Source organism: Pseudochrobactrum saccharolyticum (assembly GCF_008801715.1).
Classification (GTDB): domain Bacteria; phylum Pseudomonadota; class Alphaproteobacteria; order Rhizobiales; family Rhizobiaceae; genus Pseudochrobactrum; species Pseudochrobactrum saccharolyticum.
Genome location: NZ_VZPG01000001.1, coordinates 1092580 through 1207922 on the forward strand (window position 1 = coordinate 1092580; position 115343 = coordinate 1207922).

General features: G+C 52.1%; 100 protein-coding genes, 1 tRNA gene, 1 other RNA gene and 3 pseudogenes (1 of these 105 running past the window's edge). 55 read left to right on the forward strand and 50 right to left on the reverse strand.

The window, feature by feature from the left end:
- Window positions 1-1811 carry the 5' portion of an ABC transporter permease gene (locus tag F7P81_RS04830; RefSeq protein ID WP_151158734.1) on the reverse strand. The gene continues 763 nt to the left of window position 1, outside the view, so the window shows 1811 of its 2574 coding nt (coding positions 1-1811); its start codon is at window positions 1809-1811; its stop codon lies beyond the left edge, outside the window.
- Window positions 1812-1828: 17 nt separating this feature from the next.
- The gene (locus tag F7P81_RS04835; RefSeq protein WP_151158984.1) at window positions 1829-2566 is read right to left on the reverse strand and encodes an ABC transporter ATP-binding protein; all 738 of its coding nucleotides are present in this window, start codon (window positions 2564-2566) and stop codon (window positions 1829-1831) included.
- 188 nt (window positions 2567-2754) lie between these two features.
- On the opposite strand from F7P81_RS04835, the gene F7P81_RS04840 reads away from it, so the two are divergent.
- Both F7P81_RS04840 and thpR read left to right on the forward strand, forming a co-directional pair.
- A complete protein-coding gene (locus F7P81_RS04840; protein WP_083646744.1) occupies window positions 2755-3420 on the forward strand; it encodes an arylesterase in 666 nt (221 codons plus the stop codon).
- A gap of 302 nt (window positions 3421-3722) precedes the next feature.
- Window positions 3723-4343, forward strand: coding sequence for an RNA 2',3'-cyclic phosphodiesterase (gene thpR / locus F7P81_RS04845; protein WP_151158735.1), 621 nt, complete (start codon window positions 3723-3725; stop codon window positions 4341-4343).
- 214 nt (window positions 4344-4557) lie between these two features.
- Here the strand turns inward: thpR and F7P81_RS04850 are convergent, their stop codons facing one another.
- Window positions 4558-5046, reverse strand: a complete 489-nt coding sequence (locus tag F7P81_RS04850) for a low molecular weight protein-tyrosine-phosphatase (protein WP_151158736.1) — start codon at window positions 5044-5046, stop codon at window positions 4558-4560.
- Between the two features lie 238 nt (window positions 5047-5284).
- On the opposite strand from F7P81_RS04850, the gene F7P81_RS04855 reads away from it, so the two are divergent.
- From F7P81_RS04855 to F7P81_RS04875, 5 genes are all read left to right on the forward strand, one after another.
- On the forward strand, window positions 5285-5578 hold the full coding sequence (locus F7P81_RS04855) for a 4a-hydroxytetrahydrobiopterin dehydratase (protein ID WP_151158737.1): 294 nt from the start codon (window positions 5285-5287) through the stop codon (window positions 5576-5578).
- 82 nt (window positions 5579-5660) lie between these two features.
- A complete protein-coding gene (locus tag F7P81_RS04860; RefSeq protein ID WP_022710203.1) occupies window positions 5661-6053 on the forward strand; it encodes a YkvA family protein in 393 nt (130 codons plus the stop codon).
- A gap of 278 nt (window positions 6054-6331) precedes the next feature.
- The gene (locus F7P81_RS04865) at window positions 6332-6835 is read left to right on the forward strand and encodes an invasion associated locus B family protein (RefSeq protein WP_022710204.1); all 504 of its coding nucleotides are present in this window, start codon (window positions 6332-6334) and stop codon (window positions 6833-6835) included.
- Between the two features lie 300 nt (window positions 6836-7135).
- Window positions 7136-8374 carry a dual-specificity RNA methyltransferase RlmN gene (rlmN, locus tag F7P81_RS04870; RefSeq protein WP_022710205.1) on the forward strand — a complete coding sequence of 413 codons (1239 nt, stop codon included), beginning with the start codon at window positions 7136-7138 and terminating at the stop codon, window positions 8372-8374.
- A gap of 14 nt (window positions 8375-8388) precedes the next feature.
- The gene (locus F7P81_RS04875) at window positions 8389-8859 is read left to right on the forward strand and encodes a hypothetical protein (RefSeq protein WP_151158738.1); all 471 of its coding nucleotides are present in this window, start codon (window positions 8389-8391) and stop codon (window positions 8857-8859) included.
- A gap of 64 nt (window positions 8860-8923) precedes the next feature.
- Here F7P81_RS04875 and F7P81_RS04880 read toward each other — a convergent pair whose 3' ends face one another.
- Window positions 8924-9583 (reverse strand): LysE family translocator, encoded by a 660-nt coding sequence (locus F7P81_RS04880; protein WP_151158739.1) that lies wholly within the window; start codon window positions 9581-9583, stop codon window positions 8924-8926.
- A 219-nt stretch (window positions 9584-9802) separates the two neighbouring features.
- On the opposite strand from F7P81_RS04880, the gene F7P81_RS04885 reads away from it, so the two are divergent.
- Entirely contained in the window at window positions 9803-11023 is a 1221-nt protein-coding gene (locus F7P81_RS04885; protein ID WP_028233458.1) for an argininosuccinate synthase, read from the forward strand.
- Between the two features lie 300 nt (window positions 11024-11323).
- Here the strand turns inward: F7P81_RS04885 and trhA are convergent, their stop codons facing one another.
- The 8 genes and pseudogenes from trhA to F7P81_RS04925 form a co-directional block, all read right to left on the reverse strand.
- Window positions 11324-11983 (reverse strand): PAQR family membrane homeostasis protein TrhA, encoded by a 660-nt coding sequence (gene trhA, locus F7P81_RS04890; RefSeq protein ID WP_075654032.1) that lies wholly within the window; start codon window positions 11981-11983, stop codon window positions 11324-11326.
- Between the two features lie 323 nt (window positions 11984-12306).
- Window positions 12307-13203, reverse strand: a pseudogene (locus F7P81_RS04895) (transglycosylase SLT domain-containing protein); the annotation flags it as partial.
- Window positions 13203-13391: a hypothetical protein gene (locus tag F7P81_RS04900; protein ID WP_028233459.1), complete on the reverse strand. Its 189-nt coding sequence runs from the start codon at window positions 13389-13391 to the stop codon at window positions 13203-13205. The gene F7P81_RS04900 and the pseudogene F7P81_RS04895, both read right to left, overlap by 1 nt.
- A 234-nt stretch (window positions 13392-13625) precedes the next feature.
- Window positions 13626-14324 (reverse strand): fumarylacetoacetate hydrolase family protein, encoded by a 699-nt coding sequence (locus tag F7P81_RS04905; protein ID WP_374828044.1) that lies wholly within the window; start codon window positions 14322-14324, stop codon window positions 13626-13628.
- A gap of 60 nt (window positions 14325-14384) precedes the next feature.
- Window positions 14385-15029, reverse strand: a complete 645-nt coding sequence (locus F7P81_RS04910) for a nucleoside/nucleotide kinase family protein (RefSeq protein ID WP_151158741.1) — start codon at window positions 15027-15029, stop codon at window positions 14385-14387.
- Window positions 15026-15814: an ATP-binding cassette domain-containing protein gene (locus F7P81_RS04915; protein WP_022710214.1), complete on the reverse strand. Its 789-nt coding sequence runs from the start codon at window positions 15812-15814 to the stop codon at window positions 15026-15028. The genes F7P81_RS04910 and F7P81_RS04915 overlap by 4 nt, the downstream gene beginning before the upstream one ends.
- Complete coding sequence (locus tag F7P81_RS04920; protein WP_075654029.1) at window positions 15811-16908, reverse strand: ABC transporter permease; 1098 nt, start codon at window positions 16906-16908, stop codon at window positions 15811-15813. The genes F7P81_RS04915 and F7P81_RS04920 overlap by 4 nt, the downstream gene beginning before the upstream one ends.
- 187 nt (window positions 16909-17095) lie before the next feature.
- Complete coding sequence (locus F7P81_RS04925) at window positions 17096-18118, reverse strand: substrate-binding domain-containing protein (RefSeq protein WP_151158742.1); 1023 nt, start codon at window positions 18116-18118, stop codon at window positions 17096-17098.
- Between the two features lie 310 nt (window positions 18119-18428).
- Between F7P81_RS04925 and F7P81_RS04930 the strand changes: the two genes are divergently transcribed.
- Window positions 18429-19688, forward strand: coding sequence for an ROK family transcriptional regulator (locus tag F7P81_RS04930; protein WP_151158743.1), 1260 nt, complete (start codon window positions 18429-18431; stop codon window positions 19686-19688).
- Between the two features lie 159 nt (window positions 19689-19847).
- Window positions 19848-21479, forward strand: coding sequence for an alpha-D-glucose phosphate-specific phosphoglucomutase (locus tag F7P81_RS04935; protein WP_151158744.1), 1632 nt, complete (start codon window positions 19848-19850; stop codon window positions 21477-21479).
- Window positions 21480-21528: 49 nt separating this feature from the next.
- Here F7P81_RS04935 and F7P81_RS04940 read toward each other — a convergent pair whose 3' ends face one another.
- Window positions 21529-22686, reverse strand: a complete 1158-nt coding sequence (locus tag F7P81_RS04940; RefSeq protein WP_151158745.1) for an Mrp/NBP35 family ATP-binding protein — start codon at window positions 22684-22686, stop codon at window positions 21529-21531.
- 251 nt (window positions 22687-22937) lie between these two features.
- Here F7P81_RS04940 and F7P81_RS04945 point away from each other — a divergent pair, with 251 nt between their 5' ends.
- From F7P81_RS04945 to F7P81_RS04960, 4 genes are all read left to right on the forward strand, one after another.
- The gene (locus F7P81_RS04945; RefSeq protein ID WP_151158746.1) at window positions 22938-23369 is read left to right on the forward strand and encodes a hypothetical protein; all 432 of its coding nucleotides are present in this window, start codon (window positions 22938-22940) and stop codon (window positions 23367-23369) included.
- A gap of 119 nt (window positions 23370-23488) precedes the next feature.
- Window positions 23489-24490 carry a DUF1775 domain-containing protein gene (locus F7P81_RS04950; RefSeq protein WP_151158747.1) on the forward strand — a complete coding sequence of 334 codons (1002 nt, stop codon included), beginning with the start codon at window positions 23489-23491 and terminating at the stop codon, window positions 24488-24490.
- A 560-nt stretch (window positions 24491-25050) separates the two neighbouring features.
- Entirely contained in the window at window positions 25051-25557 is a 507-nt protein-coding gene (locus F7P81_RS04955; RefSeq protein ID WP_022710223.1) for a hypothetical protein, read from the forward strand.
- 103 nt (window positions 25558-25660) lie between these two features.
- Window positions 25661-25855, forward strand: a complete 195-nt coding sequence (locus tag F7P81_RS04960; RefSeq protein ID WP_151158748.1) for a hypothetical protein — start codon at window positions 25661-25663, stop codon at window positions 25853-25855.
- A 190-nt stretch (window positions 25856-26045) separates the two neighbouring features.
- Here F7P81_RS04960 and F7P81_RS04965 read toward each other — a convergent pair whose 3' ends face one another.
- From F7P81_RS04965 to F7P81_RS05010, 10 genes are all read right to left on the reverse strand, one after another.
- Entirely contained in the window at window positions 26046-26759 is a 714-nt protein-coding gene (locus F7P81_RS04965) for a L,D-transpeptidase (protein WP_151158749.1), read from the reverse strand.
- A 191-nt stretch (window positions 26760-26950) separates the two neighbouring features.
- Complete coding sequence (locus F7P81_RS04970; protein ID WP_374828042.1) at window positions 26951-31720, reverse strand: translocation/assembly module TamB domain-containing protein; 4770 nt, start codon at window positions 31718-31720, stop codon at window positions 26951-26953.
- A complete protein-coding gene (locus F7P81_RS04975; RefSeq protein ID WP_151158750.1) occupies window positions 31717-33612 on the reverse strand; it encodes an autotransporter assembly complex protein TamA in 1896 nt (631 codons plus the stop codon). Before F7P81_RS04975 ends, F7P81_RS04970 begins: the two co-directional genes overlap by 4 nt.
- 560 nt (window positions 33613-34172) lie before the next feature.
- Window positions 34173-34691 carry an SH3 domain-containing protein gene (locus F7P81_RS04980; protein WP_151158751.1) on the reverse strand — a complete coding sequence of 173 codons (519 nt, stop codon included), beginning with the start codon at window positions 34689-34691 and terminating at the stop codon, window positions 34173-34175.
- A gap of 213 nt (window positions 34692-34904) precedes the next feature.
- The gene (gene cyoD / locus F7P81_RS04985) at window positions 34905-35258 is read right to left on the reverse strand and encodes a cytochrome o ubiquinol oxidase subunit IV (protein ID WP_151158752.1); all 354 of its coding nucleotides are present in this window, start codon (window positions 35256-35258) and stop codon (window positions 34905-34907) included.
- Complete coding sequence (cyoC, locus tag F7P81_RS04990) at window positions 35255-35881, reverse strand: cytochrome o ubiquinol oxidase subunit III (RefSeq protein ID WP_022710230.1); 627 nt, start codon at window positions 35879-35881, stop codon at window positions 35255-35257. Before cyoC ends, cyoD begins: the two co-directional genes overlap by 4 nt.
- Window positions 35878-37863 carry a cytochrome o ubiquinol oxidase subunit I gene (gene cyoB / locus F7P81_RS04995; protein ID WP_022710231.1) on the reverse strand — a complete coding sequence of 662 codons (1986 nt, stop codon included), beginning with the start codon at window positions 37861-37863 and terminating at the stop codon, window positions 35878-35880. Before cyoB ends, cyoC begins: the two co-directional genes overlap by 4 nt.
- Window positions 37864-37939: 76 nt before the next feature.
- Window positions 37940-38884 (reverse strand): ubiquinol oxidase subunit II, encoded by a 945-nt coding sequence (cyoA, locus tag F7P81_RS05000; protein ID WP_022710232.1) that lies wholly within the window; start codon window positions 38882-38884, stop codon window positions 37940-37942.
- A 929-nt stretch (window positions 38885-39813) separates the two neighbouring features.
- A complete protein-coding gene (locus tag F7P81_RS05005) occupies window positions 39814-40032 on the reverse strand; it encodes a hypothetical protein (protein ID WP_022710234.1) in 219 nt (72 codons plus the stop codon).
- Window positions 40033-40313: 281 nt separating this feature from the next.
- A complete protein-coding gene (locus F7P81_RS05010) occupies window positions 40314-43283 on the reverse strand; it encodes a DNA translocase FtsK (protein WP_246176031.1) in 2970 nt (989 codons plus the stop codon).
- An 823-nt stretch (window positions 43284-44106) separates the two neighbouring features.
- Between F7P81_RS05010 and F7P81_RS05015 the strand changes: the two genes are divergently transcribed.
- Entirely contained in the window at window positions 44107-45768 is a 1662-nt protein-coding gene (locus F7P81_RS05015) for an FMN-binding glutamate synthase family protein (protein ID WP_022710238.1), read from the forward strand.
- A 142-nt stretch (window positions 45769-45910) separates the two neighbouring features.
- Here the strand turns inward: F7P81_RS05015 and F7P81_RS05020 are convergent, their stop codons facing one another.
- On the reverse strand, window positions 45911-47176 hold the full coding sequence (locus F7P81_RS05020) for an NAD(P)/FAD-dependent oxidoreductase (RefSeq protein ID WP_151158753.1): 1266 nt from the start codon (window positions 47174-47176) through the stop codon (window positions 45911-45913).
- Between the two features lie 151 nt (window positions 47177-47327).
- On the opposite strand from F7P81_RS05020, the gene F7P81_RS05025 reads away from it, so the two are divergent.
- Window positions 47328-47540, forward strand: coding sequence for a hypothetical protein (locus F7P81_RS05025; RefSeq protein WP_028233464.1), 213 nt, complete (start codon window positions 47328-47330; stop codon window positions 47538-47540).
- A gap of 154 nt (window positions 47541-47694) precedes the next feature.
- Here F7P81_RS05025 and F7P81_RS05030 read toward each other — a convergent pair.
- Together F7P81_RS05030 and F7P81_RS05035 are read right to left on the reverse strand one after the other, a co-directional pair.
- A tRNA-Ala gene (locus F7P81_RS05030) sits at window positions 47695-47770 on the reverse strand.
- A 265-nt stretch (window positions 47771-48035) separates the two neighbouring features.
- A complete protein-coding gene (locus F7P81_RS05035; protein ID WP_028233465.1) occupies window positions 48036-48428 on the reverse strand; it encodes a TIGR02300 family protein in 393 nt (130 codons plus the stop codon).
- 349 nt (window positions 48429-48777) lie between these two features.
- Here F7P81_RS05035 and aroA point away from each other — a divergent pair, with 349 nt between their 5' ends.
- The 4 genes from aroA to F7P81_RS05055 all read left to right on the forward strand — a co-directional run bounded on the left by aroA (window position 48778) and on the right by F7P81_RS05055 (window position 53673).
- On the forward strand, window positions 48778-50130 hold the full coding sequence (aroA, locus tag F7P81_RS05040; protein WP_151158754.1) for a 3-phosphoshikimate 1-carboxyvinyltransferase: 1353 nt from the start codon (window positions 48778-48780) through the stop codon (window positions 50128-50130).
- A 5-nt stretch (window positions 50131-50135) separates the two neighbouring features.
- Window positions 50136-50777 (forward strand): (d)CMP kinase, encoded by a 642-nt coding sequence (gene cmk, locus F7P81_RS05045; RefSeq protein WP_151158755.1) that lies wholly within the window; start codon window positions 50136-50138, stop codon window positions 50775-50777.
- Window positions 50778-50953: 176 nt separating this feature from the next.
- Window positions 50954-52654: a 30S ribosomal protein S1 gene (gene rpsA, locus F7P81_RS05050; protein WP_022710244.1), complete on the forward strand. Its 1701-nt coding sequence runs from the start codon at window positions 50954-50956 to the stop codon at window positions 52652-52654.
- Between the two features lie 275 nt (window positions 52655-52929).
- A complete protein-coding gene (locus tag F7P81_RS05055) occupies window positions 52930-53673 on the forward strand; it encodes a glycoside hydrolase family 108 protein (RefSeq protein ID WP_151158756.1) in 744 nt (247 codons plus the stop codon).
- 141 nt (window positions 53674-53814) lie between these two features.
- Here the strand turns inward: F7P81_RS05055 and F7P81_RS05060 are convergent, their stop codons facing one another.
- Window positions 53815-54831, reverse strand: coding sequence for a YeiH family protein (locus F7P81_RS05060; RefSeq protein ID WP_151158757.1), 1017 nt, complete (start codon window positions 54829-54831; stop codon window positions 53815-53817).
- 105 nt (window positions 54832-54936) lie between these two features.
- Between F7P81_RS05060 and F7P81_RS05065 the strand changes: the two genes are divergently transcribed.
- Window positions 54937-55824, forward strand: a complete 888-nt coding sequence (locus F7P81_RS05065) for a LysR family transcriptional regulator (protein WP_151158988.1) — start codon at window positions 54937-54939, stop codon at window positions 55822-55824.
- Here the strand turns inward: F7P81_RS05065 and F7P81_RS05070 are convergent.
- From F7P81_RS05070 to ffs, 5 genes are all read right to left on the reverse strand, one after another.
- Window positions 55808-57085 carry a lytic murein transglycosylase gene (locus F7P81_RS05070; protein WP_151158758.1) on the reverse strand — a complete coding sequence of 426 codons (1278 nt, stop codon included), beginning with the start codon at window positions 57083-57085 and terminating at the stop codon, window positions 55808-55810. The genes F7P81_RS05065 and F7P81_RS05070 overlap by 17 nt on opposite strands.
- 60 nt (window positions 57086-57145) lie before the next feature.
- Window positions 57146-57751: a recombination mediator RecR gene (gene recR, locus F7P81_RS05075; protein WP_151158759.1), complete on the reverse strand. Its 606-nt coding sequence runs from the start codon at window positions 57749-57751 to the stop codon at window positions 57146-57148.
- An 81-nt stretch (window positions 57752-57832) separates the two neighbouring features.
- Complete coding sequence (locus tag F7P81_RS05080; protein ID WP_022711615.1) at window positions 57833-58156, reverse strand: YbaB/EbfC family nucleoid-associated protein; 324 nt, start codon at window positions 58154-58156, stop codon at window positions 57833-57835.
- Between the two features lie 73 nt (window positions 58157-58229).
- Window positions 58230-60077: a DNA polymerase III subunit gamma/tau gene (locus F7P81_RS05085; protein WP_374828056.1), complete on the reverse strand. Its 1848-nt coding sequence runs from the start codon at window positions 60075-60077 to the stop codon at window positions 58230-58232.
- Between the two features lie 220 nt (window positions 60078-60297).
- An RNA gene (gene ffs, locus F7P81_RS05090) (signal recognition particle sRNA small type) lies at window positions 60298-60394 on the reverse strand.
- Between the two features lie 157 nt (window positions 60395-60551).
- Here ffs and F7P81_RS05095 point away from each other — a divergent pair.
- Window positions 60552-60962 carry an HIT domain-containing protein gene (locus F7P81_RS05095; protein WP_028233805.1) on the forward strand — a complete coding sequence of 137 codons (411 nt, stop codon included), beginning with the start codon at window positions 60552-60554 and terminating at the stop codon, window positions 60960-60962.
- Between the two features lie 23 nt (window positions 60963-60985).
- Window positions 60986-61933, forward strand: a complete 948-nt coding sequence (nudC, locus tag F7P81_RS05100; RefSeq protein WP_151158761.1) for an NAD(+) diphosphatase — start codon at window positions 60986-60988, stop codon at window positions 61931-61933.
- 77 nt (window positions 61934-62010) lie between these two features.
- On the opposite strand, the gene F7P81_RS05105 is transcribed toward nudC, so the two are convergent.
- Window positions 62011-62877: a prephenate dehydratase gene (locus F7P81_RS05105; RefSeq protein ID WP_075654011.1), complete on the reverse strand. Its 867-nt coding sequence runs from the start codon at window positions 62875-62877 to the stop codon at window positions 62011-62013.
- 49 nt (window positions 62878-62926) lie between these two features.
- Window positions 62927-63670 carry a 3-deoxy-manno-octulosonate cytidylyltransferase gene (locus tag F7P81_RS05110; RefSeq protein ID WP_022711619.1) on the reverse strand — a complete coding sequence of 248 codons (744 nt, stop codon included), beginning with the start codon at window positions 63668-63670 and terminating at the stop codon, window positions 62927-62929.
- Between the two features lie 181 nt (window positions 63671-63851).
- On the opposite strand from F7P81_RS05110, the gene F7P81_RS05115 reads away from it, so the two are divergent.
- From F7P81_RS05115 to F7P81_RS05150, 8 genes are all read left to right on the forward strand, one after another.
- Complete coding sequence (locus F7P81_RS05115; protein WP_116088717.1) at window positions 63852-64532, forward strand: c-type cytochrome; 681 nt, start codon at window positions 63852-63854, stop codon at window positions 64530-64532.
- Window positions 64533-64601: 69 nt separating this feature from the next.
- Window positions 64602-64826 (forward strand): alkylphosphonate utilization protein, encoded by a 225-nt coding sequence (locus F7P81_RS05120; protein WP_028233806.1) that lies wholly within the window; start codon window positions 64602-64604, stop codon window positions 64824-64826.
- Window positions 64827-64972: 146 nt separating this feature from the next.
- Window positions 64973-66784: an extracellular solute-binding protein gene (locus F7P81_RS05125; protein ID WP_374828055.1), complete on the forward strand. Its 1812-nt coding sequence runs from the start codon at window positions 64973-64975 to the stop codon at window positions 66782-66784.
- A 91-nt stretch (window positions 66785-66875) separates the two neighbouring features.
- Entirely contained in the window at window positions 66876-68777 is a 1902-nt protein-coding gene (locus F7P81_RS05130; protein ID WP_151158763.1) for an extracellular solute-binding protein, read from the forward strand.
- 60 nt (window positions 68778-68837) lie between these two features.
- Complete coding sequence (locus F7P81_RS05135; RefSeq protein WP_022711624.1) at window positions 68838-69932, forward strand: microcin C ABC transporter permease YejB; 1095 nt, start codon at window positions 68838-68840, stop codon at window positions 69930-69932.
- Window positions 69932-71068 carry an ABC transporter permease gene (locus F7P81_RS05140; protein ID WP_151158764.1) on the forward strand — a complete coding sequence of 379 codons (1137 nt, stop codon included), beginning with the start codon at window positions 69932-69934 and terminating at the stop codon, window positions 71066-71068. The genes F7P81_RS05135 and F7P81_RS05140 overlap by 1 nt, the downstream gene beginning before the upstream one ends.
- On the forward strand, window positions 71065-72708 hold the full coding sequence (locus F7P81_RS05145; protein WP_151158765.1) for an ABC transporter ATP-binding protein: 1644 nt from the start codon (window positions 71065-71067) through the stop codon (window positions 72706-72708). Before F7P81_RS05140 ends, F7P81_RS05145 begins: the two co-directional genes overlap by 4 nt.
- Window positions 72705-73673: a 2-hydroxyacid dehydrogenase gene (locus F7P81_RS05150; protein WP_151158766.1), complete on the forward strand. Its 969-nt coding sequence runs from the start codon at window positions 72705-72707 to the stop codon at window positions 73671-73673. Before F7P81_RS05145 ends, F7P81_RS05150 begins: the two co-directional genes overlap by 4 nt.
- A 34-nt stretch (window positions 73674-73707) precedes the next feature.
- Here the strand turns inward: F7P81_RS05150 and F7P81_RS05155 are convergent, their stop codons facing one another.
- From F7P81_RS05155 to F7P81_RS05220, 14 genes and pseudogenes are all read right to left on the reverse strand, one after another.
- The gene (locus F7P81_RS05155) at window positions 73708-74139 is read right to left on the reverse strand and encodes an aconitase X swivel domain-containing protein (protein WP_151158767.1); all 432 of its coding nucleotides are present in this window, start codon (window positions 74137-74139) and stop codon (window positions 73708-73710) included.
- Window positions 74139-75398: an aconitase X gene (locus F7P81_RS05160; RefSeq protein WP_151158768.1), complete on the reverse strand. Its 1260-nt coding sequence runs from the start codon at window positions 75396-75398 to the stop codon at window positions 74139-74141. Before F7P81_RS05160 ends, F7P81_RS05155 begins: the two co-directional genes overlap by 1 nt.
- Window positions 75399-75417: 19 nt before the next feature.
- The gene (locus F7P81_RS05165; protein WP_151158769.1) at window positions 75418-75909 is read right to left on the reverse strand and encodes a GNAT family N-acetyltransferase; all 492 of its coding nucleotides are present in this window, start codon (window positions 75907-75909) and stop codon (window positions 75418-75420) included.
- Window positions 75906-76682 (reverse strand): molybdopterin-synthase adenylyltransferase MoeB, encoded by a 777-nt coding sequence (locus tag F7P81_RS05170; protein ID WP_022711630.1) that lies wholly within the window; start codon window positions 76680-76682, stop codon window positions 75906-75908. Before F7P81_RS05170 ends, F7P81_RS05165 begins: the two co-directional genes overlap by 4 nt.
- A 92-nt stretch (window positions 76683-76774) precedes the next feature.
- Window positions 76775-77938: a DNA replication/repair protein RecF gene (gene recF / locus F7P81_RS05175; RefSeq protein WP_246176052.1), complete on the reverse strand. Its 1164-nt coding sequence runs from the start codon at window positions 77936-77938 to the stop codon at window positions 76775-76777.
- 20 nt (window positions 77939-77958) lie between these two features.
- Window positions 77959-79077 (reverse strand): DNA polymerase III subunit beta, encoded by a 1119-nt coding sequence (gene dnaN / locus F7P81_RS05180; RefSeq protein WP_022711632.1) that lies wholly within the window; start codon window positions 79075-79077, stop codon window positions 77959-77961.
- A gap of 246 nt (window positions 79078-79323) precedes the next feature.
- A pseudogene (dnaA, locus tag F7P81_RS05185) lies at window positions 79324-80784 on the reverse strand (chromosomal replication initiator protein DnaA); the annotation flags it as partial.
- A gap of 1152 nt (window positions 80785-81936) precedes the next feature.
- Complete coding sequence (rpsT, locus tag F7P81_RS05190) at window positions 81937-82203, reverse strand: 30S ribosomal protein S20 (RefSeq protein WP_075654002.1); 267 nt, start codon at window positions 82201-82203, stop codon at window positions 81937-81939.
- Between the two features lie 261 nt (window positions 82204-82464).
- The gene (locus tag F7P81_RS05195) at window positions 82465-83238 is read right to left on the reverse strand and encodes an enoyl-CoA hydratase (protein WP_151158771.1); all 774 of its coding nucleotides are present in this window, start codon (window positions 83236-83238) and stop codon (window positions 82465-82467) included.
- A 46-nt stretch (window positions 83239-83284) separates the two neighbouring features.
- Window positions 83285-84172: a bifunctional DNA-formamidopyrimidine glycosylase/DNA-(apurinic or apyrimidinic site) lyase gene (gene mutM, locus F7P81_RS05200; RefSeq protein ID WP_151158772.1), complete on the reverse strand. Its 888-nt coding sequence runs from the start codon at window positions 84170-84172 to the stop codon at window positions 83285-83287.
- Window positions 84165-85406 carry a phosphopentomutase gene (locus F7P81_RS05205; RefSeq protein WP_151158989.1) on the reverse strand — a complete coding sequence of 414 codons (1242 nt, stop codon included), beginning with the start codon at window positions 85404-85406 and terminating at the stop codon, window positions 84165-84167. Before F7P81_RS05205 ends, mutM begins: the two co-directional genes overlap by 8 nt.
- 86 nt (window positions 85407-85492) lie before the next feature.
- On the reverse strand, window positions 85493-86092 hold the full coding sequence (locus F7P81_RS05210; RefSeq protein WP_170265210.1) for a TadE/TadG family type IV pilus assembly protein: 600 nt from the start codon (window positions 86090-86092) through the stop codon (window positions 85493-85495).
- Between the two features lie 29 nt (window positions 86093-86121).
- On the reverse strand, window positions 86122-86691 hold the full coding sequence (locus tag F7P81_RS05215; protein ID WP_151158774.1) for a TadE/TadG family type IV pilus assembly protein: 570 nt from the start codon (window positions 86689-86691) through the stop codon (window positions 86122-86124).
- Between the two features lie 53 nt (window positions 86692-86744).
- Window positions 86745-87161, reverse strand: coding sequence for a pilus assembly protein N-terminal domain-containing protein (locus tag F7P81_RS05220; protein ID WP_151158775.1), 417 nt, complete (start codon window positions 87159-87161; stop codon window positions 86745-86747).
- Between the two features lie 205 nt (window positions 87162-87366).
- Between F7P81_RS05220 and F7P81_RS05225 the strand changes: the two genes are divergently transcribed.
- The 8 genes from F7P81_RS05225 to F7P81_RS05260 all read left to right on the forward strand — a co-directional run bounded on the left by F7P81_RS05225 (window position 87367) and on the right by F7P81_RS05260 (window position 96039).
- On the forward strand, window positions 87367-87864 hold the full coding sequence (locus tag F7P81_RS05225) for an A24 family peptidase (RefSeq protein WP_151158776.1): 498 nt from the start codon (window positions 87367-87369) through the stop codon (window positions 87862-87864).
- Between the two features lie 147 nt (window positions 87865-88011).
- On the forward strand, window positions 88012-88821 hold the full coding sequence (gene cpaB / locus F7P81_RS05230; RefSeq protein WP_075653998.1) for a Flp pilus assembly protein CpaB: 810 nt from the start codon (window positions 88012-88014) through the stop codon (window positions 88819-88821).
- The gene (locus F7P81_RS05235; RefSeq protein WP_151158777.1) at window positions 88821-90338 is read left to right on the forward strand and encodes a type II and III secretion system protein family protein; all 1518 of its coding nucleotides are present in this window, start codon (window positions 88821-88823) and stop codon (window positions 90336-90338) included. Before cpaB ends, F7P81_RS05235 begins: the two co-directional genes overlap by 1 nt.
- 13 nt (window positions 90339-90351) lie before the next feature.
- Entirely contained in the window at window positions 90352-91095 is a 744-nt protein-coding gene (locus tag F7P81_RS05240; protein ID WP_151158778.1) for a CpaD family pilus assembly protein, read from the forward strand.
- 82 nt (window positions 91096-91177) lie between these two features.
- Window positions 91178-92455, forward strand: a complete 1278-nt coding sequence (locus tag F7P81_RS05245) for a CpaE/TadZ family protein (protein WP_151158779.1) — start codon at window positions 91178-91180, stop codon at window positions 92453-92455.
- A gap of 22 nt (window positions 92456-92477) precedes the next feature.
- The gene (locus F7P81_RS05250) at window positions 92478-93941 is read left to right on the forward strand and encodes a TadA family conjugal transfer-associated ATPase (protein WP_151158780.1); all 1464 of its coding nucleotides are present in this window, start codon (window positions 92478-92480) and stop codon (window positions 93939-93941) included.
- Window positions 93942-94023: 82 nt separating this feature from the next.
- Window positions 94024-95028 (forward strand): type II secretion system F family protein, encoded by a 1005-nt coding sequence (locus F7P81_RS05255; protein WP_151158781.1) that lies wholly within the window; start codon window positions 94024-94026, stop codon window positions 95026-95028.
- Between the two features lie 12 nt (window positions 95029-95040).
- A complete protein-coding gene (locus F7P81_RS05260) occupies window positions 95041-96039 on the forward strand; it encodes a type II secretion system F family protein (protein ID WP_151158782.1) in 999 nt (332 codons plus the stop codon).
- A 70-nt stretch (window positions 96040-96109) separates the two neighbouring features.
- Here the strand turns inward: F7P81_RS05260 and F7P81_RS05265 are convergent, their stop codons facing one another.
- Window positions 96110-96949, reverse strand: coding sequence for a tetratricopeptide repeat protein (locus F7P81_RS05265; RefSeq protein ID WP_151158783.1), 840 nt, complete (start codon window positions 96947-96949; stop codon window positions 96110-96112).
- A gap of 178 nt (window positions 96950-97127) precedes the next feature.
- Between F7P81_RS05265 and F7P81_RS05270 the strand changes: the two genes are divergently transcribed.
- From F7P81_RS05270 to F7P81_RS05280, 3 genes are all read left to right on the forward strand, one after another.
- Entirely contained in the window at window positions 97128-98546 is a 1419-nt protein-coding gene (locus tag F7P81_RS05270; protein WP_151158784.1) for a leucyl aminopeptidase family protein, read from the forward strand.
- Between the two features lie 108 nt (window positions 98547-98654).
- The gene (locus tag F7P81_RS05275) at window positions 98655-99005 is read left to right on the forward strand and encodes a MarR family transcriptional regulator (protein ID WP_116088694.1); all 351 of its coding nucleotides are present in this window, start codon (window positions 98655-98657) and stop codon (window positions 99003-99005) included.
- Window positions 99002-99862, forward strand: a complete 861-nt coding sequence (locus tag F7P81_RS05280; protein WP_151158785.1) for a C40 family peptidase — start codon at window positions 99002-99004, stop codon at window positions 99860-99862. The genes F7P81_RS05275 and F7P81_RS05280 overlap by 4 nt, the downstream gene beginning before the upstream one ends.
- Before the next feature lie 195 nt (window positions 99863-100057).
- Here F7P81_RS05280 and F7P81_RS05285 read toward each other — a convergent pair whose 3' ends face one another.
- A complete protein-coding gene (locus F7P81_RS05285; protein WP_116088692.1) occupies window positions 100058-101059 on the reverse strand; it encodes a 2-hydroxyacid dehydrogenase in 1002 nt (333 codons plus the stop codon).
- 214 nt (window positions 101060-101273) lie between these two features.
- On the opposite strand from F7P81_RS05285, the gene F7P81_RS05290 reads away from it, so the two are divergent.
- The 13 genes and pseudogenes from F7P81_RS05290 to F7P81_RS17255 all read left to right on the forward strand — a co-directional run.
- Complete coding sequence (locus F7P81_RS05290) at window positions 101274-101927, forward strand: SH3 domain-containing protein (protein ID WP_246176032.1); 654 nt, start codon at window positions 101274-101276, stop codon at window positions 101925-101927.
- A gap of 202 nt (window positions 101928-102129) precedes the next feature.
- Window positions 102130-103557, forward strand: a complete 1428-nt coding sequence (miaB, locus tag F7P81_RS05295) for a tRNA (N6-isopentenyl adenosine(37)-C2)-methylthiotransferase MiaB (RefSeq protein ID WP_151158786.1) — start codon at window positions 102130-102132, stop codon at window positions 103555-103557.
- 229 nt (window positions 103558-103786) lie between these two features.
- Window positions 103787-104827, forward strand: coding sequence for a PhoH family protein (locus F7P81_RS05300; protein ID WP_151158991.1), 1041 nt, complete (start codon window positions 103787-103789; stop codon window positions 104825-104827).
- A 93-nt stretch (window positions 104828-104920) separates the two neighbouring features.
- Window positions 104921-105430, forward strand: coding sequence for an rRNA maturation RNase YbeY (gene ybeY / locus F7P81_RS05305; RefSeq protein ID WP_022710346.1), 510 nt, complete (start codon window positions 104921-104923; stop codon window positions 105428-105430).
- A 2-nt stretch (window positions 105431-105432) separates the two neighbouring features.
- Window positions 105433-106470: a hemolysin family protein gene (locus F7P81_RS05310; protein ID WP_022710347.1), complete on the forward strand. Its 1038-nt coding sequence runs from the start codon at window positions 105433-105435 to the stop codon at window positions 106468-106470.
- Between the two features lie 291 nt (window positions 106471-106761).
- Entirely contained in the window at window positions 106762-108363 is a 1602-nt protein-coding gene (gene lnt / locus F7P81_RS05315) for an apolipoprotein N-acyltransferase (protein ID WP_246176033.1), read from the forward strand.
- Window positions 108364-108502: 139 nt separating this feature from the next.
- Complete coding sequence (locus F7P81_RS05320; protein WP_151158787.1) at window positions 108503-108916, forward strand: helix-turn-helix domain-containing protein; 414 nt, start codon at window positions 108503-108505, stop codon at window positions 108914-108916.
- A 384-nt stretch (window positions 108917-109300) separates the two neighbouring features.
- Window positions 109301-110566, forward strand: coding sequence for a methionine adenosyltransferase (gene metK, locus F7P81_RS05325; protein WP_022711334.1), 1266 nt, complete (start codon window positions 109301-109303; stop codon window positions 110564-110566).
- A 194-nt stretch (window positions 110567-110760) separates the two neighbouring features.
- Window positions 110761-111477 carry a tRNA (guanine(46)-N(7))-methyltransferase TrmB gene (trmB, locus tag F7P81_RS05330; RefSeq protein WP_151158993.1) on the forward strand — a complete coding sequence of 239 codons (717 nt, stop codon included), beginning with the start codon at window positions 110761-110763 and terminating at the stop codon, window positions 111475-111477.
- Between the two features lie 178 nt (window positions 111478-111655).
- Entirely contained in the window at window positions 111656-112333 is a 678-nt protein-coding gene (gene rimP, locus F7P81_RS05335) for a ribosome maturation factor RimP (RefSeq protein WP_151158788.1), read from the forward strand.
- A 107-nt stretch (window positions 112334-112440) separates the two neighbouring features.
- Complete coding sequence (gene nusA, locus F7P81_RS05340) at window positions 112441-114054, forward strand: transcription termination factor NusA (RefSeq protein ID WP_151158789.1); 1614 nt, start codon at window positions 112441-112443, stop codon at window positions 114052-114054.
- Window positions 114055-114359: 305 nt separating this feature from the next.
- Window positions 114360-115013, forward strand: coding sequence for an RNA-binding protein (locus F7P81_RS05345; protein ID WP_084664797.1), 654 nt, complete (start codon window positions 114360-114362; stop codon window positions 115011-115013).
- Window positions 115010-115315: pseudogene (locus tag F7P81_RS17255) on the forward strand (translation initiation factor IF-2 associated domain-containing protein); the annotation flags it as partial. The gene F7P81_RS05345 and the pseudogene F7P81_RS17255, both read left to right, overlap by 4 nt.
- Window positions 115316-115343 lie beyond the last annotated feature (28 nt).

Below are 115343 nucleotides of genomic sequence, written 5' to 3' on the forward strand. Positions count from 1 at the left end.
GTGGAATTTTCCGGCAGATTTTTCGCATAAGTAATACCGCGATCTCCGCGCAGCACCCACGCGCCCTGCGGCGGCACAGTCACCTTATCAACATCGGTGCCGTTCAAAGCCACTATGCGTCCGCGCAACATCGCTGCACTGACGACTTTGCCTTCCGATGCTGTTTTCGCCAACAGATCGCGGAAGCCATCAATTTCCGTATTCTGAATATCGACAAAAAAGAAATTCGGCGCATGGGCAGGCAGGCTCTGGGTGATCTGACGGCGCAGATTACCATCAACCAGAGCCAGCGCCACCACCAAAGTCAGGCCAAGACCGAGCGAGAGCACAACGGACGGCGTCAGCGCACCCGGACGGTGAATATTGCCCACTGCCAGCCGCAAAGCCGGAGAGCGGAACCGCGGCGCTTTACGCGCCAGCATCCGCAACGCGTATGAGACCCCGCGCAGAATGATAAACGCAGCAACCGCTCCCACGATAAACACACCGGCAATGCGCTGATCTTCAACAAAAAACAGCACCAGCCCGATCAATATCAGCAGCAGAAGTCCGGCAGTCAGCATATAGAGCAGCGGCGGCCAACCGCTTTGGTCAAAACCTTTTTGGCGGAACAAAGCTGTTGCCGGAATTGTCCGTGCCCGCCCCAAAGGCAGAAGGGCAAAGATCAGCGTGGTAATCAGTCCGAAAGCAGTCGCCAGTAGCAGCGCTTGCGGATAGAGCTTCAGTCCGCCGCTGACCGGCAGATAAGATGACAGGCCATAGATCGCCGCGGCGCTGAGCCCCAGTGACAGTACCAGACCAATGACAATTCCGATCAGCGCAATAGCCACGATCTGAAACAGATAAATCAGCACCACAAAATCAGCTGATGCACCCAGCGATTTAAAGGTAGCAATAACAGGCCGTTTGCCGTCGAGAAAACTACGCACGGCATTGGCAACACCAACACCGCCGATAATCAGCGATGTGAGGCCGACAAGGGTGAGAAATTGCGAGAACCGCTCAATATTGGCGGATAAAGCCGGTGCCGCATTATTACGGTTGCGAATATTCCAACCCGCTTCAGGGAAATTTTTCTCCGCTGCAGCTTCCAGCGCTGCCAGACGTGTATCCTGTGCTCCTGCCTGCGCCGTATCCGGCAAAGCGATTTTATAAATATAGTTGACCAGACTGCCGGGCTGAATAAGACCGGACGCCCGCAGAGCTTCATCAGAAGTCAGAAAACGCGGTGCCAAAGCCATGCCGGAGCCCAGCATATCCGGCTCGCTCTCAATAATCGCCCGCAACGCAAACTTTGCCGAACCGAGCATGATCTGGTCACCGAGCTTCAGACCCAGACGATCCAGCAAAAGCTGCGGCACAGCCGCGCCATAGGCTCCGTCCTGCAATGCAAAACGATCTGAAGCCTCCAGATCCGGCGCCAGCTTCAATGTGCCATAGAGTGGATAGGCGCTATCCACCGCCTTCACCTCAACCAGCGCCTGATCGGAACCATCTGTCATGCGTACCATTGAACGCATGGTGATATTCTCAGACACCGTGCCTTGCGCGTTCAGAAACTGCCGTTCCTGCTCCGTCACCTCACGCTGATTGAGCATAAAGCTGACATCGCCGCCGAGAATAGCCTGTCCTTCAACCGCCAGACCATCGGCAATAGAACGGGCAACGGAATTGACGCCGCCAATTGCCGCGACACCAAGCGCAATACAGCCGAGAAAAATATAAAAGCCGGTTAAACCACCGCGCATTTCGCGCAAAGCAAAACGCAATGCCAGCGCGAAAGACGGCTTCGTTGCAGTTTGACTTGCCATCCCTGTCATGTACGCCGTCATTGCGCAGCTTCCGCCTGAACGGTTTCTTCATGCGTATGGCTCTTGCCAGACACGGGATCAGAATGAATACGACCGGAGCGCACCTGAATCTCCCGTCCGCAACGAGCAGCCAGCGACGGATCATGCGTCACCAGCACCATTGTTAGCCCGTATTCTTCTTGTTTGGAGAAAAGCAGATCAGCAATCTGGTTGCCGGTTTCACTGTCAAGATTTCCGGTTGGCTCGTCGGCAATCAGAATAGCCGGTCGCGGTGCCAAGGCACGGGCAATCGCCACACGCTGCTGTTCACCACCGGAAAGTGCCGCCGGATAATGCGACAGACGATGGCCAAGCCCGACGGATTTCAAAGCCTGTTCGGCAACGACAAATGCATCATCGCGCCCCGCCAGCTCCAGCGGTACCGCCACATTTTCCAGTGCTGTCATATTGGGGATCAAGTGAAAGGACTGAAAAACAATACCGATATTACGGCCACGGAAAGCTGCGGCCTGATCTTCACTCATCCGGTCGATCCGTTCGCCGCTGATAAGCACCTGACCGCTATCGACCTTTTCGAGCCCTGCCAGCACCATCAGCAATGTAGACTTACCGGAGCCGGACGGTCCGACAATACCGACCGATTCACCGCTTTGTATTTTCAGGGAAATATCATTGAGAACATGGACGCGGGCGGCATTGCTGCCCAGTGTGAGATCAATATTCTCAAGCGTAATACCGGATTGGTGAGGCTGCATGGTCACGTCATTTCCCTGATAAATGGCGGAGGCTCTGAAGACAGATTGTTTTCTATCTGGGGTCGCAGAAAGCTAATGTACAGGGCAAAGGGTGAAATACTGTTGCCCTGACCATAAATTTGGCTCTTGCAAGCTACAGAATATTCGCCATATGCAAATAAGAAAACTCGGACAGGATCAACAAACCAATGGCATTGCGGTTCATACATCTTACAGGCATGGCTTTGCTGCTGGGGCTTTTTTTGGCTGTCTCATTACCCGCAAAGGCACAGGAAAATGCTGCAGATACAGTGCAGATTGTAGGTTTCGGCGACAGTTTGATGGCCGGATATCAGCTAGCGCAGACCGACGGCTTTACCGCCCAATTGCAGACAGCACTCAGTGAAGCCGGTTATAAAACCGCAGTTGCCAATGCTGGTGTTTCCGGCGACACCTCCAGCGGCGGCCTGGCTCGTCTTGACTGGTCTGTGCCGGATGAAGCGCAACTGGTTATTCTGGAGCTTGGTGCGAATGATGCCCTGCGCGGCATTTCCCCTGAACTGACCGAGAAAAATCTCGACCAGATGCTGGCGCGTCTAAAGGAACGCGGCATTCCGGTGTTACTGGCCGGAATGATTGCACCGCCGAATATGGGTGCAGATTATGCTGCCAAATTTAATCCGCTTTATCAAAAGCTCGCAGACAAATATCAGGTCAGACTTTACCCGTTCTTTCTTGACGGTGTGGCAGCTGACAAAAAACTGCTGCTGGAAGACGGAATGCATCCGAACCCGCAAGGTGTGAAGGTCATGGTTGCCAATATTCTGCCGGATGTGAAGGCCATGCTGGATCAGGAATCAATTGATCTCAACTGATCCTGCCGGGAAGATTATCAACAAGTGCGATTCATCTTCCTGACACAATCTGTATGATAGTTATTCAATCAGCAACACATGATCTGGTAAAAAGCCGCAAAACTTAACACGAGCAGACAAAGTTTTGGGGCTTATCTCACAAAGCACTTGTGCAATGAGCAGATCGGTGGTTCGCTGTCAGTTAAGGCTTTGCAATCTGCTTCACTTGCAGGTTGAGGAGCCGCTCCAGATCAGACCGCAAGTCAATGGTGCTGGTTTGGAAAGAACCATATTTGAGACCATATCCCATTGAGGAGGATGCTATGCCGCGCCTTTTCACTGCCCTCGAAATCTCCCGGGATGCTGCCCTGTCACTCTCACTTTTGCGTGGCGGGCTTATCGGACCCAAAGGTTCTGTCCGCTGGATTGATCCGGAAAATTATCACATCACATTACGGTTCATCGGCGATGTCGAAGGTCATGTGGCCGATGAGATCGTTCACGCGCTTGACCGGATTGACCGGCCCGGCTTTACGCTGCAACTGACCGGCGTCGATGTGTTCGGCACCAAAAAACCGCATAGTATTTATGCCGGTGTTACGCCATCCCCTGAACTGCTGGCCTTGCAGGCAGAGATGGAACGGATATGCCAGAGATTGCGGCTGCCGCCTGACCCGCGCAAATTTACCCCGCATGTCACATTGGCACGGCTCAAAGGCCTGCCGGATATGCAGATTGCCCGTTATCTCTCGGAGCGGGGCAATTTCACCACGCTGCCGTTCAATGTCACCCGTTTTGTGCTGATGTCGTCGAAGGAATCCACCGGCGGCGGGCCTTATGTCACGGAAGAAGTGTGGCCGCTGCGCAAGCCTTCATTTAATGCGGGCTTTGAAGACAGGGCATCGCCTCTGCATTATCAGTTTCGTGCCGGTGCTGCAGAGTAGCTGCAGCACCATAATAGACAAAGTGCTGCAGAGTAGCTGCAGCACCCTGCTAAACAAAGCGCTGCAGAGTAAGTTGCGGCATCCTGCGAAACAAAGCGCCGCAGAGTAAGTTGCGGCACCATAATAGACAAAGTGCTGCATCAGCCTATTAAACAAAAAAGCGGCAGATTACTCTGCCGCTTCTTTAGTAAGCTGTCTTTCGGCCAGTGCCACATTATAACCTGTCGGCTAGCGCCTCCGCTGCTTCCCGAACCATCCGGTAAACCCGTTCGAAATCGGCGTTTCCGCCATAATACGGATCAGGGATTTCTTCTCCGCGATCAGCGCTATTGCCCGCAAAACCATCCCGTGCCACTGCGGTGAACAAGCCTGTCACCGCAGAACTGCCTGCTGGTGCAAGACGGTTGATTGTCATCAAATTATTCTGATCCATGCCCAAAATCAGATCAAAGCGATTGAAATCCACAGTCCCAAGCTGGCGGCAGCGTTGTGCGGAAATATCAATTCCGTTTCTTGCCGCAACGGCAACAGAGCGCTCATCCGGAGCCTCTCCGGTGTGATACCCGTTGGTACCTGCGGAATCGATCAGAAACTCCCGCTGCGGGAAGCGTTCCTGCAAAACGCTGCGCATAACACCTTCAGCCAGGGGAGAACGGCAAATATTACCAAGACAGATGAAAAGTATCGAAAATGGCTGCGACATACATTCCCCCCGACATTCACACTATAAGACTTATAAGCAACAGATGCGGGCATGTTTCAGCCTGTGCAATCATTGGATCAATGATTGGCCCCGATCAGAATTTGCTCTGATACAGCATCAATATAAAATGTGAAATGAACCGAAACTGTACAAAAAACAAGTTACGATAATTTAATCCGGTTTTATGCTAATATCCCCGTTCTCATATCCCTGTTTTTGACCGCCTCAGGAGCTTGCCATGTCCCGGACACCCCTCACCCGTGAAGAAATTTCAGCAGCCATGTCCGGCCTGTCCGGCTGGGAATTATCGGCAGATCACGGCTCAATCCGTAAAAACTTCAAATTCCGCGACTTCAATGCAGCCTTTGCCTTTATGACCCGTATTGCCATGGCCGCAGAAAAACTCGACCACCATCCGGAGTGGTCAAATACCTATAATAAGGTCGAAATTACCCTCACCACCCATTCGGCCAAAGGTCTGACAGCGCTGGATATGCACATGGCGCAACTCATCAATGATTATGCCGGGTGATCCGTTTTCGGTACCGGCAACAATCCTGATATCTTGTAAAGATGCTCAGGTCACACCATCTCTTTCCCGATGAGGATTTGCTATGGATGATGTCAAAATAGGTGAAATTTTGCAGCCGGGCTCAGAGCGCGAACAGGAAAGCCGTGCACAGCGTGTGCGCAAAAATTTCTGGAAGACCCTGAAAAAGACCGCAGGCAAAGTGCCTTTTACAGAAGATCTGGTCGCATCCTATTATTGCGCACTGGACACGAAAACACCTGCCCGTGTGCGTGCAACATTACTGGCCGCGCTTGCCTATTTCGTGCTGCCTTTTGATTTTGTACCGGATCTTCTGGTCGGCATCGGCTTCACCGACGATATGGCTGTCTTAATGGCGGCGCTGGCCTCAGTACGCCGGCATATTACACCGGCGCATTATGCCGCCGCACGACAGTCCTTAAGCCAGAACCCTGACGCGGAACCGCAGGAGCACTGACCTCAGTCCGTCTGTACAAATCGCTGATTTCCAAGAATACAGAATCAAAAAACCTGAGAACAAACTATCGCCGTTTTCCTGATGCTGAAGTCACGCATAAGGGCAAGTGAGTGAGAATTTCTGCATATTCTTCAGAAAAACCTCTCTTTTGCCTCAAAACTTCACGGTTTGGTAACCCAGATTAAGTCAAATTAAGACAAACAAACGGGACGTGCCTTAAACAGCATGTTTCCCGGATTTTGAGTTTGAAGCAAAACGAAAGAGAACCGGTAGGACCTATGCTTGGAAAATCGATCGTCGCGGCTTCTGTGTTCACAATGGCTATGGCAGGCAGTGCGCTTGCCCAGTCGCCGAGCCAGATCAGCCAGTTCAACGCCTGGGGCGCATACAGCTATCAGTCGGGCAACGGTAAAGTATGTTATGTCCTGTCCGTCCCGACCCAGAAGCAGCCTGCATCTGTAGACCACGGAGATAATTTCTTCCTCGTCAGCCAGAAGCCAGGCCAGAACGTATCTTTTGAGCCGCAATTTATGGCCGGTTATGAATTGCAGGCCAATTCTAAAGTGACCGTCACCATCGGCAATGCGCGCTTTAATATGTTCACCAATGGTAAATCCGGTTGGATGGAAAATGCCGCAGAAGAACCAAAGCTGATTGCTGCCATGCGCGGCGGTGCGGATATGGTTGTAAATGCTGCATCAAAGCGTGGTACAAAAACCACCTATACCTATTCCCTGAAGGGCATTTCCGCAGCGCTCGCTGCGATTCAAAAGTGCCGCTAAAGCGGGCTGGTCAGAAATGCCGCTAAAGCGGGTAAAATCTGAAAAGTTTAAAAGCCGGATTTATGTCCGGCTTTTTTGCATTCCGGCGATGAATACAAAAAGCCGCAAATCATAACCCTTGATAAAAGCGTGACGCAGCGCCATTTCCGTGCTATGAGGCCGCACTTCAGGGTATTCTTGCGGATCTCATCGCGAAAAACGCCCCCATTAAATCATGCAACAGTGCCGCTTTATCAGTTTCCAATCAGGGCTTTTGTCCTTCTGATGCGGCTATGCAATTGTGAGCCTTAAGTAAAACCGATGTCTATTTCTTATGACCTTACCACGCCTCAGACCCGTGATGCACTGGCCGCCAATGCCCGCGCAATGCTGGCACCAAAGCCGTCTTTGATCGGTCTTTCCCGTGAGGAACTGGGTGAGGCCTTGCTGGAAATCGGCATTCCGGCCAAACAGATCAAGATGCGCGTCGCGCAGCTCTGGCATTGGCTCTATGTGCGCGGTGTTTCAGACTTTGCCGATATGGCGAATATCTCCAAAGACCTGCGCAGCGCTTTGACCGAGCATTTCACCATTGCCCGTCCGGAGGTTGTGGAAGAACAGATTTCCACCGACGGTACACGCAAATGGCTGTTCCGCTTTCCGCCACGCGGTGCAGGGCGTCCGGTTGAAATCGAATGTGTTTACATTCCTGAAGAAGGCCGCGGCACGCTGTGTATTTCCTCTCAGGTCGGCTGCACCCTCACCTGCTCTTTCTGCCATACCGGCACACAGAAGCTGGTACGCAATCTGACTTCAGAAGAAATCCTCTCGCAGCTGCTCACCGCCCGTGACCGTCTCGGCGATTTCCCTGAAACCAACACACCGGATGGTGCGATTGTGCCTGCGGAAGGCCGCAAGATCACCAATATCGTGATGATGGGTATGGGCGAACCGCTCTACAATTTTGATAATGTCAAAAAAGCACTGCTGATTGCCTCGGATGGTGATGGTCTGTCGCTGTCCAAGCGTCGCATCACACTCTCCACCTCCGGCGTTGTGCCGGAAATCTACCGCACCGGCGAAGAAATCGGCGTGATGCTGGCGATCTCGCTCCATGCCGTGCGCGATGATCTGCGTGATATGCTGGTGCCGATCAATAAGAAATACCCGCTGGAAGAACTGATCAAAGCCTGCCGCGCTTATCCGGGTCTGTCCAATGCCAAGCGCATCACCTTTGAATATGTGATGCTCAAAGACGTCAATGACAGTCTGGAAGATGCCAAGAAACTGGTGCAGCTGCTCAAAGGTATTCCGGCTAAAATCAATCTTATTCCGTTCAATCCGTGGCCGGGCACCAACTATCAGTGCTCCGACTGGGAGCAGATTGAACGCTTTGCCGATTATGTGAATGCAGCGGGCTATGCCTCGCCGATCCGCACACCGCGCGGCCGCGATATTCTCGCCGCCTGCGGTCAGCTGAAATCGGAATCCGAGCGCATGCGTAAAACTGATCGTCTGGCCCTGGAAGCCATGATGATCGCCAATCACGGCGAAGACTGAGATAAGTCCTCAACATGGATAAAAGCCTGCAACTGATCGGCCGGTTCACAGTCATCATCTTTGGCTATGGCTGTGCTGTTCTGGCTGCAGGTCTTTTTCTGAATATTATGCTGATCTCCACCATCGGCATGCTGCCGGATATCATCAATGATGGTTTTGAATATGGCTTCGGCGCGGGACTGTTCGTTGCCACACCATTCATGGCCATGATCATCGGTTATCTCGCCTTCTGGCCTGCACTTGCAGCTATTGCCATCGGTGAATATTTCAACAAACGCGACAGCCTGTTTTACAGTCTCTGTGGTTTGGCAGCCGGCATTATTCTCTTCGTGGCAGGTTTTCAGCCCGATGTGAAAAATGCTGACGAAGCCGTGATGATGATGAGCTGCGCAGCCGCAGGAATTATCGGCGGTTTTACCTATTGGCTGATAGCCGGACGCTGGAGCAATCTGGTTTCCGGCAAAGAAACACCGGAAACCAAATAATTTTTCTTTTCACGCATGTCTTTACCCCAAAAGCGGCATCCGCTTTTGGGAGGCATGCTATAAATTACTTGCCTTCAGCCAGCAGAATTTTCAGCGCAAAAACTGAGAACACACCCGCAAAAACATAATCCACCCAGCGTGTGACTGTCGGATTTTTCTTCAAAAGACCGGCAAATTTATCTGCCGCCAAAATCATCGGCACCACTACCGGCAGGCTGAGCGGGATGAAAGACAGGCCGAGGAAAAACAGTTTCCCCGGTGCATGCGGATCATGCGCTGACACGAATTGCGGCAGGAAGGTCATGTTGAACAGAATGATCTTCGGGTTGAGCAGATTAATCCCTAAGCCCGTTGCCCAATTCTGAACCAACGTATGTTTTTTACCGCTGCTTTTTTCCGGCGAAAAAGCTGAGCCTTTGCGCAACGCCTGAATAGCCAAAAACACCAGATATCCGGCACCGACAACTTTCAGCACCCAGAAGGCACTTGGCGACGCAATAATCAGCGCAGACAAACCAATCGCCACCATTGTGGTATGGATGACGATGCCGCTGGAAGCTCCCGCAAGGCAAGCGAAACCTGCGGCTTTCCCTTCAGATAAGGCACGACCAACAAACAGTGTCATATCCGGACCCGGTGTGATCGACAGGATAAATGTCGCAATAGCGAACTGAACCAGAACCGGCCAGTCCGGAATAAAAGTCAGAGAATTTAAGAATGACATGCATGCGCCCCGAAGCGGTTAAGTTTGGCCAAACTAACGCAGAATTTGTTTCTGCGGAACCGGATTTACACGGGCATATCTAAAATTTAACAATCTCACGACTGTGCCATTAAGACGGCTTGCTTCACACTATTGAGATGATAAAAGAAATATCAGAATTTCATCGCTGCAAAGCGAAAAACACTCAGATGCCGTACCGGCTCGTACTGGATGCATAAAATGAACAACTGGAAAGACGTTAAAAAAGTCGTGCTCGCTTATTCCGGCGGTCTCGATACTTCTATCATTCTGAAATGGCTGCAGACCGAGCTCGGTGCTGAGGTTGTGACTTTCACTGCTGATCTCGGTCAGGGTGAAGAACTGGAACCGGCACGCAAAAAAGCTGAAATGCTCGGTATCAAAGAAATCTTCGTTGAAGATGTCCGTGAAGAATTCGTCCGCGATTTCGTTTTCCCGATGTTCCGCGCCAATGCAGTTTATGAAGGCGTTTACCTGCTCGGTACTTCGATTGCCCGTCCGCTGATCTCCAAGCACCTCATCGAAATCGCCAAGAAAACCGGCGCGGATGCGATTGCACATGGTGCAACCGGCAAGGGTAACGATCAGGTTCGTTTCGAACTGTCGGCCTATGCACTGAATCCGGATATCAAGATTATCGCTCCTTGGCGCGACTGGTCGTTCAAGAGCCGTACAGACCTGCTCGATTTTGCTGAAAAGCACCAGATTCCTGTGGCAAAAGACAAGATGGGCGAAGCACCGTTCTCCGTCGATGCCAACCTGCTGCACTCTTCCTCGGAAGGTAAAGTACTGGAAGATCCGGCTGTTGAAGCTCCTGAATATGTGCATATGCGCACAATCTCGCCGGAAGCTGCGCCGGACAAAGCCACCATCATTAAAGTCGGCTTTGAGCGCGGTGATGCGGTCTCGATCAACGGCGTGCGCATGTCGCCTGCAACCCTGCTGGCTGCACTCAATGATTACGGCCGTGACAATGGTATCGGTCGTCTTGACCTCGTTGAAAACCGTTTCGTTGGTATGAAGTCCCGCGGCGTTTATGAAACACCGGGCGGCACTATCCTGCTGGCAGCACACCGCGCGATTGAAAGCATTACGCTGGATCGCGGCGCAGCGCATCTGAAGGATGAACTGATGCCACGCTATGCGGAACTGATCTATTACGGCTTCTGGTTCTCGCCGGAACGCGAAATGCTGCAGGCGGCAATCGACCATAGCCAGCGTCATGTAGAAGGTGAAGTGACACTGAAGCTCTATAAGGGCAATGTGATTGTGACCGGCCGTGAAAGCGACAAGTCGCTCTATTCCGACAAGCTGGTGACATTTGAAGATGATCACGGGGCTTATGACCAGAAAGATGCTGCGGGCTTTATCAAGCTCAATGCGCTGCGTCTGCGCACACTGGCTGCCCGCAACCGCGGCTAATCAAGCCAACTAAAGACTGAAACAGCAAAACAGCCGGAGCGATCCGGCTGTTTTTTTATTTATCTTTTGGCATCACAAACGCGGCGCGGATTTTGGTTATGGCGTGGCGAAAATGGTGATTTTCGAGAACCGGAGCGGAATGTACCCTTGCATAATCCCTTCATCATTCGATGAAGGATAAGATTATGCAATCCCCAGAATCACGGCATCCTTTACGCGCCAATAGGCGCGTGGTGCCGTGTGTACATGAGCACCGGAGCGGAGAAAATTGCCATTTGCAGACCGCCAGAGCCGGAATCCCTAGTGGACGGCGAGAAAGACAGCACTGTAATGGAGCGCCGCTCCCGCCACGACAAAGCCGTGCCAGATTGCGTTTTGGAAGCGCAGGCGTTCCCAGACGTGGAAAATAACGCCGAGTGAATAAATAATCCCACCGGCGGCGATCAGTACCACCACTTGCAGAGGCAGAAACTGCAACAGCTGGTCGTAAATCAACACACCGCTCCAGCCGAGCGCCAGATAGAGCAGGATTGCCAAGCGGTCAAAACGGCCGGGCATTGTCAGCTTCAGTGCAATACCACAAAACGCAATCAACCAGACCAACCCCAAATGCCAACCTGCTCCCTCACCCATTTTCATGATGAAAGGCGTATAAGTTCCGGCAATCAGCACATAAATCATGGAGTGATCGAAGCGGCGCAGAAACTGCTTCACCGGCGAAACCGGCCAGATATTATAAATTGCAGAAATCGTCAGGGCAGCCACGAGGCTCAGCACATAGATCAGCGCGGAAATATAAATCACCGGTGAAATCTGCCCTGCAAAATACCACAGCATCACGGCTGCGCCGCCAACAGCCAGAGCCACGCCCACAACATGGACGATGCCATCCGCCCATAATTCCGCCTTGTCATAGAGACGTGCAACGGAGGCTTCGGCCTTTTGTAAAATCTGGTTCATGGTGCCGCCTGCACAATTTCGGGGTGATGATAAAAAGCGAGGTCAAAATGAGTATGCGTCAGAATGATTATAGATTCATGACGACAAAATGACCTGTCTGTAAAATTACCCGATCAGAGATGCAGACAATAAAAAACCGCCTGCTTCATAAGAGAAACAGGCGGTTTTAAAACTTGCAAATTTTCAGATCAGCGGGTGCTGAAATCCCGTCTGTTCGGCTGCACACGCGATGCTTTTGCAGATTTAGCAACAGACTGCGTAACCATAGGATCGGTTTGCGCCACATCAACAACATTGCCGGTTGCTGCGGCTGTCACAGCCTTTGCGGCTTCTGTAGCTTTACCCGGTTCAATAAAAGCGGTGCGGATGGAGTTCGGGCCTTTGCGCAGACCGGTTTCTTCCAGCAGACCTTTGCGCTTGGCATCATAATAATAACCGCGGGCATAGAATTTCACGGCCTGCGTTTCATTGCCACCGGCAACTTTATAGGCACCGGCCAGATATTTCACCGCATAACGCAGATTGGTATTGGCATTGAGCAGTCCCTGCGGGCTGCCATCATAGCCCATACCGCGTGCAGTGGCATGACTGATCTGCATCAGGCCGAAATACGGGCCATTACGGGCAACAGGATTATAACGGCTTTCGCGCTGCACCACGCGGTGCACCAGACGCTCCGGCACCTGATAGGCTGCCGCATATTGGCCGATTAGATTATGCAGTTCCGGCTTGCTGTCTGCCGCAATCTCAGCGCGCTGCTCGACCAGATGGTTCGCAGTGCCGGATTTGGTAACGCCGGTATATTTCACTTCGCCCGGTGTATTATGCGCACCGGTTGCCAGAGATGGTGTTGCTGTTGCAATCAAAGCTTCTGTTGCAGTCTGGCGGAATGCCGGTGTCGGCACCGAAGCCGGCAAAACCGGATCGCCTGCTTCTGTCACGGCCAGAGCGGCGACCTGTGCAGCATTGCCTTTTTCTGCCGCATAGGCAGAAGCTGCGATTGTAGCACCTTTTGCGCTGCCGTCAGGATTAGCGTCGATAGAAGCAGCCTCTGCAGGCGCTCCGACGGCTGTAGCCATATCAGCCACGGCAACATCAACAGCCTGAGTTGTTGCCGAATTGGCGGCAGTTTTTGAATTATTGGTGGTGGTACAGGCCGACAAGGCCACAACACCGGAGAGCAGAACAGCAGAACGGAGAGCCAGAGCTGAAAATCGCATCAGGCACCCGTTTCGTTGTTGAGACGTTTTTCGAGTTCAACCAGATCTTCCGGCAATGGCAGACCACTGGCTCTCATCGCATTGAGCTTCTCACGAATGGACTCAGCCAGTTCATGCATGTCTTCCGGCTGGTTGACCATCTGCTCAAACAGTAAAGCGATTTCCGCCTTGATCTCTTCGAATGCCATCGGGCGATCCTTTTCGTTGTCTTCGTTTGCAGGCAGCACAAGCCATCGCCCGACAAACGTAAGAAGCGACACAGCAGAATGCATTGATTAAACGCAACCGGAAACTGTATCGCTCATGCAGTAGAAATCGTCATAGAATCCCGAAGATTGAGGATTCCATCTCATGGTTGATGAAATATTTACAGAGATTCCGCCCGTGAGACCAGCCGTAAAATGCAATCCGCGCCAAAAGGGTCAGACAACTTTTGTTGTCAGATGTCCGATAGCGTCAACGCCGCCCTCCAGAATATCGCCCCGCGCAACAGCACCAACACCCGCAGGCGTACCGGTAAAGATCAGATCTCCGGCCTGTAATTCATAGAGTGTGGAAAGAATTGCAATGGTTTCCGGCACGGACCAGATCAGCTGGTTTATATCACCCTGCTGAACGATTTTACCATTAATTTTCAGCCAGATAGCCCCATCCTGCGGGTGACCGATACGGCTTGCAGGCACCAATGCAGAACAAGGAGCGGAATGTTCAAAGGCTTTGGCAGTCTCCCACGGGCGCCCCTGTTTTTTGGCCTGCCCCTGCATGTCGCGCCGTGTCATATCCAGCCCGACGGCATAACCGTAAATATGGCTGTGCGCCTCGGTTGCCGGAATATTTTTTCCGCCTTTATGAAGGGCAACAACCAACTCAATTTCATGATGCACGTCATTGGACAGCGGCGGATAAGGAAAATTGCCGCCATCTGCCACCAGATTATCCGGATTTTTCTGGAAGAAAAATGGTGGTTCACGATCCGGATCATGCCCCATTTCCCGCGCATGGTCTGCATAATTACGGCCCACACAATAAATACGGCGAACAGGAAAGCGCTGATCGCTCCCCTCAATCGGCAAGGTTACCGGCGGGCGGGCAGGAAAAATCAGCGTCTCAGACATGGGCATTCTCTTAATGGTAAATTCTGGCTGTTAAATTCTGAATTTGCCCGAGCCTACAGGAAAGTTTCAATCCTGCAAGATAAAGTCTGCCTTACGGGACTGTTCTGTCACGGTTTGCGCATTGGGAATATCATTGGCAAGCGCGCGCGTTCTGGCTGCTTCATAATCCGCACCATGATCCAGCCAGCGCTGAATAAGCCGCTGTTCCAGAACCGGAAGCGGCACTTGCAAGAAAATACTCAGATCAAAATATTGGCGCAGATCGCACCAGACAGGCTGATCCAGCAGCAGATAATTACCCTCGACCAGTAAAATCTGATGCTGCCCCGTGACCATGGCAGCCCCCGCACGTGCCAGATCCATTGACCGGTCAAAAACCGGAATCGCAATATCACCGGTTTCCGTTTTCAAACGGGACAGCAGCGCCCGAAAACCATCCGCATCAAAACTATGCGGTGCACCTTTTCGCGCCCTGTAACCACGCACATCCAGAATGGCATTATCATAATGAAACCCGTCCATCGGCACGACAACAGATGGCTGAGCGGCGGATAAAGCATTGATCTCCTGACACAATGCCTCCGCCAACGTGGATTTTCCCGCAGCAGGTGCTCCCGCAATTGCAACAATCAGTCGCTCGCGCCCCTTTGCGCGCGCCAGAATTTCCGCAGCCAGCGCTTCACGCTTTATCACAGGTGTTTCAGGCATCATGCAGCCAGCATCTCATCAGTCGGGGTCAATGCGCCGGTCATCAGCGCCACGGCATCAGACATAGAACATTGACGGGGATTGATCACCGCCAGTCTTTTGCCAAGCCTGTGCACATGCACACGATCCGCCACTTCAAATACATGAGGCATATTATGGGAGATCAGCACAATCGGCAGACCGCGTGATTTCACTTCCTGAATAAGATCGAGCACACGGCGGGATTCTTTAACCCCTAATGCGGCTGTCGGCTCATCCATAATCACAACCTTGGAGCCGAAAGCCGCCGCACGCGCCACGGCCACGCCCTGGCGCTGACCGCCGGAAAGTGTTTCCACCGCTTGCGAAATATTCTGGATGGTCATCAGTCCGAGTTCTGAAAGCTTATCGCGGGCGATCTGCTCCATTTTCTTGTGGTCGAGCTGACGAAACACACTGCCCATCAAACCGGGTTTGCGCAATTCGCGCCCCAAAAACATATTATTCGCAATCGACAATGCAGGCGACAAAGCCAGATTTTGATAAACAGTTTCAATGCCTGCTGCCCGCGCGGCGATCGGTGAACGGAAGCTCACCGGTTGGCCGTCAAGGAAAATCTCACCTTCATCCGGCTGGATCGCACCGGACAGCGCTTTAATCAGTGAAGACTTTCCTGCACCGTTATCGCCGATAACCGCCAAAACTTCACCCGGATAGAGATCAAAATCTGCATGATCCAGTGCCGTAACACGGCCATAGCGTTTGACGAGGCCTTTTGCCGATAAAACCGGCTGAACTGACTGTTTCATGCCGCAGCCTTTCTGATCCACTGGTCAATTGCGACCGCAACAATAATCAGGACACCAATCAACAGATAGGTCCATTGCGGATCGGTTCCCCACAGGCGCAGCCCCAGCGAAAACACACCGACAATCAATGCACCAAACAATGTGCCGAGAATGGAACCGCGACCACCGAACAGGGAAATCCCGCCAATCACCACAGCCGTAATGGATTCAATATTCGCAAATTGTCCCGCTGTTGGTGAAACGGAACCGAGACGCCCGATCATCGCCCAACCGGCCAGTGCACAGATCAGACCAGCCAGAATATAAACCGACATCAGAACCGGTTTGACACGTACACCGGAAAGCTGCGCCGCTTCGGGATCATCGCCGATCGCATAAACATGCCGCCCCCATGCCGTATGATTGAGCACATACCAGAGAACCAGAACCAGCAGCACCATGGCAATCACACCATAGGTAAAGACCGCACCGCCGAAGCGGATATTATTTCCGAAAAACTGCAATATCGGCGCTTTTTCGGTGATTTCCTGCGCACGGATGGTTTCATTGGCGGAATAGAGAAAATTGGTCGCCAGCACGATCTGCCACATACCAAGCGTGACGATGAAAGGCGGCAATTTCCAATAGGCCACGAACCAGCCATTGAAGAAACCGCATAAAGCGCCGACAGCAAAACCGCACAGGATGGAAAGTTCCGGCGGCAGACCATAACGGAAAGTAAACTGCCCCATCACCACCGAAGACAGCACCATGATTGCACCGACGGACAGATCAATACCGGCCGTCAGAATGACAAGTGTCTGCGCGGAAGCAATAATGCCGGTAATGGCAACCTGCTGCAAAATGAGTGTCAGCGCAAAGGCAGAGAAAAACTTGGATCCGACCAGAACAGCAAAAATCGCCAGTGACATCACCAGCACGATCAGCGGTACGGCCGCCGGATTGTGATGCAGGATCACACGCATTCTGTAGAGCAGACTACGATCCTCATTCTCAAAACTCGCAACACCGGATGCGCTGTTCACCAGAACCTTTTCAAAATCCTGCTGGGTGCGCTTGACTTCCGTTTCATGATTTTGCGTGGTTTCTGTCATAGGAGCTTCCGGTTGCTGCAGCCTGAAAAGGAACCGGCATGAAGATCACGCCGGTTGATTTTTTAGAGCGCCGTGCGCCCGACCGGGCGCTACACAAGGTCGCTCTGACACTTTAAAATTAGAGCATAATTTTACCTTCAACTGATTCAAGTTTAAGAAATTATGCTCTATTAGAAAGGCACGGGGATCAGCCCCAGCACTTCGCCAGACCTTCTTTGGTATCGATGGATTCAACACCTTCAACCGGCTGGTCGGTTACCAGCATCACACCGGTATCAACAAAGGTCTTGCCATCTGTCGGCTTCGGCTTTTCACCGGTATCAGCAAATTTTTTAATTGCCTCAATACCAAGTGTTGCCATCTGCATCGGATATTGCTGCGCTGTTGCGCCGATCACGCCGTCAGCCACATTTTTTACACCCGGACAGCCGCCATCAATGGAAACAATCATCACATCTTTTTCACGGCCAACAGCTTTCAGCGCCTCATAAGCACCGGCTGCAGCAGGTTCGTTAATGGTGTGCACCACATTGATATTCGGCTCTTTTTGCAGAAGATTTTCCATGGCGCGGCGGCCGCCCTCTTCATTGCCGTCAGTCAGATCGCGACCGGCAATACGCGGATCATCCTCATCGCCGAGCACATCCTTGTTTTTCGGATCAATACCGAAACCTGTGGCAAAGCCCTGATCGCGCAGCACGTCAACACTCGGCTGCATGGCGGTAAGGTTCAGGAAAGCAACTTTGGCATCTTTGGCTTTATCACCCAGACGCCCTGCAGCCCATTTGCCGACCAGTTCACCGGCCAGAAAATTGTCTGTTGCAAAAGTTGCGTCCGCAGCATCAGCCGGTTCCAGCGGCGTATCCAGTGCAATCACCAGCATACCGGCATCACGCGCCTGTTTCAGTACAGGAACAATGCCTTTAGTGTCGGAAGCGGTGATGAGAATACCTTTTGCACCATCGGCAATACAGGTTTCCACCGCTGCAATCTGACTTTCCGTATCGCCGTCAATTTTACCCGCGTAGGATTTCAGGTTGATGCCAAGTTCCTTGGATTTGGCAGTCGCGCCTTCTTTGATCTTTACAAAAAACGGATTGGTATCTGTTTTGGTAATCACGCAAGCCGTCACTTCAGCCGCCTGCGCTCCCGCACCCGCAACGCCCAATGCCAGAAGGGCAAAAGCAGAGGTAAGAATAGTTTTTCTCATGAACTCCTCCCAGAGTCATTTTTCTACGATCAGTTCAAGCACCGAACTGCGTAGCTGAACCAGCCAAATCAATTATCTCAGGCGCCCTCTTCCGCCGCCTCTGCGCTGCGATTTCATGAAAGAGCAAATTTGTTGCCCCCAGAAATATGTGCAGCGCGATCATGGAAACACGGGTTTTCAGTCCTGTCAATTAATAAATCCACTTGATTTATTAATTCGCTATGTCAGTCTAAGATCAGCGTGATGACAAAAACTGTCCGCGCAGGCTTTACTTCAAAAATAATTCTCTTATTCCAGCTCTTTATCCCGAATGCTCCTTACAGGACACCCGATGCACTATCCGCAAGGCGCCCCTATTGACCCTGCCACAACCAGCCGCGGCTCGGACCAGACCGGCATGCGCGCCTATAATGAAAGGCTGATCCTTTCCGTTGTGCGCCGTCACGGTGCCATGCCGCGGGCAGATATTGCCAGACTAACCGGCCTGTCGGCGCAAACCGTGTCCGTCATTATCCGCAATCTTGAGCAGGACGGATTATTGCTCAGCGGTGAGAAACAGCGCGGACGTGTCGGCCAGCCAAGCCAGCCGATGATGCTCAATCCTGACGGGGTGTTTTCCTTTGGCCTGAAGATCGGGCGTCGCAGTGCAGAACTGGTTCTGGTTGATTTTACCGGCACGATCCGCGCGCGTATGCACCAGACCTATCTGTGGCCGGTGCCGGACAATATTCTGCATTTCACGCTTTCGGCTATTGAGCAATTCACGGCGCAGCTCACGCCTTTTCAGCAAAGCCGCATCGCCGGTCTCGGCATAGCCATGCCGTTTGAACTCTGGAACTGGGTGGAAGAAGTCGGCGCACCACCCGCCGATTTGCAGGCCTGGCAAAGCACCGATATTTGCGAAGCACTGAGCCTGAAACTGCCTTTTCCCGTTCTGATCCAGAATGATGCCACCGCCGCCTGCGGCGCGGAACTGACCTTCGGTTCAGGGCCGGATTATGCGGATTATGTTTATTTTTTCATCGGCTCATTTATCGGCGGCGGCGTTGTGCTCAACAATACGCTTTATGCCGGACGCAGCGGCAATGCCGGCGCACTGGGTTCCATGCCGATGGGCAACGGTTTTGTCACCACGGCAGGCCAGATCAGCCGCCCTGCCCAGCTGATTGATACCGCATCTCTGTTCATATTGGAGCGCAGTCTCAAACAGCAGAATATAGACACGGCTCCGCTTTGGGCGGCGCCGGATAATTGGGAAATTTTCAACCCTGTGCTTGATGAATGGGTATTGCTGACCGCGCGCAGCCTTGCCCATGCCATTTCATCGGCCGCCAGTGTAATTGATTTTCCTGCTGCCATTATTGACGGCTGGATGCCTGAAAATTTACGCGCCAAGATTGTTGAAACTACACGGAGTGAAATCGGCAGGCTTAATTTACAGGGAATCATCCCGCCGGTGATTGAAGAAGGCACAGTTGGTGTTCATGCCAAAGCACTGGGGGCAGCGCGGCTGCCAATCTTCAGCCGCTATCTCTTTGATCAAAATGTTCTTTTTAAACACATACAATAAACCCGTCTTACCAAAGTTGAATAATAAACCGCTATTTATGTGAAATCATTTACTTCGGCTTCACAGGACTGCCTATAATATCCGTCATGAATGCAACTTGTTCATTCCACATGCATTTATCTTTTGCGAGAGCCGTTATTGTCAGGACAAAGCCAGATCATGACTTTTAAAACTATCAGCACCACAGCTTTTACAGATCAGAAGCCGGGCACTTCGGGCTTGCGCAAAAAAGTGACTGTCTTTGCTCAGGAACATTATGCGGAGAACTTCATCCAGTCGATCTTTGACAGTCTGGAAGATTTTCAGGGCAAGACACTCGTGCTCGGCGGTGACGGACGCTATCTCAACCGCAAGGTCATCCAGAGCACGATCAAAATTGCTGCTGCAAATGGTTTTGGCCGCATTCTGGTCGGTCTTGGCGGCATCACCTCGACGCCTGCGGCTTCCAATCTCATCCGCAAGAATAAAGCCTTTGGCGGTATTATTCTCTCTGCCAGCCATAATGCCGGCGGACCGCAGGGTGATTTCGGCATCAAATTCAATATCAGCAATGGCGGTCCTGCTCCGGAAAAACTGACCGAAGCGATGTTCGCCAATTCCAAAACCATCACATCCTATAAGATTGCCGATTGCGCCGATATCGACATTGATACGCTCGGCTCGCATCAGATCGGCGACACGGTGGTGGAAATCATTGATCCGGTGAAAGATTACGCCGCCTTGATGGAAAGCCTGTTCGATTTTCAGGCGATCCGCACCCTGCTGCAATCCGGTTTCACCATGCGTTTTGACGCCATGCATGCCGTGACCGGCCCTTATGCCACAGAGATTTTTGAAAACCGGCTCGGCGCAAAAGCAGGCAGCGTTTTCAATGCTGTGCCTTTGGAAGATTTCGGCGGTCACCATCCTGATCCGAATATCGTCTATGCCCATGAGCTTTATGAAGAGCTGATGTCCGCCAATGCACCGGATTTCGGTGCAGCATCGGATGGTGACGGCGACCGCAATCTGATTATCGGCAAGGGCATGTATATTGCCCCGTCGGATTCTCTGGCAGTTCTCGCCGCTAACGCGCATCTGGCTCCGGCCTATAGCAAAGGCATTGCCGGTATTGCCCGCTCCATGCCGACCAGTTGTGCCGCAGACCGCGTGGCGGAAAAACTGAAGATCGGCATGCATGAAACACCGACCGGCTGGAAGTTCTTCGGCAATCTGCTGGATACCGGTCTTGTCACTATTTGCGGTGAAGAAAGTGCGGGAACCGGCTCTGACCACGTGCGTGAAAAAGACGGGTTGTGGGCTGTGCTGCTATGGCTGAATATTCTGGCGGTACGCAAACAATCGGTCGCCGAGATTATGCATGAGCACTGGCAGACCTATGGCCGCAATTATTACTCACGTCACGATTATGAAGAAGTCGCCTCGGATGGTGCCAATGCGCTGATGGATGCCTTGCGCGCCAAACTGCCTGATCTCAAAGGCAAGACCGTGCAGGGCATGGTTGTGGAAGCAGCCGATGATTTTGCCTATCATGATCCGGTCGATCATTCAGTGAGCAAACATCAGGGCATCCGCATTCTCTTTGCCGGCGGTTCCCGTCTTGTGGTGCGTCTGTCCGGCACTGGTACCGCCGGTGCAACCATCCGCATCTATCTGGAACGCTATGAGGCTGACAGCAGCAAGCATGATCTGGAAACCCAGGCTGCCCTGACCCCGCTGATCGCAGCCGCTGCGGAACTCACAGAGATCACGCATTATACCGGCCGCGAAAAACCAAGCGTCATTACCTGACCCAACAAAAAAGGCCTGCATTGCAGGCCTTTTTCAATTTCATCATCTGTTATTCAAAAACGATCTTCGGTGCTGCGCGGGATGAACCGCCGCTCACCTGCGCCCAGGCTTTTTCGGCAATTTCACGATAAATTTGCGCATGCGGGCTGTCCGGCTCTTTCACCGTGATCGGCATACCCGCATCGGACAATTCGCGGATCTGCATATCCAGCGGCACTGCGCCGAGGAAAGGTACATTGAGCCGCTCAGCTTCGCGCTGCGCTCCGCCATGACCGAAAATATCATAACGCTTGCCGGTATCCGGCGCGATGAAATAGCTCATATTCTCAACAATACCGAGCAGCGGCACATTAACTTTGGCAAACATATTCAGCCCCTTACGGGCATCGATCAACGCCAAATCCTGTGGGGTGGAAACGATCACCGCACCGGCCAGCGGCACCTGCTGCGCCATGGTCAGCTGGGCATCGCCGGTGCCCGGAGGCATATCGACAACCATCACATCAAGATTGCCCCACTCCACTTCACGCATCATCTGATTGAGCGCCGACATCACCATCGGGCCGCGCCAGATCATCGGGGTTTCTTCTTCCACCAGAAAGCCCATCGACATGACTTTGAGGCCGTAATTGCTCATCGGCTTCATGATGCGGCCATTGACCGTTTCCGGACGACCGGAAATACCGAGAAGGCGCGGCATTGACGGCCCGTAAATATCGGCATCAAGAATACCGACTTTCAGCCCCAGTGCCTGAAGCCCGAGCGCAATATTCACCGAAGTCGTGGATTTACCGACACCACCTTTGCCGGAAGCCACGGCGATAATCTTGCCAACACCCGGAATACCCGGTTTTGCCTGTGGCTGCGGTGCTGCATGAGTATGTGCAGCCGGACGCGCCTGAGCAGCGGGCTGAGGGCGGCTTGGCGGAGGCGCATCATCGCTGGTGCGGCCGCCTTTGCGCTCGGCGGTCAGTGTGACCAGCGCACCGGCAACCCCCGGAATCTCTTTCACCAGTTTTTCCGCCCGCAGACGCAGCGGTTCCATCGCCTGCGCACGGTCAGACGGCACGGTAATGGAGAAAAACACTTTATTATCAGCGATAAAAATATCGGACACCAGTCCGAGGCTGACAATATCACCTTCGAAATCCGGTCCCGTGACCTGTTTCAGCTGAGCCAGCACCACATCTTTGGTGACCTGTGACATGCCTCATACCCCGTCGAATAATCTGTTCACCATTGCCGGCACAGTATTTTATCCTGCGACCGGCATTTCATTCATCATCGTTAAATGATTTTGTGTCTGAGAGAAAGTTATCTTCACCCCTTTCCGCGCAAACCTCTGTGACATCGTGAGGCAGAGGGAGATCCGGCATCATTATTACAGAGGAAAGCTCTTTCCTTCCGCAAAGCACCGCGCTAAAAAGCGGAAAGCGCAGTTATATATAGTTCAGGGTGATGGTTCAGACACACAAAAACAAGCTGGTTTTAATACGCATCCTGTGCGTATTGGCGCTTGTTTTGCTGTCTTTTGCCCATAGACCGGTGGATGTCAGCGCCCCCCTGCTGCAAATGACCACCAAAAGCGGCACCTCCGCTGAACCGGTTTTCATCCGTTATGAAACAATGCCCGATGGCAGTATTGTTTCGATCTGCGTTTCCGAAAACAGCGCCGCCTCTGACCAGCATCATAAAAATCATAATATGATGGTTGATTGCGAGGCCTGCCGTATCTCGGCGGCCTTTGCACTGGTTACACCACCTGCAGCCGGTGGTCCGGTTGTTGCCAAAGATACAGGCAACAGCGTCAGACGCACGGCCAAAGTTCTGCCCCGCTCCCGACCTTATCCGCCCGCCGCCCCGCCGCAGGCGCCACCTTTCCTTGCCTGATACAGGTCTGCGCATTCTCGCAATGCCGTAGGAAATATCAGTCATGCGCTTTAAGCGCCTTCATGCTTTCTGCCTGCAATTTGCAGCCGGAAAGCAGGATATTCGCAAGGAATAGATTTATGAAAACCATTTTCACACCACTCTGTGTTGCCAGCCTTCTTCTCGGCACTGCCGGTCTGGCACAGGCACATGTTTCGCTTGAAACAGCTCAGGCTAATGCAGGAAGCGGCTATAAAGCCGTCCTCAAAATCCCGCATGGCTGTGAAGGTGCCGCGACCACACAGATCAATGTCAAAATTCCGGAAGGTTTCATTGCCGCTCAGCCGCAGATGAAAGCCGGATGGGATATTGAAACTGTTAAATCCGACTACCAGCACAGCTATAAAGTGCACGGTAAAGACGTGAAAAACGGCGTGACCGAAGTGATCTGGAAAGGCGGCAAACTGCCGGGCGATTTCTATGATGAATTCTCGGTTGTCGGCAAACTCGCAGCCTTCGACAAGGATACAACATTATCGTTCCCGACAATCCAGACCTGCGAAAACGGTAAAACCGAAAACTGGACGGATATCGCAGCAGAAGGCCAGAATCCGCATGATCTGAAAAACCCTGCGCCGCAATTGCTCGTGGCGGCTGCCACAAAACAGGCAAGCCATGACGGCCACGGTGCGCATGGTGGCAATAGCGCCGAGGTGGTGACAGCCGGTGATCTTGAGCTTTCCGAAGCCCATAGCATCGCGACAATCCCGAATGCCCGCGTTGCAGGCGGCTATATTGTCATTACCAATAAGGGCAAAGAAGATGACCGCCTGATCGGCGGCACCACAGATGCAGCCGGAAAAGTTGAAATTCATGAAATGTCGATGAAAGACAATGTCATGAAAATGCGCAAGCTGAGCGAACCTCTGGCAATTCCCGCCGGTCAGACCGTGAAATTGGCACCAACCGGCTTCCACATCATGTTTATGGATCTGGCCAAGCCGTTCAAAGAAGGTGAAACAGTCAATGTTGTGCTGGAATTTGAAAAAGCCGGAAAGGTTAATTTACCGTTTCACGTGAATCCATCCAAGGGTTCTTCCGGTAATGCTGGCGGCAAGGCCAATGACCATAGCCATCACTAATTTCTGTTTCTCCGAAACCGTATCGGTTCGGAGATAAAAGACTAAGGCGGAGCGCCGGTCATATCGGCGCTTCGCATTGTGATTCTGGAACCGCTCCCTTTTGCCTGTCCTGTTTACAGGCTTCTGCATGAGGCGGGACGTCGCAGAGCTTAAAAATCCGGCCGGAATGTCGTTCAATCCGGCCAGCTGCGACAATCACGCAAAACATATACGGATTCATATAGATAGCATTGCATTTTAGAATAAAAACATGAGTAAAATACTCTGGAATTATTCTAAGCTATTGAAATAAGAACACTTTTCTAAATAAATGCTGAAAATTAGGTTTGACAACCGACCGTTTTCACCGGCATATTCCCGCTGTCAGAGCTTTCGGGAGGGATACTTCCGGCTCGTGGCAATAAATTCAACCTTTGATGTTTGGGCCTTGAACCCGCTCTATTGGAGGACCTCATGTTTGGTCAGGCACTTTACCGCCCAAGGGCGGTACTATCGTCGCGCCCTCAGCCGCGACGCATATTCATCGCTCCTTCGCGTCCGTTACAGATCGGATGCCGCCCATGAATATGCAGGTCAGAAATCTCTTTGAAACATCCAGTCATTATTTCGAGCGGCAGGCTGAAAAGCTGGTGCTTGAAGGCTATCGCCACTGGACATCCGGCTTCGAAACCGGATCGGTTATTCCGTGGGAAATGGCCTGGACGATTTACACTCAGGAGCTCGGCCTCGATAAAGCCAAACTCGCGCTGGCCGAACTCTCCCATTTCATCCGCACCCTGCATTTTTGTGCAGCTTGTCAGCTCAAGGCCTTTCCTTATGGTTCGATGCATATCTGCCGTGAAGAATGCCTGCTGATGGGACTGATCTCCGCCTTGCAAAACGGTGACGATACAACCCGTGATGCCTGTCTGGATGCTCTGGTAACCGGCAGCCGTGTCGCGGAAGTTAAAAAAGCCGCGCAGGATTATGCACAGGTCATGGCAGAGCTCGATCAGGTGCTGCTGCCTATCCCTCATTACGCCGTTGCCTGTGTTTTATCACCGGCAGGGCACAAAACCTTTCACTGATATGAAGAGCTGAAACTTCTTTCATAACTTTACCATGATTTTAGCCCAGTGACTGCGAGCGAAGCGCTCCGGATCCGCGGGCAAAACCGACAGGACGAATACAATGAATGCAAAAACTGAAAAGCGCTTGGGTATTATGGCTGCGCTCCTGCTGACCGCAGCAATGTTTGTGGCGCCTAATCCGATCCAGCAACAGCAGAATTTTCATTTTCTCAGCATGACTGAAGAAGCTGTCAAAGATGTACCAGCTCTGATTGTTGTTGCGCAAAACCATCAGTCCAGTTCAGCTATCCGCTAACAGCACCCATTTGAACTATCATATTTGATCCTTTTTTTATCACTGTCCTCCCAAGACAGAAAAAAGCCGCGCTAAAGCATTTTCAGCAAAAGTGGGAACCGGTTTTGCATATGAAAATGCGTAAAATAAATAGCCGGAGCATTTAAAAATGCTCCGGCTCAGCGCGGCTTTTATTTTCAAATAGTTTTAATCAGGCCTGCACAACAATCGGCGCTTTGCCCTGCACGCGATCATAAAGATCAATAATATCCTGATTCATCAGACGTACGCAGCCGGAAGACATAGCCTGCCCGATCGACCACCATTCCGGATTGCCGTGGATACGATAGCCGGTATCAACGCCGTCGCGGAAAATATAAAGTGCACGCGCACCCAGCGGATTGGCTGGTCCCGGCTCCTGACCATTACGGTATTTTTCCAGCTCCGGCTGGCGCTTGATCATTTCCGGCGGTGGTGTCCAGCGCGGCCATTGCTTCTTATATTGCACATTGGCGCGGCCTGACCATTCAAAACCTGCACGTCCGACACCGATACCATAACGCATGGCCTCGCCGCCCTGCAACACCAGATACAAATATCGCTCGTTCAGGCGTACAACAATGGTGCCCGGTGCCTCACCGGTCGGATCCGGCACGATCTGTCGGCGGAACTGTTTCGGCACTTTCTCATAAGGAATAGCAGGCAGGGAGTAACCATTCTCATGAACAGCCGCATACATCACTTCATTACTGGTGACGCCTTTATCAACGCTGATCTGCGGGCGCATCACACTGCCGGTCGAAGACATATCAATATCCGGCTGAAAAGCCGACATATCCAGCGACTGGGTACAGCCAACCAGACCAAAGGCACCGGCGCCGGTCAGAAAAATGCGACGGTTCAGAATTTCACCCTGCTTTGCCATGATAAATCCGTATCTTCAAAACCTTTTCAGAGGTCGGATTGTGCGCCCGCATGGTTGAAAAATCATTAAATTCGCCGGATCTTCATTTACCATAAACAATCGCCACACATTAAAAATGCAGTAAAAAGCAAAAAACCGGCACAAATTTGTACCGGTTTTTCAATTCGATCAGTATCCGCATCTCTGCCGGATCAGTAATCTTTTTCGTAGAATACGCCCAGACCGGAATCACCATTCGTACCGACAGAGCCTTTGGCTTTGAGATCCCGCGTAATATCCAGATTGATCGTGCCTTTGGTGCCATTGGAACCGCTGGCTTCCACACCGAGATAAATATTATCGCGGATATAGCTGCCTGCGCGAACCGCTGCATTGCCCTTGCTGTCGGTGACAACATCAAGATCATCCAGCCCTACGCCCTGACGCAATGCACCCAGCAGATTGGCGTTTTTACCACCCGCCAGTTCAGCGGCAGCAGCGGCAAGCTGTGCAATTTGGAAAGGAGACAGTTCCGAGATTGAGCGTTTGAAGATCAAACGCGCCAGAACTTCATCCTGCGGCAATTCCGGCTCCGAGGAGAATTTGATATCCGGATTATCCACTGTGCCCTGCACCGTCACAAGCACGATGATATCGCCGCCGTCACTGCGGGCAACGAAATAGAGCTGCGGGTTCATATCCCCGATCAGGGTCACTCGACCTTCATCAAAGGTTACACGCTGGGTCAGAATATCCAGACGGCCGCGCAGCAGTTCAAAACCACCGACCGGACGCACATTGGTTACAGGGCCTGTCAGACGGACAGCACCGCCCAGTTCCGTATCCAGACCGCGACCACGCACGAAAATCTGGTTCGGTGCAATCACGCGCACATCCAGTTGCGGCACGGTCGGACGGGATGTCGGCACCGGTGCTGAACCCTTGGCACGGGTTTCCACCTTGGCACGTTGCAACGTCATCAGCACTGATGCCGGTGTATTGACGTGGCGCACATCAATATTGGCACCGCCGCCGCCAAAACTTTCCGGCACGGTAATTTCCGCGCGTTCAATCTCGATCTTACCGGCAATCAGCGGATCGCGCATCAACGGGCCGGTAATGGTCAGACCGCCATTAATGGTCGCAACCACCATGGAACCATCCGCATAACGTGCCTTATCGAAGTTGATACGCAAATCAGCAGGGAAATTCTGCGCGGCATTGATCGAAACCGTACCATCCGCATTAATTGAACCACCGGTAGACAAAGCTGCGCTTGCATTGCGCAAACGGATTGTCTGGCCTTCCATGCTGCCATTGATGGTAATATTATTGAGGCGGATGTTGGTTTCCGGATCAACCATCTGCGCGCCGCTTGTCGAGAACATGCCGCGAATTTGCGGATTGTCGAAACCGCCGCTGACATTGGCGGTCAAAGCCAGTGTACCGGTTGCCTGTGCGCCACGATCCGACAGAAAACGATTGGCAAGCGCCAGCGGAATCTGCCCTGTCACATCAATACCCAAACCGCTGCCAGCCAAAGGCACGCGTCCCTGCGCGGTCACGCTGAGATTTTGCGGCCCGTCAACAGACAGCGAGCTGATATTGACGGTCTTATCACCATAGCGACCGGCAGCTTTCAGATTCAAAGGCGCAAGCCCGTTTTCGGCCAGCGGCTTGGCACTCAGCGCGCGTCCGTTCAGATTGAACTCGGCGGCAGGATTTGTCAGAGCTCCGGTGACTTTTGCAGTGCCGGTAATATTACCGCCCAGATTCTGATCCTTCACCACGCCATTGAGCAGAGCCAGCGGCAGATTGGCCAGTTCAACATTCACATCCAGCGCACCGGCAGATTTATCCGTGCCCAGCGGCACAAAACCATTCACACGGGTATCAAGACCGTTACCGCCGGTAATCCGGCTGTCGACTTTCAGACGGTTCTGACCCGACGTACCTTTAGCTGTCGCATTCAATGCGCCGATACCCAGTTCACGCGTCTGACGGGCAATCACATCACGCGCATTAATGTCAAAACTGACATCAGGCTGGTTACGCGAACCGGTAACCTTGGCCTGACCATTGATTAGACCGCCAAGCCCCAAATCCGGCTGAATGCTGTTTGCCACGTTCAGCGGCAGATTATCGAGTTTCACATCCAGATTGAAATGATCAGCCAAAGCACCATTAAGGCTCAGACGTCCTTCCCCCACCTGCATGATGATATTGTTAAAGGTAACATCGCTGCCTTTCAGCGCCAGAGATGCCGGTTGCGCCAGTCTGGTCAGCATTGTGCCCTGACGCAGTTCAGCACTGCTAAGCGACAGCAACAAACCACCGTCCTGCGGCTCCAATGCGCCGTTGACTTTAACTTTGGTACCGATTTTCAGATCAGTCGCAGCCTGAAAAACCGTTTTGCTGCCTTCAGACTGAGCCGTTGCATCAACCGTATTGATTTCAAATGTACCGGCGCGGATGGACTGTGCTTTCACAGTGCCGTCCACAACAGGAACATTAAACAGGTCGGCAAGCGTCGCATTAATATCCGCCTGCCCGATCACATTGCCTTCAACATTCAAATTACGGATATCTGCTTTGACTGCCGCATTCTGGCGGTCATTTTCATAAGACAGATCAATATCCGCATTGATGCTACCGGTTGCTTTGGCAAGGAAAAGAGCGGCAGCGGTTGAAACATCCGGCGCATCCACCTTCAGGCGACCGGCGAGCAGGTTTTTGTCCGCAATATTCAGATCACCGCTGACACGCGTGCCGCCAGCAACAAAACTCAGATCACTCAGGCGTTTGCCTTGCTCATCCAGCGCAATTTTACCGGCAAGATCGAGTTTTTCACCGCTTAAGAAGCCACTGCCGCTGAAACCACCGCTCAAAGACGGGGCAAGCTTCGGATCAGAACCGTCCAGCACAGCATTGAAGTCGAGCAGACCATCATTCAGTTTGCGCCCTTCCAGCGAACCGGAAGGCACAGATGCGCGGGCAGCCAGAGCAATCCGGTTTTCTGTTCCGCGTGCACTGGCTTTCAGCGACAATGGTCCCGTTGCCTTGTCGGACAGATCGGCAATGTCACCAATCTCAACGCCCAGATCGAAATCGGCATCTTTGCTGGAGAATGAGCCATTGGCAGTGATTGCATTTGCATCATTACCAATACGGAAACCACGGGCGGAAAAACCGTTTTCAGAACGCGCCAGACCACCGCTCAAAGTGGAGCGGCCATTGATAATACGGTCAGCAATATCCTCACCGGTTTTGATATTCTCTGCTGTGCCATCCAGCGTCAGGTCAAACCCGCCAGTGAGAAGCGCAACAGTACCGGTTGCTTTCAGATCAAGACTGCCGGCAAGCGAACGGTCTGCCAGTGCCGAGAACGGCATGAGGCTGTTTGCCTGTAAAACAATGTCACCGGTATAAATGAATTTATCGATTGCACCCTTTAAGGCAGCGCTCAGACCGTTACCGGTGAGCTGCAGTTTTTCAAGCTGCACAGGAGAACCGGCACGCCATTGCCCCGATACGGCCAGATCAAAACGATCCCCCAGCGCCTGCGCAACCTCAGGCTGCCTGGCATTAATTCCCGTTACATTCCCTATAATATTGAAACCGACATGGCGGTTTTGTGCGTCCTGCAGATTTTCTGCTGCGCCGCCCATATCCAGCACAGTCTGCTGTGCGGAGAAATCACCGGCCTGCAGACCTTCAACCAGCAGCTTGCCTGTCCAGTCTGCGGATTGGCGGTCGCCGTAATCCAGTGTCAGACGCGCAGACGCCAGAGAGGTCTGGCCGCCGCTGACCGGCAGAAGCACACGGCCTTTTTCCCGATCTGCAATCAGCGCATCAAGGGTCAGACGTGTCAGAAAGCCGTCATTGGCGGTTTCGGCCTTGGCCTGTACCTGCAGAGCGGCATTGGAAAGGTTGAAATTATCCAGACGGAAACCACCGCCATCCTTGATAAAACCATTGGCTGCAAGGCTTGAGGTTGCGCCAAAGAAATCACGGAATTTTTCCGGAATGAGTGCAGCAATCGGACCTTTGACATCCGCATTAAACACGCGGCCGGTAACAGTGCCGTCCGCATTGCGGTTCAGGGTCAGAAGTCCGGTCAGAATGCGCTGGCTGTCCGCATCAAGCGTCAGGTCAACTTTCAGATCATCAAGCTTGCCTGCGCCGGTCAGAGCCAGCTCAACAGGCGGTTTGCCTGCAATATTCAGAAGATTGGCGGCAATACCATTGGCAGGCTCGGAAAGACGCATATCCAGATCAAGCTTCTGATCGGCATTGGCGTAATTGGCTTTCAGCTTCATTGTGCCGCCCGGACCATCCAGACGCTGCATGTTAAACAGCGACTCCAGCGATCCGTCCTGAAGGGTCAGATTGCCTTTCAGCGCCACTTCCGATGCCAGACCAAAGACCGGCTGGCCGAATTTCAGGCGTTCAATATTCAGCTCACCCAGCAAAACCGCCAGCGGCAGTTCCGGCAAAGCGAAGCCACCGGCTTCCGGTGACGGCAGTCCCTCATCCGGCAAAGGTGTGCGGATAAACTCAACTTCCTTGGCCGAGAGTGTATCCACGCTCAGACGGCCGCGCAGAAGCGCCAGACGACTCCAGACAAGCTGGGCATCTTTAATGCGCAGCCAGATACCTTCGCGGTCAGCAACTGTGATAGCGCCGACTTTTGCCTCAGACGACAAAACGCCTTCAATACCGGTAATGCTGATCTTGCGGTTCGGCCCCGACAGTTTTTCTTCAACAAAAGACAGGAAGTAGGACTTCTCCTCTTCGGCTTCCTGCGTGGAAACAGAAGTGTCAGCCTGTGCGGTCTGCGTACCTGAACCCGCAGGATTGCTCTGGCCGGTGGCAGGCGTCGTTACGCTGTCCGCTCCCTGAGGCAGCAGCGATGCCCCGATATAAATACCGAGCGGCAGAATGATAAAGAAAGTGGCTACGAAAGCGAGAAAACGGTTCAAAACGCCTGTCCTATGCCGACATAGAATGCAAAACTTGAGTCACCTGCCTTGCGGTTAAGCGGCACGGCAACATCGAAACGGATCGGTCCGAGACTGGTATCATAACGCAAGCCCGCACCTGCCCCCAAACGCAGATTCTCCGCAAAATCAGGGTAGGATTCCTCCCCGACATATCCTCCGTCTACAAACCCGACCACACCGATACTATCGGTAACTTTTGTGCGAACCTCGCCGGACATTTCCATCAGCGAACGTCCGCCGATCACCACATCCCCCGGCTTATTCACCCCGATGCTGCGATAAGCATAACCACGGACAGAACCGCCGCCACCGGCAAAGAAGACTTTATCCGGCGGCAGATCGCTCATATCGGCACCGACAATCGATCCGACTTTAACACGACCGGCCAGCACAACGCGTTTATCTTCACCAAAGCCGTAATAGCCACGGCCTTCTGCGGTAAATTTGGTCGAGAAACTGCCGTTTTTGAGCTCGTAGAACGGCTCAACCACGCCCTCGGCATAATAACCGGAAGTAGCATTGGTCTTGTTATCGCGCTTATCCAGCAGAATACCGCCCAGCATCCCCACGGTGAAGAACTGGCGTTTGCCGTAATAATCATCATCAAACTGCGCACGAGACACATTGGCAAACAAACGTCCGCTCAGATCTTCATTGAAGATATGCGTAAAACCTGCCTGTCCGCCGACCGATGTCTCGGTATAATTATCCAGAACCTCACGCTTACCGGTCAGAGACGAAACGAAATCCGTATCCGGTGTGAACACGCCCGGTTTGGTGAAGGATGTGCCCAGCACATAGGTAAAGTTCTTCGGATCATAGGAATTATCCTGCGAACCGCCGATACCGCTGACCTTGGCATCAAAGCGCAGACGTTCCGCCTTGCCGAACAGATTACGATGCATCCAGAAGGCTTCCACCCCTGCACCGTCCAGCGTGGAATAACTCGCACCAAGACCGAAGCGGCGTGGTTTACGCTCCTGCACGATGAGATCCATCGGCAGAATACCGTCGCGGTTGATTTCCTGTGCTTCCTGAATCGATGTCGAGCGGAAAACATCCAGCCGTGCCAAACGGCGGCGTGCACGCTCAATATCATCCGGATCATATTCCTGACCCGGTTTCAGATCTGTCATATAGGCAACGAATTCCGGATCCATGCGGGCTGTGCCCTGCACTTTGACAGGACCGTAATGGGCAACACGTCCCGGTTCCAGCGTGATATCCGCATTCAGCACATTGCCTTCATGATCGGCAACAATATCCTCACGCGTAACTTTCGCCTTGGCATAACCCTGCTGACGCCATGCCTCAACAGCAAGACGCTCTGCCTTCAGGATTGTACCGGATTTGGCAATTTCGCCGCTTTTGAAACCGGCCTTTTCAGGCGACTGCACCTGATCGCGGCGGCCATCTGTCGGCGGTGCAAGTTCATTAATGCTGGCGCGGGCAAACAGGAATTGCGGGCCTGGATCAACATTGATGACAATTTTAGATGTATCCGGCAATTGTGTATCCGGCGGCAGGTTTGCAGCTTCGCGACCATCAACCAGAATACTGATGGTGCCGCCATAACGACCTTCACCATAAAGTGCCATCAGAATACGGCGGTAATCACCACGTGCTTTGGCCAGCAGTCCGCCGGAGCCGGAAGCCGCTTTTTCTTCATCAGCCACAAGCCGTGAAGCGCCTTTAACCAGATCTTCCACATCGGCTGCCGTACCGTCTTTATTGGTGCGGGTGCCGCCGGAAGTGACTTCAACGCTGTAGCGTTTCGGTTCGGCAATGACATCATCGGCTTCTTCAGCCTTGTCTTTACCCCAAAGTTTAATGCCAAAGAGCTCAAAAGCATGCGCAGGCGATGCCGCCATAACCGGCAGCAGCGCAGTGAACAGCAGGAGGGTGCTGACTTTACGGATTGGAGCTCTCCTTAATTTATTACCTGCATATCATCCCATTCAACGGGGTCAATACGCATATTCCTCGGCATAGCCCGCTCCACCCATCGCGCGATGCCTAACAATCAAACTAGCGGAGAGTATAATCCAAAAGCTTACACTGCTTTTTTAAAATTTATGCTTAACAAAATATTAATTTGTATTTTCCTTTACCTAAAGAAAAACTTAATTTGTGGCTTTCAATCAAATATGAATTTTGAATATTTAATCTTAAGAAAGAAACAAAAACGACAATCACAGAGGCATAAAGCCGTAAAACATTGAAAATATTTGTCTTTTAAAAATACAGCCGTACAGGGCAATTTAAAACCGACATGAAAGATTGTTCCGGAAAGCATTTGTCATACGGATTGCAACACGTTCCAAGAAAATGCGCATTGGTTAAAATACAGCCACCTCCTTTAAAGAGTCCTGCCACGGAACCACGTTTTCCATAACAGGGAATCGCCTTGCAGAATCTGCCTTATCAGATCCTATCTGCGCCATCCTCCGCGCGGGAAGTGCACGGGCCCCACACCCCATCGGGGGTTCCAGCCCTGCCGGCCAAAAGGACGAGGATTATAGCGTGGCCCATAAGGCCGGTAGCCCGGACGATACCAAGGCCGGTAATAAGGCGGATGCCAGCCCGTGTAATAAGGTTGATAATACGGAGCATAAAACGGATCATCATAAAAACCTGATCCGATATTCAGCCCGAAAGTGACTTGCGGCTGCGTATTATAGACCGGTGCTGCATTATAGCCCTGATAGGATTGGGATAAATAACGGCCACTTATCCAACCTATCCCCCAGCTGCTTCTGATCTGACACCAGCTGCCGCGGCAGTTCTCAATATGCACCGCCGCACCGCGCGGCAAAGCTGCAATCCGCGTATAGTTTGTGCCCGGCCCCTGCCGTAAATTGACAGTACCCGAAACAGTAGCGACCTGCGCCTGCACAATGCCGGTTCCTACCAGCAGCATTAGCCCTGAAATTATTGAAATAATCTTCATCGAAATCACCAAATTAAAATTGAAGAAATTTAAATGAATGCAAGTTTTAAATGACGCGCTTTGAGAAGATCAAAATTATGAAAGAATAAGGACTGTAATTTGAGACAGGTTACCCATGCATCTCAATATAAAATGCATAAAAAAACGGCGCTGCCAAAGCAGCGCCGTTCATTGTTATTCCCGTGAGTGAGATAAGCTCACCCATATTGCACCTTATGGCAGCGCGCGCGCGGCCTCAGGGCTGACTTCCATCATATTGATGGCCAGATGGTTCATAATCCACAGCGAGCCGATCAGAACAATCGCCAAAATCAGCACGGTGAAGAGCAGAGCCAGCAATGTCCAGCCGCCCTCGGATTTGCAATCCATGTGCAGGAAGTAAACCAGATGAACAATCATCTGCACCGCGCCGAAAACCATAATAATGGCAACGGTTGTGGTGGTGTCAAAATACTGTCCCATCACCACGCCGAAAGGAACGGCTGTGAGGATGACGGCCAGAATGAAACCGATAATATAATTCTTGGTTTCGCTGGCTGATGCTTCAGTTTTATGCGCGGAACTCATGCCTGAACTCCCATCAGATAAACAATCGAGAATACACCGATCCAGACAACATCAAGGAAGTGCCAGAACAGGCTGAGGCACATCAGACGGGTCTGGTTGGCTTCTGTCAGACCGGAACGCAGAACCTGCGCGACCAGAACCAGAATCCAGATCAGACCGAACAGAATGTGCAGACCGTGCGTACCGACCAATACGAAGAAGGCGGACAGGAATGCAGAACGGCCAGGACCGGCACCGATTTCGATCAGGTGATGGAATTCATAGATTTCCATCGCCAGAAAGGCTGCGCCGAGCAGGAATGTCACGGCAATCCAGCCAAGCATGGCGGATTGTTTTTTACGTGACATCGCGATCATCGCGAAGCCATAGGTCAGGCTGGAGAACAGCAGCAGAGCGGTTTCCACAGCAATGAAGTTCAGATCGAACAGTTCCCAGCCGGTCGGTCCTCCCGCGTATGAACGCGAGAGAACTGCAAAGGTGGCAAACAGACCCGAGAAGATGACACAGTCACTCATCAGGTAGATCCAGAAGCCGATCAGTGTCGTGCCGCGGGAATCGTGGTGCTCGTGATCGTCGTCATGCCCGTGGGCGTGATCGTTAGCGTGCGTTACAGCGGCACTCATGGCTTAACTCCCAAAGACTGCAGCTTGAGCGTATGCTCATCTTCGATGCGCTGCACTTCTTCCGCAGTGACATAGTAGTCGCGGTTATTGTTGAAGGAATGGATGATGCTGATCGCGATGATGGCCAGAGTAGCGGCAATTGCCAGCCACCAGATATGCCATACACCGGCAAAACCAAGCGCGATACAAACCATACCGATGATGAAACCGGTGCCGGTATTACGCGGCATATGGATTGGCTTGAACTTGTCGGTTTTACGCTTCACGCCACGCTTCTTCATATCCCAGTAAGCATCAACATCCTGAACACGCGGTGTTTCAGAGAAGTTGTAGAACGGAGCAGGAGAAGCCACAGACCATTCCAGCGTACGGCCGTTTTCCCACGGATCACCGGTGTGGTCACGCAGTGCTTCGCGGTTGCGGATGGACACCAGAACCTGAATGATCTGACAGGCAATACCAACCAGAATGATTGCAGCACCGATAGCGGCAATAATCAGGTAAATCTGCCATGCCGGATTTTCAGTGTGGTTGATACGGCGGGTCATACCCATGAAGCCCAGAATATAGAGCGGCATGAAGGCAAGAATGAAACCGGTCAGCCAGCACCAGAATGCGCGTTTGCCCCAGGTTTCATCGAGACGGAAACCGAATGCTTTCGGGAACCAGTAGATGAAGCCGGCAAAACAACCGAACAGCACGCCGGAGATAATCACGTTATGGAAGTGCGCGATCAGGAATACGGAATTGTGCAGTACAAAGTCCGCAGGCGGAATTGCAAGCATAACGCCGGTCATACCACCGACCACAAAGGTACACATGAAGCCGACAGTCCACAGAACCGGCGTTTCCATACGCACGCGGCCTTTATACATCGTGAACAGCCAGTTGAAGATTTTCGCCCCTGTCGGGATCGAAATAATCATTGTCGCCACGCCGAAGAAGGCGTTAACGGAGGCACCGCCACCCATTGTAAAGAAGTGGTGAGCCCAGACGAGGAAGGCCAGAACGGTAATGGCAACGGTCGCATAAACCATTGAAGTATAACCGAACAGACGCTTGGCAGAGAAAGTCGCGATAACTTCCGAGAACACACCAAAGCAAGGCAGAACCAGAATATAAACTTCCGGATGACCCCAAATCCAGATGAGGTTGATATACATCATCGGATTGCCGCCGAAATCATTGGTGAAGAAATGCATACCAAGATAACGGTCAAGCTGCAGGAGCGACAGGGTTACGGTCAGGATCGGGAAAGCTGCAACGATCAGAATGTTCGAGCAGAGGGCAGTCCATGTGAAAACCGGAACCTGCATCATTGTCATGCCGGGAGCGCGCATTTTGATGATGGTTGCGATAAGGTTCACACCGGAGAGCAGCGTACCCATACCGGAAATCTGCAAAGCCCAGAGGTAATAGTCAACACCGACACCGGGGCTGTATTCCAGTCCGGACAGCGGCGGATAAGCCAGCCAGCCTGTACGGGCGAATTCACCGACGCCGAGCGAGATGTTTACCAGAATAGCACCAGCAACAGTCAGCCAGAAGCTCAGGGAGTTCAGGTAAGGGAACGCAACGTCGCGGGCACCGATCTGCAACGGAACTGCAAAGTTCATCAGACCAACGATAAACGGCATCGCCACGAAGAAGATCATGATCACGCCGTGGGCAGTGAAGATCTGGTCATAGTGGTGCGGAGGCAGGAAGCCTTCATTGGCGCCGGAGGCCATAGCCTGCTGGGCGCGCATCATCACGGCATCGGAGAAGCCGCGGAACAGCATCACCAGCGCCAGAATGATATACATGATACCAACGCGCTTATGATCGACAGTTGTCAGCCAGTCACGCCACAATACGCCCCATTTACCGAAATAGGTAATGGCTGCGAACAGAGACAAACCGCCGAGTACAACGGCACTTAAAGTGACCACAAGTATCGGTTCGTGAAGCGGAATATCCGCCAGGGTAAGTTTTCCGAACATTTCTCTACACTTTTAATGGCAAAACCATTGGCCATAATCTGCCAATGGTCTGCCTGCCTAAAGTCACGAAATCCCGTCAGTTAGACGCAGGTTCCGCAGGCGATTCTTTTTTCACAGAGGATGTGATGAATGGTGAAAGCTTCTGTACGCTGCCGCCGCCATGGCTGACACACGGGGTCTTGCCATCCACACAACGACCGATAACAGCACTGAACAAACCAGGCTCAGTTGAGGCATAATGTGTAACCGGATGCTTCTCTGTCGGCTGATCCAGCTCGATATAACCGGCACGGTTCAGTGCTTTGTCAGAGGTGCGGACTTCGGAAACCCATTTTTCAAAGTCGGCTTCGTTTTTCACATGGGTTGTGAAACGCATCTGCGCAAAACCGTCACCGCTATAGTTCGCGGAGATACCTTCATAAGCACCGATTTCATTACCGATAAGGTGCAGCTTGGTCTGCATGCCAGGCATTGCATAAACCTGACCGCCCAGAGCCGGAATGAAGAAGGAGTTCATCGTGTGACCGGAGGTGATACGGAAGTTCAGCGGACGATCAACCGGTACGACCAATTCATTCACCGAAGCAATCCCCTGCTCCGGATAGATGAACAGCCATTTCCAGTTCATAGCCACAACTTCAACCTGAACCGGCTTTGCCGCATGTTCCAGCGGGCGGTACGGATCCAGCTCATGGGTCTTAATCCAGGTCACATAACCAAGAATGAGAATGACGATGCACGGAATAATCCAGACAGCGGCTTCAATCTTGTTTGAGTGATGCCAGTCCGGCAGATATTCATTATCTTTGTTGGCGCGATATTTATTCGCGAAATACAAGGTCGCGATAATGACCGGCACAACAATCAGCGACATGATGACTGTCGCGAAAACAATCAGGTCGCGTTCTTTAATGCCGACTTCGCCTTTAGGAAACAGCACAACCTGCTGACACCCTGCCAGTATAGCCGTCAGCATCAGAACCGCACCGATACCTGCCGACCGGAATAATCTGTGTTTCATTTAATTTTTCCGTCTTGAATGCGCCCGGGACAGGCCACATATCAACATTCACCAAGATATTTCAGGCTCATGAATAAGCTCAAAAACATCTTAACTGCTTTGAAATGCTGTATTATTTCTTATCTGACATTGTTTCAGACTAAGAAGAACATACAGTAGTTTCGGTAAATTCTGAAATTCATAAACAAAAAAGCGCCGTATTTCAACACCGGCGCCTATACGCACATATTTCAGAAAACCCGGCCGGAGCAATTTCATCTCTCAAAAAAGATAAAAGCTGCTCCCATCAGACCGGAATATCGAATGTCTGAAGCCACAATTGACGGGCATATCAGACCGATTCACTCCGGCATCCAGAACTTTTGCGGTTTCTATAAGCAGGAAAGCATCTAACAGCAAGATGAATCTCGGTCACGTTTCCGCGTCCGGAGCAAAAACTATCCGGCAGGCATAAGACGGCACATGAAACAGGGAAATCAGGAAACAGCTGCAAAGGTCCAAAGCATTTCACAGTCAGGCGGGCTCAGCTTGACGCCCTGAACTTAGTCAAGTCGGGTCAACTTGACGGCAGTGATAATGCGACCAAATAAAGAATCTAGAGCATGCCGCAGAAAAACGGGCACCGGTTTTCCGATAACGACATGCGTAAAACAAGGAGACAGAGCGAGCGATATGATGCAAACCGGACGTCAATCGCTTCAGGCAAAGAAGCTTTAGAAAATGAAAAAGGCCGGGATGTCCCGACCTTCCATGAAACGCCTCAACCAATGCCAGTACATCCGTGGTCAATAGTCAGGCGAATTTCTTAAACTTTATTTATGTATAGGCCCCGATTATTTCAAGAGCATGACAGATTTACGTTATCTTTGTGTCATCTATCTTGCTTTTGCATCCTGCTGCTCCGGCATAAGCACAGCCTGACAGCCGGATTATGCTACGGCGCGATCCTGATACAGTTCCTGTTCTCTTTCCTCTTCCTGCGCAATATAGGCATAAACCTCATCCATACATTGCTGCAGCATATCGAGATCAACAGGCCCCATGCGGCTGAGATAAATATCCATCTCGGAAGCAGGCACACCACGCTTAATCATTTCGACAATCGCCTGTACGACTATGGTTTTCTGATCAAATCTGTAGCGCTGCATACCCCACCTCACGCATCTCAGGGTTCTCCTCCCCTTTATGCACCCATATGGTTAATATGACGTGAAGATGGCACATTTAACAACAGCAAATAACTGTCATTTTTTAACAAGATCTCCGCAAAATGATATTTCTGCGCAATAAAAACGATCTGCATTACATTATAAAATTATAACTTACATATATCTAATAGCTTAAAAACAAAAACTGCCCGCCGGTATATTTTCCGGCAGGCAGTATTCATATTTCTATTTGCTGAAAGACAGCAGATCAGTTTAACGGATTACATACCGTCATTCTGGCCGATGATCTCGCGCTTACCGACATGATTGGCAGCGCCGACAAGACCTTCCTGCTCCATACGCTCCACCAGAGATGCGGCACGGTTGTAACCGATCGACAGGCGGCGCTGGATATAGGATGTCGAGCATTTCTTATCCCGCAGCACCACTTTGACAGCCTTTTCGTAAAGATCATCGCCGTCATCGGATGCCATATCGCTCTTGTCAAAGACCGCACTGTCATCTTCAACCGCTTCCGTGTCTTCTTCATCAGCAGTCACGGTTGCCAGATAATCAGGACGTCCCTGTTCTTTCAGGTGATTGACGACCTTTTCGACTTCCTCATCCGATACGAAAGGACCATGGACGCGGACGATGCGGCCGCCACCGGCCATATGCAACATATCGCCCTGACCAAGCAGTTGCTCAGCACCCTGCTCACCAAGAATGGTACGGCTGTCGATCTTCGACGTGACCTGGAAGGAAATACGGGTCGGGAAGTTCGCCTTGATCGTACCGGTGATCACATCAACAGAAGGTCGCTGTGTCGCCATGATCAGGTGAATACCGGCCGCACGCGCCATCTGCGCCAGACGCTGGATCGCACCTTCGATTTCCTTACCAGCAACCATCATCAGATCGGCCATTTCATCGACAATAACGACGATGTAAGGCATTGGCGTCAGATCCATTTCCTGTTCTTCATACAGGATTTCACCGGTAGCCTTGTCAAAACCGGCCTGAACGGTACAGGTAACAGTCTCACCTTTTTCACGCGCTGCGGCTGCACGGGCATTATAGCCGTCAATATTACGCACACCGAGACGCGACATCTTGCGGTAACGCTCTTCCATTTCGCGCACGGTCCATTTCAGCGCCACGACGGCCTTTTTCGGATCGGTTACGACAGGAGTGAGCAGATGCGGAATACCGTCATAGATCGACAGTTCCAGCATTTTCGGATCGATCATGATCAGGCGGCATTCTTCCGGCTTCAGACGGTAGAGCAACGACAGGATCATGGTGTTGATTGCCACCGACTTACCGGAACCGGTCGTACCGGCAACCAGCAGATGCGGCATCTTTGCAAGCTCAGCAATTACCGGCTCACCGCCGATGGTTTTGCCAAGGCAGAGCGCCAAACGGCAATTGGTGCGCTCGAAAGCAGGCGATTCAATCAGCTCACGGAAATACACGGTTTCGCGGATCGAATTCGGCAATTCAATACCGATCACATTACGGCCCGGCACCACTGCAACACGGGCAGAGAGTGCCGACATGGAACGGGCAATATCATCAGCCAGACCAATTACGCGGGAGGATTTAACACCCGGTGCCGGTTCAAATTCATAGAGGGTGACAACCGGACCCGGACGCACATGGATAATTTCACCACGCACACCGAAATCTTCCAGAATGCTTTCCAGCAAACCAGCGCTGCGTTCCAGCATTTCCTGCGAAATAATCGCACCGTCTTTATAAACAGGCTCCTGCAACAAAGCACGAGGCGGATATTCATAACCTTCACCGGACATTACAGTTCCGGTTTCAATCGCGGTCGGCGAGAAAATCGACAAGTTGATCGAGGCCGACGGATTGCGCGGCGCAGGAGCGGCAGCGAATGTTACCGGTGCAACAGTTGGTGCGACAGGTGTTTCTTCCTGTTCTGCCACAGCTTCCTGCACCAGATCACAATCTTCCACCACAGTTTCAGCAACTGCTTCAGCAACTATTTCAGCTGGCATTTCTGCAAGCGGCTCGGCAGCAACGGCCACAGCTTCTTCTGCTACCGGTACGGACACTGCATTCAGCGGCGGCTGCATATTCAATGCCTGTGTGGCAATTGAATAGACCGGCATCTGATAACCGGACAGGCCAAAACTAAAGGATGGCAGGAACGGATTGCTGACAGTCTGTGCAGGCTCCGCCGCAACAGCAACAGTTTCTGCAAGCTCAGCCACGGCTTCCGCAACCGGTGCCGGTGTTTCAGCTTCCATCTCAACTGCGGTTTCCACAACAGTTTCCGCTACGGTTTCAGCAATCTGTGCTTCTTCATGCGCCGGCCGCCATTCAACGGTGCGGAACATGCTCAGAATTGATTTTTCTTCCGCAACGGGTGCTGTTTTAGCGACAGGCATCACGGCCACAGGTGCCAATACAGGTGCAGGCATTTCTGCCGGTTCTGTCACTGTCTCAACAACAGCTTCCGCAGCAGGGGCAATTTCCGGCAATCCGGCAAATTCCCAGAAGGCAAAATCAGACAAATGGCTTAGCTGCAAACCGCCCTGCTCTGTCTCAGCAACCGGAGCAACAGGTTCAGCAAGCACAGGCTGCTGCGGCTCAGGCAGATGCGAAACCACAGCATTGACCACTTCGGCTTCCGGCACGATTGAGACCACCGGCGTCGGCACGGTACCGGCCAGAGGTGTCGCAGCTTCAACATGCGGTGCAACCGGAACAACCGGCAGGCGCAAACGCGCAGCAACAATCATGCTTGAAGGCCCGCGCAAAACCGGCGCAGTACGAACAGGCTGGGCAGTCACAGGAGCGGCGGCGGCAGTCTGCATGACAGGCGTTACGACCGCTTCTTTCTGCACAGGGGCAGATGGCTGCACTTCTTCTTCCGCACCGAATTCTTCAATCAGCTTGGCGCGCAAACGCTGCAATTCATTTTCAGGTGTGCGGGTAAAACGCACATTCTCGGCCAAAGCAAAAGCATTTTTCCAGACCTTTTCGCCGGAGCCGAATTGCTCACGTACAGACAAGCCCTGATAGGCCACATGCGGATTAGGCACGGTCATTGTCGGATTGGCCGGTTTCGGATGTACCGGAGCAGATACGGCCTGCGGCGCGGCAGGCACAGTTGCTGCAACAGGTTCCTGCGCAGCAGGCTGCGCGACAGCAGTCTGTTCTTCTGCCTTTGCGGATCTGTCCTGATCCATCCAATGCTTAACCGCAAAATTGTTGCTCATCTGCTTACTCCTAAGCGGGTATGACGGGGTAACGGGCACAGGGGCGGCAGTCGATGCTGCCGGTGTGACTTCTGTCACAACCGCCGGAGCATAGCTGAGAGGGGCAACGGAGATTATTTCTGCCACCTCTGATTCTGTAACGACATGTTCCGCTTGCGGCTGTGATACGGGTGCAGGAGCGCCAGAAGCAGATTGTTCCGGCCTCTGTATTTCCTGCGGCTGGGATACCGGTTCACGCATGTCAGCGGAAACCGCAAAGCGGTCAGTCGTTGCAATGGAGAAATTGGATCGGGGAATACGCATGGACCTGAAAAACCAAAAATACGCTACTGAGTTCTGTCCACAAAGTAATAAAAAATGAAGGTTAATAAGTTCCTTCCAAATCGCATTTGTGATCGACCGAAAAAGACGAAAATCAGCCGTCTCTCTTGCGTGAAATGTTAAATTTATAAAATATTTTCAAATATATAGCGGATGAGTAACGCAGGATTTCGATGCGCAACAATATTTCTGCACTGCCTTCACACGCGTAAACCACAAGCAAAAGCGCAGCAGTCAGGCATTATGAGCCGGCCGGTATAATTTGCAGCTTCTCACGGCAGCCGATTATGGGAGAAAATACTCCGTAAAGACCGGTGTTCAGCAGAAAACAGCTCTGTTTTCCGCTCAATCACAATGAATTGCTCAAATTTTCCCTCAAATCCCCGCACATCAAAGCAATAATCCCTCTCGCAATCGCTGAACGGGTGGGCTAAGGAGACGCCAACCGGTCGGGCAACCGACTCTTTCCCGTGAAGAGCGCCCCGTTCAGGCTCATATAAAGATGGTGACAATCATGCTCTCTTATCAGCGTTATGCAGTTCTCACTTGTGTTGCGCTCCTGACCATTGCCTCTTTTATCGGGGCAGTCTTTTACAGCGAATGGCTCCTTATCATCACTGCCGTCTCAAGCTCACTGCTTGGGCTGGGCGTCTATGATATTTTTCAGTCCAAACACGCAATTCTGCGCAATTACCCGATCATCGGGCATATGCGCTTTATTCTCGAAAGTATCCGTCCGGAACTGCGCCAGTATATTATTGAAGGCGACCGCGATGAAGAACCGTTCAGCCGCGAAATCCGCGGTCTGGTTTATCAGCGCGCCAAAGGCGTTGAGGACAAACGTCCGTTCGGCACGATCGAAAATGTCTATAGTTCCGGCTATGCATGGCTGACCCATTCTGCTGTTCCTATGGTGATTAAGGATACGGATTTCCGTGTCCGTATCGGCGGCTCTGCCTGCAAACAGCCTTATGATGCCAGCCTGTATAATATTTCGGCCATGAGCTTCGGCGCGCTTTCCGCCAATGCCATTCTTGCTTTGAACAAAGGCGCGAAGATTGGTGGTTTTGCCCATGATACCGGTGAAGGCAGTATCAGCCGCTACCACCGCGAAGGCGGCGGCGATCTGATTTATCAGGTTGCATCCGGCTATTTTGGCTGCCGTAATGATGACGGCACATTCTCACCGGAGAAATTTGCAGTTCAGGCTGCTGATCCTCAGGTCAAAATGATTGAGCTGAAAATCAGTCAGGGTGCAAAACCCGGTCATGGCGGCATGTTGCCAGCCAAGAAAATCTCACCGGAGATTGCCGAAGCACGCGGCATTCCTATGGGCAAGGATTGCATCTCACCGCCTGCGCATAATACGTTCTCCACGCCGATCGGCATGATGAAATTTATCGGCCAGCTGCGTGAACTCTCCGGCGGCAAGCCTGTCGGCTTCAAACTATGTATCGGTCACCGTCGTGAATTCATGTCGATGGTCAAGGCCATGCTGAAAACCGGCATTTATCCTGATTTCATCGTCGTTGACGGTAAAGAAGGCGGCACCGGCGCGGCTCCGCTGGAATTTGCCAATCGCGTTGGCATGCCGATGCTTGAAGGTCTGACCTTTGTGCATAATACGCTGCGAGGTGCCGGTATCCGCCACGAGATCAAAATCGGTGCGGCCGGTAAAATCGTCTCGGCCTTTGATATTGCCCGTACTTTTGCTCTGGGCGCTGACTGGTGTAATTCGGCACGCGGCTTCATGTTTGCTGTCGGCTGCATTCAGGCGCAGTCCTGTCACACCAATACCTGTCCTGTCGGTATTGCCACGCAGGATCCGTTACGTCAGCGTGCGATTGATGTCGGTGACAAGAGCAACCGTGTTGCACGTTTCCACCGCAATACAATGCATGCTCTGGGTGAGCTTGCCGGTGCGGCTGGTCTCAGCGATCCGCGTGACTTCATGCCTTATCATTTCATGTTCCGTCAAAAGGACAATGAGTTCCTCGACGGCAATGAAGTCTATCCGTATCTGCCAAACGGCTTTCTGGTCTCCGGCCCTGAGATTGAGGAGCTGTCTGACTGGTACAGCCGCTGGGATCGCGCTTCTGCTGAAACTTTTGCGCCGCCGGAAATCCCGCATGGACCGTTTATGCGCCGCAAAATTGCTGCCTGATATAAAAATCCCGCCCATCTTTTACTTTCCCGCATTGTCCGACGCATCACAGCAGGAAAAGAAATCAGTCCGGCGAACTGATTTCCCTGCGGAGGCGCTTCGCACTTTTGCTGGAAATGCTTGAGGCGGGATTTTTATGCCTTCAAACTTCAGGATCACGCATGGTTTCTTTTTGCGTGATGAGACGGGCGCTTTGTAATCCGCTCAGATAAATCCAGAGCCAACTCCACGCGACTGCAAGTCGTGAACGCGTTCCGATCAGAAAATAGATATGGGCAAGCCCCCATATCCACCACGCCAGAATGCCTTTCAGCTTGAATTTTCCGAATTCGATAACAGCAACTTTTCGGCCGATTGTCGCCAGGTTACCCTGATGGCGATATGTGAAAGCTTCAGGTGCAGGAGCACCTCTCAGCATGGCGCGAATGCATTTTGCAACAAAGCTGCCCTGTTGTTTGGCAGCGGGAGCAATGCCGGGCACGGATTGATCCTCACCCCACTTGACCGAGGCCGTATCACCGATCACAAAAATTGACGGATCATCCGCAAGCCGCAAATCCTTAGTGACAACCACCCTGCCCGCACGATCCGATTCTGCTCCAAGCCACTGCGCCGCAGGCGACGCCTGCACACCGGCAGCCCAGATGATTGTGCGACAGGCAATAGGCTCCTCACCGATTGTAATACCGCTCTCATCACAGGCTGTAACCGGCACGCCGGTACGCACGGTCACGCCGAGCTTTGTCAGTGCATTGCGGACATAACCGGATAGATCTTCGCTGAAGCTCGGCAAAACACGCGCTCCGGCCTCAACCAGCAGAACTTTCGCCTGACGTGTATCAATACGGCGAAACTCACGCGGCAGCGTGTGATGGGCAAGTTCTGCAATCATACCGGCCATTTCAACACCTGTCGGCCCCGCACCGATCACAGCGAATGTCAGTAATGCTTCACGCTTGGCCGGATCCGCCTCCAGTTCCGCCTGCTCAAAAGCCAGCAACATGCGCCTGCGGATTGTCGTTGCATCTTCCAGTGTTTTCAGACCCGGCGCAAAGGCTTCCCATTTATCTTTACCGAAATAGGCGTGGCGTGCACCCGTTGCCAGAACCAGTATGTCATAAGGCAATTCAGCACTGTTGCGCAGGCGCACTGTTTTATGAACACGGTCAATTCCGACAACCTCATCAAGCAGAGTTGTCACTTCCTCGCGGTCACGGAAAAGATGGCGGATCGGCCATGCTATTTCAGATGTTGCAAGCACGGTGGTTGCAACCTGATAGAGCAAAGGCTGGAAAAGATGATGGTTGCGGCGATCCACCAAAGTAATGTCAATATCAGCATTTTTCAGCCCGTGAACGACCTGCAGGCCTGCAAAACCCGCACCAATAACCACAAGCTTCTTTTTCATAACGCATCCCGTTCTGCATGAGATCTGTTCGGCTGAAAACATACCACCTATTTTGCCACTATGCTGCATTAACCGTGCCTAAGGCATAGCTTAATGTGCAGGAAGTTCCTAAAAGCAGGTCTGAGCAACAAGGATGGATGAAAGCAAACCAATGAATTTGAGCCTTTTTAAGAATCTATGCAAAGACGGTAAATTCAAAGAAGCACTCGCCTTGGCGACAACCGGCTACGAGGACGACAGGCTTGCCCCTACCCGCTTTTCCATGGACAAGAAAACCGGAAACCCGATCTTCTACCGGGGCAACAAGCGCGTAGAACTGAACGCCGACAATGAATGGCAAATCTCAAAGAACCTGAATTTCTGATGAAGCTCTGAGCTTAATCAGAAGGTTTTCATTTGACTGACAGCCAATTGGTTCCTTTTCAGACAAGGCAAAACCCTTGATCGGAATATGGAGAATCAAACAGAGCATCTTTTTCAAGACATTGTTTTATAGAATAAAATGTTTTGTGATTTTTTGGTGGAGCCAAGCGGGATCGAACCGCTGACCTCTTGCATGCCATGCAAGCGCTCTCCCAGCTGAGCTATGGCCCCATTCCCGATCATGTTTTTGAAACATGCCGACCTGAGCGTCGGTTCCGGTGGTGCGAAGCAGATTGTGATCTGTTCGTGACGGCTACATAAATTGCCTTTTACGGAAGATCAAGAGCAAAAATCAAACTCTTTCAAAGTTATTCAAATTATTTGCAAATCCCGCAGCAAAACGTCTTTTCCGTAGTGCAAAAGCACTAAAAAACAAAATGCCCTGCACTGGTGACAGTGCAGGGCATTTGCAATTCAGGTTCGGAATGACCGGCGATCAGCTTTCGTCGTCGTCGCCAACACCGCCGCCACCGCCGAGAAGACCGGACATATCATCATCGTCTTCGTCTTCATCATCTGTGGTCAGGAACGGATCATCGTCATCGCCGAGATCCACATCATCGTCATCATCCAGATCAGGAATGTCGTCGCCTTTTGCTTCATCATCCGCATCTTCCAGAGATACGAATTCCGGTGCATCCAGTGCTGTATCCAGTTCTTCGGTTTCTGTCTCTTCTTCTTCCACGCGGGTATCAACGCTGGTTTCGAAATAAGACAGCGGATAGGATTTGCCTGTATAAGGAGAAACAATCGGGTCCTTATTCAGATCATAAAATTTCTTGCCCGTTTCCGGATCGATACGTTTTGTGCCAAGTTCAGATTTTGCCACGTCAAGCCTCATAAGTTGTGCCGGCTGCGGCATCCGCACATCTCCTGAAACAAGAGATAAAACCGGAAAGCCTTTTCGGTGTTTTTTGGTGCATAAACGGATTTCGATGCCTTTGTCAAAGCTAAAGACACATGTTTTGCTGAATCATGCTGCTTTGCGGTATTTCGTGGCGAAAATACGCCGGTTTTTCCGCACAATGCCGCACAGGCTTCCGCCCGCATAAATTCCGCTCAGTTTGCAGGATGACCTGCGGTTAAACCTATGCTAGACCTTTGCCACCTCGATTGACCGCGCTGTCTGAAACGCGCTTAAAGCTTAAAAAACGGCAGCATAAACTGACTGTAATATTATGTCTCACTCTCAAGTTTCCAAACCCGCAACCTCCCGTCGCTCACGCGACCTGAAGGGCGATATCCGTATTCCGGGCGATAAATCGATTTCTCACCGTTCTTTCATGTTCGGCGGCCTTGCTTCTGGTGAAACCCGCATTTCCGGCCTGCTGGAAGGCGAAGATATTCTGGCCACCGGCAAAGCCATGCAGGCCATGGGCGCACAAATCCGCAAAGACGGCGATATCTGGATCATCAACGGCACCGGCAATGGCTGCCTGCTGGAATCAGAAACCCCGCTGGATTTCGGCAATGCCGGTACCGGTGTGCGCCTGACCATGGGGCTTGTCGGCACCTATGATATGAAAACATCCTTCTTAGGCGATGCATCCCTCACCTCGCGTCCGATGGCACGTGTGCTCAATCCGCTGCGTGAAATGGGCGTACAGGTTGAAGCCGCTGAAGGCGACCGTCTGCCGCTGACATTACGCGGCCCCCGTACCGCCAATCCGATCCGTTACCGTGTACCAATGGCCTCGGCTCAGGTGAAGTCGGCCGTTCTGCTGGCCGGTCTCAACACGCCGGGCGTGACCACGGTGATCGAACCAATCATGACCCGTGACCATACGGAAAAGATGCTGCAAGGCTTCGGCGCGGATTTGAGCGTTGAAACTGACAAGGACGGCGTCCGTCATATCCATATCACCGGTCAGGGCAAACTCACCGGCCAGATCATTGATGTGCCGGGCGATCCGTCCTCAACCGCTTTCCCGCTGGTTGCTGCGCTGATTACCGAAGGTTCGGATATCATCATCCGCAATGTGCTGATGAACCCGACCCGCACCGGCCTGATTACCACTTTGCAGGAAATGGGTGCCCAGATCGACATTCTCGATCCGCGCCTTGCAGGCGGTGAAGATGTGGCTGACCTGCGTGTGCGTTCGTCAAAACTCACCGGCATCACCGTGCCGGTCGAACGTGCGCCGTCAATGATTGACGAATATCCGGTTCTGGCTATTGCCGCCGCATTTGCGGAAGGTGAAACCATTATGGATGGTCTGGATGAATTGCGTGTCAAAGAATCAGATCGCCTTGCAGCGGTTGCCCGTGGCCTTGAAGCCAATGGCGTAGACTGCACAGAAGGTGAGATGAGCCTGAGCGTTCGCGGTAATCCGTCCGGCAAGGGTTTTGGCGGCGGCACTGTTGCCACCCATCTCGATCACCGTATTGCCATGAGCTTCCTTGTGCTTGGTCTGGCCTCTCAAAAACCGGTAACGGTTGATGATGCCACAATGATCGCAACCAGCTTCCCTGAATTCATGGATCTGATGCGTGGTTTGGGTGCAGATATCAGCATGGCCGGAGCCAAATAACCGCAATGCAGGATAAAGCTTTTATCATCGCCATTGACGGGCCTGCAGCTTCCGGAAAAGGGACGCTGGCCCGCAATCTTGCCAAGCATTACGGTTTTCACCATCTGGATACCGGCCTCACCTATCGTGCAGTTGCTAAAGCCCTGATTGATCAGGGTTTACCGCTCGATGATGAAGCGATTGCTGCGCGCGCTGCACAGGAACTCGATCTCAAAGGGCTGGATCGCACTGTGCTGTCCGCCCATGATATCGGGGAAGCAGCCTCGAAAGTGGCCGTCATGCCGGAAGTGCGTCATGCCCTTGTGGAAGCGCAGCGCAAATTCGCAGAAAACCTGCCCGGCACTGTGCTGGACGGCCGTGATATCGGCACGGTTGTCTGCCCTGATGCGCCGGTGAAACTCTATATCACCGCTTCAGCGGAAGTACGTGCAGAGCGCCGTTTTAATGAAATGCGTGCAAAAAACGCGGATGCGGATTATAATGAAGTTCTGGACGATCTGAAGCGCCGTGATGAGCGCGACATGAACCGCTCTGCTTCGCCTTTAAAACCTGCAAGCGATGCGCACTTGATCGATACCAGTAAAATGGATATAGAAGCGGCATTTCTAGAAGCTAAAAAGCTGATAGATGCTGCATTGCGCGCCTGACATTGGTCTGAATTTCAGAAAAATCGTCGAATTGTGCGTCTTTTATATAAAAATTGTCTGTTTTCAGGCCATGCGCCGGATTGTTCTTTTTAAGAACGGCTTGTCTTCAGACTTTCTCGAAACACCAACCCCCGGCGCCGTATCCCGTGAATTTCACGGATACATCAGGAGTCTACATGTCAGATTTTAACCCGACACGCGAAGATTTTGAAGCTCTGCTGGCTGAGTCCTTCGCCAATAATGACCTTGCAGAAGGTTATGTTGTTAAGGGCCGTATTGTTGCCATCGAAAAAGACATGGCAATCATCGATGCAGGTCTCAAAGTTGAAGGCCGCGTGCCGCTGAAGGAATTCGGCGCTAAGGGCAAAGACGGCTCGATGAAGCCGGGCGACGAAGTAGAAGTTTACGTTGAGCGTATCGAAAACGCGCTTGGCGAAGCTGTTCTGTCGCGCGAAAAAGCTCGCCGCGAAGAAAGCTGGGTTCGCCTCGAAGAGAAATTCGGCAAAGGTGAGCGCGTTGATGGCGTTATCTTCAATCAGGTTAAGGGTGGTTTCACCGTTGATCTCGATGGTGCCGTTGCGTTCCTGCCACGTTCACAGGTTGACATTCGTCCGATCCGCGACGTGACCCCTCTGATGCACAACCCGCAGCCGTTTGAAATCCTGAAAATGGACAAGCGTCGCGGCAACATCGTTGTGTCCCGCCGTACCGTTCTGGAAGAATCCCGTGCGGAACAGCGTTCTGAAATCGTTCAGAACCTTGAAGAAGGTCAGGTTGTTGACGGCGTTGTTAAGAACATCACCGATTACGGTGCGTTCGTTGACCTCGGCGGCATCGACGGCCTGCTGCACGTTACCGACATGGCATGGCGCCGTGTAAACCATCCGTCCGAAATCCTGACCATCGGTCAGCAGGTTAAGGTTCAGATCATCCGCATCAACCAGGATACACATCGTATTTCCCTGGGCATGAAGCAGCTGGAAAATGATCCTTGGGATGGCATCGGTGCGAAATATCCGATCGGCAAAAAGATCACCGGTAACGTAACCAACATCACTGACTACGGTGCATTTGTTGAAATCGAACCAGGTATCGAAGGTCTGATCCACGTTTCTGAAATGTCCTGGACAAAGAAGAACGTACACCCAGGCAAAATCCTGTCGACCTCTCAGGAAGTCGAAGTTGTTGTGCTCGAAGTGGATCCGGTCAAGCGCCGTATTTCGCTCGGTCTCAAGCAGACCCTCGACAACCCATGGACAACCTTTGCTCAGAAATACCCAGCCAACAGCGTTGTTGAAGGCGAAGTCAAGAACAAGACCGAATTCGGCCTGTTCATTGGTCTCGACGGCGATGTAGACGGCATGGTTCACCTGTCGGATCTCGACTGGAACCGTCCGGGCGAACAGGTTATCGAAGAGTTCAACAAAGGTGACGTTGTTAAGGCAGTCGTTCTCGATGTAGACATCGAAAAAGAACGTATCTCCCTCGGCATCAAGCAGCTGACCGGCGACAGCGTTGGTGAAGCAGCTTCTTCCGGCGACCTGCGCAAAAACGCAGTTGTTTCCTGTGAAGTAACCGGCATCACCGATGGCGGCATCGAAGTTAAACTGGTTGACCACGACATCGAAAGCTTCATCAAGCGTTCGGATCTGTCCCGTGACCGTGACGAGCAGCGCCCAGAGCGTTTCTCCGTTGGCCAGAAAGTTGACGCACGCGTTATCTCCTTCGACAAGAAAACCCGCAAGCTGCAGGTTTCCATCAAGGCTCTCGAAATTGCTGAAGAAAAAGAAGCAGTTGCTCAGTACGGTTCCGCAGACAGCGGTGCATCGCTCGGCGACATTCTTGCAGCAGCAATGAAGAAGTCCGAAAACAACTAATATGGATTAAGCAGGACTTGTCCTTGTGATCTGAGTCCTGTTTCATTCCAGAATTGAAAATCCCCCGTCGGAGCAATCCGGTGGGGGATTTTTTTATTACAACAATACAAATACAAAACAGCAATATTAAAATAACAACAAATGAAAATCATTTTATACTTTAAATAAAAAATTTCACACGCGTTTTAAATTGAGTTAATATACTTATCGTACTGCAGTATTTTTATATTTTATACATTGATTTTTAAAAATAAATTTCAACGAAAGGAAACACCATGGCAAAAGGGACATTTTTAAACGTCTTGCCATATGTCTTCGAAGAAGAGGGAGGATATGTTAATCATCCGGCAGATCCGGGCGGCCACACCAATATGGGGATCACTCTGGCTACCTTATCCGCATGGATGGGAACAAAGGCATCTGCTGCCGATATCCGCAATCTCAGTCAGAAGACAGCAGCCGACATTTATAAGAAAAATTATTGGGATAAAATCGCCGGCGATGTGCTGCCCGCCGGTATTGACTATGCAGTATTTGATTTTGCCATCAATTCCGGCCCTGCCCGTGCCGCAAAAGCTCTGCAGAAAATTGCCGGAACCTCTCAGGACGGGATTATCGGCGATCAGACACTCAGCGCACTCAATCTTCGCGACCCTGCCTCTGTCATCAATAATCTCTGTGACCTGCGGCAGAACTGGCTGCAAACACTCTCTGCCTTCAAAACTTTTGGCAAAGGCTGGACAGCCCGCGTCAAACGCGTACGCAACCGTTCCCTTGCTCTGGCCAATGAGGCTTCCGGCCAGTCTAAAAAAACAAAACCAAATCAGCCGCGGGAAACAAAGATTTCAATCCCGCCAATCCTCAAGAAACCAGAAACGCTGGCACCGCTCAGCGGTGCACTCACCGGCATCACCGCTATGGCCTCCGGCAATGGCCCCGTTCAGATTGCTGTCGCGGTTATTCTGGTTGTTCTGACCATTGCTGTTCTGTGGCATTTCCTCAGCCGCAGAAAGAACTGAAAAGTGAGAACCGGTTTCGGAGAAGATACGCGAGAGAAGAAATAGAGCATTTCCAATGACTCAAGATAAACCGGAAATGCTCTATTGCCCGCCCGTTTAAAAGCGGGCGGGCAATATGCGTTTAAGAATTTGATGCAAAAATCAGGCTACGCCCAGCAGATCAATCAGTGACAGGCTGATTGCTCCCAAAGCCAGCAGGCAGAAGACAGCGGTCAGCGTGACACGGCCACCGGCCTTCATCACCGTACGCACATCCACACCAAGTCCGAGACCAGCCATTGCAATCACTGTCAGGGCTGTACTTGCCTCATGCAGCGGAGGCAGCACCGCTTGCGGGATCAGAGACAGGCTGCGCAGCGCCATCATTCCCAGAAAGCCGATAATAAACCATGGCACCATCTGCGACAGCTTCGGACGGGCACCACCTGACTTTGCACCGATTACACCGATTGCCACAATAACCGGCCCCAGCATCAGCACGCGCACCAGCTTGACCAATGTACCGATCTGCACACTCAATGCAGCCACAGGGGCTGTTGCAGCCAACACCTGCGGCACCGCATAGACTGTCAGGCCTGCCAGAATACCATATTGTGCGGCAGACATATTCAGCAGCGGCACCAGCAAAGGCAGACACAAAACAACGACAACACCCAGCACAGCTGTAAAGGCAATGGACGAGGCCACATCATCACTATTTGCACCGATCACCGGCGCTGTGGCGGCGATTGCCGAGTTACCGCAGATAGAATTACCGCAAGCCACCAGCACAGCCATACGATGCGACAGGCGCATCATCCGGCCGATTGAATAGCTGATACCAATCGACAGCATCACAACACCGGCAATCCCGCCAATCAAAGCTGGCCCCGCCTGCATCACCGCTTCAGCACTGATGGATGCGCCGAGCAACACAATCGCAATTTCTAGAACCATCTTGGATGAAAACTGGATGCCTGCATGATACCGGCCAGACAGGCTGAACAGTGAACGCACTGCGGCGCCTATCAGAATAGCCAGCACGATTGATTCCAGCCATGCCCGCCCGAAATAGTGCGCCTCGATATATTCCAGAGCATAGGCAGCGATACTGACCAGAAGGCAGAGCATAAATCCGGGTAAAATGCAGGAGAAATTAGAATGAAGCTTGTGTGGCATGACTGCTATTCCGATAATTTTTCCAATTCTATCGCTTATTTCAACCATTCATTCCATTTGAAAATATGGTATATTTCATTCAGTAAAATCGAACGATTGAGCACCATGACCCTTGAACAATTACGGATATTTGCGGAAGTCGCCCGTCAGCAGCACCTGACCCGTGCGGCCGAAAGCCTGCATCTGACACCATCAGCGGTCAGCGCTGCAATTAAAACGCTGGAAGAACGCTATGCGACACAACTCTTCAACCGTATCGGCAGACGTATTGAGCTGAATGAAACGGGGCGTATTTTTCTGCATGAAGCCGAGGCTGTGCTTGCCCGTGCGCAGGCTGCCGAATTGACACTAACCGAAATTACCGGTCTGCAGCGTGGCAGCCTGCATATTTATGCCAGCCAGACTACAGCCAGCTACTGGCTGCCGCCACTGCTGGCACGGTTTCATACCGCCTATCCGCAGATTGAACTGAAGCTCTCCATCGGCAATAGCGAGCAAGTGGTCGATGCTCTGCGGGAGGGACTGGCAGATGCGGGATTTATTGAAGCAGAGACTGATGACGCGCTGCTGCATAAAGAACCGGTTGCCTATGACGAACTGATTACAGTCGTCAATCCCGCACATCCGTGGGCACAGCTTGAAACTTTACCGGCAGAACAACTGAGCGAAAGCTTCTGGATTTTGCGCGAACAAGGCTCGGGCACCCGCGCCGTCTTTGAAACTTACTTGCGCGAGCAAGGCTACGATCCGGCGGATTTACCGCTGGCGCTGGAACTGCCGTCCAACGAGGCGATCTGCTCCGCACTGACAGCAGGCAATTACGCTACTGTGTTGTCCGCCCTAGCAGCCCGTCCGCATCTGGCAGCAGGCACATTGAAACAAGTGCCGTTTACACTGCCACCACGACAATTCTGGCTACTGAACCACCGCGAGCGCTACCAGAGCCATGCCTTTAAAGCGCTATATAAGATGATTATCAGCGGATTGCCTTGACCAGCGCCTTATCAGGAAAACAGGTGGCAGGCTGGCCGTTCTTTGCCTGCCAGACACCGATAGAGCGACGGGTTTTAAATCCGGCCAGACCATCCGGTTTACCGACATCATAGCCCTGCTTTTGCAGACGTTTCTGCATGGCGGCGACATCGGAGCGATAAAGCCCACCGACAGCACCCCAACCTTGCTGAAAACCACCGGCGCCATAACTCATCCGGTCAGAGACATGACCGATGAACAGCGCATAGAGATCGCTCATATTATAGTTTTTCAGCACGTAGAAATTCTGCGTCACAATAAATGCAGGCCCGTGACGACCGGCAGGCATCAGCAGAAAGCCCTCCTGCCCCATCTCCTGTGACGGAAACGCCTTGCCATTCACACGAGTGACACCCAGTGCCGACCAGTCTTTGAAGCTCTTACCCTGATCCGGCCCTTCCAGTGAGCAGGAGACATTTTGCGGCACATTGACCTCAAAGCCCCAGTCGCGGCCTTTCTGCCAGCCGAAATGCTGCAAATAGGCCGCAATAGAAGCCAGTGTGTCCGGCACGGAGTTCCAGATATCGCGCCGTCCGTCACCGTCATAATCGACGGCATGTTCTAAGTAAGAGGTCGGCATGAATTGCGGCTGACCGAGCGCACCCGCCCAAGAGCTTTTCAGATGTGCACTATCCATATAGCCCTTCTGCACAATTTCGAGCGCTGCCAGTAATTCCGCACGGAACATATCCTTGCGGGTTGCCATAAAGGCTTTGGTCGCAAGCACTTCAAAACCGTTGTAAGGAATTTTTACCGAGCCGAAGGCTGATTCACGTCCCCAGACAGCGACAACAATACCGGCAGGCACGCCGAAATCACGCTCGATTTTCGCTAACAGGCTCTTATGGGCATTGAGCTTCACCTTGCCATTGCTGACAACGGAATCAACTGTGCCTTTGCGGAAATAATTGGCCGGAGAGCCGAACTCAGACTGTGTCTGCTGCTTTGGTGTTTGCGGCTTGGTTCCGGGCGGCACCAGATCAGGCAGTTTCCAGTTCAGCTGCACACCGGATAAAGACTGATTGAACACACTGCGGCTGATGCCGCGCTGTTGCGCCTGCGGCCACAGATCATTCTCCAGCCATTGCTGAAAGGCCGCATTGGTTTTGGATTGGAGTGCAGCAGAATAAGTCTGTGCCTGCGCCACTGTCGAGGTGAGGGGTACGGCAGCACAAAACAGGCTGAGCGCCACCAAAGCCTGACGGAGGAAAGTCTTCTGCATGGCTGCTCCTGTTATACAAAATCCACCTGAAACTTGGATAAAAAATCGGTAGGTCAGGTTTTATAATGTTGTTCTGGCGCGCAAAGCCGCTGCCAATGTCCCCTCGTCGAGATAATCCAGCTCGCCACCTACCGGCACACCATGCGCAAGACGGGTGATTTTCACATCCATGCCGTCGAGCTGATCGGTGATATAATGCGCTGTGGTCTGCCCTTCGACCGTGGCATTGACAGCGAGAATAATCTCTTTGATCTCACCGCCCGCCACGCGCTCAATCAGACCTTTAATGTTGAGATCATCCGGCCCCACACCATCGAGCGGTGACAAACGGCCGCCCAGCACATGATAGCGCACATTCATGGTGCCAGCGCGTTCCAGTGCCCAAAGGTCGGATACGTCTTCAACAACGATCAGTGTGGAAGGATCACGGCGCGGATCTTCGCAGACTGTGCACGGATCGCTGGTATCCACGTTCCCGCAACAGGAACAGATACGCACCTTTTCTGCAGCTTCCTGCATGGCAGAGCCAAGCGGCACCAGCAATGCATCTTTTTTCTTAATCAGATGCAGCGCGGCACGGCGTGCAGAACGGGGCCCGAGCCCCGGCACACGGGCAAGAAGCTGGATCAGACGTTCAATTTCAGGACCGGCGATTCGTTTTGACATAGTGAAGACTTAAAACATTTAACGCCCGAATAGAATCGGGCGTTAATTTATAATCACATGATGTATGGATAATCTGTCGCCTTAAAACGGCAGTTTCATGCCCGGAGGGATTGGCAGACCGGCGGTCAGCGCCTGTGTCTTTTCAGCCATCATCGCTTCCAGCTTGGCTTTTGCATCATTATGCGCAGCAATAATCAGGTCTTCCAGAATTTCGCCTTCGCCTTCTTTAAGCAGCGACGGATCAATTTTCAGACTGGTCAATGTACCCTTGCCAAGCAGGGTCAGGCTGACCAGACCACCGCCGGAAGTGGCGCTGACTTCCATCTGCGCGATTTCTTCCTGCATAGCCTGCATTTTGGCCTGCATTTCTTTTGCTTTGCTCAGCATCCCCATCATGTCACGCATGTGGCAGAACTCCTCGAATTACTCTTTTTCAATAAATGGTTCACAGCTTTGGTCGTTTCAACCACAGCTAATATTAATCGTCATCATCCAAATCGCCGCTATCCACGCCCGGATCAGGCATTTGCATTTCCAAATCCGTGTCGTCATCCGGCGTGGTAATACGCACGTCGATGATTTTTGCACCCGGAAATTTCGCAAGGATCGCCGCTACATCCGGATCAGCGCGGGCATCTGTCACCAGTTCTTCGCGCCTTGCAGTTTCCACTTCAGCCACGGTCTGGCCGCCGCCGTCACGGGCAACCGAAACCATCCAGCGTTCACCCGTCCAGTCCAACAGGCGCTGCGCCATATCGGTGGCCAGCGTTTTCGGTGCATGTTCGGTCAGCGCAATTTCCATACGGTTCTGACCGATGGAAACCAGCCGTACGAAATTCTTGACCAGAACTTTGAACTGCAGATCGCGTTTATTGCCCGCCAGATTGACGATGTCATTCAGGTCGCGGATACGCACGGCCTGCGGAGCAGGCTCTGTTTTAGGCTGGACAACGGCTTGCGGCTGCATCACCGGCTGTGCAGTTGGCTCGGCCAATCGAAGAGCGGCACCACCATTATTCTGGCGTTGAACCATTTGACCGGAAACAGCATCGGTAGATGCATAAGCTGTTGCACCACCACCGGAACCATTACCACCGCCGCCGCCTTGCAGAGCAGATGGCGCAGAACTACCGCCAACCTGACCATTGGCAATGGCTTTCAGCGCCTCATCCAGTGTCGGCAGATCAGCGGAATGTGCCAAGCGGATCAGCAGCATTTCTGCTGCCTGCACCGGACGCGATGAGGTTTCCACCTCATGAATACCTTTGAGCAGCATCTGCCAGCAGCGCGACAGCGCGCGGATCGACAGTGTTTTGGCAAATTCAGCACCGCGCACGCGCTCGTCTTCCGACAGCGACATATCCTGCGCAACTTCCGGTGTGAAACGCAGGCGTGTGACCAGATGATTGAAGTCCGCCAGATCGCTCAGCACAACAGAAGGATCAGCGCCCACATCATATTGCGCGCGGAATTCTTTCAAAACGCCTGCCACATCACCGCGCATCAGCATTTCAAACAGGTCGATAATACGCGCACGGTCGGCAAGGCCGAGCATTTCACGCACAGTCTGGCTGTCGACTGTGCCGTTGCCATGAGCAATCGCCTGATCAAGGATCGACAGGCTGTCGCGCGCAGAGCCTTCACCGGCACGGGCAATCATCGCCAGCGCCGTGTCATCAGCCTGCACATTTTCAAGGCCGGTGATCTTGCGCAACAGGCTGGTCAATGTGCCGGATTCAATGCGGCGCAGGTCAAAACGCTGACAGCGTGACAGAACAGTAATCGGCACTTTGCGGATTTCTGTTGTCGCGAAAATAAACTTCACATGCGGCGGCGGCTCTTCCAATGTCTTCAGCAGGCCGTTGAAAGCCTGATTAGAGAGCATATGCACCTCATCGATGATATAGACTTTGTAACGGGCAGAAACCGGACGGTAACGCACCTGTTCAATAATCTCACGAATATCATCAATACCGGTATGCGAGGCAGCATCCATCTCGATCACATCGACATGGCGGCCTTCCATAATCGCCTGACAGTGCTCCCCCAATTCGGTCAGATGCACACTCGGCTGATCAATCGTATCGGTTTTATAATTCAGGCCGCGCGCCAGAATACGTGCCGTTGTGGTCTTACCCACCCCGCGCACACCGGTCAGCATCCAGGCCTGAGCAATGCGTCCTGCTTCAAAAGCATTGGTCAGGGTGCGCACCATCGGCTCCTGACCATATAGATCGTCAAAATTCTGCGGGCGGTATTTACGGGCGAGAACGCGATAGGCGTTGTCTGCCGGTTTATTATCCATGGATTTCGCGCGCTCCTTCAGATCCCGTCTTTAAAGCATTTCCAGCAAAAGTGGGAACCGGTTTTGCGTAGGATAATGCGTAAAACAATAATTAGAGCGGTTCCAACAGTTCATCACAACTGGAACTGCTCTAAGCATCACTGCTGTAGCACAGATCGTCAGCCGATTGAAAACAGAAAGCGGCCTCTCGGAAAACTTAGCTTTTCCGTGCACAACAATCTGATTTTCAGGGGAGAAAAAGGTGGGAGGCTGGCACGATGACCCGTGCCGAGCTCGTTAGGGCTGCTTCCTTCCGGACCTGACCCGGTTGGCGAGTGGTACGTCCACCACCAACCTCCCGCGCTTCATATCGGAAATTTGAACACAAAATGCAAGGCTCAAATAAGCTGAGATAAAAAAATATAGATTATTTTCATGCATTTTATGTTTGAATAGTTCCAGACTAACCGCAAAACTGCCGGACAAGAACAATATTCCTCACAAAGGCACCGCATCATGCCAGATTTCGCCCTCGATCAACGCCTGCAAAATGACAGCTTTCCTATCGGTCCGCTTGGCCTGTGCCAGCTTTTACTGATGAATGACAAGCGTTGGCCATGGCTGATCCTTGTGCCGCAACGCGCGGATATGTCTGAAATTCACGAGCTGACCCCGCTCGATCAGACCATGCTCAGCTTTGAGACTTCTATGGTTGCCGAAGCCATGAAAACAGCGACCGGCTGCGAGAAAATCAACAGTGGTGCGCTCGGCAATATTGTGCGCCAGCTGCATATTCACATTGTTGCACGCAACAGCGGTGATGCAGCATGGCCGGGTCCGGTCTGGGGCCATGGCACGCGCGAACCTTATACGGACGAAGAAGCAAGCAAGCTCATCAGTGATTTGCGCGACCGTCTTTCTGCCTGATTTTGGCTGCCTGAGTTTATTACATGACAGATAATAACCATGGTCTTGGCTTTGCCGGCAGGACACTTGACCCGCAGGCCGAGAAACGGGATGAAACAAGTTTAGCCAAAGCATTGGCTGATCCGGATGCGAAATTTCTGCTTTTTGCCGGCAATAAGATTATTTTGAAGCAGGACGCACCGGAACACCGTGCCTTGTTCAGCCATGCGGAGCGACGCGCCCTGCAAAATGGCTCGGATTTATCTGCCGGTGACAATCTGATTTTGCTGGGTGAAGCAGAGGGTATCGCCTATCTTGCGCTGGATACCGGACTGGACGCGGAGGCACTTCCTGCGCCTTATGAAGCTTCGGAATATCGCGCACTCTATACGCATCATCTTTTGCCACCTGCACTGAGCGGTATGGTTGCGCAAGGCGCAGCGCTACTTGCCTGGCACCGGACACATCGCTTTTGCGGGCGTTGCGGCAACCGGACAGAAATGCGGATCGGCGGTTTCAAACGGGTGTGCACGTCCTGCAATGCCGAGCATTTTCCACGTACCGATCCGGTGGTGATTATGCTGGTCACCCGCAAAACCGACAATGGCGACATGTGTCTGCTTGCGCGAAGCCCGCATTTTGCTCCGCTGACCTATTCCTGCCTTGCCGGTTTTGTGGAACCGGGTGAGACGATTGAAAATGCTGTCCGGCGTGAAGTGCGCGAAGAATCAGGCCTGCCCGTCGGACAGGTCACTTATCATGCCAGCCAGCCATGGCCGTTTCCCTATTCCCTGATGATCGGCTGTTTTGCGCAAGGCTTGTCCGATCAGATCACGCTCGACTATGAGGAGCTGGAAGACGGACGCTGGTTTACCCGCGATGAGGCAAGAGCAATGCTGGATAATGTCCATGCTCAAGGCTTACGCACACCACCTGCCGGTGCCATCGCCAGCGCCCTGATCCGTCATTGGGTAGAGTGTTCAGACAAATAAAAAAGCGCCGGATCACTCCGGCGCTTTTTTCAAACTGAATAAGGCGACTTTATTCCGCAGCAAGCAGTTGCTTGGCCTTACTCAGCTGCAAGCAGTTGCTTGCGGTTTTCACTGCCCGGATAAACACCGACAATACGCACTTCCTTGGTGAAGAAGGCCAATTCTTCCAGTGCCAGCTGCACGGAACGATCATCCGGATGGCCTTCAATATCCGCATAGAACTGCGTGGCCATGAAAGTGCCGCCGATCTGGTAGCTCTCCAGCTTGGTCATGTTGATGCCATTGGTCGCAAAACCGCCCATCGCCTTATAAAGCGCTGCTGGAACGTTGCGCACGCGGAATACAAAAGTCGTCACCATCAGCTCGTCCGGTGACTTGCGCGGTGCCCATTGCTCTTGTTTGGACAGCACAACAAAGCGCGTAATATTGTTTTCCGCGTCTTCGACATTATGCTGCAGGATTTCCAGCCCGTAGAGTTCTGCGGCCAGCAATGGTGCTAAGGCCGCCTTGCTCTTATCGCCCAGATCCGCCACCTGACGGGCAGCGCCTGCGGTATCACCGGCAATCACCGGTTTCCAGCCATTGCCGCGAATGATTTTACGACATTGTCCCAGCGCATGAATATGGCTGTGAACGCTTTTGATATCTTCCATTTTGGTGCCCGGCAGCACCATCAGCTGAAAATGGATCGGCAGGAAATATTCACCGATAATATGCAAGCGTGATTCCGGCAAAAGATGATGAATATCCGCAACACGTCCGGCCAGCGTATTCTCAATCGGAATCATCGCCAGATCGGCTTCGCCATTTTCAACGGCATTAAATGCATCTTCAAAAGTCGCACATGGCAGCGGCTCCATCGTCGGAAACATATTGCGGCAGGCCGTATCGGAATTTGCTCCCGGTTCACCCTGAAACGATATTTTATTGGTCTTCGCTGCCATTTTGGTGCCTTTGACTATTTATAAAATGCTTTTCTGTTTTCCCTGAATTTCAGCGGGACAGAAACTGACGCGCCTTTTCCAGATCTTCCGGTGTATCCACACCGAGCGGGAAGGATTGAACCACTTCCACATCGATTCGCATACCCGCTTCCAGAGCCCGCAACTGTTCCAGTTTTTCACGCAATTCCAGAACCGAGGGCCCGAGCGCGACAAATTTTTCCAGTGCCGCACGGCGATAGGCGTAGAGACCGATATGATGGTAAAGCGGGCCATCGCCATAAGGCGCAGTGGCGCGGGTAAAATAAAGCGCGCGCAATTTATTGGCACCGGCCAGCGGCGAGCCGACGATCTTCACCACATTCGGATTGGTCTTCTCTTGGGGATCTGTGATCTCAACACCAAGGGTGGCGATATCCGCAGGCCCGTCAATCAGCGGCTGCAAAGCGGTTTTAATCAGCGCCGGATCAATCACTGGCAAGTCGCCCTGAACATTGATTACGGCATCAAATTCTTTATTTGGATCAATAGTTTGCAAAGCCTCATAAATTCTGTCCGAACCGGATTCATGATCGCTGCGTGTCATCACCGCTTCAAGTCCGTGCGCCTCGACAGCCGTTTTAATCTCTGCACTATCCGTTGCCACAACCACGCGTCCCAGACCGGATGCAACTGCACGCTCGGCCACATGCACGATCATCGGCTTGCCGGCAATGTCGGCCAGCGGCTTGCCCGGAAGACGGGTTGAGGCCATGCGGGCGGGGATCAGGATCAGCGATTTAAACGGCTTAGACATGGCTATTCATCCGAAAGTGTCAAAAAGTCACGGGTACTGCAGTTCTTATAGGTGTTGCCAGCGCCAAGTAAAAGACCTAGTTTCCGGCGAAAGTCAGCAATGGAGGGCAACCCTCCCCTAAGACGTATCAATAATTACCGCCAAGCTAAAGGCGTTGGGGAAGAGGAGCGCTAGCGGCCACATGGAATCGTCTCAGTCCAACAAGTTTATCATGGCCTTTCTGGCCACAGTTTTTGTTGTAATGACTATTGGTATTTCATCCGATGCGATTTTCTCGACCTCGCATCCTGAAAAAGCCGGTTATGAAATTGCAGCTGCAGAAGGCGGCGCACCGGCAGCCGGTGGCAAGGAAGCAGCTGTTGCTGTTCCGATTGCAACCTTGCTGGCATCAGCTGATCCTGCACGCGGTGCAACAGTGTTCAAACGCTGTGCAGCCTGTCACACGAGTGAAAAAGGCGGCGCGAACAAAGTCGGTCCGCATCTCTGGGATGTTGTGAACCGTCCGATGGCGACCGTTGAAGGTTTCAGCTATTCCGCAGCCATGAAAGAATTTTCACAGGGTGGCAAAGAAGTCTGGGATTATGAGCATCTCAATAAGTTCCTGACCTCGCCTAAAGGCTATATCAAAGGCACAGCTATGGGCTTTGCCGGCGACAAAAAAGACAATGAACGCGCTGATCTGATTGCTTATCTGCGCTCGCTGTCTGACAATCCTGCGCCGCTGCCTGCACCGGAAGCTGCCGCACCTGCTGAAGCACCAAAACCGGCAGAAGAAAAGCCTGCTGAAGCTCCGGCTGCACCGGCAACAGAAACTCCGGCACCTGCCGCACCGGAAGCACCGGCAACGCAGCCCGCCAACTGATCTTAAGATCATTTGAATATTATCAAGCCGGGCTTAATGCCCGGCTTTTATTTTGAAGGAAAATGTCTCATGTCTGATGAACCAATTGTACGCGACAGCAACGGCACCCAGCTGCAGGACGGTGACTCTGTCACCCTCATCAAAGACCTCAAAGTCAAAGGCACATCTGAAACTATCAAGCGTGGCACCTTGGTGAAAAATGTCCGCCTCAACGGCCGTGACGGTGAAGTTGAGTGCAACACCAAACAGGTCAAAGGTCTGGTTCTGAAAACCGAATTCGTCAAAAAAGCCTGATTATTACAAAGATTTAATCCGCCACTTCCGATTTTTGCTCTGCTTCTGCCCGCTTTCCCTTTTAATTCATACAGGGATCATTAAAGTGGAAGCTTATTCTTGTGAGCAAACTATCGGGTGGCGGAATGAAAACAGCATTGCGGATTATGCTTCTTGCAGGTTTGGGGCTGTATAGCAGCCTCGCTTCCGCTCAGGATTTGCCATGGCGCCATGCCAACAGCCTGACAGGTGAGCCTAAATATGCCGCAGGCTTTAAACATTACGACTACGTCAATCCTGATGCGCCTAAAGGCGGTACGCTCAATCAGGTTGCTGTCGGTTCATTTGATACGCTGAACCCCTATGTGGTACAGGGTGTTGCGGCTGCCGGTCTCGCCAATTTCGGCGGCGGCAGGCTCTATGACACGCTGATGGATCAGTCGATGGATCAGAGCTCGACATCCTACGGGATGATTGCCGAAGCCATGCAATTTCCCGATGATTTCTCCTGGGTGAAATTTCGTCTCAACCCGAAAGCCGCCTGGCATGACAAGACCCCGATTACTGTGGAAGATGTGATCTGGTCTTTCGAGACGCTGAAAAAACAATCCCCGCTCTATAACCGCTATTATGCGGACGTCGTGAAAGCCGAGAAAACCGGCGATAATGAAGTCACCTTCACCTTTGACAAGAGCGGTAACCGCGAATTGCCGAACATTATGGGTGATCTCGTCGTGCTGCCGAAACATTGGTGGCAAGGCAAAGATAAAAACGGCAAGCAGCGTGATATCAGCCGCTCCACTCTCGAAATTCCGCTCGGCTCCGGCGCCTATAAAATCGCTTCCGTTAATCCGGGTAAATCCATCATCTGGCAACGCGCAGAGGATTACTGGGGTAAAGACCAGCCGACCCAGGTCGGACGCAATAATTTCGATCAGGTCAAATACGAATATTTTCTGAACAATGACGCGACATGGGAAGCCTTCAAAAAAGGCGGCATCTATGATTTCCGTCTGGAAAACATAGCTCAGCGCTGGAAAGAACAATATAATTTTCCGGCTGTGGAGCGCGGCGATGTTATCAAAGCCAGTTTCCCGTTTCATGCAGCAGGACGTATGCAGGGCGCATTCCTGAATACCAGAAAAGCCAAATTTCAGGATGTACGGGTTCGTGAAGCACTGAACTGGGTGTTTGATTTTGAAAGCATGAACCGTCTGTTGTTTTTCAACCAGTATAAGCGGATTGAAAGCTATTTTGCCGGTATTGATCTGGCCTCTTCCGGCCTGCCTTCCCCTGAAGAGCTGAAAATTCTGGAGACCGTGCGCGGGGAAGTTCCGGAAGCTGTTTTCACCAAGCCGTATAAGCTGCCGGTCTTCGACACGCCACAGGCCATGCGCACCAATCTGCGCCATGCCATTGATCTGTTTGCACAGGCCGGCTGGGCGGTGAAGGACGGCAAGCTCACCAATGACAAAGGCGAGGTGTTTACTCTCGAATTCCTGACCAATAATCCGAACGAAGAGCGCGTTGTAAATCCGTATATCAACAATCTGCGCCGCGTCGGCATCAATGCGTCACTGCGCGTTGTTGATGATGCGCAATATCAGGCACGGGTGAATGACTTCGATTACGATATTATCACCACGGTTGTGGCGCAGAGCCAGTCACCCGGCAATGAACAGCGGGAGATGTGGAGCACCCAGTCTGCCGATCTGAAGGGCAGCAAAAACTATGCCGGTATCAAAAATCCGGCCATCGACAAGCTGATCGACCGCGTTGTCTATGCCAAAGATCACGACGAGCTGGTGGCTGCCACCCGCGCGCTCGACCGCGTGCTGCTGTGGAATTATTACACCGTGCCGCAATGGTATTCCGATACGATCAATGTTGCCTATTGGAACAAGTTCGGCCTTCCGGACAAGCAGCCTGATTATGCCGGGATTGATCCGTTCTCCTGGTGGGTAAAGCCTAAACCATAAAATGGCTCACTCTGACTGGGTCTTGTATTTTGGTGTATAATTTTATGCCCGATACAAGACCGGATCACAGCTGCAAAGCGGGAGAAAAATCATGGCAGAGCATCATAAAAGCCTTACGAACCGGCGGCAGATTCTTGTGTTAAGCGGGGCAGTGGCACTGAGTTCCGCTCTCCCCTTTCAGCTCAGAGCGCAGGAGAACAAAAACACGGCCAGTCACGGGCTGGCCGTGTTTGATGATCTGAAATACCCTGCCGGTTTCAGCCATTTTGATTATATCAATCCGCAGGCACCCAAAGGCGGAAGCTTTAATTTCTCTGTCAATGAATGGACGCTGAATCAGGCTCCGAACACTTTCAACACGCTCAATACATTTTCCGCTTTGGGTGATGCGCCGCCACGGATGGAAATCTGTTTCGATACATTGATGACCCGTGCACTGGATGAACCGGATGCGGTTTACGGTCTGATCGCAGAAAGCGTGACTGCCAGCGATGACGGTAAAAGCTATCTGTTCAAACTGCGCGAACAGGCGCGTTTTCACGATAACACACCACTTACCGCGCATGATGCCGCTTTCAGCTATGATCTGCTGAAAGAAAAAGGTCATCCGGCGCTCCGCCTGTTACTCGCCAAAATGGAAAGCGCGGTTGCCGAGGATGACTATCGCCTGAAGCTGACTCTCAAAGGTGAAACAGCAGCCCAAAACCGCCGCCTCATCACCAGCATGGTATTGCTGCCCGTGCTCTCCAAAGCCTATTACACAGAGCATAGTTTTGACGGAAACAGCCTGACTATTCCGCTCGGCTCCGGTGGCTATAAAGTCGGTGCATTCTCTGCCGGACAATTTATCGAATATCAGCGCAATGAAGATTATTGGGCTAAAGATCTCAATGTGAATATCGGGCGCAATAATTTTGACCGTATCCGCATCGAGTTTTTCCGCGACAGACAACCGGCTTTTGAGGCTTTCAAAAAAGGCATTCTGGACTGGCGCGCGGAAAGCGTCTCCAAATCATGGACCAATGATTATAATTTCAGCGCGGTAGAAACCGGCAAAGTCATCAAGAAACGCTTTCCTGCATGGAAATTTCCGTCCATGCAAAGCTGGGCGCTCAACCAGCGCCGCGAGCGTTTTCGTGACAAGCGGGTGCGCGAGGCGATAGGACTGTGCTTTGACTTCGAATGGAGCAACAGAAACCTGTTCAGCAATCTGTATCAGCGCCAGCAATCCAATTTCAGCAATTCTGACTTTGAAGCCAAGGGCAAAGCCTCCGCCGCTGAACAGGCAGTTATTACCCGCCATGCTGCACTGATTGATGAGGAAACCCGCGCTGCTCTGCTCGATGATCCGGTGACAATGCCGGCAACAGACGGCAGCGGCCGCAATCGTGAACACTTGCGCCGCGCGGCAGACTTGCTGAAAGAGGCGGGCTATCAGCGTAAAGGCCAGTGGCTGGTTGGTGCTGACGGTCAGATTTTCACGCTGGAAATTCTCAACGATTCCGACGGATTTAACCGCGTCTATAATCCGATGATTAAGAACCTTCAGGCCATCGGGATCAATGCGACAGTGCGCATGGCAGAAGCGGCGACTTATCAGAAGCGTCTGCTGGATTTTGATTATGACATGATGGGGCTTGCCTTCAGCACATCGCCGACTTTGGACAGAGCCACACTCGCTGTCATGTATGGCTCAGAGAGCGTCAACATGCCGGGTTCACAAAATCATACCGGCACCAGCAGCCCTTTGATTGATGCATTGCTGGATGATGTGGCACAGGCGGATAATCGCAAAGACCTGACCGCCACTGTCCTTATTCTCGACCGGTTGTTACGTTACCGCAGAGACTGGATCCCCTGCTGGTCAGCAGGCGGAAAACTGATCGCCTATTGGGACAAATTTGGTATGACAGAATCGCCTCCCTATGGCGGCTATCCGGAATTTTACTGGTGGTATGATAAAGCGAAAGCCGGACAGCTTGGTAAAACATAATTCAGTTCTTTGCGCTAAATTCACAAAACACAATAAGAAACAAACAGGATTATTCATCTGATGGGCGCTTATATTCTCCGACGCCTGCTGCTCATGATTCCAACCATTTTCGGCATCATGGCCATTTCTTTTGCCGTCATCCAGTTTGCCCCCGGCGGCCCCGTAGAGCGTGTGATTGCGCAATTGCAGGGACAAGGCGGCGATGCCATGGACAGGCTTTCAGGCGGAGGCGCTGATGCCGGCGCAATATCAATGGACAGCGGCAGCTCCTCGAAATATCGCGGTGCGCAGGGGCTTGATCCTGAATTTATCGCCAGTCTGGAAAAGCAGTTCGGCTTTGATAAGCCGCCGCTGGAACGCTTCGGTCTGATGCTGTGGAACTATGCACGTTTTGACTTCGGACACTCCTATTTCCGCGATATTGAAGTGATTGATCTGATCAAGGAAAAGCTGCCGGTTTCGATTTCACTCGGCCTGTGGCTCACCCTGATTTCCTATATGATCTCTATTCCGCTCGGTATTCTCAAAGCTGTGCGCGACGGTTCACGTTTTGACGTCTGGACCAGCGCGGTGATTATTGTCGGCTATGCAATTCCGAGTTTTCTTTTCGCCATCATGCTGATCGTGCTGTTTGCGGGCGGTTCATTCTTCGACTGGTTCCCGCTGCGCGGCCTGACTTCGCCGGATTTCGACCAGATGAGCCTGTGGGGCAAAATCACAGACTATATCTGGCATATGGCGCTGCCGGTGCTGGCGCTGGTGCTGTCGGCCTTTGCGACAACCACCCTGCTCACCAAAAACTCGTTTCTGGAAGAAATCCGCAAACAATATGTCACCACAGCACGCGCCAAAGGCCTGACAGAACGGCAGGTGCTTTACGGTCATGTGTTCCGCAATGCGATGCTGATTGTGATTGCCGGTTTTCCCGGTGCGTTCATCACCGCCTTCTTCACCGGCTCGCTGCTGATTGAAACCATCTTCTCGCTCGACGGTCTCGGCCTGCTTGGCTATCAGTCCGTTCTCAACCGTGATTATCCTGTGGTCTTTGCCAATCTGTTTATCTTCTCGCTGATCGGCCTGCTGGTCGGCCTGCTCTCCGATCTCACTTATACATGGATTGATCCGCGTATTGATTTTGACCGGAGGGATGTGTGATGAGTGCTGTCACGGCTACCCCTCCTGCACGTGTGAAACGCCCGTTTCTGTCACCGCTCAACCAGCGACGCTGGCGCAATTTCAAGGCCAACCGGCGCGGCTGGTGGTCACTGTGGATTTTCCTGTTTCTGTTTGTGACCTCGCTCTTTGCCGAATTTATCGCCAATGACAAACCGATACTGGTTTCCTACAAAGGCGAAATTCTGATGCCGGTGCTGGTTGATTATCCGGAAGAGAAATTCGGCGGTTTCTACGCCGTTACCGATTACCGTGATCCGGTCATTCAGGATGAAATCAATCAAAACGGCTGGGCAATCTGGCCGCCGGTTCGCTATTCCTACCGCACCGTGAACAACGAGATTCCGGAAGCCGCACCGTCCAAACCGTTCTGGCTGATGTCGAAAGAACAGCGCTGCGCCCGCTATGCGGAAGGCGTGAATGATCTCAATTGCACCATCGGCAATATGAACTGGCTCGGCACTGACGATCAGGCACGCGATGTGTTTGCCCGTGCGCTCTACGGTTTCCGTATTTCCGTGCTGTTCGGCCTCATCCTCACCGCCTTTTCCGGTGTGATCGGTGTAACAGCCGGTGCGGTACAGGGTTATTTCGGCGGCTGGGTTGATCTTATTTTCCAGCGTTTCATCGAAATCTGGTCGTCGATACCGGTGCTCTATCTGCTGCTGATTATCGCTGCCATTCTACCGCCGGGCTTCTGGGTACTGCTGTTTATTATGCTGCTGTTCTCATGGGTTGCCTTTGTCGGTGTTGTCCGTGCCGAATTCCTGCGCGCCCGTAACTTTGAATATGTGAATGCAGCACGCTCGCTGGGCGTCAATAACCGCACCATCATGTGGCGGCACTTGCTGCCCAATGCGATGGTCGCAACCCTGACCTTCCTGCCGTTTATTCTCAACGGCTCGATCACCACGCTGACCTCGCTCGACTTCCTCGGCTTTGGTCTGCCGCCGGGTTCAGCGTCGCTTGGTGAAATGCTGGCACAGGGTAAGAATAATCTTCAGGCACCATGGCTTGGCATAACCGGTTTTGTGGTTATCTCGCTGATGCTGTCGCTGCTGATCTTTGTCGGTGAAGCAGTGCGTGATGCCTTTGATCCGCGAAAGGCTTTTAAATGAGTTCCCATGAAAAAGCCGAAGTGCTGCTCAGCGTTCGCGATCTGTCGATTGCCTTTCATCAGGATGGTCAGGACAGGGTTGCTGTCGATCATATTTCCTTCGACATTCACAAAGGCGAAACTGTCGCTCTGGTGGGGGAATCCGGCTCGGGCAAATCTATCTCCGCTTTGTCGGTGCTGAAACTGCTGCCCTATCCTTCCGCCAGCCATCCGTCCGGTCAGATCCTCTTTGAGGGGCAAGACATGCTGACCATGCCGGAAAACAAACTGCGCGGTGTTCGCGGCAATGACATTGCCATGATCTTTCAGGAGCCTATGACCTCACTCAATCCGCTGCATGTGGTTGAACGTCAGATTAGTGAGATCTTGCGTCTGCATCAGGGCATGGGCGAAAAACAGGCGCGCGCACGGACACTAGAACTGCTCAATGAAGTCGGCATCCGCGAACCGGAAAAGCGCCTGCAATCCTATCCGCACCAGCTTTCCGGCGGGCAGCGCCAGCGCGTGATGATCGCTATGGCGCTCGCCAATAAGCCGAAACTGCTGATTGCCGATGAGCCGACCACTGCGCTTGATGTGACAGTGCAGGCACAGATTCTGCAATTGCTGGCCGAGTTAAAGCAATCACAGGATATGTCGATGCTGTTCATCACCCATGATCTGGGTGTGGTGCGCAAAATTGCCGACCGCGTTTGCGTCATGCATCACGGTAAAATCGTGGAAAGCGGCAAGACAGAAGATATTTTCACCAATCCGCAGCATGATTATACCAAGCATTTGCTGAGTGCCGAGCCGAAGGGCGCACCATTGCCTGCGGAAGAAAATGCACCGCTGGTCATGAGCGGAGAAGATATCAAAGTCTGGTTTCCGATCAAAAAAGGCTTTCTGCGCAAGACAGTCGATTATGTGAAGGCCGTTGACGGTATCAATGTGGAACTACGTGCGGGACAAACACTGGGTGTGGTTGGTGAATCCGGCTCCGGCAAAACCACCCTTGGTTTGGCGCTGTCGCGCATGATTTCATCCAAAGGCAAAATCCGCTTTGGCGACAAAAATATCGACCGGTTTTCCTTCAAGGATATGCGTCCGCTGCGCCGTGAAATGCAGATTGTGTTTCAGGATCCGTTCGGCTCTCTCAGCCCGCGCATGTCGGTTGCGGAGATTATCGCCGAGGGATTGCAGGTGCATGAACCGAAACTCTCGGCTGACGAGCGCGATGATAAAGTCGTTGCCGCTTTGCATGAGGTTAATCTCGATCCGGAAAGCCGCTTCCGCTATCCGCATGAGTTTTCCGGCGGTCAGCGCCAGCGCATCGCCATTGCCCGTGCCATGGTGCTCAATCCGCGTTTTGTGATGCTGGATGAGCCGACTTCAGCTTTGGATATGAGTGTGCAGGCACAGGTTGTCGAATTGCTGCGCAATTTGCAGAAAAAACATGAATTAAGCTATCTTTTCATCAGTCACGACTTGCGCGTGGTCAAAGCCCTTGCCAATCATGTGCTTGTGATGCGCAATGGCAAAGCAGTGGAATATGGTCCGGCGGAGGAAATCTTCGGAGCGCCGAAAACCGATTACACCCGCGCATTGATGGCAGCAGCCTTCCGTTTGGAGACGGCTGAAAAGGGAGTGGTAAATCAATGAGTGCAGCAGTAAAAAACACGGGTAAAATCTATTTTGCAGCGACCGGCTGGGATCCGGAAATCTGGATCAAAGCCTTTGCCAAAGCTGCGCCGGAGCGTGAAATCGTTACTGAGGTCAAAGCCGGTGAAGAAGCATCCATTGATTATGCGCTGGTGTGGAAACAGAAACGCGGCTCGCTTGCTAATCTGCCCAATCTGAAAGTCATCTTCTCGCTCGGTGCCGGTGTGGATCATGTGTTCCATGATGATCAGGTGCCGGATCTGCCGATCGTGCGTACCGTTTCGCCTGATCTGACCATGCGCATGACCGAATATGTAGTCTGGCAGGTGCTGGATCATCATCGTCTCGGCCCTCAATATCGCGCGCAGCAACTCAAGAAAATCTGGCGTGAAGACCGCCGCCAGCCTGCGGCCAATGAGGTCAATGTCGGGATCATGGGCTTAGGCGTTTTAGGACGTGATGCTGCCGACAAGCTGAAACATCTTGGTTTCAATGTCAGCGGCTGGAGTCGCCGCCCGCAGGATGTTGCAGGTGTTGCCACCTATCACGGTAAAGACGGATTGTCCGAATTCCTAAAACAGGTTGATATTCTTGTCTGCCTGCTGCCGCTGACACCGGACACCAAAGGTATTCTGTCCATGTCCGTCTTCGGGCGCATGAAAGAGGACGGTCCGCTCGGTGCACCTATCCTGATTAATGCAGGGCGCGGCGGTTTGCAGAATGAAGCCGATATTCAGGCAGCGCTTGAACGCGGCCTGCTTTCTGCTGCCTCGCTTGATGTGTTTGAAACCGAGCCGCTGCCTGAAAACAGCCCGCTCTGGGGCAATCCGAAAATCACGATCACCCCCCATGCGGCGGCCAGTTCCTCGGCCAATGCTCTGGTGCCGGAGATTATTCGCATGATCCGCGACTATGAGCGCGACGGCACGCTGATCAATCTCGTTGACCGCGAGAAACAATATTAAGAACATAAAAAGAGCCGGAAATTCCGGCTCTTTTTTATAAGATACGAATCGTCCCCTGCTCATTGATATGCAATTGCCGCTGATCTAAACCGGCATATGTATCGCGATCCAGTTGATAGGCAGGCGGGAAGGTCAGCCCCATTTCTTCCGCAACAATCAGGCCCAGTAACAGAATCGCATCCGGTTCATGCAAGAGAATCGCTGCCGGTGCGCGGTTACTGTGCACCAGTTCCAGCAGCACAGCAGCTGCCGAAGAAGACCCGACAGTTGCAGGCAGGCACAGAACCTTGCCTGAGACGGACTGGCCATATTGCGGATGGCGCACATTGGCGATCAGGCCGGTTTGCGGATCAACCCCACCCCAAAAGCTGATCGGAGCCGTTAAAGCAAAACCAGCCGCCTCCACCGGCGCACCTGCGACCAGTATTTTTGCCTGAAATCTGTCTTGTAAGAGTTGCGCCACCATCACCATGCCTCCTCAGCGAATCGGACGCGGCCTGTGACAGCGCTTTCAACACATTCCTGCAAAGAACCATAGACAACACCGTAACCGGTATTGCCCGGCGCATAATGGGCGAATTTTCCGGAATTTGTCATCAGCACCGCATTGTCTTTCTCCGGCAGAATCGGGGTGACAACCACACAAGTGTCAGCCACCACAATCACGCCGGCCTGTTCCAGTCTTTGCCGGCGCTGATTCTTGTCCAGCTCACGCAGCACATGCCGCCCTGTACAAGCATAAAGCGGCACAGTGAGACGCCGGTCTGAAATTGCCGTTTCAAGAAGACCAAACTCGTCGAGCGATAAATGCGGACTGCCGATTGCCACCGCATCGATTCTGTCTGCCTCAATCGTGGAAAGAGCTTTGCGTGCTTCCCGCACCATTTGTGGTGTTACACGGATAATTTCCAGCGGCGCATGGCCTTGTAGTGCCGTTTCGGCATCCGGTGCCTCCGGCGTGCGCCCTGCAATATGAAAAAGCCCGACAGCACCGGATGAGGCAGAGGCAGCACCAAAGGCTTTCAGATCATCCTCTGTCAGCAGTTCCGGTGCAACGCCTGTCACCACGCCAATAGAATCACCAATCAGGCGTCCGTAAAGATTACCCAGCACCGGCCATGCCACAGCCTGACTTAAAAGTGCAGAATCAAGAGCGCTCAGATCAACTACAATTGTGGCACGGCGATTCTCTGATCTGTGTAATCCGTAATCCGGCGCACGACCGGCAATAGCACAGGCAATATCGAGATAATCGCCGTAGCGATTCGTACGGGCGCCCAGAACCGAATTGCAAAATACCACGGCATTCGATTCGCCCCATGCCACATCCGCTCCCGTTTGCGGCCGGTGCCCTGCCTGATAGGGTGCGCAGGTCCATGACGGTTCGCAACCAAGTTTGAGATAGGCCTGCATCATGCGCTTTGCCATAGCCGCCTCATGGAGCGGCAAACGATTGCCGGAGCAACCGGTCAGATCCAGTGAACCGACATTCAGCGTCGAGCGAACGCGCACCTTCGCCTGCCCCTCCACCAGCTTCTCTGCAAAGTAGGTACCGCTGTCACCATGATAGAGCGCACCGTCAATATGTGCGGAAGCTATGGGGATCAGCCTCGGCGCGCCCATCAGTTCGGCAGTTCTGGCAACAATGCGCATGGCCATTGCCGCGCCTGCACCATCCCGCCCGTTGATAATGGCACGCTCCTCCGCGCTCAGTGCCAGCACCATAGGTTCCTCCCGAATATGATTAAAGCAGAGCTTTACGCATTGTCAGCGATGTCACGCGGGTAAAGCCCGGATGCATGGTTTCTCCGACCACTTCAAAGCCCAGTTTTTTGAATAGTTTTTGATTGTCGGTCAGTTCGATACGTACTTGCAGGTCAATATGCGACATGCCGCGCTCACGCCCCAGCTTTTCGGCCTGCTCAACCAGACAACGTGCAACGCCAAGCCCGCGAAACGGAGCGGCAACAGCCAGTTTGCCTAAATAAAGATGATCGCCTCTATCTGCCAGAAACACGCATCCGGCCAATTGTCCGTCGCTCAGCACCCCATAGGCTGTTTCTGTGCCTGCTTTGCCGCGCAGAATCGCTGCATTCAGTAATCCGGCAGAACTCGGCGGATCAATCACCCCATCCATCGTGGCAAAAGCATCCTGAATGAGCAGCAACAGAGCGTCGAACCCGTCATAATCAGGTGTGATTGTAAAAACCTGATAGGATCGGTTCTGCGCGCTCATTGGTCTGCTGCCTTCCGCCGTTTATAGCGCATGGTCTCAAACCGCGCCGACAGAGAATCATAAAGCAGCAAGCGTCCCAGCAAAGGTTCTCCTATGCCGGTAATCAGTTTAATCACTTCCATCGCCTGTAATGAGCCGAGAATCGCTGGTAAGGCACCGATCACGCCCGCTTCCGCGCAGGAGGGAATCAGTCCTTCCGGCGGCGGTTCAGGAAACAGATCACGGTAATGCGGCAGTGGATTGCCCTCAGAATCACTCTCATAGGGTTTCAGCACCGTCAGCGAGCCGTCAAACCGCCCCATGGCTGCGGTGACCAAAGCTTTTTCCAGCAATGCCGCATGATCCGCCACCAGATAGCGGGTGCTGAAATTATCCGAACCGTCAACGATAATATCATAGGCCGAAAACAGCTCCGTCACATTCTCCGGTGTGAGCCGCAATGTATGACAGGCAATTTCAATATGCGGATTGATACGGTGAATCGTAGCCGCGGCACTGTCGGTTTTATTCTCGCCGATACTGTCGGTGTGATGCACCACCTGACGTTGCAGATTGGACAATGTCACCATATCATCATCGACAATGCCGAGATGGCCGACACCCGCAGCGGCGAGATAAAGCAGTGCCGGACTGCCGAGCCCGCCTGCACCGATCACCAGAACCCGCGCATTTTTAAGCTTCTGCTGCCCTGCCCCGCCGATTTCCGGCAGGATAATATGGCGCGCATAACGCTCGATTTCTAATCCGCTGAAAGGTTCTGACTGTGTGCTCATTGATAAAGTTTAGAGCGTATCCTGAAAAGTGTGAAGCGGTTTTCGGATAAGATACGCGTAAAACAAAAAGACAATGCAGAAACCCTGCCGGTTCAAATATCATAAGCTGTCAGGTTTGCCCCGCTGACATTGAAAAACTGCGCCTCACCTTTAAGGTCACGAAACAGAGCACGATCCGTGCCGGTCATGAAAGCCTGCGCGCCCAGATCGTCAATAATATCAAACAAAGCGGCACGTCTGCCCTCATCGAGATGAGCGGCAATTTCATCCAGCAGCAGCACCGGCGTCATATTGGCAAGATTGGCCGTCAGCCTTGCATGGGCAAGCACCAGACCGATCAGCAGCGCCTTCTGCTCGCCTGTCGAGCACAGAGCCGCCTGCATGCCTTTAGGCCGGTGATGCACCACCATATCCGTGCGGTGTGGCCCGTCCAGCGTGCGCCCTGCCGCGCGGTCACGGCCCCGCATATCGCGCAAAGTGCGGCGGAAATTCTCTTCCAGATCCAGCGCCGCCTCAAGACGAATACGCCCTTCCAGCTCGCCTTCCAGAAAGCAATCCACTTTCGGGAACGGACTGTCATCCGGCGTCTGCTCAATCATCGCGGCAATCAGGCTCATCAGCTCGGCACGTGCCGCAGCAATGGCCGTACCAAGCTCGGCCATTTGCGCTTCAATCGCATCCAGCCATTGGGCATCGCTGTTGTAATCCGAAATCAGCCGGTTGCGGCTGCGCATAGCCTTTTCATAATCCAGCACGCGTTTGCCATGGCTGACATCAATCGCCAGCACCATACGGTCGAGAAAGCGACGGCGGTCACCGGCGGAACCGGTAAACAGCCCGTCCATAGCCGGAATGAGCCAGATGATACGGGAATAATCAAGCAACTGATCAGCGCTGGCCGGTGCGCCATTAATCCGCACTTTGCGCCCTGCCTCGCCATTGGTACCAGCTAAACCGGTGCCGATTTCAGCCTCGCCATAGCTTGCCGATTCCAGCAGCGCATGAATGGCAAAACCATCAGGCGCTCCGCTGCGGCTGACATCAGCATAGGCAGCACGACGCATGCCGCGACCCGGCGACAAAAAGGAAACCGCTTCCAGAAGATTGGTTTTACCTGCACCATTCTCGCCGGTCAGCACCACATGGCCACCGCTCAGCGGCAGCGACAGGCTCTCATAATTGCGAAAATGCGCAAGCCGCAGACGACGGAAACTCACCCGTTCGCTGCGACCTGAAATTTGTGCATCAATGTTTATATTCGTGCTCACCCGTGCACTTATACACGCATCGGCATCAGAACATAGATCAGATGTTCGTCGCCTTCATCGCGCACCAGCATTGGTGAACCGGCATCAGCCAGCATGAATACGGCTTCCTTGCCGGAAAGCTGCGATGTGATATCGAGCAGATATTTCGAGTTGAAGCCGATTTCCATCGGCTCACTGTCATAGCCTGCCGGTACTTCATCGGTTGCGGAACCGGAATCAGGATTGTTCACGGTCAGCGTCAGAAGACCATCGGAAATGCTGAGCTTAACCGCACGGCCTTTCTCATTGGAAATGGTCGATACGCGGTCAACAGAAGCGGCAAAGCTCTGGCGGTCAATCACCAGCTTGCGGTCATTACCGGCCGGAATCACGCGCTTATATTCAGGGAATGTGCCGTCGATCAGTTTCGAGGTCAGAACAACTGTGCCGACAGTGAAACGGATTTTCACATCCGAGACTTCAATCGTCACCTGCATATCCGGTGCATCAACCAGTTTCTGCAATTCCGCAACGGTTTTGCGCGGAATGATGATCGCAGGCATGCCTTCAGCACCGCTTGGCGCTTCCATCGCTGCGCGTGCCAGACGGTGACCATCGGTGGCCACTGCACGCAGTTCCAAACGACCGTCATCTTCACCGGCATAGAGGTGAATACCATTGAGGTAATAGCGGGTTTCTTCCGTCGAGATCGCAAAATTGGTGCGGTCGATCAGACGTTTCAGCGCGCTCGCATCCATACGGAATGTATGGGTGAAGCTGCCCGCTGTCAGTTCAGGGAAATCGGACTGCGGCAGGCATTGCAGACGAAAGGACGAGCGGCCGGATACAACCGACATGGCTGTGCCGTCTTCATTATTGGCCAGCATCACTTCAGCGCCGTCCGGCAACTTGCGCACGATGTCATAAAGCAGATGCGCCGGAACTGTTGTGGCTCCTGCCGTATCAATTGCCGCTTCGGTCGATTCGGTTACTTCCAGATCAAGGTCAGTAGCCTTGAGCTTCAGCACGCCGTCTTCTCCCTGCAACAGCACATTGGAGAGAATCGGAATCGTATTCCGGCGTTCAACCACGCGATGCACATGGTTGAGAGATTTCAAAAGATTTGAACGTTCAATAGTTACGCGCATGATGTACAGAACTCGCTAACATCTGTCCGGCAACAAACAGAGCTGTACCGGAGATCACGGCGCGACAGGCGCCTCTTGGACGGCTAAACTGCCAGAATTTCAGGGGTCTTTGCAAGTCCGCAGAACAGCACAGCAGCGATTTCTTCTGCATAATGACTGATGAACCCGCTCTTTGCCCCGATATTCCGCCTATGAACTGTATCGCGACCAGAGCCGCGATACAGAATCATCGGTATCTGTGACAGCTTATGCGGATTGTTCGTTGATCAGGCGCTTCAGCAGTTCCAGCTCCTGCGCCAGTTTAAGATCAGCACCGACCAGATCTTCGATCTTGCGGACAGCATGCAGCACTGTGGTGTGATCGCGTCCGCCAAAACGACGGCCGATTTCCGGCAATGAGCGCGGAGTCAGCATTTTCGCCAGATACATCGCAACCTGACGCGGCTTCACGATGGTGCGGGTACGGCGGTTGGACAGCAGATCCTGCTTCGACACATTGTAATGACGGGCAACAATGCGCTGAATTTCCTCAATACGGATGCGCTTTGGCTCACCGGCACGGGTCAGATGACCCAGCAGCTCATCAACGCGGTCGATCGACAGGTTCGGTTCAAAGGACTGACGGAACAACAGCTGGTTGAATGCGCCTTCCAGTTCACGGCCGGAACCGGTCACAGTGCGTGCCACATGGGCCAGAATATCGTCCGCAATATCAATATTGCGTTCTTCTGCCTGCGCAGCGCTCAGGCGGCGCTTGAGCATTTCCACGCGCATTTCATAATCCGGTGCGGCCATTTCCAAGGCTACACCGCCCTGCAGACGGGAGCGCACGCGCACATCCAGCGATTCCAGCTCGGAAGGGGCGCGGTCTGCGGCCACAACAACCTGCTTGGCGCTGTCGAGCAGCGTGTTGATCAGATGGCAGAATTCGTGCTGGATGGATTTACCCTGCAGGAACTGCATATCATCAATAATCAGAAGATCGATATCGCGCAGCTGTTCTTTGAAAGACAGCGCATTATTGTCACGGATTGCCGTTGCAAAGCGCCACATGAAATATTCAGCGGTCAGATAGACAACGCGCGGCTTATCCTGACGCTGCAAAGCGCTGGCGGCAATAGCCTGCAAAAGATGGGTTTTACCAAGACCAACGGAAGCGTGGATGAACAGCGGGTTGAAGCGTACGGCGCTGGAGCCGGCTTCGGCAATGGTGCGGGCAGCAGCAAGTGCCACACGGTTGGAAGCACCGTCAACAAAGCTGTCGAAAGTATAGCGCGGATCGAGCGGAGAACCGAGTACGGCACCGGCAGCGGCGCTCTGAGCGGCCACTTCTGCCTGACTTGCGCGTTTTTCAGCCGAGAAGCTCTGGCCAACCGGGAAGACCGGCTTTTCGCGCTGCGGCGCAGCAAGCTGCGGGATTTCCGCCACGATATCAGCAACAGGTGCCACAGGACGGGCGGTACGGCTCATGCCGCGCACCACAACTTCAACTTTCAGAATCTGCGGATTTTCTTCCTGCCAGAGCATGGTCAGCATTTCAGCATAATGGTTGTTGATCCATGAGCGCAAAAATGCGGTCGGCACCGAAAAACGTACAACACTCTTGGAGACTTCATCCAGCTTCAGACGACCAAACCACGAAGAGAATATTTCACTGCCGACGCGTGCTTTCAGCTTGCTCAGCAGTCGTTCAAAGGCCTCATCCGGAGAAGCGGTTGTCAAAGTCATATTCTCTTTCTCACTCATAAAATCCGGCGCCGCATCAAACTGACCCTGCAGGCTGCGATTGATCGGCGGGACTGGCTGACCGGCTTCGCTCATCACGTCCAGTTTAGCCTCATTCTTTGCAATCATTTTCGCCTCACAATAGTGTTCAGTTTTTTGGTTGCGGCAGATCATTCCATCATACCGGATGCATCCTGTTCAGATGCTCGTTACTCAGCGGTTTGGCCGGGACTGTCCCTCAGCTTCCGCTCTGATTTTTTTGTTCGTTATAAAATTCTGTTCGCTTCAGTCTTGCCGGTCTTTTGCAGCGTGTCTTTCTCCGGCTCTTTTTCCGATTGTCCGGTGAGTATCCCGCAAGGAACGACTCATATTCCGGTCACTCCATGCTGATTGCCCGTATTGAACCATTCAACAACCTCTGTTTCCATCTGCAGCTGCGCAAAGCTTTTTTAGGGTTAATGGCCGGTAAATGATGTCATTACTCATCATTTCAGAACGGCCTTACTCTTTCCGGCAACCGCAGGTCGGATCCTCATTCAGGATATTTCCCCCCGCAGTGCCGATCATTCGCAGACACACAGATACTCTTTCGCAGAACGGGAAATTCTGCGTCAGATCACTTTGCACGCCATGAAATTATAACCGGACGCCGAGAGCCTTTAGGCCAATGGTCCAGAGCACTGATCGGCTAACATTAGCGAAATCTTTGGCCTTAGGGCAAGACCGCCGTTAAGAGTTTTTTAATCATTTGATCTGTCTTTCGGTACGCATAACTATTCTGATACAGGGTCTGAAATTAATAAGACCTTTGGATTCAACATCTTTTTATCGGAGCAATTATTAACCCTTCCGGAATCTCCGGAGCGAAAAAAAATAATAATAATTCACTTGACTCAGGCTCCTCCGAGGCAATCCCCAGACTCAGTTCAGAACTGTGCATAAAGACGGGTTCTGCGCTTAAAATTTATTGCAAATATAAAAATATAGAAAAAGAGATTCTCCCAATATTTTAGAGATTCCTTCTAATATTGCTCCCGATTCTGATCTTCTGAATATTCAGGAGAAACATAAAATTCAGACACAAAAAAACCCGGCACTGAGGCCGGGTTTTTTAAACTGAAAGACAGTCTGATATTAGGCAGTCATGCCTTTAAGACGTGCAGCCAGACGCGAAACTTTACGCGAAGCAGTGTTCTTATGAACAACGCCTTTAGAAGCGGCGCGCATCAGTTCAGGCTCAGCAATCTTGAAAGCAGCCTGTGCAGCAGCTTTATCACCGAGTGCTACAGCATCTTCGAACTTACGTACGAAAGTGCGCACGCGGGAACGACGGGATTTGTTGACCTCGGTGCGGGCTTCGATTTTACGAACCGCTTTCTTGGCCGAAGGTGTATTGGCCATAAATGCCTCTCTTTTTCTGTCAGCTTTCCAGCGGGCTTTTCAGCATCGATATTCATATCGAAGGGGCAGGCCACCGGGCAAAAATCTATCCGGACAGCCCGAAAGCCGTCTCACTGTTGCGCGCTTATAGATCAGCTTGTCCGCGCCGTCAATCTGGATTCTCTCTCCACAAAGGGCTGAAACCCGTAAAAGATGGTTTCCAGAACGTTTTCTGACAAGTGGCGCTGCGGTTTTACGGCCGGAGCGCCCCTATAAGACGACTCAGCGGCTGGAGAAAGACGGGCTGCGCTTATCGACAAATGCCGACATGCCTTCTTTCTGGTCTTCTGTAGCGAAAAGCGCATGGAAGGAACGGCGCTCATATTTCAGCCCTTCCTGCAATGTCGTCTCAAAAGCACGATTGACCGATTCTTTTGCCATCATCACTGAGAGCCGCGAGAAAGCAGCAATCCGTTCTGCCGCTTTCAGCGCTTCATCCAGCAGCACTTCCGGCGCTACTACGCGTGACACCAGTCCGCAACGCTCAGCCTCAGCCGCGTCCATCATTCGGCCGGTCAGCACCATATCCATAGCTTTGGCTTTGCCGACAAAACGCGCCAGACGCTGGGTGCCGCCCATACCCGGAATGATTCCAAGCGTAATTTCCGGCTGACCGAACTTGGCATTATCCGCAGCAATGATGAAATCACACATCATCGCCAGTTCGCAACCGCCGCCCAGCGTATAGCCGCTGACCGCAGCAATTACCGGCTTACGAATGGCATTGATCCCTTCCCAGTCGCTGAGAAAATCCTGCCCGTAAGCATCGGCAAAACTGAGATTCTGCATTTCCTTAATATCGGCACCGGCAGCAAAAGCCTTCTCGGAACCGGTCAGGACAATCGCACCGATCGCATCATCCCGGTCGAATGCCTGCAGCGCATCTGTCAGTTCGGTAATCAGCTGTGTGTTCAGTGCATTCAGCGCCTGCGGACGGTTGAGCCGGATCAGACCGGTTTTGCCGCGTGTTTCCGCAAGAATCGTTTCATAGGCCATCAAGATACTCCCCCAAGGCAGTGATTATTTATGAACGGAAAAGAGATCAGGCGCTGCAGGCAGCGCAAAAGAAAGTTGAGCGTCCGTTCTGCACAATGCGCTGTATCGTTGCGCCACAACGCCGGCATGGCTCATCCTCGCGGTCATAGACCGCAAAACTATGCTGGAAATAGCCCAGCGTGCCATCAGCCTGACGATGATCACGCAGACTGGAGCCGCCTGCCACGATGGCTTCGGCAATCACCTCGCGAACAGAAGTCGCCAGCGATTCTGCCAGTTGCGGATCCTGCGCGACATCTCCAGCAGCACGCAAAGGTGAAAGGCCGGAGCGCCACAAAGCCTCGCAGACATAAATATTGCCAAGGCCGGCAATCAACCGCTGATCCAGCAGTGCCGCCTTTAAAGTGATTTTCTTGTTGCGGAATAAGTCTGCAAGTACCGCGCCTGACAGGCTGTTGCCTGTCGGCTCAATGCCAAGATCTTTCAGGGACGGATGCGTTTCCAGCTCTCCGGCACCGCATAACAGCAAAAACCCGAAACGACGCGGATCATTATAGATCACCTGACGCTGCCCGTAATTTTCTGTCTGTAAGTGAAAAACCACATGGTCATGGGCTGTATTCTTAGAACGCGGATAATGAAAATCATCTGCCAAGCGATGTCCGGATGAAGAACGCAGATCAGGTTCAATCCTGTAGGAGCCGGACATACCCAGATGACTGATGAGACTGGCACCGTCTTCAAATTCGATCAGCAGATATTTGGCACGCCGCCCCAGCGAGATAATTTTTTGCCCCTGCAGACGCTCACTCAGCTTTTCAGGAAAAGGAAAACGCAGGTCAGGACGGTTTAAGACCAGACCTTCAACAGTTGCGCCTTCCATAACCGGTTGCAAACCGCGACGGACCGTTTCCACCTCCGGTAATTCAGGCATCACTCTCTCCGCTGCGTTCTGACTGCCGATAGCCGGTATGAGCCGTCAGAAAATCTTCACCGGCAAGCTCATTTTTCAACCCCAGATAGGCGGCTACAGATTTACCAATATCCGCAAAACTGTTGCGCATACCGATTGTGCCGCTCTCCGCACCGGCGATCAATACAGGCACACATTCACGGGTATGGTCACTTCCCTGCCAGCCCGGATCACAACCATGATCTGCGGTCAGAATTAGCACATCCCCCTCGCGCATTTTGCCGAGAATTTCCGGCAGGCGCTTATCGAAGGCTTCAAGTGCGGCAGCATAACCGGCAATGTCGCGCCTGTGGCCATAGAGCATATCGAAATCCACCAGATTGGTGAAAATCAGATCGCCGTCACCGGCCTCATTCATTGCCTCCAGCGTGGCATCAACTAAGGCCTGATTGCCATGCGCTTTGCGCAATTGCGTCACGCCTGACCCAGCAAAAATATCACTGATTTTTCCGACCGCATAAACATCATGTCCGGATGCTTCGACAATATTCAGCAATGTAGGCTGCGGCGGCGGTACGGCAAAATCGCGCCGGTTGCCGGTGCGTTCAAAGCTCTCCTGCGTTTCCCCGATAAATGGCCGTGCAATGACACGGCCGATATTCAGCGGATCCACCAGCAGACGCAAAGCTGCACAAAGATCATAAAGCCGCTGCAAGCCGAAATGTGCTTCATGGGCAGCTACCTGCAACACGGAATCTGACGATGTATAGAAAATCGGTTTTCCGGTTCGGATATGCTCCTCACCATATTGCGCAATAATTTCAGTGCCTGAAGCATGGCAATTGCCCAATATTCCGCTCAAACCTTCCTGACGGATAATCGTATCCGTCAAATCCTCAGGAAAGGCCGGAATACTATGCGGGAAATAACCCCAGTCAAAAGGTACCGGCAGACCTGCAATTTCCCAATGGCCGGAAGGTGTATCCTTGCCTTTCGAGACTTCACTCGCAGCGCCCCACAAGCCATGAGACCGTAAGGCTGCATTGATACCGGCAGGGAAAGCGCCGCTCGCACATTGCGCGGCACGCCCTAATCCCAGTTCCAGCATATGCGGAATATGTAATGGTGCCTGTTTATCCGCACAAAAGCGGGCAATTGTCCCCAGCGTATTGGCTCCTTGATCGCCAAAGGCGGCCGCATCCGGTGCGCCGCCAATGCCGAAAGAATCAAGGACAATAAGGATAACCCGTCGCATGAGAATAATGCCTTCAGACCACTTCATTGAGTATTTCATGAAAGGCATATCATGAAAACTACCTCAAGCGTCAAGCAAGGAAATCATCAGCACTGAGGGCAAGGAATAACATCTGAATAGCGCGGACTGGCAAAATAAATTTCTTCCATGTCTATATTGGGAAGAACCGATGAGAGCAGAGGTATATAAGTATATTGCGTCTCAACACGAATATAATTCATTGGCTCTTGTCGCAGTTTTTCCGGAAGATAATCCCGCTTTGCTTGTTGCTCCTTTGGATTCCCTTTTTCGATGAAGCCAGGTGTCTTGCGTGACCAATCCAATCTGACAACAAGTTTATTACTATTATTTACTCTCTCAACTCTGAGAAACGAAATCCTCATTTCGGGTTTGGTTACGGACGGAAACATTATCGTCGAGCCAATAGTAAAAATGTCATCGAGTTGTGCCGGCAGCACACTGATCTGCCGGCTCACCAAATCTCCGACAACACTGGCAACCCGATTCACTTTGCGGTTTGCATCCACGCCACGCGAAACATCAGCGACACCGGCATAAATAAAAATCATCACCGGTAAAAGAAGCGCAAACTCCACTGCGGATATACCGCGTTCGTCTTTGCTAAATTTTCTTGAGAGTGCAAATATATTCACACAGAACTTTCGCAAACTGCCGGTCAAAGTCAATCGTGCCCCGTTTATATTACAATGGAACCTCATCCTGAAAACGGTTCATTCTGCCAGGTCACAGTCGTAAACAGAGGAAGTACTCTGTCTCCATTTTCTGGTTTTGGATTTAAATAATAAAAAATATTGGTCAGAACCGGCCAGCGATATAATACATTTAGCTGATTAATTGTTGATGGCCCACCCAGATTAATCTGGGTAGGAAGACCAAGTTTTCCGTTGCTGGTTACAAGATTTTTAACAGGAACATCAGAAAAAGTACTATAATTATTCAAATTAATCTGAAGATTTTTTTCGCAATCAACGACAGGTATAAATTGTATTTTTTGACAAATACGATCTTTCAACGCTTCCGGCGTTGTATTTTCTTTCGTATCCTGTCCTGTATAAAATCGCCGGCTTGCATCTTCTGTCGCATAAGTCAGCATTTGCTGTACAGTGAAACTCAGCCCCAGTTCGACAATTGCGAAAATCAAAAACAAAAACGGAAAAGCGACCAGCGCAAACTCCACCGCTGTAACGCCTCGTTCATCCCGCCGGAACGAGCGAAGTGACTTTACAAAATGTCGGACAGAGTTTTTCTCAGCTCGGCTACTCATGATCTATTAAATTTTCCTGCAGTAGGACAGAAAATTGAAAACCTAGAATATAATCAGGATCTTGGCGGAGCCACAACTTTAACTTTCGGCTCACAAATCGGCGTGCAGGACAATACAATCATATTGGAGCCCCGAAAAACACGGGTCGTTGCCAGATCGTTTTGTCCGACCATGACTTTTTCATCCAGTAATGTATCCCCGCTCTGATCTATAACAACCAGATTGGTGACACCATTATTACGTCCGGTCAGAATAATGGTTTTGGCATCCTGCATAACGGCATCAGCAATAGCATCATTTCCAATAATGACTGACTTAACAGGCTTATCCAGTCGCAAAATATGCGCCTGATCTGTCTGAACCTGTATTGCCTGAATTTCTGTCGCCCCAGCCGGATAGGTTAAGATACCTGCCCCCAGCAAAGCTGCAACTATAAATTTTTTCAGATCTGTCATCTTCTTATCAGCCATAAAATATGCCCCGTAGCTCACCGCACTATGCGCAACAGGGATGAAAGAACAATTAATAGCTATATTTCCCTCATCGCCGATCTGGATGTTCTCCGTAAAATACTATGGCATCCGGCAGCATTAACCTGAAGGTAAACAGCATACAGTATCTCTGGCAGCAACAGGATGAAACTCAAACAATGCTATTGTAAAATTCAGGCCGCATATGCTCGCTTTTCTCACTGCTCTGATTTTTTGCGGCACCATGATCTATGCTGCAGTTTCTGATCTTCTGTTTATGAAGATCCGTAATATTGCCTGCCTGCTTTTTGCCGCAGCGTTTCTTGTTCTGGCACCGCTTTACGGGCTTCCTACAAAAGATATCTTTCTTCACATTGCAGCGGGCGCGATTGCCCTCGCTATCTGTTTTGCTTTGTTTTTCATCAATGCTATGGGTGGCGGAGATGCCAAACTAATCAGTGCCACAGCTCTCTGGACCGGATTTTCAGTCAGTCTTGCAGATTATTTACTGATAAGCGCAATTACAGGCGGTATTTTAACACTATGTATTCTCTTGCTGCGCAAATTTATCGACAGAAGTAAAATTGAACATATCGCTTTTCTATACCGTTTGAGTGATCCCAAAAAAGGTATTCCCTATGGTATAGCTTTGGCCATTGCCGGTTTATGGATATATCCCGATCTTGCTTTGGTTAGGGCCTGAAAACCGGCATAACAAATCTTCCCCCCACCAATTCAGCAATAACTGTTTTAATAAAATCAATAATAATAGTTCGTTAACCATAATTATACGATTCTTGCTGCATTTAGAGTATGTGCCAAAATCACACGCTCAATGCGGGGATATCAAATGAACACTTCACGCCTGATCATTCTGGCTGTTGCCGTGCTTGCCGCCGGTGCCGCAGGCTATATTGCTTTGACCATGACAGACGCCCCGCCGCAGGTCATTGAAGTCAGTGCTCCCGCACCGGTTTTGCCTGTGAAAGATGTTCTGACTGCTTCATCTAATCTGGCCGTCGGATCGTCATTATCCGGTCAACTACAATGGCAATCCTGGCCTACAGCTTCAGTAACCGCAGATTACATAACGCGTGATTCACAACCGGACGCACTGGATGTCATGCAAAAATCCAGCCTGCGCCTTCCGGTTCTGGCCGGAGAACCTATCCGCAAAGTTAAACTGATCGGCGAAGGGGAACAATTCATGTCCTCTTTGCTGCCACAAGGTATGCGTGCCATCGCGACTAATATTGCTGCAGAAAGTTCCGCCGGTGGCTTCATTCTTCCCGGTGATCGCGTCGATGTCATTCTCACTCGTGCGGACCGGAATGCTGCCAATAAGAGTATGCCATTCTTAACAGAAACCATTTTAGAAAATGTTCGCGTGCTGGCCATCGATCAGACGATCAAAGAAGATGATGAAGGCAAAAAAGATATTATCGGCCGCACCGCAACTCTGGAAGTTACCCATGAACAGGCTGAGATCATGGCTGTTGCCCAATCTGTGGCGGACCGGATCAGCCTGACATTGCGCTCAGTTCGTGATGCAAAACCAGAGCCATCCAGCTCATCCGACTATCTTGTTGTTTCACCTTCCAAAAACGGGCCGGTCAAAATGATTAAATCTGGCAATCTTACCGAAGTTGGGATCAACTAATGACACGTCCATCTTTTTCCCAAACTCGCGTCAGTTCACAGTTGAAACCACTGTTCCTTTCTGCTGCCCTCATTATACCGGTTCTCAGTTCCAATCCGGTGCAGGCACAGGACGTTCAGATTTCCAGTACGGGACGCTCGCAACCGGTCAATCTCGGACTGGGCAAGTCAATTGTCATTGATCTGCCACAGGACGCCTATGATATTCTGGTTGCCAATCCGGCAACAGCCGATGCTGTTACACGAACAGCACGGCGTATTTACCTGTTCGGTAAGTCCGTTGGACAAACCAATATTATTGTTTTTGGCAAAGACGGCGAACAGATTGCCAGCCTTGATCTGAAAATTGAACGTGATGTCAGCAGCCTGTCATCTTCATTGCGAAAATATATTCCGGGCTCAGATATCAAAATTGAACTTATCAATGATAATATTGTTCTGACTGGTACGGTTCAGACCCCGCAGGACGCGGCACAAGCCGCCAAACTTGCCGAATTGCTGGTTTCGGGCGGTGAAGCGACAACAGGTCAATATGATAAAAGTTCCACGTCAACTTCCGGTAACAGTATTACAATTTCTAATGGTTCTGATCGGGAAGACCGTCGTGCCAGTAAAATCATCAATCTGATTACAATTGTCGGCGAGGATCAGGTCACCCTGAAAGTAACCGTCGCCGAAGTCAGCCGCACGGTGATGAAACAGCTCGGTGTGAATATGGTTGGCAGTGCCAGTATGAATGGCGTGACCTTCAGCGGTGTTGCAGGAAATTTACCAGGTGGATTAGGGCAGAATGTAAGTAACTCCTTAGGCCTCCGCACCAGCAACTTCCGTGGCTACCTACAGGCAATGGAAACCGCTGGAGCGATGAAAACCCTTGCAGAACCAACACTTACGGCAATTTCCGGTGAGAAGGCTGCTTTTCAGGTTGGCGGCGAATATAATGTTCTTGATACCGTTGATTATGAAGATGATGGGAAGCGCAAAAATACGCTTGCCAAAATTGAATATGGTATCGGACTGGAATTCATGCCGACTGTTCTGGGGCCGGGACGCATATCTTTAAAAGTTCGCACGTCAGTTTCTGAACCAACAAATGAAGGTTCGGCAACGCAAAGCACCGGTGAATTCAGTCCTAATATTATTTCTTTGCGGAAACGCATTGCAGATACCACCGTTGAAATACCATCCGGTGGCTCCATGATGATCGGCGGTCTTATCCGCGATGAAACCCGCCAATCCATTAACGGCACACCAGGCCTGTCCAAAATTCCGGTACTCGGCACACTGTTCCGAAGCAGGGAATTCCTGCGCAATGAATCTGAACTTGTAGTGATCGTTACACCATATCTGGTTCGTTCAACAGCACGAACCGAACTGGCACGACCCGACGATAATCTGGCCCCGCCAAGCGATGCAGCAGGCTTTGTGTTGGGTAAAGTTAATCGTGTTTATGGCTCCGCAAAAACCAACCTGCCAAACGGCCGCTATAACGGCGTTGTCGGCTTCATCTACAAATAAGAGGGCAGGCATTATGAGAAAAATTATCGTTCCCCACTCCCGTTCAGTTCTCATTGGCAGCAGTCTTTTTGTGACCATGCTGCTGGCAGGATGTGCCAATACACATCATGTGACAGTCGGTGCCACGCCGGATGATTACCGTACCAATCATCCGATCACGATTCAGGAGCGTGAAAAAACAGCCGATATTCCTGTAAGCAGAAATGACAAAAAACTCAGCCTGACACAGCGCAGCATTGTCCAGAACGCAGTTGATGGCTATCGCCGCCAGGGCTCAGGCATGGTTTTTATTCTTTTGCCTGAGGGTAGTGCCAATCAATCGGCCGCCTATCAAATCAGCATGGATATAGCCAAAGTCTTAAGACAAGGCGGGGTTCTGGCCAGCAATATTGCTACTCAGAGCTATCAGGTAAATAATCCGCAAATCTCTGCGCCTGTCCGTATCAGTTATTATGCGATGACAGCAGGAACGGGCCCTTGCGGACGTTGGCCCGACGATATGCTCAACACTGCAGAGAACAAACATTATGCCAATTTTGGTTGCGCATCGCAGGCAAATCTGGCCGCACAAGTTGCAAATCCGGCAGATCTCTTAGGCCCTCGTGCAACAGCCCCACTCAGCGGCACACGTAATGACCGAGTTCTGAGTGGAGTGAAAAAAGATGCCCCTGACAATGGTTACGACAATGTTTCACCAAGTATATCAAAGGTCTGGACCGAACAACGCAGCCAGATTGTAAACTATACCAACCAATAGCAAGAACCAGAAAAACGAAATAATCCGGCTTACACGAGATTTCTGCAAACCGGGCATACAACTTTCAACAAAGGTCGTGATCGTGGAAAACAGTGTCACATCAACAATTATGCTTCAGGGTGAGGACGCGGATATAGCCCATATCCGCCCGCTGCCGCGCCTGAATATTGATGCGTTCTGTGAAACAGAAGCCGGCCTGTCTGTTTTGCAAGCCTGCTCTCAGGATCGGCGTCTCACACGCACCCGCTGGCACATCCGCTCCGGTGGCATTGGTGTGGCACTTGAAGCCTATCAAAGCACTTCCACGCCACATCTCATTATTCTTGAAAGTGCTGCTGGGCCAGATCAGTTGCTTGCAGATATAATGCAGCTTGCAGAAGTCTGTGACAGCGGAACCCGCGTTCTGATTATCGGCCGCAGCAACGAAGTCCGGCTGTATCGTGAACTGATCCGTAATGGCATTTCCGATTACCTTGTTTCTCCTGCAAGTCTGTCGGAAGTTATATCCGTACTGAATAACCTGTTTACAGATCCGGCTACTGCGCCCTCCGGCAGAAGTATTGCTGTCATTGGTGCTAAAGGTGGTGTTGGCTCATCCACTCTTGCTCATAACATCAGTTGGAGCCTTGCTAACCAGTTCAAACATGAGGTTGTGCTTGCCGATATGGATCTGCCATTCGGCACGGTCAATATTAATTTCGATCAGGATCCGACACTGGGGATTGCAGACGCGGTCTATGCACCGGAACGGGTGGATGAAGTCTATCTTGACCGTCTTCTGGCAGAGAGTTCAGAACATTTATCACTGCTGGCAGCACCATCAACCCTCGAAAAAACCTATGACTTTGATACGGAATCCTTTGTTTCTGTGATCGATGCGGCTCTGCGTACCACACAATTGCTGATACTCGACATACCGCATAACTGGAACAGCTGGACACGTACAACTTTGATGCGGGCTGACGAGATTATCATTGTTGCCACACCGGATTTAGCCAGTTTGCGTAATACCAAGAATTTGCTGGATACGCTGATTCTGCTGCGACCGAATGATAAGCCCGCACATCTTATTCTGAATCAGACCGGTGTACCGAAGCGTCCTGAAATTTCTGCTGCGGATTTCTGCTCACCGCTAAATATTAAACCTTTGGCTGTAATTGAATTTGATCCGCAGTTTTTCGGAACAGCGGCAAATAATGCCCATATGCTCGCAGAGGCCGATCCGAACCACAAGATTTCACAAAAAATCACTGAAATCGCACGAGAACTACTCGGTAAACATGATGCACCGGAGCAGCGCAAAAAAGCTAAACCGCTGGCCGGACTTCTCAGTAAGCTTAAGCGTAAAAAATCTGCCTGACGGACAAGGATAAACAACAGCCATGTTTGGAAAAAGAGGTGCAGCCTCCCCAACCACCGGTACTGTAAAACCTGCTGCTGCGACAGCCGGTCAGACAGCGAACTTGACTCCGCCTTCACAGGTCAACACGGCTGCACCTGCATCGGAAAAATCTGCGGCAAAAGCGGTAACGGCGCCGGCTGCCCGTGAAAAATCACAGGCTTATTACGATACGAAATCCCAAATCTTTGCAGCGCTGATTGATACAATCGACCTGTCGCAATTATCAAGAATGGATGCGGATGCCGCCCGTGATGATATACGCGAGATCGTCAATGATATTATCTCGATCAAGAATTTCGTTATGTCGATTGCCGAGCAGGAAGAATTGCTCGACGATATTTGCAACGATGTTCTGGGTTATGGGCCGCTGGAACCACTGCTGGCACGTGATGATATTGCCGATATCATGGTCAACAGTGCGCGCAAAACCTATATTGAAGTCAATGGCCGTGTGCAGGAAACCAATGTCCGTTTCCGCGATAATCAGCAATTGCTGAATATCTGCCAGCGTATTGTTTCTCAGGTCGGCCGCCGTGTTGATGAATCCAGCCCGATCTGTGACGCCCGTCTTCCGGACGGATCGCGTGTGAACGTTATCACTTCGCCGCTGGCTATTGATGGCACAGCTCTGACCATTCGTAAATTTAAAAAAGACAAACTGACTCTGGATCAGCTGGTCCGTTTCGGCAGTATTTCGCAGATGGGTTCGGAACTGCTGCAAATTATCGGCCGTGTGCGCTGCAATATCATTATTTCAGGTGGTACAGGTTCCGGTAAAACCACGCTTCTCAACTGTCTGACACGCTATATTGATGAAACTGAGCGTATCATTACCTGCGAAGATTCGGCGGAATTGCAATTACAGCAGCCCCATGTCGTTCGTCTGGAAACCCGCCCGCCCAATCTTGAAGGTGAAGGCGAGATCACCATGCGCGATCTGGTTAAAAACTGTCTGCGTATGCGTCCTGAGAGAATTATCGTCGGTGAAGTCCGTGGCCCTGAAGTTTTCGATCTGCTTCAGGCCATGAATACCGGCCATGACGGCTCCATGGGCACGATTCACTCCAACAGCCCGCGCGAATGTCTGAACCGTATGGAAGCCATGATTGCCATGGGCGGCTACACACTGCCGCAGCGCACCGTGCGTGAAATTATTGTCGGTTCCGTTGATGTGATTATTCAGGCGACACGCCTTCGTGACGGTACACGCCGCATTACACATGTGACGGAAGTGATCGGTATGGAAGGCGATGTCATCATCACGCAGGATCTGATGAATTTTGAGTTCCTCGGTGAAGACATTAACGGCAATATTATCGGGCGGCATGTATCAAGCGGTATCGGCCGGCCGGCCTTCTGGGAGCGGGCACGCTACTATAATGAAGATCAGCGACTGGCGACTATTCTGGATACTATGGAAGTTGCCGGTAGTCAGCAGATTTAAAAGAACGACAAAACACCGTCTGTATTCAATCTATTTATGTTCACAAGCATTTTATAATGTCAGGCACTGAAAGGGCATTCTTATGAACGGCACAACAATTCTGCTTGTTGTTCTGGCGGCAATTGCAGTCGCTGCCTTGCTTTATGCTATCTTTTTCGATCGCATCACCGCGGAAAAAAGTGGTCAAAAGCGCCTTGACGCAATTAAGAAAACCACAACAAGCCGCGCAGTCATGCGCTCAGAGCGTGAGAAAGCCAGCGAGGCACAAAAGCGCCGCCGTACCTTGCAGGACAATCTGGACGAACTTGACCGCCGCAACAAAGCGCAGAACAAAAATCAAAAAAAACCACCGCTGCGCATATTGCTGGCACAAGCAGGTCTCAACTGGAGCGCCCGTCAGTTTTATCTCATCAGTACGGCCAGTGCATTCATCTGTTTTCTGCTCGGGCTGATGGCTGGCATTCCTTTGATTATGTCGCCGCTAATAGCGCTGATCGGTTTTTTCGGCGTGCCGCGCTGGATCGTTTTGCATTTGCGCAAAAGGCGAATGAAGGCTTTCCTGAATGATTTTCCGAATGCGCTGGATGTCATTACTCGTTCTTTGCGCTCCGGTCTGCCTTTGAATGATAGTCTGCGCTTGCTGGCAAATGATGCGCCTTCTCCGGTCAAAGAGGAATTTCGCCGGATTGTTGAGTCTCAACAAATGGGTCTGACAATACCGGAAGCCGTTTCCAAAATGCCGGAAAACATGCCCTGCCCAGAAACAAATTTCTTTTCGATTGTGATTCAGATTCAGTCACAGGCTGGCGGCAACTTGTCTGAGGCTTTGGGTAATTTGTCGCGTGTTTTGCGCGATCGTAAAAAAATGGCAGCCAAAGTTCAGGCCATGTCACAGGAGGCAAAAGCTTCGGCGGCGATCATCGGAGCTTTGCCATTTTTGGTTGCCACCGGTATCTCATTCATGAACCCAGGCTATATCAACACACTATTCACCACATTCATCGGCAATGTTTTGCTTGTCATCTCAGTTGTCTTGTATTCGATTGGAATTTTCGTGATGAAAGTCATGATTAATTTCAAAATGTAAGCGGAGGTGGTCATGCGGGAATTTTTCGAAACCACTCTGTTTCAGCGACAAACACTCATCAGCATTTTTATTGTGTTTGCGATGTTCGCAACCGTAATGACACTGCTGCTCCCCTATTTTCAGCGTAATCCGTTAAAAAACCGGATGAAATCGGTTGCCCTTGAGCGTGAGGCCATTCGCGCCCGCGAAAGAGCACGGATGGCCAGCGAGAAAGAACGCGGCATCAGCCTGCGCCATCAGCAAAAAGCGGGTATTCGGAATTTCGTTGAAAAACTGGATCTTCGCCGCGCTCTGGCTGACGAAAAAACCGTTGCTTCGTTACGCCAAGCTGGTTTTCGCGGACAAAACCCGCTGAATATTTTTCTGTTCATGCGCTTCGTGCTGCCCTTTGTATTTCTGGGGCTGGCCATATTCATGATCTTCGGGCTTGGAATGCTGGCGCAGCAAACCACCTTTGTTCGTTTCTTAATCTGTATTCTGGCTGCTTATGCCGGTTTTTATGCACCGAACCTCTATGTCAGTAATATTGCAGCCAAGCGTCGTGAATCCATTACACTGGCCTGGCCGGATGCCCTCGACCTCATGCTGATCTGTGTTGAATCCGGCATGTCCACTGAAGCTGCTTTCCGCCGCGTTGCCGATGAAATCGGTATTCAGTCGGCAGATCTGGCTGAAGAACTCATGTTGACCAATGCGGAGCTGGCTTTTTTGCCGGAGCGTCGTCAGGCCTATGAAAATCTTGCCAGCCGCACCGGTATGGAAGCCATTAAATCCATGACACAGGCGCTGATTCAGGCTGAGCGTTATGGTACGCCGGTCGCAACGGCAATGCGCACACTTTCTCAGGAAAGTCGCGATATGCGCCTGATGGCCGCTGAAAAGAAAGCTGCAGGACTGCCACCAAAACTCACAGTACCAATGATCGTGTTTTTTCTGCCGGTTTTGTTTATTGTTATTATCGGCCCTGCTCTTATCCAGATTTTTGGTCCAGGCGGCATTGCAGGCAACTAAACAACATAAAACCCCTGCTTGAAGTATAATTCAGGCAGGGGTCATTTTTTAATCTGTAAATTTTCAGACTTTAAGCCTGTTTTTTAGAGCCCTGCTTTGCCAGCATTGAGCGCAAATAATCGGTATTGGCTTTTGCCTGCTCCGGTGACAATTCGCGGGAGGCAATGGTTTCTGCTTCCTGAAAGCGCCCCTGAAGGCCGACGACCAGCGCCAGATTTTGGCGGACACGGCTGTCACTGCCATTCGCAGTTGCCGCCTGACGCAGATATTTTTCAGCTGTTGGCAGATCACCGCTTAAGACATAAGACATTGCGAGATTGGAGAGGATTGAAGCCTCACCCGGCTTGATCTGCAGTGCTTTCTGATAGATTGCACGGGCATCCGCGGAATTGCCCTGCTGGTCGAGAATAGCCCCTTCCGCAGACAGCAAACGCCAGTCAGGATAATCCGGTGTCTGCGCACGGCGTACTGCATCCAGTGCCGCATCCAGCTCACCTGCACCGGCCAGAGCTTTGCCATAAGCCGCCAGAACCTGTTTATCTTTCGGCAATTGAATGGCAATTGCCCGCATCACAGCCAGCGACTGATCGCTGCGGCCAGCCATGCTCAGCACAGTCGCATAATTCAGAGCGGCCACTTTGCTGGTCGGATTCTTCTGATAATGCGCGCCATAGGTCTGAGCGGCCTGTGCGAGCTGCTGCGCATTCATTTGCTCAATGGAACGCTCAGCCTTGGTGCCGTTGCCTTTAGCAACCGAGCCGGTTGTGGTGCGGTCCACGCTGTTGCAACCGGCGAGTGCCAGTCCTGTTATGAAAAGAGCAGTGGTGAGTGTCAGAAAACGGCTTTTTCCGTAACGCAGGCCACGGCATGATTTATCCGGTTGTTCAAAAGCCAGCGCATTTTTCTGCATCAAACTGTCTCCATAAAATACGGTCGTTGAAAGCGCCTGAAATCAGTCCTCTGCATTAACCCGCGCTTCACCTGAATATGATAAAATCAATATTCCATTAACCCTAATAGAGAGTTAATTATTGAGCTGACATCAGCGACTCATGCCGCTCTCCTGAAAATAAATACCGGAAATCAATATGACCTCCCTGCCTCTTTCTGCGAACCGTGCTGCTCTTCTCGATCAACAGGCTGCGGACAGCCGCCCGATATGGCTGGTCACACCGGAGACACTGGCGAATGGTCAGTTTCCGCAAACTGTCCTCAACTGGGCAGCAGCCAATGCCTATAAAGGCAAAGCCGGACAATTACTGACACTGGCCAATGAACAGGGACAGATCAGCGGCGCTTTATTCGGCATTGAACCGGCGGACAAAGACAAGAGCAGCGAAGGTCGTCTGATCGGCGGCAAACTTGCCCGCCTCTTGCCTGCAGGCAACTGGCATATTGAAGGTAAAGCTGACCATGCGGAATTATTCGCGGTCAGCTTTTTGCTCGGCGGGTATCAGTTCAATCGCTATAAAAAAGACGCTTCTGCAGAAGAGCAGGGCAGCGTTTCGCTGTATATTTCCGGCCTGTCCGATCTGGCGGAAACCCGTCGTCTTGCCGATGCCAGCGCCATGACCCGCGATCTGATCAACACACCGACCAGTGATATGGGGCCGGACGCACTGGAACTGGCAGCCCGTAACCTTGCAACGGCTTATGGCGCGAAATTCACTGCTGTTATCGGTGATGATCTGCTGAAGCAAAACTTCCCGATGATCCATGCTGTCGGCCGTGCCAGCGATACTGCACCGCGCCTGATTGACTTCACTTGGGGCAAAGACAGCGATCCGAAAGTTACGCTGGTTGGCAAGGGCGTATGCTTTGATACCGGTGGTCTTGATATCAAAGCTGCCAGCGGCATGCTGCTGATGAAAAAAGATATGGGCGGTGCCGCCAATGTGCTGGGTCTGGCGCGTATGATTATGGATGCCAAACTGCCGGTGCGCCTGCGCGTGCTGATCCCAGCGGTTGAAAACTCCATTTCCGGTAATGCATTCCGCCCGAGTGATATTCTGACATCCCGTGAGGGACAGACGGTCGAAATCGGCAATACCGATGCGGAAGGCCGACTGGTTCTCGCCGATGCGCTGACCCTCGCCGATGAAGAAAATCCGGATCTCATCATCGACATGGCAACCCTGACCGGCGCTGCCCGTGTGGCACTGGGGCCTGACCTGCCGCCATTCTACAGTCATGATGAAGCTTTTGCTGCAAAAGTGGCAGAACAGGCGGCAGCACAGTCCGATCCGCTCTGGCGTATGCCGCTCTGGGCACCATATGAGGCCAAACTCGCCTCGAAAGTTGCGGACATTAACAATGTGACCACCGACGGTTTTGCCGGTTCTGTCACAGCAGCACTGTTCCTCTCGCGCTTCGTCAAAAATGCCAAAGTCTGGGGTCACTTCGACATTTACGGCTGGACACCGGTTGAGAAATCCGCAGCCACTGTCGGCGGTGCTGCACAGGGTATCCGCGCACTTTATCAGGTGATCAAACAACGCTATGTTTAAGCCTCTTGCAGGTTCAATTCAAAAGCAGTTGAATACGCTACACGTAAAGTAAACAAGCAGCCTGCCTGTACTCACGGGCAGGCCTTTCTCTTAAACAAGTGGCATTTCATGGCTGTCGAGTTAAAACCACTACAGGCGCTGACGCTGTTACAGACCGTTTCCCTGTCGCAGGTGCGTGACGAAACCCATGATCTGACATGGCGGCAAATGGCCATATTGCTGACAATCTATCTTGAAACACCGCCCCATACAGTGCGCGCGCTGGCCGCGCGTCTTGGTGTGACTAAACCTGTTATTACCCGTGCGCTGGATACGATGGGCACGATGGGGCTGGTCAGCCGCCATCGCGATCCGCAGGATCTGCGTAATGTCCTGATTAAACGAACTGTCAGCGGCGCGCTCTATGTTGAAAGACTAGGCGACCGCGTTATCTCCAAGTCCAGGGAATTGCCTTTATGACCCAGCCTGACCGTCGTCTCCATGCCTATCGCCCCGATCTGGCGGATAGTGCTTTACACGGAAAAGTCGATGCCGCCGCCTTTACAGAAGGCAAGCGCAAACGTGTAATCGTTCCCGTCAGCGATCTGCGCAGCAAGCCTGAACCTGCCAGCGGCCCGCAGAGCCAGATTCTCTATGGCGATGAAGTCACCGTTTTTGAGCAGGCGAATGGCTGGAGTTGGGTGCAAGCTGTGCGCGACGGCTATGTCGGCTATATGCCTGATAGCGAACTGGGTGAAATTAGCAATAAACCAACCCATCGTATCTGTGTGCCGCGCACTTTCATCTATTCCGGAGCTGATCTGCGTTTCCGTCATACCAGTGCTCTGTCCCTCGGCTCAGTCGTTGAGATCACCGAGTTCGTTGAAAACCGTGGTAGCCGTTACGGCATGCTGCCGGATGGCACTGCGATTTTCGCCAAGCATCTGCGGGCGATCAACGAGACTATTGCCGATTATGTCACCACAGCCGAAAGCCTGATTAACACGCCTTATCTCTGGGGTGGCACATCCGGTTTTGGCATTGATTGTTCAGGACTGGTGCAGCTTGCCATGCTGGATGCAGGGCGCGATGTGTTGCGCGATTCCGATATGCAGAGCGATCATCTGGGTGATGTGATTGAGGCCGGTAAGGATTATGCCAATTTGCAGCGTGGCGATCTAGTGTTCTGGCCGGGTCATGTGGCGATTATGGCAAGCCCCGATATGATGATCCATGCCAATGGCCATACCATGACCGTGGCCTATGAGCCGCTGCGTGAAGCAATTGAGCGAATTGCTTATTTGTATGACTTACCTAGCCATTTTAGGCGTCCATAATGAATTCTGTCTCTAGCGGGCTGCAAATGGCGCTTTCCTCGACTTCCGGTGCTCACGTATCTTTAATACGCTCCGCTCCGGTTCTCGGAGATCACCATTTTCACCACGCCATAACCAGAATTACCTCAGGGTTACGCGCAATAAGAATAAAAAAGCCGCCGGAATTTCCGGCGGCTTTTTTGTAAGCTCAATATTTCAAACCTTTGGCGGCAATACACGATCCGGTGTGCGGTGACCGTCCCAGAAGGCGCGGATATTGACGATGACTTTATCGCCCATATCAATACGCCCTTCCAGCGTGGCTGAGCCCATATGCGGCAGCATTACAACTTTGCCCTCCGAGGCCAGTTTCAGCAGGCGCGGATCAACCGCCGGATGCTGTTCAAACACATCAAGACCGGCACCCGCGAGCTTGCCCTGCTCAATCTGATGGATCAGCGCATTTTCATCAACAATCTCACCGCGTGACGTATTCACCAGATAAGCATTTGGCTGCATCAATTCGATGCGGCGCGCTGAAAGCAGATGAAATGTTGCCGGTGTTGAAGGGCAATTAACGGAAATAATATCCATCCGTGCCAGCATCTGGTCGAGGCTGTCCCAATAGGTGGCTTCCAGCTCTTCCTCAACCGCCGCATGAACCCGCTTGCGGTTGTGATAATGGATAGCAAGGCCGAAAGCCTTGGCGCGGCGTGCAACAGCAGTGCCGATACGCCCCATGCCGACAATACCGAGGCGCTTGCCCCAGATGCGCCGGCCAAGCATCCATGTCGGCGACCAGCCCGGCCATTCGCCGGAAGTGGAAAACACATTCGCACCCTGCACAAGACGACGCGGCACAGACAGAATCAGCCCCATTGCCATATCGGCGGTATCTTCTGTCAGAACATTCGGGGTATTGGTCACGGCGATGCCGCGCTTGGCAGCAGCGGTTACATCCACATTGTCCACACCATTGCCGAAATTGGCGATCAGTTTCAGATTGGGGCCTGCCTGCTCAATCAGTTCCGCATCAATCACATCGCGAATCGTCGGTACCAGCACATCGGCCTCGCGCATGGCCGCAGCCAGTTCCTCACGCGACATTTTATGATCATCAATATTCAGGCGCGCATCAAACAATTCGCGCATGCGCGTTTCAACAGGATCCGGTAATTTCCGGGTAATGACGACCAATGGTTTCTTTTTGCCCGACATTTCTACCCCTTTGATGTGTCGCGTTGAGACCTCCTTAACCAAGAAGGTGCAGAGTGCGGCATTGTCATGGTTCATACACTGTCTAGCAAGGCGGACGAACAAAGACAAAGAAAAAGCGCCGGTTCTGGTCTCCTAACGTCATATTGATCTTACAGACCAATCTTGCAAACCGTCGGGACAACTATACCAGAATATAAGCCGGTCAGGACTGCGAATGAAACAGCATATGCATAAAACAGAAAAATCAAATTTTTGTCTGTTACTGGCTATAGGTCTGTTTTCCTGCCTGTTTCTGCTGTCCCCTTTATCCGGCTCGCATCATGCCTATGCACAGGACGCTTCCGAAAGTGCAGAACCATCTTCCGCGGAAGAAGGTCCTTCCGGTGAAGATGCACCGAGCAAAGAAGCAACCTCATCTGCCAATCTGGGGCCAAGCGGCCTGCCGATCCCGCGTTTTGTCAGCCTGAAGCCTGCCCGTGTGAATATCCGTGTGGGTCCGGGGCGCGATTATGCAGTGTCATGGCTTTATACCAAATCGGGACTGCCGGTTGAGATCATTCAGGAATATGACAACTGGCGCCGTATCCGTGATGCTGACGGCACGGAAGGCTGGGTCTATCAGTCACTTCTGGCAGGCAAGCGCACCGCTATCGTTGCTCCGTGGGAGCGCGGCAAGGCGGATAATGTAATTGATCTTTACGCCAGCGCCAGCGACACATCCCGCGTTGTTGCCCGTGCTGAGGCAGGTGTCATCGCCACTATCCGTGAATGCACCGGCCAATGGTGTCAGCTCGAAACACAGGGCACACGCGGCTGGATCCGTCAGGGAAAAATCTGGGGTGCCTATCCGGATGAGGTTTTTGACTAGAGCATAATTCCTTAAACTTGGATCAGTTTAAGGTAAAATTATGCTCTAATTTTAAAATGTTAGACCGACCTTTATGTGCCAAGCTGGCACACGGCGCTCTAACCGGAGCATTGATCCGCTTTTAGAATATCTGGTCTTTCATGGTGTTTTGCGCGCATCTGTCCCCTTCTCAAGCTAAGGGAAAAGCGGTAAAAGCCGCGCCATGAAGGATCAAACAGCACCCAACCCGCATCATCCGGCCTCTGACACTCCGTTAAATGTCACTGCCTCCGGTAATAATCTGGCCAATAGCCGTAAGGTTTTTGTCAAAACCTATGGCTGCCAGATGAATGTCTATGACAGCCAGCGCATGGCCGACAGTCTGGCCGCAGAAGGTTATGTCACCACAGACAGCCCCGATGATGCGGATATGGTTTTGCTTAATACCTGCCACATCCGCGAAAAAGCTTCTGAAAAGCTCTATTCTGCGCTGGGTCGCCTGCGTAATTTGAAAAATAAGCGTCAGGCGGACGGCAAAGATCTGATTATCGGTGTTGCCGGTTGTGTGGCACAGGCGGAAGGCGATGAAATTCTGCGCCGTTCGCCGACTGTTGACCTTGTGGTCGGCCCGCAGACCTATCACCGCTTGCCGCAGGCGCTTGCTCAGGTGCGTGAAGGCCGTCAGGTTGTCGATACCGAATATGCAGTTGAAGACAAGTTTGAGCATCTGCCGCTTGCCAGCCGTGAACAGGTACGCAAACGTGGCGTTTCCGCATTTCTGACGGTGCAGGAAGGCTGCGATAAATTCTGCACCTTCTGCGTTGTGCCTTACACACGCGGTTCAGAGGTTTCGCGTTCCGTTGCCCAGATCATCAATGAAGCGACAAAGCTGGTTCAGGCTGGTGTGCGTGAACTGACCCTGCTTGGCCAGAATGTCAACGGCTGGCACGGCGCGGGCGATGACGGCCGCGAATGGGGCTTGGGAGAACTGCTCTATCGCTTAGCGGAAATTCCGGGCATTGCCCGTCTGCGTTACACGACCAGCCATCCGCGCGACATGGATGATGCACTGATCAATGCCCATCGCGATCTCGATATTCTGATGCCTTATCTGCATCTGCCGGTGCAGGCCGGTTCCGATCGTATTCTCAAAGCGATGAACCGCAAACATAAAGGCGAGGATTATATCCGCCTGATTGAGCGTATCCGTTCTGTGCGCCCTGATCTGGCACTGTCCGGCGACTTCATTGTCGGCTTCCCTGGTGAAACCGATGAGGATTTTGAGGACACGATGCGGCTCGTGCGCGAAGTGGGTTATGCGCAAGCCTATTCGTTCAAATATTCATCCCGCCCGGGCACTCCCGGTGCCGATCTGCCGGATCATGTGGAAGAATCCGTGAAGGACGAACGTCTGCAGCGTTTGCAGGCGCTGCTCAGCGAACAGCAATATGCATTTCAGAATAGTCTTGTCGGTACGGAAATGGATGTACTGCTTGAAAAGCCGGGACGTTTTGAAGGGCAGATGATCGGCCGTTCGCCATGGCTCATTCCGGTAATCATTGAAAATAATCCGGGTGAAGTCGGTGATATGATCCGCGTACGCGTCAATTCCACCGGCACCAACAGCCTTGTCGCCGAGAAATTAGCTTAAATAACGTTCGCCTTTGTCCGGCTCTGCTTTCCCGCGTGACAGTGTCATTAATCTGTACCATAATCGTGTCAGATATGATCCGTCACGGCGGATCAGCGCACTGACAATTAAATAAAGCTAAACCGCAATCAAGGAGAGCCGGTTGAACGTCACCACGGGCAAACAGGTTAGCAAAGAACTGAAAAAACCCGCCACCACAATCCCTGCTCTGCAGGATGGCGCTTCTGATATGGCTCATATAGTCCTCGATTTTGACAGCAACCGGCTGGCGAGTGCGCTGTTTGGCCAATTCGACGAGAATCTCGCTTATATTGAGCAAAAACTTGGTGTTGATGTCCGCTCCAAAGGCAATCAACTGATCCTGCGCGGTGAAGCAACCGCCACAGCACAGGCGCGGATGGCACTGGATCACCTCTATTCGCTTTTGCAAAAAGGTCATGACCTGAGCAAATCCGATGTCGATGGTGCCTTGCGCATGGCTGCAACTGCAACGCCGGTGCGTGATGACCAGTTGTGCCTGCCAACCCTTGAAACCAAAACCCGCCTTTCCGCGGCACAAATCTCCACACGCAAAAAGACCATCTTTGCCCGCACGCCGACGCAGGATGCCTATATGCGTGCGATGGAGCGCTCGGAACTGGTTTTCGGCACCGGCCCTGCCGGTACCGGTAAAACCTATCTCGCTGTTGCCCATGCGGCCATGCTGCTGGAGCGCGGACTGGTTGAGCGGATTGTGTTATCCCGCCCTGCAGTTGAAGCCGGTGAACGGCTCGGCTTTTTGCCCGGCGACATGAAAGAGAAGGTCGATCCTTATCTGCGCCCGCTCTATGATGCGCTTTATGACATGATCCCTGCGGATAAAGTCGAGCGAGCACTGGCCGCCGGTGTGATTGAAATTGCGCCTCTGGCCTTCATGCGCGGCCGTACACTGGCACATGCGGCCGTTATTCTCGACGAGGCGCAGAACACCACATCCATGCAGATGAAAATGTTCCTGACCCGTCTGGGTGAAGGATCACGCATGATCGTTACCGGTGATCCAAGCCAGATCGATCTGCCCACCGGTCAGAAATCCGGCCTTGTGGAAGCGCTGGAGATTTTGGGCGATGTTGAAAACATTGTCACTGTGCGCTTCAGCGACAAAGATGTGGTGCGCCACCCGATGGTTGCAGCTATTGTCCGCGCCTATGAAAAGCGCGGTGCGGCCAAAACGCTGAAACATCATAAAGTTAGTGTGACTGAGGGTGAAAACACGCCTTCGGAAACCTAAATAGGTTTTTAGATTACAAACTGACTTTTATAACAGCCCGTCTCTTTGCAGGCGGGCTGTTGTCTTAACAATAAACCGGTTCACGAAACAAAAATGATTACAATCGACATTCTCATTGAAAGTTCTCTTTGGGAAACCCCGTCGGGGGACGACAATGAAACCTATGAAACGCTTGCCCGATCCTGTGTCGATGCCGTCTGGGCGCGGCTTGAACTGCCGCAGCAAGAGACCGAGCTCAGCCTCGTTCTGACCGACGATGCCTCGATCCGCACGATTAATGCGCAATGGCGCAATAAAGACAAAGCCACCAATGTGCTGTCTTTTCCGGCCTTTGACATCGCGCCGGGCGATGCTCCGGGGCCGATGCTCGGCGATATTATTATTGCGCGGGAAACTGTCGAACGTGAAGCTCTTGAAGAAAACAAAAGCTTTAATCAGCACCTGCATCACATGATCGTGCATGGCCTGCTGCATCTGCTGGGTTACGATCATGAAGATGATGAGGAAGCAGAAGAAATGGAGGGACTGGAGCGCGAAATTCTTCATGCTCTTGCCATACCTGATCCTTATACTGTACATTCAACCGATAATGAAAACGATTGACCATGGCTGATCAGACTAATCACAATTCTTCAACGGGCGCTGTTCACAGCGACGCCGTTTCTCAGAACGATCCGGAAGCGCAGAGTACGGGGCAAAATCCTGCACGAGCGGCAGGATCTGAAAAACGCTCACTCCTTTCCGGATTATTTCCGTTTCTCCGTTCGCGCCAGACCAGCTCGATCCGCGAAGATCTGACGGATGCGCTGTCCGATGATGCGAACAGCGACACAGCTTTTTCTGCCGAAGAAAAGGCAATGCTCAACAACATTCTGCGCCTGCGGGAACTTCGCGTCGATGACGTGATGATCAGCCGCGCTGATATTGAAGCTATCGAATATTCAACACCGCTGGGTGAATTGCTGGAGCTGTTTGAGTCCTCCGGCCATTCCCGTATGCCGGTTTATGTTGAGACGCTCGATGATGCGCGCGGCATGATCCATATCCGCGATGTTCTCAACTACATCACCCGCATGAGCAGGCAACAGCCTGCCGGTTCAGAACAGCCAGCCGCTGCCAAGCGCTATGATCTGTCCAAAATTGATCTCACAACACCGATCAATGAACTGAACCTGATGCGCAAGGTGCTGTTCGTCCCCTCCTCCATGCTGGCCAGCAGCCTGATGGCGCGTATGCAGGCGAGCCATATTCAGATGGCGCTGGTGATCGACGAATATGGCGGCACAGACGGCCTCGTCTCGCTGGAAGACATTGTTGAAATGGTTGTCGGCGATATTGAAGACGAACATGACGACGAAGAATTGTCCCTGATCCGCAATCCGGACGGCTCTTATACTGTTGATGCCCGTGCGGAACTGGAAGAGCTGGAACAACTGATCGGCGCAGGCTTTACGCAGGGCGAAGACAGTGAAGATGTGGATACGCTCGGCGGTCTCATCATCTCGGCTCTGGATCATATTCCGGAAACCGGCGCGATCATTGATGTGTTGCCTGCCTACGAACTGGAAGTGCTGGAAGCCGATTCACGGCGCATCCATAAAGTGCGCATCACGCCGCGAAACGGGGATTATTTCCAAGGCTAGAGCGGTTTACGTCCAGATTGGATCATAGCGCTCGCTCTAGATTCTTTATTTGGTCGCATTATCACGGGCGTCAAGTTGATCCAACTTAACTGTGAAATGCTCTAACAGCATCACAATCTATTAAAACACCGCCGCAACCGGCGGTGTTTTTTTTATCGCTGTATTCTCTTCTCAGTTTTTCTTAATCTTCGGCTCATAAACTGAGTAGAGCGCCGCGTGCCCTTTTGGACACTCAAAACTCGCTCTACACTTTATACTTGCAGCCTTATCCCCATTGAGAGACCGAATATAGTGAGCAGCCTTTATCTCCGCCTGACTGAAAACCTCACCGGCTGGCGTAGAGCGCTCCTGACCATTCTCGCCGGTGCAAGTGTCACGCTGGCATTGCCGCCTTTTGATTTTTTGCCCGCAGGATTTATCGGTTTTCCGCTGCTGGTGCTGCTGATTGACAGTTCTGGCACAACAACCGCAACCGGATGGAAGCGCCTGCTCCCTGCTTTTCGCACCGGCTGGTTGTTTGGTTTCGGATATTTTCTCGCCGGTCTCTGGTGGATCGGCATGGCGTTGCTGGTGGATGCCGAAAATTTCGCCTGGGCATTACCATTCGCTATTCTCGGCCTGCCTGCCTTTCTGGCGTTTTTCTTCGCTTTTGCTGCGGCATTTGCACGGATATTCTGGGGCGCCGGTCTCATTCGTATTCTGGTGCTGGCCATCGCACTCGGCGTTACAGAATGGCTGCGCGCCTTCATTCTCACCGGTTTTCCATGGAATGCGCTCGGCTATATGCTGATGCCGACACCACTGTTGATGCAGTCAGTTACGATTACCGGCCTCTATGGCATGAATATTCTTGCTGTGGTGATTTTCGCCATGCCCGCTCTATTGTTTGGCAATAAACGTCAGCGCTATGGCTGGCGTAGCGGATTAATTGCCGCCAGCGCCTTGCTGATTGCCCATACCGGTTATGGCGCATGGCGCTTACAGCAGGCACCGGCCTTGTCAGAGCAAGGCGCTGATGCACCTGTCATCCGTTTGGTTCAGGCCTCCATTGCACAGGATGCCAAATGGGATAATCAGCTGCGCCGCGCGATTTTCGACAAGCATCTTGATCTCAGCACCCGCCCGCCTGCCAATGGCGAGCCGGTGCCTGATGTGATTATCTGGCCGGAAACCTCCGTTCCCTATGTGCTGCCACAGGTCGAGGAAGCCTTGAGTGCCATCGGCAAGGCACTTCAGCCGAATCAAATGCTGCTGGCCGGAGCGGTGCGCGGTGAAGGAGAAGATCTCTCCGCCTATTATAACAGTATTTTCGCGGTGAATGCCGCCGGTCAGGTGACCGCAACTGCTGACAAGGTTCATCTTGTACCATTCGGTGAATATCTGCCGCTGGAAGGTCTGCTGCGCTCTGTCGGCATGCAGGAAGTGGTGGAATTACCCGGCGGCTTTACCGCAGCACCGGCGCGCCATGCCCTCACTGTCAGCCCGAGCCTGACCCTGCTGCCCTTGATCTGCTATGAGGCGATTTTCCCGTCCGAGCTTGGCTATCAGGGTAAGAGTGTTGATGCGATCATCAATATTACCAATGACGCATGGTACGGCAATACGCCGGGGCCTTATCAGCATTTCCGGCAGGCGCAATTGCGCGCTGTAGAACAGGGACTGCCTTTGCTGCGCGCAGCCAATAACGGTATTTCAGCAATTACCGATTCTTACGGTCGAATCACCAAACATCTCAACCTGAATGAAGTCGGATTTATTGATGGCCGTCTGCCACCAAAAGCGACAGGCTTCTGGCGCAAACCGGCAGGAGAAACACAGTTCTTCACACTTCTGTTCATCTTGCTCGTAATTTCATGTGGTTTACATGCCATCCGTACCGAGCGTTTCGGTTGACATCATATTTTTGATGTTATGATATACACATGAAACTGATGAAATTTCAGATGAACCCTATAATTCTCCGAAAAATATGCTGATTTAAGCAAACCATTTTTCATCAAGGAAAGCTCGCATAAGCGAGGAGCATTTGTGAATGACTGAGAATAAAAAGAAACCCAATCCCATTGATGTTCATGTGGGCAGCCGCATCCGGTTGCGCCGGAACATGCTTGGCCTCAGTCAGGAAAAACTCGGTGAAAATCTCGGTATTACCTTCCAGCAGATTCAAAAATATGAAAAAGGCACCAACCGCGTCGGTGCCAGCCGCCTGCAAGCCATTTCATCCATATTGAGTGTACCGGTTGCCTTCTTTTTTGAAGATGCACCGGAACAGGCCGGACAGCAGAACAGCGGTTTTGCGGAAGACAACGAAACAACCTATGTTGTTGATTTTCTTCAGACAAATGAAGGCGTGCAGTTGACACGTTATTTTACAAAAATCACTGATCCGAAAGTGCGCCGTAAAATCATTGATCTGGTAAAAACCCTTGCCAATGATGATGATTAATCTCTGAAGCGCCAGAGGCGCGAATTCGGTAAAAACAGAATCCCTGAAACTGCCCTATCCTATTGTTTTGTCGCATTATAGCAGGCGCTTAATGCGACAATTTGGCAGCTTCTTGCGTTAAATCTCGCACATAAACACATGCAGATAGTTGTATATCTTGTCATTTCGTGCTGATTATACGCGCAAATAACGTCTGATTTCTTTATAGAGCGATTGCTTCACTTTCATTCCGTAGCAGACAGGCTTTTCTGAAAGCGGCCTGAAACGGTTTGAAAACGGCGCGCAATGAATTATCAGCAGTTCGTGCGCAGAAATGCACAATGCTGAAAGCAACTGTTTCTCCGGAGAGTACAATGCTCCGCAGATTTTCAAGAGGGGTTTCCCGTGTCACGCAGTTCATATCTTTTCACCAGTGAATCGGTATCCGAAGGTCATCCGGATAAGGTTTGCGATCGTATTTCCGATGAAATCGTAGACATGATCTACAAGGAAGCACGTAAAACCGGTGTTGATCCGTGGTCTGTACGTATTGCCTGTGAAACCCTTGCCACTACCAACCGCGTCGTGATTGCCGGTGAAGTGCGTGTGCCGGACACATTCCTGAAAAAAGACAAAGCCGGTGAAATTCTGCTTGATGCCAAAGGTCATAAGCAGATCAACCCTTCCCGCTTCCGTTCTGCTGCCCGCAAAGCCATCCGTGAAATCGGTTATGAACAGGAAGGCTTCAACTGGCGCAATGTGAAAATCGACGTGCTGCTGCATCCGCAATCGGCGGATATTGCGCAGGGCGTTGATAATGCTGCCGACCGTCAGGGTGAAGAAGGTGCGGGCGATCAGGGCATCATGTTCGGTTATGCCTGCCGCGAAACACCGGATCTGATGCCGGCGCCAATCTATTACGCGCATAAAATTCTTGAGCTGCTCTCCGCTGCCCGCCACAAAGGCGAAGGCGATTATGGCAAGCTCGGCCCTGATGCCAAAAGTCAGGTCACAGTGCGCTATGCCGATGGCAAGCCTGCGGAAGTCACACAGATTGTGTTGTCAACCCAGCATCTGGATGCCTCATGGGATTCCGCAAAAGTCCGTCAGGTCGTTGAGCCGGTGATCCGCGAAGCGCTCGGTGATCTGCCGATTGCTGCGAACTGCAACTGGTACATCAATCCAACCGGTAAATTCGTCATCGGCGGACCGGACGGTGATGCCGGTCTGACCGGACGTAAGATCATTGTTGATACTTACGGCGGTGCAGCCCCGCATGGCGGCGGCGCATTCTCCGGCAAGGACACGACCAAGGTTGACCGCTCCGCAGCCTATGCCGCGCGTTATCTGGCCAAGAATGTGATTGCTGCCGGTCTTGCCGACCGCTGCACCATTCAGCTGTCCTATGCGATCGGTGTTGCCCAGCCGCTCTCGGTCTATGTTGACCTGCACGGCACCGGCAAAGTCGCCGAGAGCGATGTGGAAACAGCGTTGCGTCAGGTCATGGATCTGTCGCCAACCGGCATCCGCAAACATCTCGACCTTAACAAACCGATCTATGCCAAGACCGCATCCTATGGCCATTTCGGCCGCAAAGCCGGTCGCGACGGCTCTTTCTCATGGGAAAAGACAGATCTGGTCAAAGCACTGAAAGCTGCGCTTAAGGTCTGATTTCATTCTCAATATTCCGGATTTCAGGGCACCATGTTTCTCTCATGGTGCCCTGTTTCTTTAACAGCCACACAAAAATCAGTAGACTTTCCGTCGCTGATTATGTGTAAAGCGGCTTATTCCGATTATCTGAACCATAAAGAAACGTGCCGATGTCTGATACTGAACGCAACTGTGATCTCAAGGATGAAGCCATGAGCGCAGAGTCCTCTGAACAACAGCCACGCGGCTCACGTGCGACGGAAGCTTTTTATGGCCGCCGTAACGGCAAACCGTTGCGCCCGCATCAGCGTTTTCTGCGCGAAGACCTGTTGCCGCAGCTCAAACTCGATCTCCTTAGCCCTGCGCCGCAGGATCTGCGCACGCTGTTTATGGCCGATGTTTCAAAAGTGCGTATGGAAATCGGTTTCGGCGGCGGCGAGCATCTTGTACATGAAGCCACCCGCAAACCGGAAGCCGGTTTTATCGGCGTTGAGCCTTTCGTCAACGGTATGGCGAAAATGCTTGGCGCACAGGATGCCAATCCGCTGCCGAACCTGCGTCTCTATGATGACGATGCAACGCTGGTGCTGGATTGGCTGCCGGATGCATCGCTCGACGGCATTGATCTGTTTTATCCTGATCCGTGGCCGAAAAAGAAACATTGGAAGCGCCGTTTTGTCAGCCAGAAAAACCTCAGCCGCTTCGCCCGCGTGCTGAAGCCCGGCGCTTTGTTTCGCTTTGCCTCCGACATTGATACTTATGTCAACTGGACACTGCAGCATTGCCACGACCATGGTGCGCTTGAATGGCAGGCACAAAGTGCTGCCGACTGGCACACACCTTATGAAGCATGGCCGGGTACACGCTATGAAGCCAAAGCTTTCCGTGAAGGCCGTCAGGCTGCTTACCTTACCTTTATCAGACGATAATTCGTCCTCAAGGACAAGGCTTGTCACAGGCGGCTTTTTTCTGTATAGTTGCCTCAAATTCTTGGTCGGTAGAACAAGAGTGGGTCCCACCGGTCCCGCTCTTTTTTGTTTGGTACACACTGAAAACTGAGCAGACTGCCGCCGGAAATCCTATTGCACGTATTTTAAGGAATACAGGGTGAACGAACAAACACAACAGGACCATATCATTACAGCGCTTGACGCGACACAGGATGAACCACGCATTATCCGTGAAACGGGTATTGATGCAAAAGTGGCATCGCTGATCGAACCTGCGATTAATGCTGCGGGTTTCCGTCTTGTGCGCGTGCGTCTTTCCGGCCTCAACGGCCTCACCCTGCAGATTATGGCTGAGCGTCCGGACGGCACCATGACCGTGGAAGATTGCGAAATTGTCAGCCGTACCGTTTCTCCGGTTCTTGATGTTGAAGATCCGATTGACGGCAAATATCACCTTGAAATTTCTTCACCGGGCATTGACCGCCCGATGGTGCGCAAATCTGACTTTTCCAACTGGCAGGGTCATATTGCCAAACTCGAAACCTCGATGCTGCATGATAACCGCAAAAAATTCCGCGGCCGCATCATCAAGGTTGAAGATGAAACTGTCACTCTCGAAACCGATCAGGCCACTTACGGCGCGGAAGCTCAGACCACAATTCCTTTTGAGCTGATCGCTGACGCAAGACTGATCCTGACCGATGATCTGATCCGTGATGCGCTGCGCAAAGACAAAGCTCTGCGCGAAGGCCGTATTCCGGGCGACGAATTGAGTGATGAATTCAATCTGGACAGCGGCAAAGCCGATGCTCCGGAGAGCGATAAAGACAACTAAGCATTTCACAGGCGAATGACTTCATTTGCTTGTCATGATAATGCGACAAAACAAAAAAGCTTTCGCACCCAGAAGCAAAAAACGGGTGCTGCACCAAGGAGAGACCAATGGCAGTCAGTGCAAACAGGCTAGAGCTTCTTCAGATCGCTGATGCGGTTGCGCGCGAAAAATCCATTGACCGCGAGATCGTGATTGCAGCGATGGCCGATGCCATTCAGAAAGCTGCCCGCTCCCGTTATGGTCTGGAAACCAATATCCGCGCGGATATCAATTCCAAGAGCGGTGAAATCAAGCTGCAGCGCCTGCTTGAAGTGGTTGAAACTGTAGAAGATTACGCCACACAGATCGCTCTGGAATCCGCACGTGAACGCAATCCGGATGCACAAGTAGGCGATTTCCTTGCCGACCAGCTGCCGCCAATGGATTTCGGCCGTATTGCTGCCCAGTCCGCCAAACAGGTAATCGTACAGAAAGTGCGTGAAGCCGAGCGTGACCGCCAGTATGACGAATTCAAAGACCGTCTGGGTGAAATCATCAATGGTACTGTCAAGCGCGTTGAATATGGCAATGTGGTTGTTGATCTCGGCCGCGGTGAAGCCATTGTCCGCCGTGACGAACTGATCCCACGTGAAGCATTCCGCTACGGCGACCGCATCCGCGCTTATGTCTATGATGTCCGTCGCGAACAGCGCGGCCCGCAGGTTTTCCTGTCGCGTACCCATCCGCAGTTCATGGCGAAACTCTTCACCATGGAAGTGCCGGAAATCTACGACGGCATTATTGAAATCAAATCGGTTGCCCGTGATCCGGGTTCACGCGCCAAAATGGCCGTTGTGTCCCGTGACAGCTCGATTGATCCTGTCGGTGCCTGCGTTGGTATGCGCGGTTCCCGCGTTCAGGCCGTTGTCGGCGAATTGCAGGGCGAAAAGATCGACATTATTCCTTGGTCACCGGATGCAGCGACTTTCATCGTTAACGCCTTGCAGCCAGCGGAAGTGGCCAAGGTTGTTCTGGATGAAGATGCAGAACGTATCGAAGTTGTTGTGCCTGACGATCAGCTGTCGCTGGCCATCGGCCGTCGCGGTCAGAATGTACGCCTTGCCTCGCAGCTGACCGGCTGGGACATCGATATTATGACGGAAAACGAAGAATCCGAACGCCGCCAGAAAGAATTCACAGAACGCTCTGCTTTGTTCATGGAAGCGCTGAATGTGGATGAAATGGTTGGTCAGGTTCTAGCTTCCGAAGGTTTCGGTTCGGTTGAAGAAATCGCCTATGTCGAAAGCGACGAAATCGCTTCGATCGATGGTTTCGATGCTGATACTGCTGCTGAAATTCAGGATCGTGCGAAAGAATATCTGGATCGTCTCGAAAGCGATCTGAATGACCGTCGTCTCGAACTGGGCGTCAGCGACGAACTGCGCGATGTACCGGGTCTGACCAGTGCAATGCTTGTTGCAGTCGGTGAAGACGGCGTGAAGACCATGGATGATTTTGCCGGTTATGCGGTGGATGATCTCGTGGGCTGGCGCGAGCGTAAAGACGGCGAAACTGTTACTCATGCCGGTGTTCTGACACCGTTTGAAGTTTCCCGCACAGACGCAGAGCAGATGGTTCTCGCAGCCCGCCTTAAAGCAGGCTGGATTACAGAAGATCAGCTGGAAGAAGCTGCCAATGAGCTGGCTTCGACAAGCGATGATGAAGAGCAGGCAGATGCTTAATCAGCATCTTGCAACTGCCGCTCGCGCGGGCGGATTTTGATGTCCGCGCATCGGCATCTACAGCAATTTCAGGAAAAGTGGAAACCGGTTTTCCGTCCGAAATTGCGTCATAAAAACGGAAATAATGCCTGTGTCAGCTTTTTTGATACAGGCCTGTTTTCCGACAAACTGCATACAGCCGGAACCGCTCGGTTTACGGCTGTCTTGCGCACACATATTGCAGGGCTTCTTGCCCTTGCACTCATATTAAAGTAGAAAACAGTTCCTCTCCACCGGCGCTGTTTTCGAGCGAAGTGGAGTTCTGGTTGAAACCGGATAAAAACGACAGGACCTGTATTGTTACGCGCGAGAGCGGCCCGGCTGTAGATCTCATCCGGTTTGTGGCTGCACCCGACGGTAGTGTTGTACCGGATCTGAAGCGCAATTTACCCGGACGCGGATGCTGGATTAAAGCAGAACGGCATATTGTTGATGAAGCGGTTAAACGCAAACTGCTGCCCCGCGCACTGAAAACGCAAGTTTCGGTGCCGGCGGATTTAGGCTCTCTGGTCGACAGGCTATTGACAAAATCCGCGCTGGGCAGTCTAGCACTGGCCAGAAAGTCCGGTGCTGTGGTGACAGGATCGGCGAAAGTTGATTCTGCTGTGCGTACCGGCCGCGTTACAATGGTGCTTCATGCGACAACAGCGGCTCCCGACGGCATCCGAAAGCTGGATCAGGCGCGTCATGCGAGGAAGATGGCAACCGGAGCAGATATTAAAGCCTATTCCCTTTTTACAGGGGATGAAATGGATTTGGCATTTGGCGGCGGAAATGTAATACATGCCGCCGTGATTGAAGGAACGGCAGCAACCGGGTTCGTCACGCGGGCGCTTCAGCTGCATAAATATCGCGGCGAGAGCGCAGCGAACTTGGAAAATCTGGCAGCCACTGCTGCGAAGGAAACGGAATCAGAATGAGCGACAGTAATTCAAACGACGACAAGACGCTGAGCGTCGACACAAAAAAGACGCTGACCATCAAGCGGCCAGGAGTCGAACAGAGCACTGTACGGCAAAATTTCAGCCACGGACGCAGCAAGTCGGTTGTTGTTGAGACGAAAAAACGTAAGTTTACCCGTCCTGACGAAAAACCTGAAGCTGCAGCCGCTCCGGCTCCTGTTCAGCCAGTTGCACCGGCTCCGACACCGGCACAAGCTGCTCCTGCTCCGGTTGCTGAAAAGCCGGCCGTGATTGCAGATGCGCCTAAGCCTGCACCTGTTACAGAAACTGCTGCGCCTGTTGCAAAAA

What these genes read in the sequence shown, in the direction of transcription:
- F7P81_RS05095 (WP_028233805.1), top strand. Translation starts at nt 60,552, where the DNA reads ATGCCAGATTTCGCCCTCGATCAACGCCTGCAAAATGACAGCTTTCCT.
- mutM (WP_151158772.1), bottom strand. Translation starts at nt 84,172, where the DNA reads ATGCCTGAATTACCGGAGGTGGAAACGGTCCGTCGCGGTTTGCAACCG.
- F7P81_RS04840 (WP_083646744.1), top strand. Translation starts at nt 2,755, where the DNA reads ATGGCATTGCGGTTCATACATCTTACAGGCATGGCTTTGCTGCTGGGG.
- F7P81_RS05275 (WP_116088694.1), top strand. Translation starts at nt 98,655, where the DNA reads ATGGCTGTCGAGTTAAAACCACTACAGGCGCTGACGCTGTTACAGACC.
- F7P81_RS05265 (WP_151158783.1), bottom strand. Translation starts at nt 96,949, where the DNA reads ATGCAGAAAAATGCGCTGGCTTTTGAACAACCGGATAAATCATGCCGT.
- F7P81_RS05145 (WP_151158765.1), top strand. Translation starts at nt 71,065, where the DNA reads ATGAGTTCCCATGAAAAAGCCGAAGTGCTGCTCAGCGTTCGCGATCTG.
- cpaB (WP_075653998.1), top strand. Translation starts at nt 88,012, where the DNA reads ATGAACACTTCACGCCTGATCATTCTGGCTGTTGCCGTGCTTGCCGCC.
- F7P81_RS04980 (WP_151158751.1), bottom strand. Translation starts at nt 34,691, where the DNA reads ATGAAGATTATTTCAATAATTTCAGGGCTAATGCTGCTGGTAGGAACC.
- miaB (WP_151158786.1), top strand. Translation starts at nt 102,130, where the DNA reads ATGAAGGATCAAACAGCACCCAACCCGCATCATCCGGCCTCTGACACT.
- F7P81_RS05055 (WP_151158756.1), top strand. Translation starts at nt 52,930, where the DNA reads ATGGCAAAAGGGACATTTTTAAACGTCTTGCCATATGTCTTCGAAGAA.
- F7P81_RS05220 (WP_151158775.1), bottom strand. Translation starts at nt 87,161, where the DNA reads ATGGCTGATAAGAAGATGACAGATCTGAAAAAATTTATAGTTGCAGCT.
- F7P81_RS05130 (WP_151158763.1), top strand. Translation starts at nt 66,876, where the DNA reads ATGGCAGAGCATCATAAAAGCCTTACGAACCGGCGGCAGATTCTTGTG.
- F7P81_RS05240 (WP_151158778.1), top strand. Translation starts at nt 90,352, where the DNA reads ATGAGAAAAATTATCGTTCCCCACTCCCGTTCAGTTCTCATTGGCAGC.
- cyoA (WP_022710232.1), bottom strand. Translation starts at nt 38,884, where the DNA reads ATGAAACACAGATTATTCCGGTCGGCAGGTATCGGTGCGGTTCTGATG.
- F7P81_RS05140 (WP_151158764.1), top strand. Translation starts at nt 69,932, where the DNA reads ATGAGTGCTGTCACGGCTACCCCTCCTGCACGTGTGAAACGCCCGTTT.
- thpR (WP_151158735.1), top strand. Translation starts at nt 3,723, where the DNA reads ATGCCGCGCCTTTTCACTGCCCTCGAAATCTCCCGGGATGCTGCCCTG.
- rpsT (WP_075654002.1), bottom strand. Translation starts at nt 82,203, where the DNA reads ATGGCCAATACACCTTCGGCCAAGAAAGCGGTTCGTAAAATCGAAGCC.
- F7P81_RS04950 (WP_151158747.1), top strand. Translation starts at nt 23,489, where the DNA reads ATGAAAACCATTTTCACACCACTCTGTGTTGCCAGCCTTCTTCTCGGC.
- F7P81_RS04975 (WP_151158750.1), bottom strand. Translation starts at nt 33,612, where the DNA reads ATGGCGGCATCGCCTGCGCATGCTTTTGAGCTCTTTGGCATTAAACTT.
- F7P81_RS05010 (WP_246176031.1), bottom strand. Translation starts at nt 43,283, where the DNA reads ATGAGCAACAATTTTGCGGTTAAGCATTGGATGGATCAGGACAGATCC.
- aroA (WP_151158754.1), top strand. Translation starts at nt 48,778, where the DNA reads ATGTCTCACTCTCAAGTTTCCAAACCCGCAACCTCCCGTCGCTCACGC.
- F7P81_RS05235 (WP_151158777.1), top strand. Translation starts at nt 88,821, where the DNA reads ATGACACGTCCATCTTTTTCCCAAACTCGCGTCAGTTCACAGTTGAAA.
- trhA (WP_075654032.1), bottom strand. Translation starts at nt 11,983, where the DNA reads ATGAACCAGATTTTACAAAAGGCCGAAGCCTCCGTTGCACGTCTCTAT.
- F7P81_RS05300 (WP_151158991.1), top strand. Translation starts at nt 103,787, where the DNA reads ATGGCTCATATAGTCCTCGATTTTGACAGCAACCGGCTGGCGAGTGCG.
- F7P81_RS05225 (WP_151158776.1), top strand. Translation starts at nt 87,367, where the DNA reads ATGCTCGCTTTTCTCACTGCTCTGATTTTTTGCGGCACCATGATCTAT.
- F7P81_RS05105 (WP_075654011.1), bottom strand. Translation starts at nt 62,877, where the DNA reads ATGGCAGCGAAGACCAATAAAATATCGTTTCAGGGTGAACCGGGAGCA.
- F7P81_RS05070 (WP_151158758.1), bottom strand. Translation starts at nt 57,085, where the DNA reads ATGCAGAAGACTTTCCTCCGTCAGGCTTTGGTGGCGCTCAGCCTGTTT.
- F7P81_RS05165 (WP_151158769.1), bottom strand. Translation starts at nt 75,909, where the DNA reads ATGAGCGCGCAGAACCGATCCTATCAGGTTTTTACAATCACACCTGAT.
- F7P81_RS05115 (WP_116088717.1), top strand. Translation starts at nt 63,852, where the DNA reads ATGGAATCGTCTCAGTCCAACAAGTTTATCATGGCCTTTCTGGCCACA.
- F7P81_RS04925 (WP_151158742.1), bottom strand. Translation starts at nt 18,118, where the DNA reads ATGAGAAAAACTATTCTTACCTCTGCTTTTGCCCTTCTGGCATTGGGC.
- F7P81_RS04915 (WP_022710214.1), bottom strand. Translation starts at nt 15,814, where the DNA reads ATGAAACAGTCAGTTCAGCCGGTTTTATCGGCAAAAGGCCTCGTCAAA.
- rlmN (WP_022710205.1), top strand. Translation starts at nt 7,136, where the DNA reads ATGTCTATTTCTTATGACCTTACCACGCCTCAGACCCGTGATGCACTG.
- F7P81_RS05285 (WP_116088692.1), bottom strand. Translation starts at nt 101,059, where the DNA reads ATGTCGGGCAAAAAGAAACCATTGGTCGTCATTACCCGGAAATTACCG.
- F7P81_RS04965 (WP_151158749.1), bottom strand. Translation starts at nt 26,759, where the DNA reads ATGGCAAAGCAGGGTGAAATTCTGAACCGTCGCATTTTTCTGACCGGC.
- ybeY (WP_022710346.1), top strand. Translation starts at nt 104,921, where the DNA reads ATGATTACAATCGACATTCTCATTGAAAGTTCTCTTTGGGAAACCCCG.
- nudC (WP_151158761.1), top strand. Translation starts at nt 60,986, where the DNA reads ATGACAGATAATAACCATGGTCTTGGCTTTGCCGGCAGGACACTTGAC.
- F7P81_RS05215 (WP_151158774.1), bottom strand. Translation starts at nt 86,691, where the DNA reads ATGAGTAGCCGAGCTGAGAAAAACTCTGTCCGACATTTTGTAAAGTCA.
- F7P81_RS05135 (WP_022711624.1), top strand. Translation starts at nt 68,838, where the DNA reads ATGGGCGCTTATATTCTCCGACGCCTGCTGCTCATGATTCCAACCATT.
- cmk (WP_151158755.1), top strand. Translation starts at nt 50,136, where the DNA reads ATGCAGGATAAAGCTTTTATCATCGCCATTGACGGGCCTGCAGCTTCC.
- F7P81_RS05270 (WP_151158784.1), top strand. Translation starts at nt 97,128, where the DNA reads ATGACCTCCCTGCCTCTTTCTGCGAACCGTGCTGCTCTTCTCGATCAA.
- F7P81_RS05015 (WP_022710238.1), top strand. Translation starts at nt 44,107, where the DNA reads ATGGTGACAATCATGCTCTCTTATCAGCGTTATGCAGTTCTCACTTGT.
- F7P81_RS05320 (WP_151158787.1), top strand. Translation starts at nt 108,503, where the DNA reads ATGACTGAGAATAAAAAGAAACCCAATCCCATTGATGTTCATGTGGGC.
- F7P81_RS05110 (WP_022711619.1), bottom strand. Translation starts at nt 63,670, where the DNA reads ATGTCTAAGCCGTTTAAATCGCTGATCCTGATCCCCGCCCGCATGGCC.
- F7P81_RS05310 (WP_022710347.1), top strand. Translation starts at nt 105,433, where the DNA reads ATGGCTGATCAGACTAATCACAATTCTTCAACGGGCGCTGTTCACAGC.
- dnaN (WP_022711632.1), bottom strand. Translation starts at nt 79,077, where the DNA reads ATGCGCGTAACTATTGAACGTTCAAATCTTTTGAAATCTCTCAACCAT.
- F7P81_RS05065 (WP_151158988.1), top strand. Translation starts at nt 54,937, where the DNA reads ATGACCCTTGAACAATTACGGATATTTGCGGAAGTCGCCCGTCAGCAG.
- F7P81_RS05290 (WP_246176032.1), top strand. Translation starts at nt 101,274, where the DNA reads ATGAAACAGCATATGCATAAAACAGAAAAATCAAATTTTTGTCTGTTA.
- rpsA (WP_022710244.1), top strand. Translation starts at nt 50,954, where the DNA reads ATGTCAGATTTTAACCCGACACGCGAAGATTTTGAAGCTCTGCTGGCT.
- F7P81_RS05020 (WP_151158753.1), bottom strand. Translation starts at nt 47,176, where the DNA reads ATGAAAAAGAAGCTTGTGGTTATTGGTGCGGGTTTTGCAGGCCTGCAG.
- F7P81_RS04905 (WP_374828044.1), bottom strand. Translation starts at nt 14,324, where the DNA reads ATGCCCATGTCTGAGACGCTGATTTTTCCTGCCCGCCCGCCGGTAACC.
- F7P81_RS04875 (WP_151158738.1), top strand. Translation starts at nt 8,389, where the DNA reads ATGGATAAAAGCCTGCAACTGATCGGCCGGTTCACAGTCATCATCTTT.
- F7P81_RS04955 (WP_022710223.1), top strand. Translation starts at nt 25,051, where the DNA reads ATGAATATGCAGGTCAGAAATCTCTTTGAAACATCCAGTCATTATTTC.
- F7P81_RS05060 (WP_151158757.1), bottom strand. Translation starts at nt 54,831, where the DNA reads ATGCCACACAAGCTTCATTCTAATTTCTCCTGCATTTTACCCGGATTT.
- cyoC (WP_022710230.1), bottom strand. Translation starts at nt 35,881, where the DNA reads ATGAGTGCCGCTGTAACGCACGCTAACGATCACGCCCACGGGCATGAC.
- recR (WP_151158759.1), bottom strand. Translation starts at nt 57,751, where the DNA reads ATGTCAAAACGAATCGCCGGTCCTGAAATTGAACGTCTGATCCAGCTT.
- F7P81_RS04935 (WP_151158744.1), top strand. Translation starts at nt 19,848, where the DNA reads ATGACTTTTAAAACTATCAGCACCACAGCTTTTACAGATCAGAAGCCG.
- F7P81_RS05255 (WP_151158781.1), top strand. Translation starts at nt 94,024, where the DNA reads ATGAACGGCACAACAATTCTGCTTGTTGTTCTGGCGGCAATTGCAGTC.
- F7P81_RS04860 (WP_022710203.1), top strand. Translation starts at nt 5,661, where the DNA reads ATGGATGATGTCAAAATAGGTGAAATTTTGCAGCCGGGCTCAGAGCGC.
- F7P81_RS05150 (WP_151158766.1), top strand. Translation starts at nt 72,705, where the DNA reads ATGAGTGCAGCAGTAAAAAACACGGGTAAAATCTATTTTGCAGCGACC.
- nusA (WP_151158789.1), top strand. Translation starts at nt 112,441, where the DNA reads ATGGCAGTCAGTGCAAACAGGCTAGAGCTTCTTCAGATCGCTGATGCG.
- F7P81_RS05080 (WP_022711615.1), bottom strand. Translation starts at nt 58,156, where the DNA reads ATGCGTGACATGATGGGGATGCTGAGCAAAGCAAAAGAAATGCAGGCC.
- F7P81_RS05005 (WP_022710234.1), bottom strand. Translation starts at nt 40,032, where the DNA reads ATGCAGCGCTACAGATTTGATCAGAAAACCATAGTCGTACAGGCGATT.
- F7P81_RS05120 (WP_028233806.1), top strand. Translation starts at nt 64,602, where the DNA reads ATGTCTGATGAACCAATTGTACGCGACAGCAACGGCACCCAGCTGCAG.
- F7P81_RS04835 (WP_151158984.1), bottom strand. Translation starts at nt 2,566, where the DNA reads ATGCAGCCTCACCAATCCGGTATTACGCTTGAGAATATTGATCTCACA.
- F7P81_RS05025 (WP_028233464.1), top strand. Translation starts at nt 47,328, where the DNA reads ATGAATTTGAGCCTTTTTAAGAATCTATGCAAAGACGGTAAATTCAAA.
- F7P81_RS05205 (WP_151158989.1), bottom strand. Translation starts at nt 85,406, where the DNA reads ATGCGACGGGTTATCCTTATTGTCCTTGATTCTTTCGGCATTGGCGGC.
- F7P81_RS04865 (WP_022710204.1), top strand. Translation starts at nt 6,332, where the DNA reads ATGCTTGGAAAATCGATCGTCGCGGCTTCTGTGTTCACAATGGCTATG.
- F7P81_RS04855 (WP_151158737.1), top strand. Translation starts at nt 5,285, where the DNA reads ATGTCCCGGACACCCCTCACCCGTGAAGAAATTTCAGCAGCCATGTCC.
- F7P81_RS04920 (WP_075654029.1), bottom strand. Translation starts at nt 16,908, where the DNA reads ATGACAGAAACCACGCAAAATCATGAAACGGAAGTCAAGCGCACCCAG.
- F7P81_RS04945 (WP_151158746.1), top strand. Translation starts at nt 22,938, where the DNA reads ATGGTTCAGACACACAAAAACAAGCTGGTTTTAATACGCATCCTGTGC.
- F7P81_RS05125 (WP_374828055.1), top strand. Translation starts at nt 64,973, where the DNA reads ATGCTTCTTGCAGGTTTGGGGCTGTATAGCAGCCTCGCTTCCGCTCAG.
- F7P81_RS05155 (WP_151158767.1), bottom strand. Translation starts at nt 74,139, where the DNA reads ATGGTGGCGCAACTCTTACAAGACAGATTTCAGGCAAAAATACTGGTC.
- F7P81_RS04960 (WP_151158748.1), top strand. Translation starts at nt 25,661, where the DNA reads ATGAATGCAAAAACTGAAAAGCGCTTGGGTATTATGGCTGCGCTCCTG.
- F7P81_RS04940 (WP_151158745.1), bottom strand. Translation starts at nt 22,686, where the DNA reads ATGTCACAGGTCACCAAAGATGTGGTGCTGGCTCAGCTGAAACAGGTC.
- F7P81_RS04900 (WP_028233459.1), bottom strand. Translation starts at nt 13,391, where the DNA reads ATGGCATTCGAAGAGATCAAGGCGGAAATCGCTTTACTGTTTGAGCAG.
- F7P81_RS05260 (WP_151158782.1), top strand. Translation starts at nt 95,041, where the DNA reads ATGCGGGAATTTTTCGAAACCACTCTGTTTCAGCGACAAACACTCATC.
- F7P81_RS04885 (WP_028233458.1), top strand. Translation starts at nt 9,803, where the DNA reads ATGAACAACTGGAAAGACGTTAAAAAAGTCGTGCTCGCTTATTCCGGC.
- F7P81_RS05280 (WP_151158785.1), top strand. Translation starts at nt 99,002, where the DNA reads ATGACCCAGCCTGACCGTCGTCTCCATGCCTATCGCCCCGATCTGGCG.
- F7P81_RS04910 (WP_151158741.1), bottom strand. Translation starts at nt 15,029, where the DNA reads ATGATGCCTGAAACACCTGTGATAAAGCGTGAAGCGCTGGCTGCGGAA.
- F7P81_RS05195 (WP_151158771.1), bottom strand. Translation starts at nt 83,238, where the DNA reads ATGGCCTATGAAACGATTCTTGCGGAAACACGCGGCAAAACCGGTCTG.
- F7P81_RS04930 (WP_151158743.1), top strand. Translation starts at nt 18,429, where the DNA reads ATGCTCCTTACAGGACACCCGATGCACTATCCGCAAGGCGCCCCTATT.
- cyoD (WP_151158752.1), bottom strand. Translation starts at nt 35,258, where the DNA reads ATGAGTTCCGCGCATAAAACTGAAGCATCAGCCAGCGAAACCAAGAAT.
- trmB (WP_151158993.1), top strand. Translation starts at nt 110,761, where the DNA reads ATGAGCGCAGAGTCCTCTGAACAACAGCCACGCGGCTCACGTGCGACG.
- cyoB (WP_022710231.1), bottom strand. Translation starts at nt 37,863, where the DNA reads ATGTTCGGAAAACTTACCCTGGCGGATATTCCGCTTCACGAACCGATA.
- F7P81_RS05160 (WP_151158768.1), bottom strand. Translation starts at nt 75,398, where the DNA reads ATGGTGCTGGCACTGAGCGCGGAGGAGCGTGCCATTATCAACGGGCGG.
- F7P81_RS04850 (WP_151158736.1), bottom strand. Translation starts at nt 5,046, where the DNA reads ATGTCGCAGCCATTTTCGATACTTTTCATCTGTCTTGGTAATATTTGC.
- F7P81_RS05250 (WP_151158780.1), top strand. Translation starts at nt 92,478, where the DNA reads ATGTTTGGAAAAAGAGGTGCAGCCTCCCCAACCACCGGTACTGTAAAA.
- F7P81_RS04880 (WP_151158739.1), bottom strand. Translation starts at nt 9,583, where the DNA reads ATGTCATTCTTAAATTCTCTGACTTTTATTCCGGACTGGCCGGTTCTG.
- F7P81_RS05170 (WP_022711630.1), bottom strand. Translation starts at nt 76,682, where the DNA reads ATGAGCACACAGTCAGAACCTTTCAGCGGATTAGAAATCGAGCGTTAT.